Below are 115,343 nucleotides of genomic sequence, written 5' to 3'. Positions count from 1 at the left end.
TTAAAATTTAATCAATAGGAAGTACGTATTTTAACATGAACCAGAAGTGAGAAAAAGATGCAAGTAGGATTAAAATGTGAAACAAATCGTGCATTCTCATATTGGCAATTGGATTAAGTTTTTTACTTATTGCATATACTATTCCTCCTAGTGTATAAATAATGCCTCCAAGTGTTAACCATAAAAATCCTTGTATAGGTAGGATGTTATAAATGAGTTTAATTCCGAATATAATGGTCCATCCCATAAGTATGAATATAGCTCCATTAATCCACCCAGGACTGTTTGCGTATATTGATTTAAAAATAGTCCCTAGAATAGCAAATCCCCAAACCGTGATAAGAATTATTTTTCCATAGACATTGTGCATAAGAATTAGACATGGTGGTGTGTATGTCCCTGCTATCAATATGAATATTGATATATGATCAAATTTTCTAAAGAGTTGTTTTATTTTACTTCCCTTTTTGAAAGTATGATAAAGGGTACTCATTGTATATAGTAATGTCATTGATAAGCCATAGATGAAAAATACTACTGAATGGAGATGTTTTTTTGAATTAGTTGAGAGAGTAATAAGAATTGTTGTTCCTATTATTGATAAGATAATGCCAACTAGGTGAGATATTGAGCTAAACAATTCATTTTCTGGTATTAAAGTATTGTGTAAGTTTTGTTTTTTATTTTTTTTTAGCATAAGCTTATTTTTTCATATGTCCTTTTTATTTTGAAAATATTTGTTTGTGTTTATTTATTTTAGGTATATTAGTGCAAAAAATGACATAAATCAAGTTATTAAAAATAATTTAATATTGAACTTAAGCCCAAATTGACGTTCTTGCATAATTTTTTATTATTAATACCTAACTTTTTGTAAAAAAGCTATATAATGATATTGTCTTAAGTTTTTGAGTGGAGAGGTCTAGTGTGATAAGTTTTTTAAAAGTTTTTAGATTTGCTAATTTGCAAAAGTTTTCTAATGCAGTGAGATTACCACTTTCTGTTGTGACAATTTTTTGTTTGATGCTTGGAATCGGATCTGTATTGCTAAATCCTTCTAGTTTATTTTATGTTGACAATGTTGTTTTTAAAGTTATTTTAGGACTTATTAAGAATGTAAGTAGTATGATCATCTCAAATATTCCATTGATTTTTGTTGTAGGGATTACTGTTGGTGTTGCTAGAGTTCAAAAAGGTCCAGCTGCACTCTCAGCTCTTGTTGGGTATTTGATTTTTAATGTGACTGAAAATTATTTTTTAGATGTATTCTCAAAACTTGTTGAGCCTGGTTTGATGTCTTCTGTTGGTCAAATAAATTTTATGGGAATTCAAACTTTAAATACAGGCATTTTGGGTGCTTTATCAGTTGGACTTTTAGTCGGGTATTTGCATAATAAATTTTATTTTATTGAGTTGCCTGGACCTTTGAACTTTCTTTCTGGTTTTCGGTTTGTTCCCATAGTAATTTTACCTTTTTGTATTTTATTGGGGGTAATATTCGTTTTAATTTGGCCTAATTTTAATGGATTTATTGTTTCTTTTGGAGCCTTTATTTCTAAGTTTAATTATTTCGATAGTTTTCTTTATGGGTTTTTAAATAGAATGCTCATTCCTTTAGGTCTTCATTCTATCCTTACTTTTCCTTTTAATTTTACTTCTTTAGGGGGAACTGAGGTGGTTAATGGTCAAGTTGTTGGTGGTATTCAGAATATATTCTATGCTCAGTTGACAGATCCATATCTTACTAAATTTTCTTCAAGCCTTTCTAGGTTTAATAGTGGATTTTATCTCTCTATTATGTTTGGACTTCCTGGTGCAGCATTAGGGGTTTATAGAGGAATCATTCATAATGATAAGAGTAAGATCGTATCATTATTATTTTCTGGGGCTTTTGCAGCTTTTTTGACTGGAATTACAGAACCTTTGGAATTTCTTTTTGTTTTTACAGCACCTTTGCTTTATTTTATACATGCTATTTATACGGGCTTTGCATTGTTGCTTGCTAATATATTTGATATTACAGTTGGGGTTACTTTTTCTTCTGGATTTTTTGATTTCTTTATGTTTGGAATATTACAAGGGCATGCCAAGACAAATTGGATTTATTTATTACCATTAGGATTGACATTTTTTGTTTTGTATTATTTTACTTTTAAATGGCTTTATAATTATTTTGATTTTCAGATTTTTGGCGTTGATGAGCCATTTTTTGTTGGTAGTGAAGGGGAAGTTGAAGGGATGGGGGTTGCTCATCTGATATCTCAGGGTCTTGGGGGTCTTGATAATATTAAAGAGTTTGATGTTGTTTCAACAAATTTAAGATTTGTAGTTTTCAGTCCTGAGCTTGTCTCTGAAGATATTCTTAAAAAAACAGGAGCTTTAAATATTGTTACAATTGATAATACAATTAAAATTGATTATGGCACAAATGTATTTTATTTAAAACAGGCGATTGAAAATTATTCTCCTGAAAAACTTTTGAAGGCCAGTGTTGTTGTTGTCTCTGATAATGTTAAGCATGGAATTCAGGCATATATTGAAATGAAGGAAGATGATAAACTTGAGAAGCAAGGTTCTGTAGGAAAACTTTATAAAGTTAATAAGGACGATGGTGATAATTAAAATATATTTAATTTGTTGAGATGTGGTAAAAATAGATTTCTTTTAGAAAGATTTTTACTCAATATTGAAAAAAAATAAGTATTTTTATATACTACTCAAGTAATATATAATCATATTAAGATGACCTTTGCCATAAATTTTAAAGGTTTATGGTGCGATTAAGACCATAAGGAGTTAGAATGATCAAAAAGTATGAAGCATGTTTGTTGTTTAAGAGCGAAGAACTTGAATATAAGGTTGCTTTAGAAGAGGTAAAGAAACGGTTAACAGCTTTTGATGTTAGTGATCTTGTTGAGAATTCTCTTGGTGAGAGGGCATTAGAGTATCCTATTAAGAAGCAGTTGCGTGGTAGGTATGAGATCATAGAATTTAAAATGGATAGTAATAATTTAAAAGAGCTTGAAGGGCAATTAAAACTTATTAAAAATCTGTTAAGGTATATGATCTTAGTTAAGCTTAACAAAAAGATTAATGTCAAGAAAGTTAAGAGAAGAAATTTTAGAGAGTTTAGGGATAATAGGGATATTAAAGAAAAGGAACCATCAGTATCTAATACTGATGTTAAGATCGATGTAAAGACTGATGGAAAAATAGATTGAGGAGGTTATAGATGGCCGACATTAATTCCTTAGTGTTATCTGGTAGGCTTACTAGGGATTCTGAGCTTACTTATACCGAGTCAGGTATGGCTATTCTTAAATTTGGTTTAGCTAATAACAGAAGGATGAAAAGAAATGATGAATGGGTAGATCATGCCCAGTTTTTTGATTGTGTTATTTTTTCCAAGAGAGCTGAAGGTCTTAGTTCTTTTCTTAAGAAGGGAAAGCAAGTTGTAATTAGTGGTTCTTTAAGATATGAGAGTTGGCAAGATAAAAGTACTGGAGACAAGAAGAATAAGTACAGTGTTTGGGTAAATGATATTCAAATGTTTGGGTCGTCTTTGAATGATCAAGGCACTAATAATGTTGGTTTTGAAAGTTATAAGAAACCAGATCCGTTTACGGATATTGGTTTTGATGATAGTTTTGATGAAGATATACCTTTTTAGGAGTTTGAATTTATGTATAAAGATATGGATTCTCATCAGCGAGATTCAAGAACTGATGGACATCAAGATGGTTTTAAAAAAAATACTAATTTTAGATTTTTTAAGAAAAAAACATGCAGATTTTGTGATCTGGACAGAGTTCCTGATTATAAAGATTTTGAGTTCCTTAAAAAGTTTATTACAGAACAAGGGAAAATATTACCTAGAAGGATTACAGGTACCTCTGCTAAGCATCAAAGGCATCTTGCATTGGAGATTAAAAAAGCTAGATATATGGCTTTACTTCCTTTTGTGAAGAAGTATTAAGGAGAGATTATGAGAGTTATTTTAAAGGAAGATTTTGTTAATCTTGGTAAAGAAGGTGATATTGTTGATGTAAGGGATGGTTTTGCAAGGAATTATTTACTACCAAAAGGTTTTGCTGTTTTTTTAGATAAACATAATGTTGATATTTTTAGTCAAAAGAAGCGAGCCATACTTAAGAGACAAGAAACAAGAAAGAGAATGGCTCTTGAACTTAAAGAAAAGCTTGATAAGGTTAATTTAGAGTTTGTAATGCAGTCTAATGATACTGGAAAGTTATTTCATAGTATTAGTAGCTTAAATATTGCCGATGAGCTTTTAAAGCTTGGATTTGAGATTGAGAGAAAAAAAATAGATATACATAATGGTACATTAAGGACTTTTGGAATGTATGATGTGACTATTAAGCTTTATGAGGGGATTAATGCCGTTATTAAAGTTGAGATAAAAGGGGAAGCTAAAAAAACTTCTCTTAAAAAGTCTAAGAGTATTGAAAAGGGAGTTTAGAGAAGAGGGATAGCTTGTGGCTTTTACTTCAATAGACACAGCCTCTACACTTCTTTTTAACGAAGGTGCGGAAAAGGCCGTTATTTCGAGTATATTCTATAATTCGGGCAAGTTAGAAGAGGCATTATTATATCTAAAACCGGATGATTTTTATAATCAAAATCATGAAATGATTTTTAAAGCTATGATTTCCCTTTATGAGAAGAGGGAAAATATTGATCCAATAACTGTATTTGAGGAAGTATCTTCCTTAACACCTAAGTCACAGCTTTTAAATAATTTTAAAGCTTTAACAGGATTGCAGGATTATTTGAGTTTTTTATCAGGATATCTTCCAACTGATAAGACTATAAATGTTTATGCAAAAATTGTTAAGGAACACCGCATTAGAAGAGATATTTCCAAGATTTCTAGGGAACTAAATGATTTAGCTAATGATTCTACAAAAAAAGTTGAACAATTTGTGGAAGAATCTCAAAGACAGATTCTTTCAATTGAATTAGATTGTTCTAGTAAAAATCTTAATCATGCAAAAGTTATTGCTGAGAGGGTTCATGCTGAAATATATGAGAGGAGTGTTAAAAAGCGAGAAGTTAATTTTGGTATTCCAAGTGGTTTTAAAAAAGTTGACAATCTGATTGGAGGTTTTAGAGAGAGTGATTTTATTATTATAGGTGCTCGTCCTAGTGTTGGTAAAACCGCGTTTGCACTTAATATTGCATCAAGTATTGCATTGAGGAATGATAAGAAGCGAAAAGTGGGCTTTTTTTCTCTTGAGATGACTTCTGATGCTTTAATTAAAAGGATAATATCTTCTCAAGCTAATATTGATAGTTTTAAGATTCAAAATAGTATTTTATCAGGTCATGAAATTAAGGCAATCAATGATGTTGTAAATGATATTAGTAATTCTGAATTTTATATTGAAGATACTGCTAATATTAGTTTATTAACACTTGCAACTCAAGCCAGGAAGCTTAAGAGATTTTTTGGTATAGATATACTATTTGTTGATTATATTAGTCTTATTTCGCTTGAAACTAAAAATATTCCAAGGCATGAGCAAGTAGCTTCGATTAGCAAATCACTCAAGGAGCTTGCAAGAGAGCTTAAAATTCCAATTATTGCCCTTTCACAACTTACAAGAGATACTGAGGGACGTGAACCCAGTCTTGCTAGTTTAAGAGAATCAGGAGCATTAGAACAAGATGCAGATATTGTTATGTTGCTTCATAGAGATAAAGACTTAAAAAGCGGTTCTGATGATGAGAGATTGGTTAGCGCTATCGATACTAAGATTATTGTGGCTAAACATAGAAATGGGCCTACAGGAAGGGTTGATATATTATTTTTGCCACATGTTGTTAAGTTTGTTAATAAAGAACATGAAAATGATTATTAATATCATTTTTTGATTTTGGATAAGATTTTATTTATTTCATGAGCATAACCTGCAGTATTTAGATATTGATTGCTATGCCAATTCCAAGATAATTAAAATTTAATTTATGTTGTTCTAAATTATAAGTTTTTATATTATAAACAATTGGTGAATAGTTAATTTTTGTAAATATTTTTATATTATATTGTGCTTTATTGTATTTAAATGTGTCTATGGATATTCCAGGTTCAATTTCTAGTCCTGCTTGTAGTGTATCTTTTATTTTTAGTGGTCTGTAAATAGCTTTTACGTCTTTTTTATCTTTATTGTAAGATAAAAATATTCCAGAACATATATATAATATAAATCGATCTTTTGTAAAGAATTCATATGTAACTCCAGATGAGAATCTATTTGTACGACTATTTATTTCAGTTGAATTGACATCATAATTTGTTGCAATGGCAAAGTAATATTTGAGTTTGGGTATTATTTTGTAATACATTGAATTTTTGGTTTGGAATGGGATCATAATGTCAAATCCAAAAGAAAAATTTTGGTTTAGGGTATATAAATTGTCTTCTGAGATGTTTTCATATTCTTCAGTAAAGACTATGCCAAATCCTCCTACACTGAAAAATTTATCCTTGTTTGAGAAATTATTTAAATTAAGGTTATTGATTGTAAAAAAGTTTTTAGAATAAAGTCTGTATTGAATTCCAATTCCAGTTTCTGCTTCTTGTGTTCTTGAATATGTTTCTATATTATTTATTTTATTTTGATTTTGATAGAAGAGTTGAGTTTCAATTCCTATAGACTCATTTCTAAAATTCATTGCAATGCTGGTTTTGAAAAAGTAATCTGCAAAATAAGATAAGTCTATGTAATTTTCAAAACTGAAAAATCTCATGTAAGAATAATTAATTGCTGCACTTAAAAGACCTCTATAATTGTAATTTTCATAATTTTTGGGAATTGGTCTTTCTTGTCTTAGGGTAAAATGCACTGCTTTTTGTATTAAAGAGCCACCCCAGTTTCCGTATATTAGGTTTTTAATACCGATGCCAATATCAATATTTCCAAAATATTGTGTTTTTGTTTTTATTGGGAATGGAAAATAATACATGAAGCCAATTTCTAAAAGATCAACTCTTTTTCTTGATTGTTCTGGAGAATCTTTATTACCTCTAAAAGTTAACATGTGTGCTTCTGCATTGATCATAAAGTTATATTTTGATTCATGGGTAAATATTAGAGAACCACTTCTGAGATCATCAAAAAAATCAGAGAATGCAAATCCAAGGCTATCATTTAGTTGATTGAAATGGTATTTTTCCACTCCATCGTTTTGATATTTTATTGAATAATTATATGCATAAGAATTGATTGTTAATATTATGATTATTATTTTGAGAGGAAATTTTATTAAGTACATTTACAATTAAATATATCAAATATAGCATTTTTATGCGAATATATTATTATATTTTATTAATTGTGGTTAATTACTGATGATAATTTTGATTAAATCATTTATAATATATTTTATACTTTCTTTTTTTTAATTATATTTTTTATTATATACTTGAAGATTAATTTTTCGTTTGGGGTTTTATATGAGAAAAATAGTGATTATTGATGGACTTAGATCTCCTATTACTAAGTTTGGGGGAGCATTAAAAGGAATGAATATTATTGATGTATCTTCAGATATTGTGAGGGCTTTGCTTGCAAGAAATAATATTGATGGGGTAGATGAGGTTATTATTGGAAATGTAATTTCAGCAGGTCTTGGTCAAAATATTGCTAGGCAGATTGCTTTAAAGGCTGGCTTGAGTGAGGTTGTTCCTGCATTTTCTGTAAACAAAGTTTGTGGTTCAGGACTTAAGTCTTTAGAACTTGCATTTAATTCTATAGCTCTTGGTAATAGTGAAATTATTTTAGCTGGTGGTGTAGAAGATTTGAGTAATGCGCCATATCTTTTGCCAAGGGGTGTTAGATTTGATGGTTTAAAATTTGGTGATTTTAAAATAGAAGACTTGATATATAAGGATGCTTTAGTTGATACCCCAAGTGGTACTGTAATGGGACTTACAGCAGAAAATTTAGCAGAAATGCATGAAATTACAAGAGATATGCAGGATCAGTTTGCATATAATTCTCATCAGAAGGCTATAGTAGCAAGAGATAGTGGCTATTTTAACGATGAAATATATCCTTTGTCGATTTTTGATAAAAAGACAAAACTTAAAAGTGTTGTATGTAGCGATGAAGAGATACGTGATAATTTAAGTTTGGAGAAACTTTCATCTTTAAAACCAGTTTTTAAGGAGGGAGGTACTATTACTGCTGGTAATTCGTCTAGTTTAGATGATGGAGCTTGTTTCTTAATATTGGCAAGTGAAGATTTTATATGCAAGATGGGAATAGAACCTTTAGCTTATATTGGTGGTTTTAAAAGTGTAGGCTTAAATCCTCTTCATATGGGGTTTGGGGCTTTTCTTGCTATTGATAAGATTATAGAAAAATTTAGTTTAATCCCAAGTGAAATTGATTTTATTGAAATAAATGAAGCTTTTGCAGCACAATCGTTAAGTGTTTTAAAAGCTTTACGTCAAAAATATAATGTACAAGATAGTATTGTCAATGTTAATGGAGGAGCTATTGCTTTGGGGCATCCGTTTTCAGTTAGTGGTGCTAGAATTTTGTTAACACTTGCACGTCTTATGAAGATTAATAATAAGTCAAAAGGGATTGCCTCTCTTTGTATTGGGGGTGGTCAGGGTATAGCGTCTTTCTTATATAGATGAATGATATTCTTATTTTAAACTAGATTTAAATTTAATGTTTTGTTAAAATTTTAAGTAGAAGTTTAGTTTGATAAGTGATTTAAAGGTGATTTTATGGGTAATTTTTTGTGTTTTCTGTTGTTTTTTTGTATAGGAATGACTTCTTTTGCTCAAAATACTCCTGTTGTTATTATTAATTTGCATAGTAATGAAATTATTACTAAGACAGAATTTGATTCTAAAGTAAATACATTGAAAAAGACACAAGGTAGAGACTTAAGTAATGTTGAGAAAAAACAAGTTTTACAAGTGTTGATAGCCGATGTTCTTTTTGGTCAAGAGGCTTTAAAGCAAGGAATTAAGGTTGAAGATGAAGAAGTTATGCAAACAATTAAAGCTCAGTTTGGCCTCTCAAATCTTACAAATGAGCAAATTAAACAAATGATAGAAAGTCAAGGTACAAATTGGAATGAACTTTTATCTTCAATGAAGAGATCTATTTCTGCACAAAAATTAATTTTAAAGATTGCTCAGCCTAAATTTTCAGAGATCAAAGTTCCAAGTGAAAAGGAAGTCATTGAATATTATGAAGCCAATAAAACTAAATTTGTTAATCCTGATATGGCAAGGATTAGCCATGTTTTCTTTTCTTCAAAAGATAAGAAGAGATCAGAGGTGCTTGCAAAATCAAAAGATATTGCAAATCAGATAAAATCAAAGAAGATTACCTTTGAAGAAGCCGTAAGGAAATATTCGAATGATGAGGCTTCTAAGGTTAAAAATGGGGATCTTGGATTTTTGGCACGAGGTGATCAGAATGCTCAAAGTGTTCTTGGAGTAGATTTTATTAAAGAAGTTTTTATGCTTAATAAAGGAGACATTTCTCAACCAATATTATCAAAAGAGGGTTTTCATATAGTTAAAGTTACTGAAATGTATTCTCAAAGGTTTTTGGATCTTCAAGATAAAATATCTCCTAATGTAGATATGACTGTAAAAGATGCTATAAAAAATAATATGGTTAATATTCATCAGCAGCAAATTGTTGCTAGAGTACAACAAGAGCTTTATGATAAACTTAATAAGTCTGCTAGTATACAAATTTTGGATTCTAGTCTAAAATAAAGAAAAAATATTTATAATATTAGTTATGGACTTGAGACATAAGGCTAGAGTATTAGCTTTTCAAAAAATTTACAGTATTGATGTTAATTGTAAGGCACGAGATAATATTTATGATATTTTTAATCTTGAAGATCATGGATTGGATTTAGAAGAGGATTTAAAATTATTTTATTCTGTTTTGGTTAATGGTACTTATGAGAATTTAGAATTTATTGACAAATTGATTAGTGGTATTTCTCTTAATTGGCGTTTAGAGCGTATGGATAAGGTTGATCTTGCCATATTGAGGATGAGTGTATATTCACTTAAGTTTCAAAATTTGGATGTTCCCAAGAGATTTATAATAGATGAAGCTATTTTGATTGCCAAAAGGTATGGCAGTAAAAATTCTTATAAATTTGTTAATGGGATACTTGATGCTTTGTTGAAAAATATGGAGAGCTCATTTGAAAGCAGCAAATAAGGTATTATTATTTTTTATTTTATTTTTAATCCTTTTTATATCAATTTTTGTTTATTTGGGCTTAAATCCTTATGTCTTATACATATTAAAGGGTAAACGAAATTTTAATGAAATTATTTCAGAAGTTGATAGTTATCTTTTAAATGAGAATTTGGAAGATGCTGAGAAGGCAATAAGATTTTATTCTTATTATGCTGATACTGAATATAAGTGGCTTTCTCTTATTAAAAGGGTAAAGCTTTATTCTGATAAAGTTAAGCATTATTTATTGATGAGCGATATTTTAGACCTGAGTGTTAAGATTTTGCCTGGAAATTTGAAGCTTAGGGCACTTGAGGTATATTCAAAACTCAAGGTAGGTGCTGTTTTAGAGGCTTATGATATTGCAAAGCAGTATCTTTTAGGATATAAGGAATATAAACATTTATATGATGAGGCTTTTATTAAAAGTTTGATTTTAAGTTACAATGTAAAAGATATTAAAAATTTTTTAATTAAAATAGAAAGAGAAAGAGATGCTTTTGCTTTTGAGACTTTAGGTTTAAATCTTCAGAATAATGCATTTTTAATTAATGCAATGCTTTTGTATATGGAAAAAAAGGATTTAGATTCTGCTAAGAGAGTACTTTTAATACTAAAAGAAGATAAAGATTTTGCCAAAGAGCTTGCCTATATTTCTTATGGTCTTGATAATTTAGATTTGACTATTGCAAATCTAAAGCTTAATAATAGTAGTGAACCAAGTTTAATGTTTTTGTTAGCGGATGCCTATTTAAAAAAGGGTGATATTCATAATGCTAAGATTGAATATTTAAAACTTTATACCGATTTTCCTGATTATAGTATGATGGTATATCTTGGTCTGGCATTTATTGCGAAAAAAGAGAATGATTTAAAACGTGCTATTGCTTATTTACATAAGGCTAATGAAAAATTTAAAGAAAGTGAAATGGTGAATTATTATTTAGCTAATATTTATTTTGAGTCCAATGATTATTTCAATGCAAATGAGATTGTAAAAAGATATAAAGATAGTCCTTTATTTTTTAAACTTTATTTTGTATTAAATTATTCAAATTTAAAGTACGAGGCTAAAAAGTCTTTTTTATGGCGCTTATTTTATAGATCAAATTATAGTACTGAAATTGCTCAAATTTTGGCTTGGAACTTGCTTCTTTATTCTGATCTAAGAGATTTGGATTTGTTTTTTAAGATTTATGATCCTGTTGGTGGAGTTCAAGATTGGTATTTTTTTTATAAATTTTATTATTTTTTCCTTAGAAAAAAATTGAATGTTGCAGAAAAGGTGATCTTTGAGAGTCAAGTGGGCAAATACTTATATGGTGTTTATTATAATCTTGGAGTTTTAAAATTATATCAAAAAGATTACAAAAAGTCTGAGGAATATTTTAGTAAGTCAGTTTCTCTTTTGCCTTTTACCCTTGATGATAAGAATAAAATTACTCTAAGAGAACGTGAAGATGTGGCAAAAGTGTATTTAAAGCGCGGGATTAATTATCTTTATTTAGGTGAATTTGAAAAAGGACGGGAGGCTATTTTAACTTCTCATGTTTTTTGTGAAACCAATGAGAGCAAACTTTATGTGAATATGATAGAAAATATGAATATGATAGAGATATTTAAAGAGAGGAATTGATTATTTGAAATTAAGATTAAAATCTAGAGAAGAGATTGAAAAAATTAGAGCATCTGCAAGACTTTTAGCTCAGATTATTTTAGAAATTGAAAAGAATATTACTCCTGGAATTAGTACTAGAACACTTGATTTAATTGCCAGTGATTTTATTGCTAAAAATGGGGCCAAATCTGCTTTTAAGGGATATAATGGATTTAAGGGAACTATTTGTGCATCTATAAATGAAGAGGTTATTCATGGAGTTCCTGGGCTAAGAGAACTTAAAGATGGAGATGTTATTAGTATTGATTGTGGAGTTGTTTTAGATGGGTTTTACAGTGATATGGCTAAGACTTTTAAGGTGGGTAAAGTAAGTGCTAAGGTTAATAAGTTAGTAGAAGTTACAGAAGCTGCTCTTTATAAGGGAATTGCTGAGGTGAAGGTTGGTAATCGAATTTTAGATATCTCAAGGGCTATTGAAAATTATATTAAACCATTTGGTTTTGGAATAGTTAGGGAGTATACAGGACATGGTGTTGGTTTTTCTTTGCATGAGGAGCCTAGTGTTCCAAATTATTATGAGCCTTTTTTTAAAAATATTAGGATTCAGGAAGGTATGGTTTTAGCTATTGAGCCAATGGTGAATTTAGGAGGATATAAAGTTGCTGTTAAGAATGATGGCTGGACAGTGTTTTCATCTGATTTGAGTTGTTCTGCCCATTTTGAACATACTGTTGCTGTTGTTGATGGTTTGCCTTTGATTTTAAGTGAGATTTGAGGAATATTAATTAAGGTATTATTTAAAGATTTGGTTTTATATTATGGAGGTGTATAAAATGAAGAAAAATTTTATTTCCTTATTTGTTGCAAGTTTTTTAGCTTTAGCTATTGGGTTTTTTGTTGGAATACATTATTTGGAATCGGATAAAAATACTATTGTTTTTGCACAGGAAAAGGTTGATACTGTACAATTTTTACAAGATTCTTTTAGAAAGGTATCTAAAAAGATTTTGCCGTCAACTGTGGAAATTTATGCTACTGGGTTAGTTAAAACCCGTGATCTTTTTCATTTATTTTTCTTTTTTGATATCCCAGGGCTTAATTTTGAGAAGAAGGCGCAATGGGGTGGTTCTGGAGTAATTATTGGAAGAGATTCTAAGAAAACAAATTTGTTTTATGCTCTTACAAATAGTCATGTTGTAGATAATGCTATTGAATTTGAAGTTGGAACTTATGATAATAAAGTTTATAAAGCAAAACTAGTAGGTAAGGATGATAAGAAAGATATTGCACTTATTAGTTTTGAAGCTGATGATGCAGCTATTGCAATAGCTGAACTTGGTGATAGTGACGGACTTGAGATAGGGGATTGGGTTATAGCTGTTGGGAGTCCTCATCACTTTAGTTTTTCAGTTACAGCAGGAATTATAAGTGGTCTTCATCGTTCGGCTAATCCTAATTTGAAAGCACGAAATTCGTTTATTCAAACAGATGCGGCTATTAATCGCGGTAATTCTGGGGGACCTCTTGTAAATATTAAGGGGGAAGTTATTGGGATAAATACTTGGATAGCAGCTTCTCCTTCTGGGGGCAATCTTGGACTTGGGTTTGCTGTTCCTATTAATAATGCTAAGAGTATTTTTGATGTTTTGATGAGTGGTAAGAATAGTGAATCTGCTTGGATGGGCATTGATTTCCATCGTTTAAGAAGTAAGGATCCCGAATTTCTTAAAAGCTTAGGTTATGATGATGATTTTGGTTCGTTAGCAATTATTGCTGGTGTTTTTGATGGTACAGCAGCTTTTAGAGCAGGACTTAGAGCGGGCGATGTAATTAGTAAGATCAATGATGTTTCAATGAATTTTTTCTATGATGTTAAGCAATATATTAATGATTTTTATGCTAAAGAGAAGATTAAAGTTGAAATTTTAAGAGGAAAAGAGAAAAAGAATGTTGAAGTAGAGCTTGATGTTAAACCTAAAATTAATAATGACAAGGAATATATCTCAGGGTTAAAATTGATACCAGGATTTACTGTTTATCCTTTAACTAAGGAAGTGCGGGCTCAACTTGGTTTGAGAAATTGGACTAATGGGGTTGTTGTGGACAGTGTTGATCCAACTTTAGGTACGAATCCTAAAATTTCGACAGGGGATGTTATTATGGCTGTTAATTCAAAAAGTATTAAAAGTTTGAGAGATTTCTATGACTCTGTTGAGTATGGCAAAAATACCTATAGTATTTTAAGAGATGGACAAACTTTTAAAGTGTCTTTTTAGTAATTAACTTTATTTTAAAGGCTTAAAGATACTTATCCTTTAAGCCTTTTAGATTTTGGAGTTATTGGTTTTGTCTTATATTTTAGATTTTTTTAAGTTTTAATAGTGCATATTTAAATCATAAGGTTAAAATTTAAGTGAGGTGATTTTGATTCATAATTTATGTTTTAGTTTTTTAGGAAAATTGATATTATTTATTTTTATGTTAATAAGTTTTATTTTTAATGAAGTACAGGCAGTATGAATTGTTTTTTGATTAAAGGCTTGTAAAATCAGAAAATATATTGATTGTGATTAAATTGGTTGTTTTTTAGATTAATCTTAATTTTTATATGTTTTGAGGTGTTATATTAATGAAAAAATTTGTTTCTTATGAAGAGATAAGAATGAATGGTCTTAAGCTTGCTTATAAGATTTATAAAGATGGATTTATTCCTGATATTATGTACGTTTCTTTAAGAGGAGGATCTTATCTTGGTAATATTATTAGTGAGTTCTTTAAATTTATTAAAGTAAAAAAACCTCTTCTTTATGCTGCTGTTGTTGCAAGATCGTATGATGTTTCAAATAAACAAAAAGGAATAATGATAGATGGATGGACTTATGATCCAAAATATTTAAGAGCGGGAGATAATGTTTTATTTGTTGATGATATTTTTGATACTGGACGTACGATTATTCATTTGCGAGATGAAGTTTTAAAGAGAGGGATAGATAGTCAGGATATTAAGATTGCTGTTTATGATTATAAGGAACGTGGGCATGTGAATTATAAGCCTGATTATTATGTTAATAAATATGCGAGTGAAGATGAGCTAAATACCTGGATACATTACAGTAATCATGAGTTAATAGGCTTGGCAGAAAATGAGTATAAATTTAATTTTGTTGATTTAGATGATGAAATGCATGAAATTTTAAAATTTTTGTCGAGTAAAATTTAGTTCTACTCAATTTTTATATATTCTAGTTCGTGATATCCTATTATGTGCAATGTTTTTGTTATTTTTCCTAAATCATCTTCTAAGATTGGGCCAATTAAAGCAAAATCTTTGTTTACATATGTATTTGTTTTATTTAGTGCTTTTATTTTGTTAAATCCATCTTTTGTATGAGTTGGATAGATTTTGATATTATACCATACGTTTTTTTCTAAATTTGATGTTTGTACGTTGATTTTATCTTGAGGATAATATATTTTTTTTGATTTTCTTATTTTTATGCTATTGTTTATAGGTTTTCTTATATCTTGTTTTTTATAAGTTTGATTAATTTGTAGATTTTGATCTTTTTTTTTAATAACTTTATGGTGATAATTTTCTTTTTTATAAGGATAATTTATTGTGTTGGATTTGTGAATCTCAGGCTTTTCTTTTTTGTGTTGATAATTTGATTTTTGGTTCTTGATTTCTTCTTCTATGTTTGAATATATTTTTAGATGATTGTCTAGTTTTGTATTTGAAAATAGCATTAATGTTATAGATATTAATAATATTTTATATAAGGTTTTTATTTGCAATTGTTGCCCCCTAAAACTTTTTATTAGAAATAAAGAGTTTTAGGAGTTCTTGGAAATGGTATTACATCTCTAATGTTGGTCATTCCTGTTATGTATTGTATTAATCTTTCCAGTCCAAGTCCAAATCCAGAATGAGGAGCTGTCCCAAATCTCCTTAAATCTAAGTACCAATTAAGAGTTTCTATTTCTAAATTTAGTTCTTTTATTCTATTATTCAACTTTTCCAGATTGTCTTCTCTTTCGCTGCCTCCAATTATTTCTCCAATGCGTGGAACTAAAATATCCATTCCTTTGACAGTTTTATTGTCCTCATTCATTTTCATGTAAAATGCTTTAAATTCTTTTGGATAATCAATAACTGTAGTAGGTTTTTTGATAATTTCTTCTGTTAAATATCTTTCATGTTCTGTTTGTAAATCCATTCCCCAGTAAGGCTGTATTTCAAATGTTTTGTTTGCATTTTCAAGTTTTTTAATGGCTTGGGTATAGGTAATAACTTCAAAGTTAGAGTTTATTACATCTTCAATCTTTTTAATTAAGCCTTTTTCAATGAAATTGTCAAAAAATTCCATATCTTGATTACAGTTATTTAGAGTTTCTCTTAAAATATACTTAAGGAAATCTTCAGCTAAATTGATATTGTCTTCAAGGTTAAAAAATGCCATTTCAGGTTCGATCATCCAAAATTCTGAGGCATGGCGTGTTGTGTTAGAATTTTCTGCTCTAAATGTAGGACCAAATGTATATATTTTTGATAAAGCCATTGCATAGGCCTCGCCATGCAGTTGTCCAGTTACTGTCAGGAATGCTTGTTTGCCAAAAAAATCATCTTTAAAGTCGACTTCTTTTTCTTTTGCAATGCTTTTGAAATCCAAGGTAGATACACGAAATATTTCACCAGCTCCTTCTCCATCGTTTGATGTAATAATAGGGGTTTGAATGTATAAGAATCCATTTTTTTGGAAATATTCATGAATTTTGTAAGAGATTTGATTTCTAATCCTGGCCACAGCTCCAAATGTGTTAGTACGAATTCTTAGATGGGGGATTTCTCTTAAGAATTCAAAGGTGTGTCTTTTCTTTTGTAACAGATATGTTTCTTGAGGTGATTCTCCAATTACATTGAAATTCGTTGTTTTAATTTCATAAGTTTGTCCTTTTGCCGGGCTTAAGATTAAAGTTCCGGTTAATGATATGCTGACACCTGTTGTAAGCTTTTTAAATTCTTTCTTTTCAAATCCAGGATCTTCTTCATCAATGACAGCTTGAATTCCTTTAAGATTGGACCCGTCATTAATTTCTAAAAATGAGATTTTACCATTACTGCGTTTTGTTCGGATCCATCCTTTTACTGTTATAATACTATCTAGTATGGGGTTATTTAAAATTTCTTTAATGCTCTTATGCATATTTTCCTCTTATATAATTTGGTATTAATAATAAATTATAATTTAAACTATGTTAGTTTTAAAGCTTGTTAACCTGTAAATATTATTGTCGTCATTGAAAGTGAATAAATTAGTTTTTATACTTAGATTTAAGTAATGCTTATGAGCAAGTTAAAGAATGTTGTAGTTATTTTTGATTCGGGTGTTGGTGGACTTTCTTATTTTGATTATATAAGTAAAAGGTTTGTTACTAGGAACTATGTCTATATTGCAGATAATAAAAATTTTCCTTATGGTGAGAAGAATCCAGATTTTATTTTAAAAGAGATTGTAAAATTAATTTTAAAGTTGGAACGAATGTATGATATTTCTTCAATTGTTATTGCTTGTAATACAGCTTCTATTAGTGTATATGACAAATTAAATTTTAGTTTTCCTATAATATATACTTTGCCTTCAGTTAGCTTAGTAAAGGAACTTGCATGTAAAAGAGTTATTTTAATTGCAACAAATTCTACCATTAATAGTGAATTTGTCCTAAGAGAGAAAAATTGTCATTGGGATTTAGTTGTAAAATCCGCAAGTGAACTTGTGAATTTTGTAGAATATGGAGATAGATTTAAATCAGATGCATTTAAGTATTTAAAATTCTTGAAGTTAGAGGTTCGGTCTAGTAGACGAGATATGGTTTTTTTGGGGTGTACGCATTATTTACACATTAAAGACATGATTGAAAGTTTTTTAGAAATTCCTGTTTATGAGAATCGTGAACTTGTGATTAATGAGCTTTCTAAAGTGTTAGAGGCTATTGATAGTAATCATAATTATTGTACACGTTATTTTTATTTAACTCAAAATGGGAATTTATGTTTCTATAAGAATTTTTTTAAGAGATATGGTTTTCATTTTAAGGGAATAATTAATTGAATGACCTTAGATTTGAGGTTCTCTGGGGCGTTAATAATATTTATTCTATTGTTGAAGTTAATACTAGTCTAATTTATGAGGGAGTTATTAAGGGAAAGATTTTAAATATTCAAGATAAAGAATATAGTCCTTTGGCTCCTGGTGATTTTGTTTGTGGGGATATTTATGATGAAGGCAAGGTGTACATTAAAGAGAGATTGAAACGTAGGAATGTTCTTTGGCGTTACAATAAGAAAGCTGATCTTAGACAAGTCATTGTTGCAAATATTGATAATGTTTTAATTGTTAGTTCTGCTAATCTGCCTGAGCTTAAAAATTCATTTATTGATAGAGTATTAATAGTTGCTGAAGAGCAAGGGATTACTCCTATTATTTTGATCAATAAGATTGATGAGGGCATAAGTGTTAGGGTTAATACTTTAATTAAAACTTATGAAGGTTTAGGTTATAAGGTTATTAAAACTTCTGCTATTACTTTTCAGGGAATTGAAGAGATAAAAGAGGTTATTAAAAATTCAAGAGTATCTTTTGTCGGGCAGTCTGGGGTTGGAAAATCTTCCCTTATAAATATGATAGATTTAAATGCCTCTCAGGCTATAAATGAAATATCTTATAAATATGCACGCGGTAGACATACTACAGTTTATGCTGTGGCTTTTCGTTCTGATAATGGGGTGGTAGTTGATACTCCTGGAGTAAAGGAATTTGGAATTGAAAGTTTAGACCCTCTTAAGCTTAGATATTATTTTAGGGAGTTTATAGATTTAAATGATTTATGTAAATTTAATTCTTGTTTGCATGCAAATGAGCCAAGTTGTTTTATAATGAGTCAAATTGGATTTAAGATTTCAGGAGTTAGATATAATAGTTATTTAAAGATTGTAAATGAACTTAAGAGGTATAAACGTTATGCAAGAGAAATATTTAGAAAAAATTGATTTTTATCAAATTTTTTCTTCGGTTACTTCTTATGTGGCTATTTCAGATACTGTTAAGCTTTTGGGTGAGCAACAGATATTGAAAACTGAGGAAGAAATTAATCAATTATGTTTTTTGGTAAAGTTGATTAAAGATCTTATTGAAGTTTATGATGAATATCCAAATTTTCCTCTTGAGAGTATAAATGATTCTATTTTGTTACTTCTTAAAGAAAATTCAAGACTTTCTATTGAAGAGATTAAAAATATTATTTTTTTTCTAAGAGAAGTTTTAAGGATGGTACTTTTTTTAGAAAAAAGTGAATTTGAGATTGAAATTTTAAAACAATTATTGTTTGTAGATCCAAGTTTGAAGTCTTTATTAGAAGATTTATGTAAGTATATTGATGTTGATGAACTTAAAATAAAACGAGGCGTTTTTAAGGATTATGATGAGATTGATTTTGAAATTAGGAATTTAGATAAAAAAATTGAAAGACAGATCAAGCAGATAATAGATTTAAATTCGCAATATTTAACTTCTACGCTTGTTTATTATAAATCAGGCAAATATACTATTGCACTTAAATCTAGTTTTAAAAATAAAGTTAAGGGTAATGTTATATCTATTTCATCATCTGGTGAGACATTTTATGTTGAACCAAATGAAATAGTGAGTGAAAATAACAGGTTGGGTTTTTTAAGTTTTGAAAAAACACGCATAGTTTTGAAGATTTTGCAAAAACTTTCAGATAAAATTCGTAAACATGTTGTTCTTTTAAAAGCTCTTTATAGTAATTTTTTGTATTATGATTCTCTTAAGGCCAGGGCAATTTATGGAATAAGAAGTCAAGGACTATTTCCTAAGTGTGGTAGTAGTCTTAATATTGTTAATGCCCGGCATCCTTTAATACAAAATGCTAAATCTATAAGTTTTTGTCCTTCAAATAATAGGGTTGTAGTTATTACAGGTCCTAATGCTGGTGGTAAGACGGCAACTTTGAAAACAGTTGCTCTTTTGAGTGCTATGTTTCAATTTGGGATTCCTGTTCCAGTTGATGAATCTAGTACTTTTAAAATTTTTGATAATATTTTAGTTGACATTGGGGATGATCAATCAATTGTGAATTCACTTTCAACTTTTTCAAGTCATATGAGTAATATTGCTTGTATTTTGAAATATGCAACAAAAGATAGCCTTTTAATATTTGATGAATTTTGTTCTGGGACTGATATTGAACAAGGGCAAGCGCTAGCTGTGGCTATTCTTGAGCATTTAATTAATATTAATTCTTTTGTTATTATTTCGACTCATTATAATGTTCTTAAGTATTTTGCGTATACTCATGAATTTGTTATTAATGCTTCTATGCAGATGGATTTGGAAAAAATGAAGCCTAGTTATAATTTGATATTTTCTGTTCCAGGTGATAGTTTTGCTTTTAGTGTTGCAAGCAAGTCTTCTATTGCTTCTGATATAGTGCTTAGAGCAAAAGATATTTATGCATCTAATAAGACAGAAGTTAATGAGATATTAGAAAGACTTGCAGAAAAGGAGAGAGAAATATATTTACTTGAAGAGGAATTAAAGGATAAGCATAGTCTTGTTGCACTTAAAGAAATAGAGATTAATAATATTAGGGATAATCTTATCTTAAAAGAAAGAGATTTGGAAGAGGGATTTGTAAATGAACAAAAAGAATTTTTAAAAGCTTCAAGGAAAACTTTAGAAAATTTGGTTAGAGAGATAAAAGAGGGTAGTGTTTGTACTATAAAGAATAAAGAATTCATATCTAATATTGAAAATAATATAGTTTCAAAGATTACTAAAATTGGCTTGCTTAATCAGCAGATTTTAACTCAGGTTGAATTTAAGGTAGGTGATAAAGTTCGAGTATCTGGTTCAAATTCTTCAGGGGAAATAATAGGTGTTACTAAGAAAGGATTTATTGTAAATACTGGTGTTTTTAATATTACAGTTTCATCTTCTAATTTAGAAAGAATACTGGACAATAAGCACTCTAGAAATGATAGTAAAAAAAATTTTAGTTTTTCTTTTGAGAGTCAAGATGATGATGTATTCAGTTTGACTGTTGATATTAGGGGAATGAGAGTAGCTGAGGCTATAGACTTTTTAAACAGGAAAATAGATAATATGTTACTGAGAAATGTTTATAAATTTGAAATTATTCATGGCAAAGGAGAAGGTCTTCTGATGGAAGGTGTGCATGCATTTCTAAGAGGCGCCAAATTTATTAAAAAATATTATTTTGCTCATCCAAGTGATGGTGGAGTTGGAAAAACCATAGTAGAATTTTAAATGGGTATATCAAGGTTTGAAAAATTTGAGAATGTATTATTTAATATTTGCCTTAATGTTGATTTTGTTCTTGAATATGAATTTGGTAATGCTTATGAAGTGCATCCAAGTAGGCTTCCTAGGGGTAAGGCAGCTAATGGTTTGTTGGATGGACTCTTTCGTGTTACTACTTCTTTTACCCTTGGATATGGGTCTAAATTTGGAAGAGGATATTTGATCATTATTGAAATAATAACTCTTGATATAGTTGATGTAGAATTTAGCAACAGGGTTATAGAAAGGGGTATTGAAATTTTTGGTGAAAAGCTAAAGGAAAAATTTCCAGAAAGAAAACTTTCTATAGTTTACGATATTAACGTTTACAAAATTATTGGAGATTTTTTTAGTAATATGTAATTTTCAATGTTTTGACTTTTAGTAATTACAGGTTTATTGGTATACTTTTATTTGAAGGTTTGTTTATCAAGCATTTTGAGTTATTTTTTTTGTATGTTAAGGAGTTTTAGTGCAGTTTGAAGTTAAAGATCTGATAAATAAAATTAAAAAAGATGGAGTTGAAGAAGCTGAAAAATTAGCAAGTGAGATTATTCTTAATGCAAAGAAAGAAGCGGAGACTATTGTTTTAAAAGCCGAGAGTGATGCTAAAGAATTAAAAATGAAAGCTGAAAGGGAAGCTGAGGCATATAAAAGACATTCTCTTGAGGCATCTCGTCAAGCGGTCAGAGATTTGATTATTGGTACTGAAAAAAATATTAAATCTCTTTTTAAGGCTTCTTTAAATGATTCTGTTGCTAAGGTTTATGATGATAATTTTTTAAGAGAACTTATTCTTAAAGTTGTAGATGTTTGGAGTGGAGGTGATAAGATAGACATAATACTCAGTGAGTCTGATCTTTCTAATTTATTATCTGTTTTGAGAAGTGAAATAGGAAATAGGCTGGATCATGCAATTGAGGTTAAACCTTTTAAAGGCATAAGTAAAGGCTTTAAAATTCAGCAAAGAGACGGTAATTTGTATTATGATTTTACATCAGAAACTATTGCTGATATTCTTTTTGAATATTTAAATCCAAGGTTTAAAGAAGTTATAAAGTTGGTTTAGGAGATGTAGTATGTTAAGTTCATATTACTATGTTGTGTCATCATTGCCTTATCTTGATTTAAATAGTGGTTCAGAGAGTATATCAAGTTTTTTTGATAATGTTGAGGTTGCTTTAAACAAAGAAGATTTTCTTTATTTAAAAGCCCTGTCAGAATTTAAATTTGTTAAGGGTCGTTTAAAAATAATTGATCAGTTTCTTGAATTTGAGGAAATCATAAAGTATACTCTGGCAGCGATTAGAGCTGAAAAATTGGGATTTTCAAGGGATATGTATTTAGAATCTTCTTATTTTTCTAGTTATTATGTAGGGATTTTAAAACCCCTTCTTCTTAAGGAGAATCCTTTTGAGGTAGAATTAGGACTTGATATGTTAAAGTGGCAGTTTTTGACAGAGCTTGAAGTGGGAAATGACTTTAACTTTGAAAAGTTAGTAATTTATTTTTTAAAGTTAATGTTGGTTTCAAGAAGAAGTCTTTTTATAGAAGAGATAGGTGAGAATAATTTTGATGATGTTTGTCAAGAATTAAGCATGCAAATAAGTAAAAATTTTTGAAAGGGAATTTGAATGGAAGCTAGAGGAAAAGTAGTGGGAGTTATTGGAAATTTGGTTACTATTGAGATAGTTGGTACAGTTTCCATGAATGAGATTGTTTTTATTAAAACTGGTGGGCGTAGTTTAAAGGCTGAAATAATTCGTATTAGGGATGGAGAAGTTGATGCTCAAGTATTTGAAATGACTAGAGGAATTGCTGTTGGAGATGATATTGAGTTTACAGATAAGCTTTTAACGGTTGAACTTGGCCCGGGTATTTTAAGTCAGGTGTATGATGGTCTTCAAAATCCGTTGTCAGAACTTGCTGCTCAATTTGGGTTTTTTTTAGAGAGAGGCTTATATTTAAGTGCACTTGATAGAAATAAGAAATGGGGTTTTAATGCGACTGCAAAGGTTGGAGATATTGTTATTGCAGGAGATTATCTTGGGTTTGTTGTTGAAGGTACAATTAAGCATCAAATTATGATTCCATTTTATAGAAGAGATTCTTACAAAATTGTGGAGATCGTTAGTAGTGGCAATTATACTGTAGATGATAAAATTGCTGTTATTGAAAATGATGCTGGGGGCAGACATGTTATTACTATGTCGTTTCATTGGCCTGTTAAAATACCAATTACCAGTTATAAAGAGAGGCTTATTCCTAGTGAACCTATGGTAACTCAAACAAGAATAATAGATACTTTCTTTCCAGTTGCAAAGGGTGGTACATTTTGTATTCCTGGACCTTTTGGTGCTGGAAAGACAGTTCTTCAGCAAGTTACAAGTCGTAACGCTGATGTTGATATTGTAATTATTGCTGCTTGTGGTGAGCGAGCAGGTGAAGTAGTAGAAACCCTTAAGGAATTTCCTGAACTTACAGATCCAAGGACGGGTACGTCGTTAATGGAGAGAACATGTATTATTTGTAATACGTCTTCTATGCCAGTTGCTGCTCGTGAAGCATCAGTTTATACAGCAATTACTATTGGTGAATATTATAGGCAAATGGGTCTTGATGTACTTTTATTGGCAGATTCAACTTCAAGGTGGGCTCAGGCTATGAGAGAAATGTCAGGTCGTCTTGAGGAAATACCAGGTGAAGAAGCATTTCCTGCTTATCTTGGATCTGTTATTGCATCGTTTTATGAAAGGGCAGGTGTCGTTGTTTTGAATAATGGTACTGTTGGCTCTGTAACTGTGGGTGGTTCTGTAAGTCCTGCTGGGGGTAATTTTGAAGAACCTGTAACTCAGGCAACTTTAAAGGTTGTGGGAGCATTTCATGGTCTTACAAGAGAGAGATCAGATGCTAGAAAATTTCCAGCTATTAATCCTCTTGAATCTTGGAGTAAATATAGAGGAGTTGTTGGATTTGAAAAGACGGAATATGCAAGGGCTCTTTTAGTAAAAGGGAGTGAGGTCAATCAGATGATGAAAGTTGTTGGTGAGGAAGGTGTAAGTATTGGTGACTTTTTAGCGTATTTGAAGTCCGAGCTTTTAGATGCATGTTATTTGCAACAAAATTCATTTGATAGTGTTGATACTGCTGTAAGTCCTGAGCGTCAAAATTATATGTTTGATTTACTGTATGATATTTTACAATCAGAGTTTAAATTTGAAAATAAATTGGAAGCAAGAAGTTTTGTTAATGAACTCAGGCAAAATATTTTGGATATGAATCTTACTCCTTTTAAAGACGAAAAGTTTAATAAGTTAGAGGTTAGTTTAAAAAATTTAGTACGTTCTAAGAAGTTGGATTTTAGAGGTGTATAAATGAAGAGGGTATATAGCAAGATAGAATCTATTGTGGGGAATGTGATAACTGTGATGGCCGAGAATGTTAAATATGGTGAACTTGCCATTGTGAAGTCAAAAGATACAAGTTCTTTAGCTGAGGTTATTAAATTAGATAGAAGTCAAGTTTCCCTTCAGGTTTATAACGGAACTATAGGTATTTCAACTTCAGATGAAGTTAAGTTTTTAGGTCATCCAATGCAAGTGACATTTTCTGAGAATTTGCTTGGTAGAATTTTTGATGGGGCTGGGAATCCGAGAGATGGAGGACCGCGCCTTGAGGATAATTTAATTGAAATTGGAGGTCCATCAGCTAATCCTGCAAAACGTATTGTTCCAAGAAATATGATTAGAACAGGACTTCCCATGATAGATGTTTTTAATACTCTTGTTGAATCTCAAAAATTACCAATATTTTCTGTATCAGGAGAGCCTTATAACGAACTCCTTGTCAGAATAGCTCTTCAAGCGGAAGTTGATTTAATTATTCTTGGGGGAATGGGGCTTAAAAATGATGACTATTTGACATTTAGAGATTCTCTTGAAAAGGGTGGTGCTTTAAGTAGGACAATCTTTTTTGTAAATACAGCTAATGATCCTGTTGTTGAGTCTTTAACAGTTCCTGATATCTCTCTTGCTGTTGCCGAGAAATTTGCTTTACAAGGTAAAAAGGTTTTGGTACTTTTGACTGATATGACGAATTTTGCAGATGCTATGAAAGAAATTGCTATTACTATGGAGCAGGTTCCATCTAATAGAGGTTATCCTGGTGATTTATATTCTCAGCTTGCATCTAGATATGAAAAGGCTATTGATTTTGAAGGAGCAGGTTCAATTACTATACTTGCAGTTACTACAATGCCTGGTGATGATATTACTCATCCAGTTCCTGATAATACGGGGTATATTACTGAAGGGCAATACTATTTAAAGGGCGGCAGAATTGAGCCTTTTGGTTCTCTTTCAAGGCTTAAGCAAATGGTGAACGGTAACACAAGAGATGATCATAGAACGATTATGGATTCAATGATTAAGCTTTATGCATCTTCAAAGGAATCTATAGAGAAAAAAGCTATGGGATTTAATATGACAGAATGGGATGAAAAGCTTATTAAGTACAGTAGTATGTTTGAAAGTAAGCTTATGGATTTGTCTGTTAATATTCCTTTGGAAGAGGCTTTGGATTTGGGTTGGGAAATTCTCTCTAGTTGTTTTGAACCTAGAGAAACTGGAATTAGAACAGAACTTGTAGAGAAATATTGGTCTTTCAAAAAGGGTTAGAAATGCCTAAAGTTAAGTTAACTAAGAATGAGCTTAAAAAACAGAAAGATAGCCTTAAAATGTTTAATAGGTATTTGCCCACATTGCAGCTTAAGAAGCAACAACTTCATTTAGAAATTAGAAAAGTTGAAGCTCTTAAGAAAACTAAAAAGCTTGAGCAGGATAGGCTTAAGAAGGATATTAAGCCTTGGATTTCTTTATTTGGCGAAAGATTTACTTTTCAAGATTGGGTTCAAATTAAAAAAGTGGTAAAGAGTTTTGCAAATATTGCAGGCATTACTATTCCTGTATTTGATTCTGTTGAATATGAAGATATTAAACATGATCTTTTATTAACCCCTTGTTGGGTGGATAGAGGAATAGAGATTATTAAGAGTGTAGTGCAGATAAATGCAGAGCTTGAGGTTTTAAATGAGCAGACCAGGTTATTAGAGTGCGAGCTTAATACTACTTCTCAAAGAGTGAATTTATTTGAAAAAGTTATGATACCTGCTACTAAAGTTAACATAAGAAAGATTAATGTTTATCTTGGGGATCAGCAGACGGCGGCTGTTGTAAGAGGTAAGATGGCTAAAGCTAGTTTAATTTCAAATAAATAGGGATGTGTTGATGATTGTAAAAATGAGCAAAGTTTTGATTTTGACTTTATTAAAATATCAAAGAGAGTCACTTGAGATTTTAAGGGAATTGGGAGTTGTGCATATTAATTTTTGCAATAGAGTTTCAGAATCTTTAGAAAAAGTTGTTAAGGATAGGGAAATTTTAATTCAGGCTTTGTCTTTGCTTAGAGATGATTCTGAAGTAAAGATTCTAAGCTCTTCAAATGAAAATTTTTTAGATATTGCAAAGAGTATAATTAGTTTAGCTTCTGAGATTAAAGATTTGAAAGATATGCAACAGTCATTGTTTCATAAGAGAGATATTATATCTTGTTGGGGATATTTTTCTCTTGAGTTAATCAATAAATTGCGAGAAAGTAATGTTTATGTTCAGTTTTTTAAGTCTGAGCTGGATGAATATAGGAAATTGCTTACATCTTCTGAAATTAAAGTTGCTCTTATTAATAATTATAAAGGCAAGACCTATTTTGTGGCTATTAATGATTCTAAGCAGACGATAGACACGGCTGAAGAATATGAGTTTGAATTTGATCTTGATTTTATTGAGAGTAAGTTAAGAGTCATTGGTGAAATTTTGGATCAGAAATTGACACAATTATCAATTCTAAATAAATATAGAGACGTTTTAAGAGATGCAATCAAAGAGTACGATCAGATTGTTGAGTTTGAGCAAGTTGTGGCTGATATGGACTTGGAGAGTGACAATTTTGTGTATATTACAGGATTTGTTCCTGAAGATAAGAAAGAATCATTTCAAAATTTGAAGGGTAATTTTGTGGTACAATTTACAGAGCCGGGTGATGAATTTGTGCCTACTTATATAAAGCGAAAGGGGATTTCTAAGCTTGCCAAACCTATTTTCGATGTTTTAGAAACAATACCTGGTTATAAAGAGAGAGATGTTAGTTGTATTTTTATGTTGTTTTTCTTCGTGTTTTTTGGGATGATAATTGGTGATGCGGCTTATGGAATAATATTTTTATTGATAGGTATTTTTCTCAGTTTAAGAGATTCTATAAAAGGTAAACCTTTAACATCTGTTCATGCTTTAATATTTTATTTGAGTATGTCGGCAATATTATATGGTTCAGTCACTGGTACTTGGTTTGGAAGTAATCCTTTTATTCTTGAATTGTTTCCGCTTTTAAAGTCTTTCAAGATTGGGTATTTGACAGGAACTAATGGTATGCAAAATATTATGTTTATATGTTTTACAATAGGTGTTTTGCAAATATCATTGGCTCACATGTGGAATTTTATTCGAAAAGTGAAGGAAAAACCACGTATACATTCAATTGCTCAAATTGGGTGGCTTATTGTGATTGCTGGGCTTTATTATCTTGTTCTCAATTTAATACTTGGTAGAGATAGGTTCCCTATGCACAGTATTGTTCTTAATATGATATATGTTGGGGTTATGCTTGTCTTTATTTTTGAAAAACAAGATGGTTCAAATTTTTTTATGTGCATATTAAAGAGCGTTGCAGGAATAATAGAACAATTTTTAGCTACTGTTTCAGGATTTGCAGACATAATATCTTATATTAGACTTTTTGCTGTTGGACTTGCAGGACTTGCAATTTCTGATAGTTTTAATAGCATGTCAGTAGCTTTATTAAAATCATCTAATATTGGTCTTATAATAAGTGGCATTATTGTGATACTTTTTGGACATATCCTAAATATAGTATTATCTTTATTATCTGTTATTGTTCATGGAGTAAGACTTAATATGCTTGAATTTTCAAACCATTTAGGTCAAGAATGGAATGGATATTCTTATAGACCTTTTAGAAAAATTAAAGATTAAATAAGGAGAGAATTATGGATATAGGTTTAATAGGAGTTAATTCGGCTTTAACAATGGCTGCAATAGGTTCAGCTTTGGGTATGGGAGCTGCTGGTAGTGCTGCTATTGGTGCATGGAAGAGGTGTTATGTGCAGGGCAAACCCGCTCCTTTTTTATTAATTGTGTTTGTTTCAGCACCCCTTACACAAATAATATATGGTTATATTTTGATGAATACTTTAGCAGGGGTAATGACACAGACAGATCCTTGGTTATTATTCGGAGCTGGTTTTGGTGGTGGCCTTGCAATTTCTATTTCTGCTTTTGCACAAGGTAAAACTGCTGCAGGTGCTTGTGACGCTTTTGCTGAGACTGGTAAAGGATTTGCAACAAATCTTTTGGTTTTAGGTCTAATAGAGTCTGTTGCACTTTTTGTGATGGTCTTTTTGATGATATTTAAATTTGTTTAGATCTAAAGGATTTAGATATTAAATTTTCTCGCAATTTGTGAGAAAATTTAATATATTTATAATATGTTAAGATCTTTTGTGTTCCTTTTTATTTTCAGCTTGATCTTCAATTTGAATTCATCAGGTGTTAAAGAATTTCCATATTGGATTTTGCTTGAAAAAGGAAGGCAGTTTATTTATTCTAAAGAAGGATTTATTAAGTCTAATCTTACTAGTGCAATTAATTATTTACAGGAAGCTTTGCTTAGAAAAGGAATATATCCAGAGGTACATTATTATTTATCCGTCGCTTATAGCATGATTGGCAATGTTACACTTGAAAAATTACATCTTCAAAAAGCCTTGGAAGATAAAGATTATTTATTGGAGCGAGCTTTTGAGAAGAAAATACTTTTTTCTTTGGCAAAGATTGCAGAGGTTGAAGATAATTATGTTGATATGATTGATTATTTAAATGAAATTTTAACTAAATTTTCAAATAGTGATGATTATTATAATTATCACTATTTCGTGCAAAAATATGGAGATACTAAGGATAATAAGTTTAATATGTCATTTTATCTACATTCTTATTTAAAACAGGTAAGGGGAACTTCTGGTCTGGATTTTACTTTTAATCTTTATAGGTTTAATAATTATGATATTATTGATACTCATCAATTATTGTCAAAAGTATATTTAAAAATGGGTGCTTATGAGCTTGCGATTACTCATGGGCTTGTGGCTGCTGTTGGTATTTTGACTAAAATGTATGACTATGTGAGCTATTATGAACCTCTTTATGAGTTTAAAAATTTAAGATCTTTCATTCAAAAAATAAATGAATATACTGATGTTAAGACTAGTTTTAAGTCTACAGATTTTTGGGAAGTAGTGTATAATATTGCTTATGCTACTTATAGTTATGAGCAGCATAAACATAAGTTAAGAGCTATAGATACTTGGAAGTTGATAGTCGATCTTGCTCCTAGGTTTTCTCCTTATGTTTTAAAATCAAAGATTCAGATTAAAAATTTTTTGCTTAATAAAAATGTATATTAGTTGTAATATTTCTAAATACTATATTTAGCTTGGGGGAGGTTTTAAAATTAGTTCTTATAAAAGAAATTTTTGTATTATTGCACATATTGATCATGGTAAATCAACTTTAGCAGATAGATTTATACAAAAGGCTAAGATAATCTCAGATCGTGAATTCAAAAGTCAAATTCTTGATAGTATGGATATTGAAAGAGAGAGGGGCATTACAATTAAAAGTCAAGCAGTTACTATTGATTATAAGTGTAGTGATGGCAATATTTATGAACTTAATTTTGTAGATACCCCGGGGCATGTTGATTTTTCTTATGAAGTTTCAAGAGCGATTTCATCTTGTGAAGGAGCACTCTTACTGGTTGATGCAAGCCAGGGAATAGAGGCCCAAACTGTTTCAAATTTTTATATGGCATTTGAGCATGGTCTTGAAATTATTCCTGTTATTAACAAAATAGATTTACCAAGTGCTAATATTGATTTTGTAAAAGAGCAAATAGAGCATGATTTGGGATTAGATTCAAATATTATTGTTCCCATATCTGCTAAAAATGGCATAGGAATTGATGAGTTGCTTGAAGCTATTTGTAAATATGTTCCGTCTCCCAAGGGGAGTGCTAGAAATCCTTTAAAGGCTTTGATTTTTGATTCGCATTACGATTCTTATCGTGGTGTTGTCGTACATTTTAGAATTTTTGAAGGACAAATTAGAACTGGCGACAAGATTAAATTGATGCATTCAGATAGGGAATATTTAGTAGAAGAGATTGGAATTTTCAGGATACTTCTTGAAAGAAAAGATATTTTGGAATCAGGTGATGTTGGTTATTTTATTGGTGGAATAAAGAATATATCGGATGTCAAGATTGGAGACACTGTAACTCTTGTTGATAATCCAGCAAATGCACCTCTTGAAGGGTTTAAGGAAGTTAAACCTGTGGTGTTTTCTTCTGTTTATCCAGTTGATGCTAATCAGTATGACGATCTTTTAAAGGCAATGGATAGACTTAAACTGAATGATGCATCTCTTACTTTTGAAAAAGATGCATCAGCTGCTCTTGGACATGGGTTTAAATGTGGATTTTTGGGACTTTTACATTTAGAAGTAATTCAGGAAAGAATTGAGCGTGAATTTGATCTTAATGTGATATTAACATCACCATCAGTGCGTTATAAAATTATTCCTAAAAAGGGTAATCCTTATTTTATTGAAAGTCCTGAACAATTTCCTGGAAATGAAAATATTGAAGTTGCTCTTGAGCCTTATATTAGAGCTAATATTATTGTTCCCACTGAATTTTTAGGGAATATTATGAATGTTTGTTTGCTTAAAAGAGGCGTACAAGAAAATTTGATTTATCTTGATGCAAAACGTGTTGAAATTATTTATAAAATGCCACTTGCTGAGATACTTTTTGACTTTTACGATAAGATTAAGTCTGTAAGTCGTGGGTATGCTTCTTTTGACTATGCACTATTAGGATATGAGGAAACTGATTTAATTAAGTTGGATATTTTAGTTAATGGGGATAGAGTTGATGCACTCTCTCAGTTAGTTTTTAGGGATGGCGCAAGATCAAAGGCTTTAAGTATTTGTAAAAAATTAAAGGATGAGATTGCAAGACAACAATTTAAAATAGCAATTCAAGGGGCCATTGGTTCGAATATTATTGCACGTGAGACAATTTCCCCTGTTAGAAAAGATGTTACTGCTAAATGTTATGGTGGTGATATTACTCGAAAGAAAAAGCTTTTAGAAAAGCAAAAGGAAGGGAAAAAGAGACTTAAGATGATAGGAAATATTGAAATACCACAGAGTGCGTTTCTTGCTATTCTTAAGTCAGATGATAATTAATTTTATGCTTAAAAAAATAGGCTTTTAGTACAATAGTATCAATTGTCAAAGTTTGATAGATAAGTTAGCAAATATTTAGTTTTATAAAATGTTATTAAATTGTCATAAACTGTTATAAAATTATTCAATACCAATAAAATAATTTTGTATGGAGATGGTTTATGCTTAAACGTAATAAGGTTGTTCTTGTTGGAGCTGGTGGTGTTGGCTCAAGCTTTGCTTATGCTTTGACAATAGATAACTCACTTGTTCATGAGCTTGTAATTATTGATGTGGCTCAGGATAAGGCTAAGGGTGAGGTCATGGATTTAAATCATGGTCAGATGTTCTTAGAAAAAAATATTAAAATAGAATTTGGCAATTATGATGATTGTTCTGATGCTGATATTGTTGTAATTACTGCTGGTCTTAATCAAAAGCCAGGTGAGACAAGGCTTGATTTGGTTGACAAAAATACTAAGATTTTTAAACAGATTGTAACAAGTATTGTTGCAAGTGGATTTAGTGGTATTTTTGTAATTGCAAGTAATCCTGTTGATATTATGACTTATGTAACAATGAAATATTCTAATTTCCCAACTCATAAGGTTATTGGTACAGGGACCACACTTGATACTTCAAGACTTAGATATTTCTTAGCTGAGCATTTTAGTGTTAATACTCAGAATATACATTCATATATTATGGGTGAACATGGTGATAGTTCTTTTGCTACTTGGGATGAAACTAAAATAGCTATGAAGTCTTTATCAGAATATGTTGCTGAGGGAAAAATAGGAGAGGCAGAGCTTGATGCAATGCATAGGAATGTTGTCAATGCTGCTTATGAGGTGATTAAACTTAAAGGTTCAACTTATTATGCTATTGGACTTGGAATTAAGAGAATTGTCAATGCAATAATTAGCGACCAAAATCTTATTTTGCCAATATCTTCATATATTGATGGACAATATGGTAATGTTATTAATAATATTTATATAGGAGCTCCTTCTGTAGTTTGTAAAGATGGTGTAAAAGAAGTTCTTGATTTTGAAATAAGTGACAGGGAGCTTGAGAAATTTAAAATTTCTGCTAATCAGCTGAAAGGTTATATTGATAAAATAGAGTTTTAATTTTGCCCCAGTTGGGGCTTTTTTTATTCTTCTAGTAATTTTTCTCCGTGCTTTCTATGTTCGATTGCTTCTAATAATGATTCTCTGGAAACATGGTTTTCTCCTTTTAAATCTGTAATTGTTCTTGCTATTTTTAAGATTGAATGAGTTGCTCTTGATGATATATTAAGTTGGTTTAGTATATAAATCATTTCTTCTCTTAGTATTTTATCTAATTCGCAAAATATAGCAATATGTTCTGGTTTAAGGTCAGAATTTTTGTAAATGTTATCAATATTTTCATATCTTTTACTTTGTATATTCCTTGCCTTTATGATTCTCTCTCTTATTTCACTTGAGCTTTCATTATCTTCTTGGAATAATTTTGCATTGTCTACTGGTTTAACTGGCACTCTAATATCAATTCTATCAAGCATTGCTGCTCCAAGTTTTTTCCAGTAGTTTGATACCTCTTGTTGTGAGCAAAAACATTCTATATCTTTTTTTCCAAGATTGCCACAAGGACAAGGGTTTGTAGCAATCATTAACTGAAAATTTGCAGGATATTTGAATGATTTTGCACTTGTTCTTACTATTGAGATTACCTTATCTTCTATTGGTTCTCGAAGTGATTGTAATATTGATTTTTGAAATTCTAATGCTTCGTCTAAGAATAAAATTCCATTATGGGCAAGTGATACTTCGCCAGGGAATGCATTAGAGCCTCCTCCAATAATGCCTTCTTTGCTTGCAGTGTGATGAGGTTGTCTAAATGGTCTTTGTCTTATTATTTTTGTGTCTATTAATTTACCCGCTACTGACCAAATTCTGTTCGTTTCAATGATTTCTTTGTTTGTAAGTGGAGGTAAGATTGACTGTACACATTTAATGCTTAGGGTTTTTCCACTTCCAGGAGGTCCAAATATCATAATGTTATGCCCCCCTGCAACTGATATTTCAAGAGCTCTTTTTATTCTGTGTTGACCTTTGATATTTTTGAAGTCATATTCAAATTTTTCTTCATTGTCTTTTGTTTTAAATGTAATCATGGGTTTTGATGGAAATATATTATTATTCAGGTGGTTTACTATTTCTAAAGCTTCTTTTAACGTTTTTACGCCCCAAATGTTTAAATCTTCTATTAAAAGGGATTCTTCTAAATTGTCAAAAGGTATTATTATGCATTTAATGCCTCTTTCTTTTGCAAGTGAAATTGCGGGCAATACTCCTTTAATTGCTCTTATTTTTCCGTCTAGTTGTAATTCTCCTAATATTAAAACTTCTAAATTATTATTTTGATTTTCTTTTTTATTTATAATGCTTGTTGCGATTGAGAGATCAATCGCTGTTCCGATTTTTTTGATTCCAGCTGGAGCTAGATTTATTAATATCCTGTCGTTTGGAAAAGTAAATTCTGAATTTTTAATAGCTGATTTTACTCTTTCACGTGATTCTTTGATTTCACTTCCAGCTAATCCAACAATATCAATGCCTGGTATTCCTTTTCTAATATCTATTTCAATCTCAATTAGTTCCCCTTCATATCCTATTGATGAGTGAGAGTATATTTTCATATAATTCTCCTTAAATTAAGAGTTATTTAATGGTATCTAAGATCTCTTTTAGAGCTTTGTATGGTAAAATGAAGCAATCTTTTCTATTTGTATATAAGAAGTTTTCAAAATTCTTAAGACTTTGGTTAATTTCTTCTAAGTTTTTAAACTTGTTATTGGTTATTTTTGTTATGATGTCTAGTATTGTTTTCTTAGGTTTATTATCACATATTTTGGTTAAGACATAAGCACTTGATAGAAAAACTATGCATCCATATGCGTTATATTTTAATCTAATTCTTTCGATGTTTTCATTGATTTGGAATGTTATTTTGTCACCGCACTTAGACTGGTGATATACTGTATTTTGATTGTTATCTGCTTTAAAATAATACTTTTTTATTTTGCTAAGTTTTATTAGTTCCTTTTTTGTCTCCTCTGAAAACATGTTTCAATTTTAAGAGGTTTGTTTGATTAAATCAATAATAATTTATATTGTTTTAATTTAAGTTTTGTATTTATGTAATTTTTTTAATAAAATGCTTTTATCGTTTGCTTTAGGCAAGATATGAAAGTGTCAATTTCTTCTTTTGTATTATATAAGTAAAAACTTATTCTTAGTAGATGGTCTTTCTTAATATCCTCTGAGAGGAATGCAAGGTAAGCACAAGTTTTTCCAGCTCTAATTGCGATTCCCATTGTATCAAGATATGTCTCGATGTCGTGTGAGTGAATATCTTTTATTGTAAATGATATTATTGATTTTCGTTTGATATTTTTGCTTAGAATGAATTCAACCTCATCAATTTCTTTTAACTTTGCAACACAATATTCAGTCAGTTCTCTGTCATGTTCTTGAATAAATTCCATTGAAATATTATTAATATATTCTATTGCTTTGCCAAGACCAATGATTCCTGCAATATTTGGTGTTCCCGGTTCAAATTTATTTGGAGATTCAAGAGTTTTAAAGTTAATATCTCCATTTTTTATGTAAATATCTTCTATAGTGTTGCCTCCTAGTTTGGAACTGTTGAGATTATCTATAATTTTATCTGATATATATAGAACACCAATTCCTGTTGGAGCAAACATTTTGTGTCCTGAAAATACTAAAAAATCACAGTCTATTTTTTTTACATCTATATTCATATGTGGTGCCATTTGAGCTGCATCTATGAACAGGATAATATTATTATCTCTGGCAAGTTTGCCAATTGTTTCTAAATCCTGAATAGTTCCTAATATATTGTTTATGCCAGATATGGTAATAATTTTTGTTTTATTTGTAATTAAATTTTTTATTTTTTCCGGTTGGATAATTCCCATTTCGTTAAATTTTGCAAGTTTAATTTTTAAGTTTAAATATTTGGCAATATTTATCCAAGGAAGCAAGTTACTGTTGTGTTCGAGTGTTGTTGTAATGATCTCATCATTTTCTTTTAAAAGTTTTGAAAAGAGCAGTGAATTTGCTACTGTATTTGTTCCATCTGTAGTTCCAGAATTAAATATTATGTTTTTATAAGACTCTGCATTGATAAATTTTTTTACAAGTTCTCTTGTTTTTTCTATTTTTAAGCTTGCTTGTATTGCAAGCCTATGTCCGCTTCTGTGAACATTTGCATTGTATTGTGTATAGTATTCGGCTATAGATGAAATTACACTTTGTGGTTTTTGAGAGGTTGAGGCATTATCAAAATAAATGATTTTTTTATTATTAATAGTTTGATTGAGAATAGGGAAGTCTTTCCTGAGCATTTTGATTTTTTCGTTTTTGTCTTTTATAAGGTTAAGATCCATTTGTTTAGTATCCTGTATTTTAGAGATTATACCATTATTTTTTATTGTATTTTTACATGTAAATCCTTTGTATTTTTATTTTTCCTAGGTCGATTTGTGTTCGGATATCTGTTTATCTAATAAGGTTATGTTTATGTTATAATTGGTTTTATGAAAGAAATAACTTACAGATTTGAAAAATCAGAAGATTATAAGTTAGTGCCTGTTAATAATATTTATGGTAGTGTAACTAATACTGGAGAGATTTTCTGTGATCTTGTTTTTGAATCAACAGAGATTCCTGAGGAAATTGTTTATACTAAGACTAAAGAAGGTGTTTTAGAAGAGATTTCTGGAGAGGTGAGGGGTTCTAAAGAGAAAATAATTTTAATAAATTCTTTTGTTGGAATTTCTATTACAAAAGATACTGCTAAAAATATTGCTTATTGGCTTTTAAAGAAAGTTGATGAATTAGAAGATAATGAGTAAAACTTCTGAGGAAAGGATTAAAGTTTATTTATCTAAGATATCTAAGTATAAAAGTAAGGTTTTAAAAGCAAGTGATATCAAGGGAATTATTGAACGGTCGGATATTTCTGATGCTGATATTGCAAATATTGAAATGCGTTTCTCTAATGTATATGATAGGGCATTGCAATTAGAGCAAATGGGAAAATTGAGTGATTCTTTAAGACAACTTGAGACTATATATTTGTATTCTCTTCATGATAAGTCTATTTTTAATTCATTTTTTTATCTTTATAAAAGACTTGTAAAAAGAATAGATAGTAAAGAATTAAATAAAAAATTTATTCATGTGAGTTTACAGGCTCGAGAATTTGGGATAGTAAGCGGGATTGATTTAAAAGATTATGATGAAGCTTTAAGGTTAAAACATCGATTATTAATATTATTGTTAAGTTTTATATTAATAGCTATTATTGCATTTATTACATATACAGTAGTAATGCATTCTTTTGTTAGTGGCTATGATGATCTTGGTGGAGTCGAAGGTATTGAAAAGATCATACCTCAGGGCTTACCTTCAGTTACAAGGGCATCTGATTTAATAGTTGAATCTGTTAGTATTGTTGCAGCTCCTTATGTTTTATATCATCTTGAAGTTGAAGATGCTAAGGTGTTAGTTTTTGAAGATTCCCATGCTTATCAGTTAAAAGCAGGAGTTGTTTCAACTAAAGATCCTATTAAAAAGATTTCTTATGGAGTTACTGTTTATGATGATTTAGGAAAGCCTGTTTTAAATAAAGTTTTTGAGAAAACAAGTGATTTTCCTAACAAGTGGAGTAGGGGTGTATATGCTCCAATTGATTTTGTATACACTATTTCTAAAGAGATTAATGGGCATCCTAAAAAAATGGTACTTGATATACGTTTAATTGAATTTTTTGGTGAAATTGATAATTTTTCTAGTGTTAATTTAGATACAAATTCTTCAATTTTGAATTTTAAATATCTTGGTAGTTATTTTAATGAGCCTTTTGGACTTTATGAGGCCAATTCTTTAATAGAAGTTTATAATAATTCAAAGGATAATATTAAGGATTTGGAAATTGAAGTGGCTTATATTGCTAAGGATAGTCATATTATTAGGTCTTTGAAACGTAAGTTAATTTCTGAAGTCAATTCTTTTCTTAAACCTTATTCTAGGCAAAGTTTTTCGTTAAAGACTCTCTTTCCAAAAGAGATTTATCCAAATATTAAAGAAGAGTTAGCTTCTATTAGGATCATAAATGTGGTTGCAAAATAGTGTTTTTTTATATAAGAATATTGTGAGCTATCTATAAGAGTTCTTTTTCTTTAAACTTTGAGATAATATTTAGAGGGAGCAGTGTTGTTGCAATACTAATTAGTGTGTAGGATAAAAGAATAATTAGGTTGAATGTGTTGTTTATTTGAATGTTAAATTCAAATATATAATATTCAGAGTTTAAAATTTCTGTATTATCAGCTCCAAATATTTTTAAGATTGTATTAATAATAATATCTATTATATTAATTAACTGTTCTATGTGAATGGTTATGTAATTTCCAATGATTATGCCTATTATGCATGATATTGAGCTTAGAACAAATGCTATTAGTATAAATATTAGTTTGAGACTTGCATTATTCATGCCAATTGATTTAAATATTGCTATCTTCTTTTTATTTTCAAGTATTAACATACAAAGAGATGAGGATATATTGATACTTGCAAAGATTACAATAAATGCCATAATAAATATTAAGAGTTTTTTGCTGATATCTAAATTTGTATATTTGTTTAAATAAAGTTCGTAAAATGTTTTTATCTTATATTTTTGAAATTCTTTTTCAATATTTTTTTTTAGATTATCAGTTTTTTCTTTGGTATTGTGTCTAATAGAAATGCCAATTATACTTTTAGAAAAGTTTTCTGACATTATGTTTGAATCTTGTAGTGAAATGAGAACCAAATTTTTATCAAGTTCTCTTATTCCCGTTTCAATTATTCCAGATATATTAAATTTTTTTACTCTTGGAAATATCTTTTGATTTTTATTATTGGGTACTACTATGTAGATGGATTCGTCAATGTTTAAGTTAAGTTTGTCTTTGATGTGTTTTGATATCAGTATTTCATTTTTGTTAAGGCTTTTCTTGCCATCTATTAATTTTATATGCCTATTCTCATCAATAAATTTCTTCTCTACTGCTCTTATTAATATACCTTGTTTCTTGTTATTGCCGATTATTCCGTAGGTTCTCCTTTCAAAAAAATATCTTAGTGCATCATTTTGGTATTCTTTTTTTAATCTCTCTAGTTTAGATCTAAGATATGTATCGTTTTGAACTTCATTATGTTCAATTTGTACTGAAAATCCTTCATTTTCAATGTATTGCTCTATTGTGGAGTTCATTATGTTGTTTGACATATAGTAAACAATAATTAAAGGGATCATTACTAAACTTAAGGATATGCCAGAACCAATTAGGGCTTTTTTATTTTTTGAGTTTATAAATATTATGTATGCTATTTTTGTTAGTTCTTTAATGTTTGGGCGCATCATATTCTCTTTAGTGTTTTGTCTTTTAGTTCATATTTTGTATCTGCTTTATTTGAAAATTCTGGATTGTGACTGACTAAAATTAGAGTTTTGCGTAATGTTTTAGCTGTGTCTATTAATAGAGATTCTACCGTTTTTGCAGTGATAATATCTAGGTTACCAGTAGGTTCGTCGCATAAGATTATATTAGGTTCATTTATTAAAGCTCTTGCAATAGCTGCTCTTTGTGCTTCTCCTCCTGAGAGTTCGGAAGGGTAATGTTCTGCTCTTGTGTTTATTTCTAATATTTTCATTAATCGAAAAGCTTTTCTATTAATTAGCTCTAAGCTATCTTCTCCTTCTATGATTTTAGGTAGAATAATATTTTCAAATACATTAAACTCATCAATCAAATTATGATTTTGAAATACAAGACCTATTTTTTTATTTTTATATAGGCTTAGAGTTTTCTCGTTTGCATCTTTTAAAGATATTCCACATGAGATTATATCTCCTGAATCCATTTTATCAATTCCTGATATTATGTTAAAAAGTGTTGATTTTCCACATCCACTTTTGCCTTGAATTGAAATAAAGTCCCCATCTTTTATGTTTAAACTCAAATTTTCTAGTACTTTTATTTTTGTTTTGTTTTTAGTGTATGTTTTATGTATTGCTTTGATACATAGTATATTTTTCATTTATGATGCTCCGTTTATTTTATCAGTATATTTGATCCTTTGTGTGACCTTTAGACTTGAGCATATTGTAAATAGGCAAGCAAAGAATAGCGTGAACATTAAATCACCGAAGAATATTTTAGGTGTAATTGTATTTTTTACTATCTTTATTTCTATATTTTCTAGTTTTAATTTGAATATATAATTTATAGTATTAATAGAGCTGTTTATTATAATGTCAATTACATTTAAAATTTCATTGATGTTTAAAGATATTATAATACCTGCAATTAATCCAATAATGCCTCCAAGTATGCAGATTATTGTTGAGTGAAGTAAGAAAATTTGCTTAATTTTTTGTGATTTAAGGCCTAAGAATAATATTATTGCAATTGATTTGCTCTTATTGATTATTATTCTCGTTTGTAAGTAATATGTGTTAACGGCAATTACAAGGAATATGCTTGTTAAGATGATTAACATTGTATTTCTTTCTATTTTTAAAGCTTTATAGAATTCTTTGTTATATTCATACCAGGGCTTAAATTGAATATTTGGATTAATATTTTTTATTTTATTGGTTAATCTTTTGCTAGGATATAAGTTTTTTGTTTTTATTTGATAGTTAATATCTGAGTCTTTTATGATTTGTTTTTTGTAAAAGTAGTTAATGTTCATGAATACTGTAGATTCGTTTATTTTAGGATAATTACTTTTAAAAATGGCTTTTATTTTAAAGTATTTGATTTCATTTTGTAATGTTTGTAAATTTTGTATTTCATCACTTAATATTAATCCTATTGTGTCTCCTTCCAATAGACCTAAGTTATGTGAGAGTACATCTCCTATTATGATTTCATTGTCGTTAAGTTGGAGTTCAGATTGTGTAAGGCCTGTTAAAAGTATAAAATCTTTATCTTTTATAATATCTTTTGTGTCAAGTGCGATGATATTTAGGATACTTGGATAATAATAGTTTTCAATTCCAATTCCTTGTGTTTCGTAGATTTTATTTATTTGAATTATTTCTTTAATCTCTTTAAGAGCATTAATCTCTTGATCGTTTAATTTGTTTTCAATTTTTAAATTTCCACTTTCTAATGTAGATATGCTTGTAAAAAAATCATTTTGAAATCCATTCATTATTGATATTGTTATAATTATAATAATTTGTCCAAGAGCTATGCTTAAGATTATTACAATTGTAAGTGATAAGCTATTTTGTTCATCTAAGATTAATCTTTTCAGTAAAAACTTATTTAATCCCATTTTAATCTCTATTAGTATCTTTTTTTATTTCTTCAATAATCTCATCATCTTTATATTTGACTTTAAAGATAGGAGTTCCATTATAATATATTTCTTGTTCGTATTCATGATCATTGAAATAGTCTGTTTTTAATAATATTAAGTCATTCTCATAAATTGTTTTTGACTTTAATTTCTTATCAGGATAATAGTCGTATTTTGTTTTAGTGTTATGATCTTTTTTATTTTTTTTGACAGTTATATTTTCAACTATAATGTTCCCAGATTCATCATATTCAAAGTTGCTTATTTCTGTTATTTCATTATTTTTATATATTTCTTTTTTGATTAAGTTGGGGCCTTTATATTTTGATATAGTTTTTGTGGTATCTTCTTCTGTTATGTTGATTACTTCATTGTCGTCTAGATAGCTATTTTTTTCTCTAGATTTGATTTTGTTATTGTCTAATATTATGCTTTCTAAGTGCCTTTTTTGATCGTCATATTGGATTACTTTTGTTGTGGATTTTTTGATGTCAAAGTATGTTGATTTTATCTCTCCGTTGATTCCGTAATTCCATACTTGAAAGTCTGAACCTGTTATTTTTAAAAGCTTGCCATTATTGTCTTTCATATAATGTAGTTTTTTCGGTTTTTGATTTAAAATTTTGATTTCTTTGTAAATTAAATCATTATTTTTATAAAAATAGTTTACAGATTCAAGGACTGTTCCTTTGGAGCTATATTTAGTTTCTTGTATTTTATTATTCAAGTTATCATAAATTTCTTCTTTTGTTTTAATGTTTTTTGCATTATAGAATGTTAATTTTTTTTTGTTGTCTTCTATTATTTCTTGTGTTTTATATTTGATCAGTTGTAGATCTTTAAATAGACTAAATTTTTCAATTTCATTAACTTTTATGTATTCAATGTAGAATCCTGTTTGTGGTATTTCATAGATTTCCTGGTATTTATTGAAAAATACATCTGATATGAAGTAGCTTTGTCCATATGCATTCGGTATTATAAAAAATAAAAATATTAAGAATAATGTTATTATCTTTTTTGTCATAGTAACTTATTTAAGTAGTTATCAGTGTTAAATTCTTTAATATGTTCCACTTGTTCTCCGAATGTAAAAAAGTATATTGGTTTTTTAAATATCTTAGATATGTTTATTATTCCGCCTGCTCTAGATGATGAGTCAAATTTTGTAGCTATTATTCCGTCAATTTCTATTGCTTTGTTAAATATTTCTGTTTGATTGTTTATATTTTTCCCAGAAATAGAGTCTATTACTAGTATCTTTTTGTAGTTAACATTTATTTCGACCATTTGCTTTTTGATTACATTATCCATTTTTTTGAGTTCTTTGATTAGATTTTCTTTGTTTTGAAGTCTTCCTGCTGTGTCAATTATTAATATATCGTAATTTTTACTTTTTGCGCTTGAAATACTGTCAAATATTACTGCTGCTGCATCGCTTCCTTGATTTTGAGATATGACTTTAATTCCAATTTTTTCGCTTTGTATTTTAATTTGTTCAATTGCTGCTGCTCTGAATGTGTCTGCTGCAGCTATTAATACATTTTTACCTTCATTTTTAAATTTATTTGCAAGCTTGATGATGCTTGAAGTTTTGCCAACTCCGTTTACTCCAATTATCAATAAGATATTTAATTTTTTATTTTCTAAGTTAAGGGATTGTTGGTTTATGTAACTTCTCAGGAAGTCTTTTAGTTTTGAGAGTGTGTATTCTTCATCTTTAACTTTGATTTTTTTTATATGTTCGATTATTTCGATTACTATATCATTTTTAATATCTGCTTCTAAGAGAATATCTTCTAAATTTTCAAATATTTGTGTTTTTTCTTTGTTTTTAAATAAATTTTTTATCTTTGTAAAAATACCCAAAAGTCTAATTCTCCTATTTTTATTGTTTACTAAGTTATTTTACAATAATTTAGTGACCTCTGCTTGCTTCTTTAATATATTGTACCAGATGAATTATTAATGGTATAAAGCTGCCTATAGAAAGTGTCATTCCTGTGCCAAGTAAGAATGATGTAATCATTTGTTCTGCTTTTGCATTGTATAGGTCTTGAGGTGTTATTCTATTTATACGAATGTTCCTTAAGGCTATATTATAGAGTTCTGATGATTCATTATATTTTGTTATGGCAAAGGCAGTACCTATTAAGTTTAATGTGAAGATTCCTAGGTTAATATAAAAATTATCTCTTTTTGTAATAAGTTCACTTTTATTATCTTTTAACATTTCTACATTAATTTCTTTATCATTTTTATTTATTATTTTAAATATGTTTTTATATCCTTGAGCTTGTAATAAAATAGATTCTGTATCTTCAGGTGCTTCAATTGCAATTGGTGTTTCTCCTATAAATATTCCTTTTTTAAATACTTTAGATGTTATATTACTTGTAATTAATATTTTTTTAGAATTTGCTTTTTGTAAGTTAATATTTAATTTAATTGTATCTCCGTTTTTTACCTTTTGCTTTACTGTGTATGGTTTGTAGTTTGTGCTTGTTATGTTAATGATAATTTCTTTATTTGGGAGTTCGGAAATATCCCATATCTCATTGTTGTATATTCCTTTTGATACAAATTTTTCATTTATATATATTTTTGCATCTAAATTATTGATGACATTAATTTTAATATTAATAAATTCTCTTCCTAATATTTCTTCAAGGCTGAGTTTTGCTATTTTATGTGCGATATCCTCAACGGAGGATGATAGCTTAAAAATTTCTTTTTTAACCCTAACTCCTTGAGGAGTAATATTGCTAATTTCAATTAAATAATGTTTTTCTACTTTTCTAAATTGTATATAATTAATAAAAAATAGTTCTTGGTTTAACAAAAATTCTGTGTTCAAATTTGATAAGTGTGTCTTTTCTTTATGTTTTATGTATTTTGCTTTCATCTTTTTTAAATTTATAAGGTATTCTTCCAATTCGTTTCGTTTAATCTCAATGTTTTCAATGTCTTTTTTAAGATCATTAATTTGTATTTCTATTTTATTTTCTTCTCTTGAGCTTATTTCATTTTTGAGTCTTTTTTTGTCCATATCTTCTTTGAGTTTACTGATTTCTTTTTCTTTGTTTATTATGTTTTGGTGTATGTAAATGTGTCTGATAAAATCTTTGTCTTTGTCATTGACAGTATGTTCATTTATGGTTTTGTAAATTCTATCTAATGTTTTTTCAAGACTTTCTTTAAGATTTTGATTTTCGTCTTGTGTGTTTATGATATAAGAAAAACCATATTCAATGTTACTTTGAGTGTATGCTAGTTTTATTGTTATTATTAAAAATAATATTATTATAGTTAACTTAAATTTTTCCATTTGAGATATTCTTCTATGAAGTTATCGATGTTCCCATCCATAACAGAGATAATATTTGGATTTTCAAATTTTGTTCTGTGATCTTTTACTAAAGTATAAGGTTGGAAGATATAAGATCTTATTTGATTGCCCCAAGATATATCTTTTTTCTCCTCTTGTTTAGATTTATTTTTTTGTTGCTCTAGTGCTTTGTAGTATTTATAAAGTTTTGATTTTAATACTTTCATTGCTAATTCTTTATTTCTATGTTGGCTTCTGTCGGTTTGAGATTGAGTTACTATGCCCGTCTGAAGGTGAGTAATTCTGACAGCTGATGATGTTTTATTAACATGTTGTCCACCTGCTCCTGATGCTCTATATGTGTCAATTCTAATATCTTCTGGTTTAATTATGATTTCAATTTTATCATCAATTACAGGATCAATAAAAACAGATGCAAAAGATGTATGTCTTTTTTTTGCAGCGTCAAAAGGAGAGATTCTTACAAGACGATGTATTCCTATTTCACTTTTTAAAAGTCCATAAGCATATTCTCCTTTTATTTCAATTGTCACAGATTTAATGCCACCTTCAGCTTCAAGTAAGTCTATAAGTTCTGTTTTGTATCCACGTCTCTCAGAGTATCTTAGATATATTCTGTATAACATGTTAACCCAATCACAAGCTTCTGTTCCACCTGCTCCTGAGTGTATTGTCAAAAATGCACTGTATATATCAATATCTTCTTTAAAATAAGATAATGTTAAGAGATGTTTATACTGTTCTTTTAGTTTATTAATATCGTTGTCGATTAATGCTATGTCTTTTTCGCTTTCTGCAATTTCGTATAGTTCTCTTAAGTCTTGTAGTTTGGATATCAAGTTTTCCCAAGGTTCAATTTTGTCTTTTAAAATATTGTGATTTTGAAGAATCTCTTGTGCTTTTTTATTATCATTCCAGAAATTGTTGTCATTTATTTGTTTTTCGTATTCTTTAAGTTGAGCTTTGATTTTATCACTGTCAAAGCTTCCTCCAGACATTTTCAATTTGTTCTAAAAGTTCGTTTATTTTTTCTCTCATTATGAACCCTCGATATTATTTATTAGTATAATTATATTTGGAATTAAAGATAAAATGAACATTATAAAAAAATCCATTGTTTCATTGACTAAGATTTTTGATGTTAGTTTTGTTTCAAAGTTTTTCTTGATTAATTTTATTAATATGAGGGATATTAAGATACTAAGTGAAGATAGAATAAGCGTTGTAATGCCTTCTAGAAAGTTATGATTTTTATCTAGAGAAAAAAATATTATTGCAGTAAAGCTACTATTGGATAGTACAAAATCGTTTGAATATTTTGATTTGTTGTTGTAAGCAATTAAGATATTATTTAATGTTTTTAGTATGATCGTTAGTGTATATATTAATATTATATATATCATTGGTATTATAAGTAATAAGTTATATTCTGATAATAATTTATAAATATGGAAAAGACTTGAATAAGTAAATAGAGCAGTTATTATGATAATTAAATACTTTTTTGACAATGTCTTATTATTTTTTACTTTTATATCTTCAATTCCTATAAAGTGTATTAGTAATAGGTTATTTATTATTAAATAGGTTACTAGATTATTGTTCATAATTTTATAATTTCTTCTCCATTTTCATTTTTGTATTCTATTGCTTTATTAGTTTTTAAATGATGCATTATTTTTTTAATCTGAAATGTTAAACTATATCTTTTTATTAATATTGAACTTACCTGTAGTATGAAAATGGATATTACAGCTGATAAAGTTTCAAGTGGAATGTAGCTTAATGTTGTAAAATATGCTACAGATAATGTAAAGCCATATAGCATTTGTTCAAACTTAAAGGGGGGAACTATTTGCAGTTCTGTGCCCATTGTAAATATTAAGATCATTGGAATTGGTGATATTATTAAACTTAATATATCAAAACTTATATAGCTGTAAAGACCAAGGATTTTTAGTATATAAGCAATTAGTAGTAGACTTATATAAAAAGATATCGGTATTAATGTATTTATAATAAATTTGCCAAGTATAAATGAAAAACCAATGTAAATTAGAATGGGGGATAAGTATTTTTCGTTTTGTAACCCAAGCAGGTTTTCAATGTGAAATCTTGGTATCATTATATTGAGATGGGACAATATTTTGTCATTGATAAATTTTTCAATCATGTCAATATATTTGTTTTCATGTCTTTTAAAGTCTTTTAAGCTTTCTAAATTTTGAATATCTGAATTTTGATTCATTATTTTATTCCAAGTAGGAATTATATCTTTTTGTCTTGCAAGTTCTTTGGAATATGCTTGTTTAAAGTTTAATGGAAAATTTAATATTAAAAATACAAATGAAATTAATATGGGATTTACAAAAAATTTGGAAAGCTTTGAGAAATAAAAAAATATTAAAAATGTAAAAAGTAGCGCCGTTATTTTGAGCATGATAGATAAGTTTAAGGGTAATATTATACTGATAATTAAAGGAGTATATACGAAAAAAGAGAGATATTTATATTGAGATTTTGGCATTATTGGAAGGTATGAGCACAAGCTTATAATTGTTAATATTGCAGTATCAATTAAAAATTTTGTGTTGTTTGTAAAAGAAAATATTAAACTAGGTGTTAAGGCTAAGATCATAGTTAAATAAATATCTTTTAAATTATTTTCAGTGTATATTGGTTCATTATGAAGGCTTAGATTTAAAATTTTTTCTTTTATTTCTTTTTTAACTTTATTTATTTCATCTTCTATTTCAGTTTCAGTATATTGTAGATATTTTAATGGGTTATTAGCAAGTTTATTTTTGTTCTTGAGCTTTGAGAGAATAATCTCTTCCATATATAGTGGTGAAAAACTAGATTTTTTGAAGAGTTTTATTTTACTAAATATTGATTCTTTTTTTAATATTGTAATACTGTATATATCTCTTGTTATAGGTATATTTAGGTTGTTTATTTTTGTCTTATTTACTGGATTGTTTAGGAATATATCATATTTTTTTGTGTCAATATCTTGATTTATTATTTGTTGGACAGATGTTCCAATTTTGACTTTGATTATTTGACTTTGTATTTTTTTATTGCCATTGATGGTTATAAATTTTTCTTTATAAGGTGAGTTTGTTTTAAGCGTGTTATATACATTATAAAGGTCCTCAATATTAGCTAGGAGTATATTTTTATTTGGGTTTATATTATTTTTTGTGCCTTCTTCATTGTATAAAAAATGCATTATTATTGCGTGATTTGAATATGGATATGGAGTATTGGGAATTAATTTGATTGTTAATCTTTTGTTTTGAAAAGTATTTAAACTTTCAAGTTCTTTTTTTAAATGATGATTACTAAGTAGTATTAGTATTTCTTTAAATTTGAATATTTTATCGATTGTTTCAAAGCCATATATGATTTCATTTAATTTTTCTTTTATCAATATTTCTGAGATATTTGTAAATGGATCTTTTCCATTTATTAATAAAAGCATTTTGTCTATTTTGTTGCATTTACTTACGTATTGAAATAATGAATGTTCATTAAACCATGGGATTCCTAATCGAATCAACTTTTCTAGTGTTTTTTCTCTTGATTCTTCCTCAACAGCTGGTTTTTGGTCGTTTTTGATTCTTCCATGGAATCTTATTAATGCTGATTTTAATTGCTGTTCATTTGGAAGATTAGCGGTATATATTTTTTCTATTGTTCCAGATATTGGGGCATATGTGTATAGCTCTACATTTTTATCTTTTGACAATATTTGCTCTTCTGAGATTTTTTGATTTTCAATGATGTATATTGTGGGCTTTGAATTTTCTGTTTCTAGTGGGATTAAAACACATTCAGGTATTTGAATTTCATCTATATTTACTTTATACTGATTTTTTGTCTTTATCGTTTTTGAATTAGACATTAGATATTTCCTCTAATATATTTTCTATAGTTTTTTTCACTCATATTTAAAAGAATTGTAAACCTTATTGCTTTAAATAGAAATAGCAATAAAAAAAATGGTAATGAAAGGGCAAATAAAATTGTAAAATTATCTTTATTGATTTTAATATTAGCGGGTGTTTCTTTATATATTAATATTGGATTTCCATTTGATAAGAATAATCTTGAGAGTTCTTTATTAAGGTTTTTAGATATAAATTCTTTGTTTACTTTGTATACGGTTTTTGGATTGATAGTTATTTTGTTGTTTTCTATTTCAAAATAGTCCTCTTGGACATTTGTGTTTACTTTGCCATATTCGGATGTGATTTTATATTTAAGTTCATTTTGGTAAAATATGTGATACATGTAACCTACAATGTTTGGAATTTCTTCATTGTGTCCCACCATTAAGTAGATGTTATTGGGATTTAAATAGTCAAAATAGTTCAATTTTTTGCTGTAAAGATAATTAAAATTTTTATAGGAATTGAGTATATTTTGTGCATAAAAAAATGGCATTAATGAGGTTATAAACAGCATGATATGTATGAAGATCTTAAATTTTAGAGTTTTTGTTTCTCGTTTTTGTTCTTTTATTTCAATTAAGGATAGAAATGTATGTTGGAAGTTGCTTTCAGTTTTTATCCAAGTGAATATTAAAAAAATACAAAGTGTTGATATTGATACAAAAATAATAAGAGGTGATTCGAGATTGGTGGTTAAAAAGTTAATGATTATAATAAAGTATAATACTATGAATAAAAATAGAAATATTGGAATCTTAATCTTATTAATTAATACTGCAAAACTAATATCTTTTAGATACATTTTATTATAATTTTTATTGAAATGATCAATTAATGTAAATAGTAGGTAAGATAATATAGTCAAAGGATAGAAATAGAGTGTCTCATCATTGAATATGAATATGGTACATGAACTTATTAAAAAAAGGATTATGAAGGGTGCATATTTGATGTTTAAGAGTAATAAAAGTATTATGATTGCTATGAATGTCATGCTTGAAAAATATTTAATTTTAGTTTTATAGTGTAATGAGTGCATTTCTGCTTCAAGGTTTTGATTTTGCTTTAATTTTTTAAAATCGCTATTGGTGAATGCTGATTCAACGTAGAGTATTTTTTTATTTTCTATATTAAAGAGGTTGGACAATTTTTTTAAAAATAGATCTTTTCTAAGATCATAGTCGTTAAGATGGGTTATTTTATTTATTGTTATTTCTTTGAAATTGGGAAAGTCCAATATATTTACTTTTGTTGTGTATTCAGATATTGTTTTATATCCTAATGAGTTTATGTAGTCATTTGCGCTTTTTAAATCTTTCTCTTTTTTAAAGTATATTGGTTTATAATCTCCAAATTTTGCCATGTTGCAAGATATTAGCAATAATATTGTCTGTATATGTAAAAACTTTAGTAGCTTCATTTTTTCCTTTATAATTTGTTATTTATGTTATTTGGTTACATATTGCCCATGCAGAGATTATTCCAATAAGTATTCCTGTAAATACTTCTTTTTTTTTGTGTCCTTTAACTACTTTGATTTTTAAAGGTTCAATTTCGATTTTCATTTTTAGTTGTTCTGACAAAGCGTTTAGATATTCTGCTTGGACTCCTGCCATGTATCTAACACCGAATGAATCTCTTATTGTTATTAAGGCGAAGGCCAAAGCAATTATAAAGTTAGTATTTATTCCTTCTGTTAGTAGTATTGATGTTGCAAGAGCTGTTACTGTTGAAGAGTGGCTACTAGGCATTCCTCCTGTTTCTAAGAAGATGCTTTTTAAGAGGTATTTTGGATTTAGTTTAAGTTTTCTTGTTTTCATTGCTTGGATAACGTATTTAATCATTTGTGCAATAATTCCTGAAGTGAAACAAGATAAGAAAAGCTTATTTGTGAATAACTCTTTTATCATGATTTGATTACCTCGTTTTATGTTACGAATTGTCCATTTTGTATTATTGTATGTTCTTTGCCTGATTTGTCAATGCCGATAACGTTTATGTCATCGCTTCCGATCATAAAATCTGTATGAATTAAAGAAACATTACAGCCATAATTTAATTTTTCAGCTTCAGTCTTTAATTCTTGTCCATTGCTTAAACAAGAGGTATAGGCATTGCCTAGTGCAATGTGGCAGCTTGCATTTTCATCGTATAGTATGCTGTAGAATGTAAGCTTACTTTGATATATTGGGGAGTTACTATCTACTAGTGCAACTTCTCCCACATATTGTGCTTGCACATCAGTTTCTATGTGTCTTTTTAATATTTTTTTTGATTGTTCATCATCGCATCCAAAGTTAATTACTTTTCCATTTTTGAATTCTAGCCATATTCCAGTTATTAGGTTCCCAAGTATCGTGACTGGGCGGGTAGTATACATAATACCATTTGTTTTTTTGTAGTTTGGAGTTGTAAAAACTTCTTCAGTAGGCATATTAGCGTTAAATTCAATATTGGTTTCTCGTACCTTTTCACTTCCTCCTGTCCAAATAGAATTTTCTAAAAGGTATATTTCTAGGTTTGTTTTTTGATTTTTAAAGATTATTTTTTCTAATTTGAGTTTATTTAGAATTTCACATCTTTTATGAAGTTTTTTTCCATGTATTTCCCAAGCTTTTATTGGATTCTCTGAGTTGAGTAACATAATTTTTTTTTGAATTTTAGAAAATTCTTCTAATGTTTCTTTACTTTCAGGTTTATTTAGCACTTTTGCAGCCCATTTTGGTCCTGGCGCACAAATTATGCACCATGGTAATTCGTTATTCATTATTGCGCTTGAAACTTTTTTTGATGCTATACTTAGTGCTTTGAAATAGTTTGATATTTTTTTACTGTCGTTATCTTTTAGTGCGTCTAAATTTTCTGTGTTATCAATTCTTATTTTTGCCCATTTTTCATTTACCATTTCTTCAAAAAATTTACGCTTAAAATCTGGAATAAACTTTAAGAGCTCTTCTGGTGATGAGTTTAATCTAGCTTTTAAGATATCAGTGTCTTCGATGTTTAATTCTACATATTTTGCTCCATTCTCGTAAGCTTTTTGTGCTAGAATCTTTATGAATTCATAATTTTCAATTGCGCCTGTAATTAGTACACATTGATTTTTTTGTAGATTGATTCCTTTTAAGATAACAAGTTCTGCATATTTTATTAAGTCTATTGCCATATTGTGTCCTGTGCTATGCAGGGTCTTCTAATATGTTGTCATTAATGTAGTGCGCAACAGCTTCCTCATCATTAGTCCCTATTATTTCTAAATATGATAACATCTTTTTTAGCCTGTAGTTTGCATTGCCCATTAATAATCCTTTATTTACATTTTCTAACATGTCAACATCATTAAATCCGTCTCCGAATGCAATTGCTTCATTTAAATTAATATTAATTCTTCTAAGAACATCTTGTAATGCACTCCCTTTTGAAACTTTGCTGTTAACAATTTCAAGTGAGTGTGGTGTTGATAAATAAGCATTTATTTTTTTTCTGTATTTTTCTAAAATGATTGCTTCATATTTTATTAGTTGTGATTCTTCATCATGCAATAGTAAAATTTTTGCTATATTGTTAAAATTTTTAATTTCTTTAAAGTTATTGATTTCATGGTATTGTATGTTTATATCTTGTAGTTCATGTTTTATGTATTTGTGTTTTTTTAACAATTCGTGTTTTTTAAATATATTGTCGATAGCGTTTTTAGTGATGTTATCAGCATAAAGCCTTTCATCTATATCTTCGGATTTTTGTAAAAAATGAGGTATATCTTTGTATTTGGTATCTCTGAGCACTAAAATCTCATTCACAATTTCAGCGGACAAATCATAACTGTTTATTAATTGCCATTGGTTATTGTAGACTCTTGCTCCGTTTAATGTTATGAAAAATGAGATATGTGAGTTTAGGTTTTTTATAAGAGGGATTATTTCATTTTTACTTCTGCCTGTTGCAATAATAAACTTTTTGTTTTCTTTTGATATTTTTTTTATTACAAGTTCACTAAAAGCTCCTATTTGGCTATTTGAGAGCAAAAGTGTGCCATCAAGATCAGAAATAACAGCCTTAATATTTTTCATACTTTTGTCCTTTGATTTTACTGTTGAACTTCATTATAACAAATAAAGAAATTTTTTAAAATTGAATTATTTGTTATAATGAAGTTCAACAGTAAAATCAAAGGAGCTTGCTTATATGGATACTAGTACGAAAATGTTGTCTTTGAGAAATTTGATGCTGAAGAGCGAGATCGATGCATATTTAATAGCAAGTTATGATCCGCATATGAGCGAATATTCTCATGTTAGATTTAATATTCGTGAATTTATTACAGGATTTACAGGAAGTGCTGGGATAGTAATTGTTACAGAAACAGAGTCAGTGCTTTTCACGGATGGTAGATATTTTTTACAGGCATCAGATGAACTTAAAGGAACTGAGTTTAGCTTAATGAAGCTTGGAGTTAAGGAGTATCCAGATATTTTTAGTTATATAAATACAAATCTTAAGGGCTTAAGGCTTGGAATTTATGCTGAGGATGTTAGTATAAGGTTTTATAATGATTTAGTTAAAAATTGCAGACATACAGATATTGAGATTTTATATGAAGATTTAGTTTCTAAAATTTGGCAAGGTAGGCCTGATTTGGAGAATAATAGAATATTTGAATTGAGTGATGCCCAAAAAAACGATAAAAGAACAGGTAAAGTTGCTAGAGTTAATGCAAAGTTAGAGGAAAAATCAATTGATTTTTGTGTTGTGAGTTCTTTGGATGAAATAGCTTGGCTTTTAAATTTAAGAGGTTTGGATGTTAAATCATCGGCTTTATTTTATGCTTTTTTGTTTATTGCTAGAAGTGAAAGATATAAGAATGTTCTTTTTATTAATGTTGATAAACTTGATCTTGATTTAAGGGAAAGGCTTGAGACAGAAGGTTTTGAAATTGAAGATTATGGTAATTTTTATTCGTTTTTAGCAGAAGTTAGTCATGAAGGACAATTTTTTATACCAGTTGAAAGTAATGTTAAAATATTGGAATCTATTGGTAAGCCAAATGCGGTACTTGGACAAAGCATTGTTAGTGAGCTTAAGGCAATAAAATCTGATTATGAAATTAGTAAGATGAAAGAGGCTCATATTATTGATGCTGTAAGTTTGATTAAATTTTTATATAAATTTAAGAGTTTAAGTAAGGATGAGCTTGCTAAGTTAGACGAGGTTGATGTTGCAAATATGCTTTTAAATTTTAGGATGTCAAGAGATGAATTTTTTAGTTCTAGTTTTGCTTCGATAGTTGGATTTAAAGAGAATGCAGCATTGCCTCATTATAGGCCTAAGAAAGGGGCTAAAACCCTTGATGATAATGGATTGCTTTTAATAGATTCTGGGGGTTCGTACCTTGAACTTGGTACAACAGACGTTACAAGGACTATTTTGATTGGAGATGCATCTTATCAAGAGAGAGAAGATTATACTTTAGTTCTTAAATCTTTTATTGCTCTTGCATCTTTAAAATTTCCATTTGGGACTTCAGGTGCTTTTCTTGATGGTATTGCACGTTTTCCTTTGTTAAAGCACGGGTTGAATTTTGCTCATGGAACAGGTCATGGAGTAGGATTTTTTCTTAATGTTCATGAGCTTCCTGTTTCTATTAGTCCTTTGTCTACTTATGCTTTTAAAGGTTCTGAGATTGCTTCAATTGAGCCTGGGCTTTATCGAGATTCTCAATATGGCATTAGAACTGAAAATTTAGTTTTTGTGAAGCAAAGTTATTCAAATGAATTTGGAACTTTTTTGGAGTTTGAGAATTTAACTCTTGTGCCTTTTGAGAAAGAGTTAATAGTTACTGAAATGTTATCACAGGATGAATTAGACTATGTTAATAGTTATCATAAATTTGTGTATTTTAGTTTGAAAGAATATTTTAGTGGTGATGAGCTTAAATTTTTAGAGATATTAACTAGTAAAATATGAGATTTGTAAGCTTATTTGTAATATTGATTACTTTTAGTTTTGTGGGTTTATTTGCACTTTCATCTGATATGATTTTTCATAATTCTTATAAGGATGCTATGGATGATGCCAAAAAGTTACATAAAAATGTTTTAATACTTGTTGGAAGAGATATCGAAGATAATTTGATAAAAGATTTTTTAAGGTCGTTTGAAGATGATAAAGTTCTTAAGGCTCTTGCTGAAAACAATGTTTTTTTAATTATTGATGTAAATAATGAAATTTTTAATGAAATCAATTTGAAAAAAAGTCCAACCTTGTTTTTTGTTGATGCAAGGAGCGAGCAAATTAAGGCCGCTTATGTTGGTTTTATTAAGGATATTGTTAAGGGCAATCAAGAGTTTTTAAGTTATGCTTTAGGAATTTATAAATTAGATGATATTGTGCATAAAAAGAATAACTATGAAATTAGCACTCTTGATGACAAGGTTTTTTTTTATAAAACATTGGATGGCCATTGGAGATTAAGGGTGAATGGTCAAGAAAAAAAACTTGTTCCTTCAAGAATAGAGCTTAAGGAGTTTTTAGTATTTAAAGATGAAAGTGAGGATAAGCTTTATGCTTTTCCTAAGTCTAGGAAAGGTAGTATTTATTTTTCCGAAGCAGAAAACGAGGAATGGAAACTTTTTGGGCAAATAAAACCATAGTTTGAGTTTGGATTTGTTGAGAGTTTTATGGAATTAGTTTTTTATCCTGATGATCTATTGCGAGTAAAAACAAAATCAGTTTTGGATATTGATGATGGGGTTAGGAATGCTGTTTCTAAAATGATAAATTTGATGGATGTTAATAATGGTGTTGGGTTAGCAGCGCCTCAAGTGGGTCTAGATTCGTCTATTTTTGTGGTTCGAGAGAATACAATGTCAAAACCTTTAATTTTTATTAATCCTTTGATAACGGAAACCTCTTTTGAACTTTCTGTTTATAAAGAAGGTTGTTTGAGTATTCCTGGGGTTTATTATGATCTCTTGAGGCCAAAATCTATTATAATTGAAGCTTATGATGAAAATGGTGAATTTTTTAAGATTGAAAATTCAAGTTTTTTAGCCAGAATTATTCAGCATGAGATGGATCACTTAAAAGGCGTGCTTTTTATTGATTATTATGAGGATAAACTTAGGAATAAATTGTTGAAACTTTATATGAAAAAGAGGAGGCTTGTTAAGAGTTGAGGATTTTTTTTGCAAGTTCTGAGAGTATTGCTTTAGAAGTTTTCAAAAAAGTGTCAGACCAGTATAATGTAGTTGGTGTGCTAACTGCGCCTGATAAGCCTAGTGGCCGTGGACTTTCTGTAAAAGCTAATGACATTAAAATTGAGGCTATTAGTAGAAATATTGCTGTTTTAGATCCTTTGGTACTTAATTCTGATGTAATAGAAATGGTTAAGGGATTAAAGCCTGATCTTATGTTGGTTTTTTCTTATGGCAAGATATTTAGACAAGAATTTTTAGATATTTTTCCAATGGGCTGTATTAATGTTCACCCGTCTCTTTTACCAAAGTATAGAGGGCCTTCCCCTATTCAAACTGCTATTTTGAATGGTGATACTATTAGCGGAATTACTGTTCAAAAAATGGCTTTAGAAATGGATAGTGGCAACATTCTATCACAGAGTCAGTTTGAAATAAAGAGCTTTAATACAAGTTCTGATATTTGCCGATATGTTTCTTTAAGTAGCTCTGATATTGTTTTGGAAGCTTTAAGTAAGTTAAATGCAGGATATGTTGGCATTAGTCAAGATGCAAGCCAAGCAACATTTTGTTATTTTTTCAATAAGCAATATAGGGTTCTTGATTTTAATTTGAGTGCCTTTGAGATTAAAAATAGGATTAATGCTTGTAATCCTTGGCCATTGGCAAGGGCCAAGCTTGATGATTATGAAATTATTTTTCATAGAGCTGATTTTATAAAGACTAATGATTATAGTGATCATGCGATAGGACAAATTGTTTCTTTTGATCCTAATCGAGGTATTTTTGTGAATACTAAAGATGGGATTTTATTGTTGTTAGAGCTTCAAAGAGCCGGGAAAAAGGTTATGGATTATAAGTCTTTTTATAATGGGAATAGAGATTTAGTAGGTAAAGTTTTTCTTAAATTTTAAACATAAGGAGATAACATAATATTGAATGATGAGAAACCATCAAATAGTAATTTATTTTTAGAGCGTAAAGATCGAAATGTTATTGATAATTTATGCAAACATGATGAAAGTTTTAATAGCAAAGTACTCACTTTGCCTAAGTATATAGTTAAGGGATTAGTACTTACTATTTTTGGTTCTTTAATTATTTCGTGTGCGATATTTTTTATATTTCTAAAGGGAGACGATATTGTTATCGTGCCAAATCTTAGTGAACTTTATCTTGAAGATGCAATTACTGAACTTCAAAACAAAGAACTTATTCCTTATGTCGAGCTTAAATTTTCATCAACTTATCTTGATAAGGGAAAGGTAATAGATCAAAATCCTAAGGCAGGTACTGTTTTAAGACTTGATAGTAAGGTTAAAATTTTTGTTAGTAAAGGGGCTGTAATCAATAAAGTTGATAATTTCATTGGAAAAAATATTGATGATGTGGTTATTAATTTGAACGCCAATGCTATTAATAATAATAGGATGCTTTATCATTTGTTAAAACCCATTGAAATTGAGAGTACTCTTCCAAGAGGTATAATAATTCGACAAGAGCCATCTCCAGGCACTAAGATTGCAAGCTTAATTGACCTTCAATTTTTAGTAAGCAAAGGTCAAGAGGAAATTCCTGTTAAATATGTAAAAAATTATGTTGGGCTTTATTATAAAGATGCTATTATTTCTCTTTTAAATGATGAGATTGATTTTGACGTGAATTTATCGACTGGCAGTGATTTGGGCAATGTGATTGCTCAGTCTTTGTCTGCCGGTAGTAAGGTTGAAAATTCAGATAAATTAATAATTACTATGAACAAACCAAGAAGTAGTAATACAGATGTTTTTGGTATTTTGACTTATAAATTAGACATGTATCCATCTAGTGTAGATATAATGGTTAAAGTAAAGGATTCTAGTGGAAGTAGTGCTTTGCTTTATTCTTTTAAATCCAAGGGTGGACTTATTAAATTGCCTTATGAGGTATTAAAGGGTTCAACGATTGAACTTTATATTTATGATAAGCTTGTAAATCGAACAATGGTAGATTGAATATTGAAGTTTATTGACATTTTTTCATTTTTATTGGTGTTTTTAATTTATTTGATAGGCTTTGATGTTTAAAGGAATATTATTATAAAAATATGTATTGTTTAAGATAATGCATATTATCTTTTAATAAATGTATTTTATATAAAAAATTTTATCTGAGTTTAATATATTTCATTGATGTTTATTTATTGCATTTTTGAGGTGATAATAGTGGATCCTACGATTGTAGATGTTTCTGTTTTTAAAATATTTGATGAAATGTTATAGGCATTAAAATTATATTTTTTGATTAAGTTTATTTCTTTCGTTATAAATCCTCTTTCTGGACCGATAATAACAACAGTATTTTTTGTTTTTATGTTTAAGTCAATTAGTTTGTGCTTGCTTTCTCTTTCAAGTAGTATTTTTGTGGTATCCGATTTTTCATATTCTATATTTTTTAAAACTTTTATTAGATTATTGCAAATGTTAAATTTTGGTATGTAGGTAATACCACCTTGCATGGCGCCTTTTATTAGATATTTTTCATATTCCTTTTCTTTAAAAAGCTTGGAGCATGAGTAGGATTTTTCGCTAAGTAAAGCATTAAAAAAGATGATTTCAGATATTCCTATACTTCCAAGGTGCATTATTATTCTTTTTGCTGCAATTGGTCGCACTAAACCAATTATTACTTTTAGCTTTTTTAGCTTATTTGACTTTGCTATTTTATGATTTTCTTTAAAAAAAAGTTTTATGTCTTTTTGATATACGCATTCATAAATGTTTTCCTCCCCAATAATACCAAATTTAAATGTTTCATTATTTTTAAGTTTTAATATCTCATTAATGTGTTTTACTCTTGAATCATTGAGCATGAGCCCTTCTTTAAGCTCATTTTTGTTTATTAGTATCAAGTTCATTTCTATATTTAATTCCTTATTAATTATATTGTATTTGTGTTATAATGAAAAATCGATTGATTTAGGAGAAAATATGGCAATTAGTTTAACTAAAGAGGAATTTATTGATAAGGTTTTTGATTATAAAAATAATAAAGAGTGGAATTTTAAAGGCAAAAAACCTGCAATAATTGATTTTTATGCTGATTGGTGTGGCCCATGTAAAATGCTTGCTCCGATTTATGATGAACTTTCAAGAGAATATGGTGATAAGATTGATTTTTATAAGGTCGATACTGATAAGGAACAAGACGTTTCTATAGCTCTTGGTGTACAAAGTCTTCCTACTATTATTTTTGTTCCTGTTGGAGAAAAGCCAAAGGTTTCTGTTGGTTTTATTCAAAAAGATTCTTTTGAAGATACAATTAAAGAGTTGTTTAAAGTTTGACATGTGTAGAGGATATTGATAAAAAATTGAAATCTTGTCTTTTTATATAATATTTTTTTAAGTTATAATTGTTCTAGGATATAGTGAATTGGTAAAAGAAGAGTTAAACTTATGGGCAGAAGGTATTGAGTTTAAGCATTGGGATGTTTATTATAGTTTTATTTTATCTGTTCTAGGTTTTCTTTGTGTTGAAGAATATGAACTTTCCGTTATCCTGTGTAACAATGAGTACATTCAAAAGTTAAATAGTGAATTTAGACAAAAATCCGAGCCCACTGATGTTTTATCTTTTAATTATCTTGAAGAAAGTGGACAAATAAATCGTAAAATACAAGGGGATCTTATAATATCTCTTGAATACTTAAAGTTTAGTTCAGTAGAATTTAATGTTGAAATGTATGATGAGCTTCAAAGGAATACTATACATGGTATTTTGCATTTAATAGGATATACTCATGAAACTAATGACTTTCAAAATGAAGAGATGTTAATTATTCAGGAAAAAGTTTTAAGAGAAACCAGAAGGGTATTTTGATGTTCAAATTTTTGAATTTTAAAAATAGAAAAATTAAAGATGTTGAATGTAAGAATATTGAGGAACAGTCGAAATTGGAAACATCTTTAATTAGGAATTTTAATTCTCTTAAAGAAACAATTGTTAAAGAGATTATGATCCCAAGAATAAGTGTGATTTTTGTTGATTATGCTGGGAGCAAAGATGAACTTTTAAAAGTTGTAACATCTAGTAATCATTCAAGATTTCCTGTTTATAAGGAAACAATAGATGATATTATTGGGATAATTCATACGAAAGATATACTTTTGCATATGTGGAAGAGAGATTTTTATGAAATAGATCTAAAAGATATTATGCGAAAGGTTATGTTTGTCCCTGAGAGTAAGAAGATTGATTCGCTTTTAAAAGAATTTCAGGAAAATCATGTTCATATTGCTATTGTAGTTGATGAATACGGGGGAGTTGCAGGTCTTGTTACACTTGAAGATATTCTTGAGGAGATTGTGGGTGATATTCAAGATGAGTTTGATAATGAACTTGATGAAATCGTGCCTCTTGATGATGGAAGCTATCTTTGTACTGCTAGAGTTTTAATTGAAGATTTAAATGAAAAACTTGGATTGAGTCTTCCAGATGGGGATTTTGATACTCTTGGGGGATTTGTGTATGATTTATTTGGAAGAATTCCTTTAAAAAATGAGAAAATAGAATATAACAATCTAACATTTACCATTAAAAATATGCATCAAAGGAACATTAAAGTAATAAAAATTTCCCATAAGGAAGGTTTATGAATTTGAATAGATTCTTTATAATGCTTTTATTTTTAAATTTGAATTTTGGAAATTTCATAGGTGCTACTACAACTGCAATCGAGTATTATCAAAAAGCACAATCGTATTATCTTATGCAAAAGTATTATGATGCTATTGACGAGCTTCTTGAGGCTGTAAAGATTAATCCTAATTATTATGAAGCATATAAGTTTATTGCAGAAATTTATTATCTATTAAAGATATATAATCAGGCTCAGTTTTTTATAGAAAAAGCCTATAAAATGTCAAATGGTGATACTGAATATAAAATTCTTTATGCAAATATATTACTTAAGAATAATGGGACAGAGCGGGCTAAGAAATTTTATTCAGAAGTTTTAGCTAAGCATAAAAACAATATTGATGCTTTAGTTGGGCTTGCTTCAATCTTTGAAGAAGAAGGTTTGTTTATTGCAGCTGCTAATTATTATCTGTCTATTCTTGAATATAATCAAACAAATTATCATGCATTTGAGCATCTTATGAATATTTATGAGAAATTGAGTTTGAATGATAAGGCGCAGCACTTAATAAACAAGGTAAGAGGCAATTTTACTTCTGTTCCAGATTTTCATAAAAGGGTAGCAGAATTTTCTATTAAGACTAATAGTTTAGGAGTTGCTGAGAAATATGCTCAAAATTATTTAATGTTGGTAAAAACTACTTATAGAGATTTTGGACTTGTTGATGCTTACCGTTTACTTTCCCTTGTTTATTTATATCAATCTAAGTATCAGGATGCTGTTGATGTTCTTAAGAAAGCAATACATATTGATCAAAACTCTGATGAACTTTATTATTTGCTTGGTTATTCTTATTTAAAACTTGAGAAAGTTGATAAAGCCGTTTTAAATTTGGAGAGGGCTAAAAGTATGAAAAAGGACTTGGAATTTTATAATATAGCTCTTGAAGAAAGTTTTTTTGTATCTGATTTTAGGAGTTCATTTAAGGAAAATAATAGTACCAATATAGCAATTTCTAAGAGATATGAAAGTGAAGCATTTAAGGCTTTTAAAAATTTAAACTTAGATAAAGCAGTATTTAATGCAAAGAGTGCTGTTGATATTTATCCTGATAATGATAGTGCTAGGTTTTTACTTGCTAAAATTTATAAGTTTATGAAGTTAGATGTAATTGCTTATGAAGAACTGTATTATTTAATAGAGCATAGGAAAGTTACTGATACTAAAATTTTAGATTTTTATGATGTTGTTGCATTTGATATTAGGAGTTCATTATTTTTTAAATATGGTTATAAAACCATTGGTGATTTAAATAGGCTTTATGATAATCAAACGGTATATAGAGTAGGTATTTTTACTCAAAATGAGAACAGGGTTTTTGGTGCAAATGATTTAATTTTAAAATATGCTGAGAGGATACTTGATCGTAATTTAAATATAGAAGTAGTTAATTATGGATTTGATTATAATAAGAATAAGGATTATTTGGTAAGTAGTTTTTCTGAAGAGTTTTCTTATGCAAGAAGTAATAATCTTGATCTATTTTTAATGTTCGATCTTGATGTAGATGTCTTTAAAAATACGGCTAGTTTAAAAGTAGATATTTTTTCAGGTAAGGCTGGTGTTAAAGTTAAGACTTTTAATTATAATTCGGGAGGAGTTCTTTACTTAAGTGATATTTTAAGTTCCTTCGCTAAAGATTTTAATGATTATTTGCCTAAAAAGGGGGAGATACTTCAGATTAAGAGAGATGATGTTCTTATTAATCTTGGGAATGTTAATGATGTAAAAAAAGGTGATGTATTTTTGGTGCTTAAAGAGGGGGCTTTAAAATATGCTAGTGATAATTCTAGTTTTGTAAATTATAGTAAGTCAGATATTCTTGGTGAAGTCTTGATTGAAGAAATCGGAGATTACATTTCTAGAGGAATTTTAAAATCACCTACTCTTTTAAGAGATTATATCCAAGAGGGATATACGGTTTTTATAAAAAAATAGTTTGACACTTGTGATTAATTACTTTATTATTTAATAAATTTTAGTAGATAATAAAAATGATGGAGGAGTTGTATGAAGCTAGCTATTAATGGCTTTGGGCGTATAGGTAGGAATGTTTTTAAAATTGCTTTTGAGAGAGGAATTGAAGTTGTTGCGATAAATGACTTAACAGATCCTAAGACACTTGCCCATCTTTTAAAATATGATTCAACTTTTGGAATATATAATAAAAAGGTCGAGGCGAGAGATGGTGCAATTATAGTAGATGGGAAAGAAATAAAGATTATTGCTGAACGAGATCCAAAAAATCTTCCTTGGGGAAAATTTGGAGTTGATGTTGTAATTGAATCAACAGGCGTGTTTTCATCAGCAACAAGTGATAGAGGTGGTTATCTTGATCATGTTGAGCATGCTGGTGCTAAAAAGGTAATTTTGACAGTGCCTGCTAAAGATGAGATTAAAACAATCGTACTTGGTGTAAATGATCATGAAATTACTTCTGATTTGAAAGCTGTTTCTAATGCTTCATGCACAACAAACTGTCTTGCTCCTCTTGCAAAGGTTTTGCACGAAACTTTTGGGATTGAACAAGGACTTATGACTACTGTTCATGCTTATACAAATGATCAAAAAATTCTTGATTTGCCACATGCTGATCTTAGACGAGCACGAGCAGGAGCTCTTTCAATTATCCCTACGTCAACAGGTGCTGCTAAAGCTGTTGGACTTGTTTTACCTGAACTTAAAGGCAAACTTAATGGCACTTCTATGAGAGTTCCTGTACCAACAGGTTCTATTGTTGATCTTACAGTACAACTTAAGAAAATGGATGTTACAAAAGAGGAGATCAATTCTGCACTTAAGAAGGCATCAGAGTCTAGGGAACTTGCTGGTATTTTAGGTTATACAGAAGATCCAATAGTATCTTCAGATATTAAGGGAAATTCTCATTCTTCAATAGTTGATGGTCTTGAGACAATGGTATTATTAAATGGTTTTGTAAAAGTACTCTCATGGTATGACAATGAGTTTGGATATTCTACAAGAGTAGTTGATCTTGCACAAAAGTTAGTGAAATAATAGAAAAATGATTTTGAGGTAGTTGTAAATGTCAATAAAAACAATAAAAGATTTTGACTTTTCAGGCAAATGTGCTTTAGTAAGATGTGATTTTAATGTTCCCTTAAAAGAAGGGAACATTACCGATGATACTAGAATTAGGGCTGCATTACCTACAATAGAGTATATTAAGTCTCAAGGAGCCAAGGTTGTCCTTATGAGTCATTTAGGTAGGCCAAAGGGAGAAAAAAATCTTAAATATTCTCTTATGCCCGTTGCTAAGCGATTATCAGAATTATTAGGACAGAATGTTAAGATGTTACCTGATTGCATAGGTGATGAAGTTGCAAGTGCTATTTCTTGTATGAAGAGTCAAGATATTGTTTTACTTGAAAATGTAAGATTTTATAAGGAAGAAGAAGACAATTGTGATGCTTTTGCAAAACAGTTATCTCAGAATGGTGATGTTTTTGTAAATGACGCTTTTGGGACTGCGCATAGGGCCCATGCTTCTACAGCAGGGATTGCAGCTTATTTACCAGCTGTTGGTGGATTTTTGATGGAGAAGGAAAATGAATTTTTAGGCAAAATTTTAAAAAATCCCGAGAGTCCATTTGTTGCAATAATAGGCGGTTCAAAAGTTTCTTCAAAAATTGCAGTATTGGAATCTCTTCTGCCAAAATCAAATGTAATGGTAATTGGCGGTGGAATGGCATATACCTTTTTAAAGGTATCAGGTTATTCTATTGGCAAATCTCTTTTAGAGGATGAATATATTGATGTGGCTGCATCTTTTTTAAAGCAAGCAAAGGAATTGGATGTAAAAGTGATTTTACCTCTTGATCATGTTGTTGCAAGTGAATTTAGAGAAGATGCTATTCCTGAATATATTGATTCGGTTGATATTCCTGATGGTAAGATTGGCATGGATATTGGTGAGAAAACTTTGGCAAAAATTGAAGAAGCTCTTATTAGTGCAAAGACTGTGATTTGGAATGGGCCTCTTGGAGTTTTTGAATTTAGTGCTTTTTCTAAGGGAACAGCACGGGTTGCAGAATGTGTTGCAAATTGTTCTGGAATTACGGTTGTTGGTGGAGGAGACTCAGTGGCTGCTGTGAATAAGTTTAATTTATCTGAAAAGATCACTCATGTTTCAACAGGTGGTGGTGCTTCTCTTGAGTATCTTGAGGGGAAGATTTTACCAGGTATAAAAGTTTTGGAGAAGTAAAATGAGGAAAATATTTTTAGCTGGAAACTGGAAAATGCACTATACAGGTGTAGAGGCTGCAGGTATTGCTAAGCAAATTGTAGACGGAGTTAAGTATATTAAGGATGATGTTGTGGTTATGCTCACTCCTGCATTTACATCGCTTTATAAAGTTTGTGAAGTTACAAGGGGAAGTAATGTTCTTCTTGGTGCTCAGAATATGTCTTATGAGGAGAGTGGGGCGAGAACAAGTGAGATTGCACCTTCTATGCTTTTAGAATTTGGAGTTGATTATGTAATACTTGGTCATTCTGAGTGTAGGACTTATCTTGGGGATACTGATGAGGTTGTAAATAAAAAAATTCTTTCAGGACTTAAACATCCATTTAAATATTTGATTCTTTGTATTGGAGAGACTCTTGATGAGAGAGAAAATAATAGAACTTTGGATGTTGTTTTAAACCAGATTAGGAGAGGATTAAGTTCCGTTTCTGAATCTGATCTTAAGAGAATAATTTTAGCTTATGAGCCTGTGTGGGCAATTGGAACTGGTAGGACGGCAACAAAAGAAGAGGCGCAGGAAGTTCACAAGGCAATTAGGCTTGAGATTGAATCATTGTATTCAAAATCAGCAGCAGATAATATTGTTATTCAGTATGGTGGTTCTGTTAATATTGATAATGTGGAAGATCTTTTAGGGGAAAATGACATTGATGGAGCATTGATTGGTGGTGCATCTTTAAAGGCAGATTCATTTTTAAAAATAGTTAGTAAGGTTGCCAAGTAAAGGGGTGCATTTTGGAGTTACTTAGATTTTTAATATTTATGTTTTTTATTATTACTTCATTTATGATTATTTTGTTAGTCTTGTTACAAGATGAACAAGGTGATGGTGTGGGGGTATTTGGAGGTGGCAGTTCTTCTATTTTTGGAGCAAAATCTTCAAGTATTGTTATAAGAATTACAGCATTTTTTATTACGATTTTCTTTATTTTTGTGATTGCATTGTCTTTTATTAATACCAAAAGAGTTGATAATAGTTTGTTAAAGGATGTTAAGACAAATGAAACAAATTCAACATTTTGGAATGATGATACAAATCAAACTAAAGATACTGTTAATGAAAAGACTTCAGATAAAGAAAAATAGTTCGAAAAATGGCTTGTCTAATATGTTATTAAATATTAGACAAGTTGGTTTATTGAAAGTTGATTAAAGTCTTATTGTGTTCCTTTAGATATTCTAAAGTTTGGCTAAAATGGTTTGAGCCTAAAAAGCCGTTATGTGCAGAATAAGGTGATGGGTGGCTTGTTTCAAGAATTAGGTGTTTTGAGTCATCTATTAATTCTTTTTTTCCTCGTGCAAAATTACCCCACAACATAAATACAACATTATTTAGGTTTTTTGAAATAATTTTTATTATTTCGTCCGTAAAAATTTCCCAACCAATGTTTTTGTGCGATGATGGTAGGCCTTCTTCTACTGTTAATATTGAATTTAATAAAAATACGCCTTGTACTGCCCATCGTGTTAGATCACCATTTGGAATAGTTTTGATTTTTAAACTTCTCTCTATTTCTTTGAAAATATTTTGTAGTGATGGGGGTATTTTGATATCTGAATTAACAGAAAAGGCTAAGCCATTAGCTTGTCTTTTGCCATGATATGGATCTTGTCCAATTATTACTATTTTTATGTCTTTAAATGGCAGAGAATCAAATGCATTGAATATTAACTTTGGAGGTGGAAAAATTTTACCTTTTTTAGTTTTATATTCATTTTTTATAAAATTTACAAGTCTTTTGAAATATCCTTTGGAAAATTCGCCTTTTAACATTCCTTTCCAAGATTCTTCTATCTTTACTTCCACTTTTATATTATATAAAAATAAATTGTTTTTTTATATTTTAATTGGATTTTATCGTTTTTTTATCATAAAATAATGTCTTATGAGCAATGATCTATCTAAGAGAATAGAGATTTTGTCTGAATTTATTACACAAAGAAGGCAAGAGAGAATAGATGAAGTGTTGAATAATCGCACGAATTATTTAACACTTGTACTTGAAGATATTTTTCAACCTCAGAATGCAAGTGCTACAATGCGTACAATTGAAATTTTGGGTCTTAGTGATATTCATATTATTGAGACCAATAATAAATATACTTTAAATCCAGGTGTTGTTCTTGGAGCTTCAAAATGGATAAATATAATGAAATATCAATGTGTTAAGGTTGCATTTGACAATCTTAAAGGTAATGGATATAAAATAGTAGCTACGTCCTTAGATAATAATTCTATATCTCTTGAGGATTTTCCGATTGATGCTAAAATGGCAATATTTTTTGGAACAGAATTAACAGGTCTTAGTCATGCAGTATTAGATAATGCCGATTTACATTTAAAAATACCAATGTATGGCTTTACTCAAAGCTATAATCTTTCTGTGGCTGTCTCAATAGTCTTTTATTCATTGATTAGTCGTTTAAGAAAAAGTTCTGTTAAGTATTTGTTGGATGATGATGAAAAATTGATTTTAAAACTTGATTATTATAGGAAAATTGTAAAGAGATATCAAGATATTGAAAAACTTAAGCTTCTCTAACTTTTAAAATATTTAGGAAATAATAGATAAAAGTATCAATTATCATAATTGCTATGGTAAAGATCCATGAGCTTTCTACCATGTTTATGTTATTACCAGGATATAACTGTGCTATCGTATGCATTGAGATATTAGCTAACATATAAGCTATACATGAGGAACACAGCCTTGATAAATTATGATTTATCAGTTTATTGCTTATATTTTTTTTGCCTAGTGTGGAATATACTTTTATGTTAATACAATTACATAGATATATAATATATGTTCCAGTGAAAATTATTGAAGTATAAAAAGCATTGTCAAATAATACTTTTAAATGTATGTTAGAAATGTCAAATTCATTTTGTTGAAAATATAACGTGAAATGAATCATTATTACAAAAGTTATATGTATGATCATGTTTAATGTTGTGGATTTTATTGCTGATTTATCATTATATTTTTCTGTAATTAGATTTAATGAGCAGAGAATTGATAAAAATGTTATTCCTGATAGACTCATTTGATGTTCAAATATAAATACTTTTTTTAATATAATAAGATTTGAAAAAATTGTCATCATGATATTAAAACAAAAGAGACCTGATTTTCCGAATATATAGTATAGCAATGTTAATTGTAGGTATACAAATATTATTAAAGTTATCCATAAAATTATGTCCATCATGTTGCTAATTATAACATAAATTGATAGGCAATAGTTAAATGGACGTTGCTATTATATTGAATTTTTTTTGTTTTGATATACACGTTTTGCAATGTAAATAAATGGGGTTCCTAGAATACCAGCAAATCCTTTAATAAAATATGTAGAAATTACTATATCCAAATAAGCTTCTTTGGGAAATATGTCGAAATATGTTGCAATGCTTACAAAGATTATTGTATCTATTAGTTCGCTTACTAATGTTGAGCCGTTGCTTCTTATAAATAAAAATTTTGGGAATTTATCTTTAATAAATTGATATAAGTATATGTCATTTAGTTGAGATATTATGTATGCGATAATTGATGCAACTAATAAAATTGGAATTGAAGAAAAAATGCTTTCTAAGCTTTTTAAATATATATCAGAACTATTTGTTGAAAAGTAAAGTTGAATATTTGTAATGAATGCAAAAGATATGAAGCTTATAAATCCAATATAGACTGCTTTCTTTGAAGTTTGTCGACCATAAAATTCTGATAAAATATCTGTTGCAACATAGGATGATGCATAAATAATATTGCCAAGTGTGGCGTTAAAACCAAATATTGTGATTTGTTTTAAAACTTGAATATTTGCAATAATTACAGATGATGTTACCCATGCAAATAATCCTTTTTGTCCAAAAAGCTTGTATATGATAATTAAAATGGAATAATTACAGATTAACATAATGAACCATAGAATTTCGTTATTCAAAGATATCCCTCACATTATTTATTATTTTATTTTTTGTTAATATATTAAATATATTAGAACTATTATAAGATTTTAGATTTTGTTTTGCAAATTAGATGATTTTGTCTTTGTGATTGCTTTATGCTATACTTTTGCTTGAAAGTATAATTAAAAGGGGATGTTTTGGATTTGACTAAAAACTTTAATAGCATAAATTGCAAGCAGAGTGAATCTCTTAAAACTTCTTTAATAAACGCAAGAAATAATAACTTTACAAGATCAAATTTTGTAAAGCCTGTTGCTGCTTAAATTAGCAGGGAGTTTTGTTGGATTTTGCTTTGAGGTTCAGCTTATACTCTTTTAAGACGTCAAAGCTTGCTTAAAAATGTTTCAAGTTAATTTTTAGGGACTTTTAAACTTGAGAGTAATTTGGTGGTTTGCTAGTTTTTCCAAGCCTTATTACTTAAATAAAATACTAGCTAAGCTTGTAGATATTTATGATATTATTTTTAGGACGCGGGTTCAATTCCCGCCATCTCCAATTTTGTTTTATCTTAACATATATCGTTTGAAGCATTATTTGAAAAGCGTCCTACCGGAATCGAACCGACATCATTAGCTTGGAAGGCTAAGGTAATGAACCATTATACGAAGGACGCATAAAGAACAGAGTTGATTCTATAAAAAAATGTATTTTATGTCAATTGATTTTATTGTTAATTTTGACTAGCATTTTTTTTATTTAGTAAGTAAAATTATGTTAACTTTTGTTTAAGCTGACACTAGTATAAAGACTTTTTGTGTGGAGGACTTGATGGGCGAGAGAGGGGAAGTATATTCTGATAAGTTATTTACAAATTCTGATAGAACTTATTTTTTTAATGTTAAAGAGAATAGAAAAGGCGATTATTTTTTGAATATTGTAGAGAGTAAAAAAAATCTTAATGGAGACTTTGAGAGACATTCAGTTTTTGTTTATGAGGAGAATATTGAGGAATTTGAGTCAAATTTATTAAGAGCGATTTCTGTAATTAAGAAAAAGGTTTCTGAGAATCCGGTTGCCAGAGGAGAATATCATAATAATGATTTTGACCGCCATAGAGAAAGGAGTAGGAACGATAATCTTGGTTTGGAGAAAAATTATCGTTTGTCAGATAAGTTTAGAGATGAGCATAATTAAATTTTTATTTAAATAAGTTTAAAACTTTTTCTGTGAAAACTTGAAATACCATATTTTTTAATTGCATTCTTATGTTCCTTTGTGGGATATCCTTTGTTTTTTTTAAGTTCATATAAAGGATAAACTTTATCGTATTCATCCATTAGTTTGTCTCTTTGTACTTTGGCAATGATTGATGCGGCTTTTATCTCATTGATTGTAGAATCTCCTTTAATTATTGCTTGGACTTTCTTAGCTTTGATCTTTGGAATAAATTTCCCGTCTATAAGTACCAAATCACAGTAGATATTGAGTTTTTCATATGCAGTTTGCATTGCAAGAAGTGAAGCATAATGGATATTAATCTCATCAATGATTTTATGTGATACTTCTGCAAATGCGTAATATGAGTTTTCCAGTATTAATGATGATAGGTATTCTCTTTTTGTTTTGTTAAGTTTTTTTGAATCATCTAGAGCATTTAAGAAATTGGGGCTTCCTTTAAAAATAACAGCAGCACTTAAAACAGGTCCAAAGATACAACCCCGTCCGACTTCATCAATTCCACAAATCATTACTATTTATTATAATATAAAATTATCCTTAGTAAGTTAATCTTATTGATAATTTAATTGGGAGTAGCTTTGTTTTTAGAAAAAATAGGACTTTTAGGTTTTAAATCGTTTGTTAAAATGCAGGAACTGAAATTAAATGGTAGTTTAAATTTTATTGTTGGTCCTAATGGTTGCGGAAAAAGTAATTTGTTAGATGCAATTCGTTTTTGTATAGGGGAAGATAATTTAAGTATTTTAAGAGTTAAACATATAACAGATTTGATTTCTGCAGCAAAGACAGGAGAATCCAATTTTGCTGAAGTGACACTTTTTTTTAATAATGAGGATTTATCTGTTAATGATTTTAGAGATAAATTTCGTATTAGAAGAAGGCTTTATAAAGATGGTACGAGTGAGTATTTTTTGAATAATGATACTTTAAATCTTAGAAGTTATACTAGTCTTATCAATAAGTTAAGGTTGAAGAATTCACCTTATATGTTTATTAATCAAGGTAAAATTGAAAAAATTTCTTCAAGTGGAAATATTAATTTGAAGTCTTTAATAGAAGAGGCAAGCGGAATAGATATGCTTAGGGTTGAAGAAGAACAATCATATAAGAGATTGGAAAAATCCAAAGACAATTTGAATTCTCTTTGGATTTTGAGAAACGAGTTAAATGAGAAATATGAAAAAATTAAAAATGATTTTTTACTTAAGGGTAAGTATCAGAAATTAAAGACAGATTTAGAGATATTGAAGAAAAATTTAATATTAAAAAGGCTCTTTAATATTAAATTTGAGTTGAATGAACTTAAGAATAAATTGGATATTAAAGATATAGATAAGATTTTATCTTTAAATAGCTTTTCTATTGAAAGTGTTAAGGAAAAGTTAGAATTTTATTCTTTTAGAGAAAAAAATGTTATTAAGAATATTGATGTGATTAAAAAAGAAATTGAAACTTTAAAATCTAAATTGCTTGAAATAGAGATCAGGATTCAAAAATTAGAGCATGAGAGAAAAGGGAAATTAAACTTGGCAAACATTCTTATAGGCAATAAAGCACAAATTGAATTAGTAAAGGTAGGTATAAATGAAGAGTTAATGAATTTAAATAATTCTCTTAAAGCTAAGAAACAAGATTTTTTTAGTGTTACTGATGAGATAAATAGGTATACTAGGAGTTTATTTGAAGTGATTGATTTAGTCTTATCAATTTCTAAGGAGAGTAACTTAGACGAATTTGAATTGCTAAAGAAAAATATTTTGAATTCTTTGAAGTTTTTTGAGGATACCTTAAGCATAAAGTATATTAAAGAGATTAGAGAAAATTTACTTAAATATATAGTCAAGGAAGATAAGCTTTTAAATGTATTAAAGGAAAAAATCGAACCTATATTTGAGCAAAATATTGATTTAAAGAAATTTTTGCGTGCAAAGAATAATTCTAAGGCTAGTCTTGCAAAGGAAATCACTACTATTGAAAGTTTGGTATCAGATAAAACTGTTAAATTAAATGAAATCTTGGGGGAGATTGAATATACAGAACTTTCTAGACTTAAGAATGAAGATGAAATTAAGTTAATAAATAGTAATTTAAGATTTTTATTTGACACTAGGGATGATCTTAAAGAAAGACTTGATAATTTGAACTTAAAGTTAGATGAACTAAGTTTGGAGAGAAGTGATATTAATATTAACTTGGATAAATTCTTAAGTGAAGCTAAGAATAGTGAATTAGTTGCTAGTAATGAGATTAATTCTTTAAATTTGCTAGATGCTTTTAGGAATTCATCTTATTATGAATATATGAAAAAACAAGCAGAATATGATGTTTTGTTTAATGCTAATTTAGATATTGAGTACGAGATAAAAAATTTTAATCTTGTTAATAAGAATTTAGGAAAATTTGAATTGACAGAAGATATGACAAAAATAGATGCTTTACAAAAAGAAATTAATATGATTGAATATAATAATTATATTTTTTTTAATGTTGAGAGAGAGTATAATGAGATAAAAGAAAAAGTTGAGAGAATAGATCTTCAAATAGATGATTTAAATTTGACTAAGGAGTCCTTAAATAAGCTAAGGAAAAAAATAAAAAGGGAGATTGATAAAAGATTTAATGATGCTTTTAGTGAGATTAATAATCATTTTATTTATTTTTTTAAGCGCATGTTTAAAGGCAATGGGAGTCTTTTTTATGATAAGACCTTAGGTGAAGTAGAAATCAAAATAGATTTTAAGGATAAGTTAGCTAAGGGGAATAAAATGCTTTCAGGAGGAGAACATTCTTTGATTAGCATAGCATTTTTGTTTGCTTTGTACTATTATTCTCCTGCTTCATTTTGTGTGCTTGATGAAATAGATGCTTCTCTTGACTTTGAAAATAGTAATAAATTGTCAATCCTTTTAAAGGAACTTGGTCAGAGAGTTCAATTATTGATCATAACTCATAATATGTATGTCGCTCAAGGGAGTAAAAATTTAATAGGTGTCACTAGTGATAATGGAGAAAGTGTAATATTTAATATATAATTTGTTAAGTATATGAAGGAATTTATTATGAGAGAGAGAAAATTTCGTTTTCAAAAATATTTTTTAATTTTGATCTTTTTATCGATTATTGTTTCCTTTCTTACTTATTTTTATTCATATAGAATGATTGATAAGAGCTATCATTCTACAACAGAACATTTAAATCAAAGGTTAAAATCACTTAATGTAGAGGATTTTTATTTTGATTTAAATTCTAACCTTAATATGGATGATTTTTTCTTTCCCAAGCCTGATCTTCCTGATAGTAAATTGGGGGATAGTGTAGTGCGTCATCAGTCAATTAGTGAAGAGCTTCTTAAGAGTCTTTGGGTGAAATCAGATAATTTGTTTAATATTGATTTAGAAAAGGAAAATGAATCATTAGTTGATAAAATTTTGGAAAATTATAAGTGAGTAAAAGATGTTTTATTTATTGTAATTTTTTATTTTTTATTATTAATGTAATATCTTTTTTTGCTTTAGAAAATCAATACAGTACTTATGAACTTAGTTTCAGTAGTGAAAAGCAGGAATTTTTGGTAAATACTAATTCAAAGTTTAATTTTTTTTTTAAGGATGAAGCTTGGATTTATATTAAGAATGTTAAAAATGATTCTTTTATCAGGCTTTTAGCAGAATCTTATCAGGATGGAGCTATGTTTACTTTTCAAACTTCAAAGAATGTTGGGATTATTATGTTAACTTTTAAATATCAAAATGTAAAGGATTCTAGGGAATTTACTAAAAATGTGATTTTGAAAATTGCTGAGGAGGATAAGTCTTCCAATTTAGGTGAAATGAAACTAAAGGATAATTTAGATTTAGATAAAGACTTTGAGCTAAGTAATAAGAGTTATAGTAATTTAAGCTTGAGAGATGTTATGAGGAGAGCTTTGAATTTGTCCTATATTAATGACTATAAGGGGGCAATTGCATTACTTAATAGATATGATTTTGGTGATAATGAATATACTCTATTAAAAGCCGAGCTTTATTATAAGAGTGGAGATTATTTAAATTCTTATTTAAATTATTTGAGTTTGAGGGATGTATACTTTAATAAGATTTTTTTAAATTTGATTGATCTTGGAATTAAGTTAAATAAAGTAGAAAATGTATTAAGAGATGTTAGGTTTTTAATAGGAAATAATATTGATTTTGGTGAGGATGTTTATCTTGATATTCTGGAATTTTTATTGGTTAATGGCGAGTATGAGTTTTTTTTGAATTTAAGTTTGTTATACTATCCAAAGTATGTAAATTCAAAATTTCCAGATAGGTATAACTATTTGTTAGGCAAATTATATGAGACTGAGAGTAAATATAAGGATTTTATAAAGTCTCTTAGTTACTATAAGATCGTTATTGATAATTATCCTTTTAGTAGTTATTATGAACTTTCTAAATTGAGGTATTTATTTTTAAAACGGTTTTTTTAGGAGAATTTGGTATGATTAGGCGTAGACTTACTAAACAACTTGAAGTGATTAAAGATTACCTTTGGGATATGAAGGAGTGTGTTCTTAAAATAATAGAAAATTCGTTAATAGCTTTGGAGTCTAGAGACAAAAATTTGGCTAAAAAGATTATTAATGAAGATGAAAAAATGATAGACGATTATCAGTATGATATTGAGGATTTGTGTGGGCGAATAATTGCTACTGAACATCCTGTTGCTACTGAACTTAGGGAGATTTTGGCAATTATTAAAATAATTAGTTCTCTTGAGCGTATTGCTGATCATTCTACTAAAATTGTGAAGGTCGTACTTCTTTTAGAATCTAATGTGGGTGATTTTTCTTCAGTTGACATTTATCAGAAGCCTTTAAGAGAAATGGCAGACACAGCAAAAGATATGCTTGCAAATATTTTTGATGCTTATTTTGATGGAGATTTTGTAAAAATACTTAAGATAGTAAAGTACGATAACATTATAGATAAATTGTTTTCAAGACAAAAAACTGTTGTGATTGATGCTATGAAAAGTAATCCAGAGAATTTGGATTATCTTTTAAATATATTATTTTTAAATAGTTTTTTAGAAAGAGTAGGAGATCATGTTGCAACGATAGGTGAGTTACTTTATTTTGTTAAAGTAGGGGAAAAAGTGAATCTGACCTAGAGAAGTATGTATGCATTTAAGTTATGCATAGACAATTATGAGTGTATTCATTCAGTTAATCTTTTGGTATACTGCTGGCATTATGTACTCTAGATTCTGATTATCTCTAATTGTTTCTGAATGACCAATGAGCAAATAAGAGTAATCTTTTAAGTGTTGATGAAATTTTTCAGTGAGTCTATTTCTAGTTTGTTCATCAAAATAAATCATTACGTTTCTACAGAAAATTAGATCGAATTTTTTCTTGAATGGAAAAAATTCATTCATTAGATTCAATTTTTTAAATTGAATCATTGCTTTAAGTATGTCTTTCACTTCAAATTTGTCATTTGTAAGTTTATTTAAATATTTGGTTTTGAGATGATTTGGAAGTGTCTTGACCCGATCTTCAGAATAAATTCCTTTTTTGGCTTCATGAAGAACAGTAATTGAAATATCTGTTGCTAGGATCTTTATTGTGCAGTTAATTTTGTTGTTATTTATGTATTCGTTTAATATCATTGCAATTGTATATGGTTCTTCTCCACTTGAGCATCCTGCTGACCATATTCTCATTTCTTCTTCTGACTCTGCCATTTGTTTAAATCTTTTGGGTAAAAATTTATTTTCAAGGAATTCAAAATGGTTGGGTTCTCTAAAAAAATAAGTGTGATTTGTTGATATTTTATCCACTAATTCTATTAAACATATTTGATTTTTTTGGGTTTCTAAGTAATTAATATATTCTGTAAAATTGGTCATATTTTTTGCTTTGATTATTGATGATAATCGACTTTCAATTAACAATTTTTTTTTCTCGTTAAGGTTAATACCAAAATTATTATAAATAATTTTGGTAAGCCTATTAAGCTCTTCTTGATTTATTTTAATGTTGAAATCGTTATTCATGTACATTATCTTTGTCTTTATATTATATTCTTTATTTTTAATCTATAAGGATCTATTAGTTCCAAAACATTTTACATATGTACTATGATACCAAAAATACTTTTTGATATAAATGTTTTAATTGAAATAATGTGTTAATTATGATATTTTAATATTTAAAATGTTATTTTATTTAAATTGTAAGGGTTGTTTTTATGCGTAAGAGAATAGATCAAGCAAAAGAAGTTGTGTCCAGAGTTGATTTTGATGATAAAAAGGTTGGAGTATGGGGGCTTTTAGCACTTGTTTTAATTGTATTTGGATTTATTATTGCACCCTTAATTCCAGGTTTATTTGATACTACTGATTCATCTAATTTAAAGTTTGGGTCTTATAAGGGACAACCAATTTATTATGAAAAAAATAATAAATTGGCTCAATATGTTAATTTTTACTCAAATTTTTATTCTAAATTAAAACAAAATAATAATCTTGATATGGAATATTTTATTTGGAATTTAGCTTTTATGAAATACGTTGAAGATATTGCCTTTCTTGATTTAGCAAAGACTAATAATTTTTATGTTTCAAAGAATATCTTAAATAAAAATTTAATGAGTTCTCCTGTATATTTGGACTCTAGTGGTAATTTTAGTCCCAAGAGATATAATAAAGTTTCCGATTATCAGAAGTTTAAAATTCATACTGAATCAGTAGAAAATTTGTTATCTTCAAATATTCAGGTTTTATTAAGCAGCAGTTTCATATTACCAGAGTCTCTTGTAAGTGCGATTAAGAGTATGAGTGAAATTAGACATAATATTGCGTATGTTGAACTTTCATATCAGGATTTTCCAAAAGATGAGGTGATCTCTTATGCTGAGCAAAATCAAAAGTTATTTCAGAGTTTAGATGTTGTTTCCATTCGTTTTAAGAATTTAAGGGATGCTAGTGATGCTTATGAGAAACTATCTAAGGGTATGCCTTTTGAAGAAGTTGCTAAATTTTATTCCGAGGACATTGCTAATTTTAAAGGTATTGCATCTTCTAAGAAATATTATTTTGATTTGGATCTTATGCTAGAAAAGAAAGAAGATCTTGGTGCAATTTTCTCTTTACAGGTAAATGAATTTACTAAGCCTATTAAATTTAAGAATGGCAATGAGTATGAAATATACAAGTCATTGAGTAATATTAATGATTTTGATAAAGATTCAGAGCATGATATTAGTTCTGTTAGAAGCTACATAGAAACTTATGAACCAAGTGTTATTGAAACTTTCCTTGAGAATAAGCTTAATAGTATTTTGGATGAAATTAATTCTGTTGAGCCGCAAAAAGTTTTAAAAACACATAATTTGGTATTGAAAGAAGATGTTGTTAATCTTGCATATGATATTAATATTTATCCTAGTACTTTAAAGGAATTGTCAGGTTTTAGCAATAGTAAAGATTTTTATGATGTTATTTTGGGTTTAAAAGAAGGGCAGTGGTCTAAGCCTTTTTTAGCAGATCACAGGGCGTATTTATTTTCTTTACGTTCACGTGTTAATAATGCTGATAATTTAATTAAGGAAGATCGTATTCTTAATAGTCTTTATCAAGCATATAATAGATTAGTGTTAGATTATGTTTTAAGGAAAAATAATTTTAAGGAAAATTTTAATGAGGCATTCTTTTCTTTACAGGATTTTAGTTTGAAAACTAGCAATTAGTATGTTTAGACATTGAAGTATTTTAGTATAGATAAAAATTATGTGATATGTGTTTTAAAAAATGGGTTATATTTTTTTTTGTGGTTTTATTTTCTTGTGTTAAAGGCAATAAGGATTTTATTATTTTTAATAAGGATAATGCAAAAGTTAGCGAAACAAATTATTTTACTGTAGATGTAAGTGGGGATATGGGGGAGAATGCTTTTGGTTCTCTTATTGACCTTAAGGGTTATAAAATTTTGTCAGTTCATCAAGAAAATTTAAATTTAGATGTTTATTTTGAACAAGTGGTTTTAGCACAAAATTTTGCAGATCTTAAAACTTATTTATTTATTGTTGGTTTTGATCCAAAAAGTCAAGGAGCAGTTGTTCTTTTCAAAACACAAGTATATATTGATTCTAAAAATTCTTACAATATGTATCTTGAAGATATTACTGGTGATTATGATTTTGATATAGTGGTTCAAGGCTTTTTAGATGAAGATTCGGTTTTGTATGTCTTTCAAAGAGCGATTTCTAATGATGTTGCATCGTATAGACCTATATTTTTTGATAAGGTGAATGGAAGTATTCTTATAAATAAGTATGATAGATCTTCAGCTTATGATGATAAGAAATCAAGGGAGAGTTATTCTATTTCTTTGGAAAGGTATGAGAAACAGGGGGAGGATATGATGGTGAGTAGAATAGAAAAATATGAGTATTCTCAATTGCAAGGTAAGTATTACCCTTCATCTGCTAGTGAGAAGGTTAGGCGGATAGATAACGATGTATATAAAACTTTAAAGAATTTGCCTAAAGAGGAAGTTTATAAATTTTTATATGGTGTTTGGTATGATAGTAATATTCATCAACATTTAGGTGGGTCAAGTCTTGGGAATGATTTATTTTTATCATTTAGTAGGAATCTTAATGAAATTAGTATTTTTAATAATAATTCTCAAGAAATTGCGCACATTGAGTATATCTCACGACCTGCTTATAATACTCTTAATATTAGTACCAAGTCTATTTTTTCAGACTTAATAGTATATAATTTTTGGATTAAAATCATTGATATTGATAATATTGAAATAAAAATTGATACTGGAACAGATGCTTATGATAAGTATGGATTTTCAGGTGTTTTTAAACGATTTAATGATTCTGTTTTGGATAAGAATAATAAAGATTCTTTTTTTATTCCAATTGGTAATTATGTATATAAGGATATTATTTATGACTTTTCTTATCCTAATCTTACTTATATTGTTGGAAATAACATTTACTATGGAATTTTTAATGTTTTTAATTTAAATAATAATTTGATACTTGAGTATGAAATTAGCATGGATGACAATAAGATAAGTAAAGCTTTTATTATTGAATATAGCGAGAGAATAGTGCAGCAGCAAAAATTTTCTACAATTCTCCTTAATCCTATTAAAATTTTGAAAGATGAAGTAAGCTTGGTGAAAGGACAAAAATTAAAACTTGAGAGAATAGAAAAATTGGGGTAAATTTCATGAAAATATTCAGGAGTATTGTCACTTATATTAATTTTTTTTTCTTTGTTTTGATTTTTACTGTTTTGTTTCCAGTATTTTTAATTTTTAAAATCTTTAGGTTTGAAGATTATTTTATAAAATTTAGTTTTACGTTAGTTCGATTTGTTATTAGAAGTAGTTTGTGGTTTGCTGGAATTAAGGTTGTTGTTACAAAGGATAATGATTGTTCTGTTAGTGAAGGTAGTGTAGTTATCATGGCAAATCATATTGCTTCAATGGATCCACTTTTTTTAATTTATGTTTTTACAAAACCCTTTGTGGTTATTGCTAAAAGATCACTTTTAAGCGTTCCGTTAATTAATTTGTTATTAATTTCTATGGGAGCTATTTTTGTAAATAGGAGTAGTATAAAATCTTCTGCTATTGCCCAGAGAAAAGCTGCTAAAGTTATTCGAGAGGGAGGAGTGATTGGGATTTTCCCTGAAGGGACTAGGAATTTAGGTGGGAAAACAAGAGATTTTAAAAGAGGTGCTGTTAATCTTGCTTTAAAGACACATTCTTCAATTGTTCCTGTGACTTTGCTTAACACAAATAAAATTTTTATTAAAAATTTAATATTGAATACAGGATTATCCATCTATGTACATGTTCATTCTTTAATAGATGTTTCTAATTTGATAGATGATGAGAAAGAAAGGCTTCATTTTATTGTTAGAGATAAGATAGTTAAAAAACTAGAAAAAATGAAAATTCAATATAATATTGATAGGAATTTAAATGAAAACAAATAGTTATGATGAGAGTAAAATTGTTACTTTATCTTCCCTTGAACATATTCGATTGCGGTCTGGGATGTATATTGGGCGATTGGGAGATGGTTCTAATATTGATGATGGTATTTACATTTTAGTTAAAGAGATCATCGACAATTCAATTGATGAGTTTATTATGGGTTATGGCAAGGAACTTTTGATCAAAAAGGAAAATAATGTCATTAGTGTAAGAGATTATGGTCGCGGGATTCCTCTTGGGAAGGTTGTTGAGAGTGTTTCTGTTATTAATACTGGTGCTAAATATAATGATGATGTTTTCCAATTTTCTGTAGGACTTAATGGAGTTGGAACTAAAGCTGTTAATGCTTTAAGCTCAAGATTTTTGGTACGGTCAATAAGAGACGGCAACTTCTTTGAAGCGATTTTTTCGAAAGGAAATTTAATTAATACTACAGAGGGCAAGTCTAATGAGTCGGATGGTACTTATATTGAATTTTTAGCTGATTCAGAGATTTTTGGTAAATATAAATATAGTGAAGATTTTTTACGGAGAAGGTTTTTTCATTATGCTTGCTTAAATAAAGGTTTAAAAATTAATTATAATGATCAGATTTTTCAATCTGATCATGGTCTTCTCGATTTTATAAATGCTGAGATTAAGGGTGAAGATTTGCTTTATGATTTTGTGTATTATTCTAGTAAGACTTTGGAATTTGCCTTTTCTCATACAAATAATTATGGAGAGACATATTTTTCATTTGTGAATGGGCAGTATACTAGTGATGGAGGTACCCATCAGACAGGGTTTAGAGAAGGTTTTGCTAGAGCTATTAATGATTTTCTAAAAAAAACATATTCGTCCACTGATATTAGAGAAGGACTTGTAGCTACCCTTTCAGTAAAGATAAAAGATCCTATATTTGAAAGTCAGATTAAAAATAAGCTTGGTAATATTGAGACCAGGAGTAATGTGGCTAAGGAAGTACAAAGGATAATCTTAGAGCTTCTTTATAAGGACAAGGCTCTTGCAAAGATTATTGAAAGCAAAGTTGTTGATAATGAGCGTCTTAGAAAAGAATTAAGTAGTGTACGCAAAGAGGCAAAAGAGAGAGCAAAGAAAATATCTTTTAAAATTCCTAAGCTTAAAGATTGTAAATTTCATTTTAATGAAAAGAGTATGCATTCTGATTCAACTATGATCTTCTTAACAGAAGGAGATTCTGCTACAGGTTCAATGGTGTCTTGTAGAGATGTATATACACAGGCTATATTTTCTCTTCGTGGTAAGCCACAAAACATGTTTGAAAAAAATAAATCTGAAATATATAAAAATGAAGAACTTTACAATATGATGGTAGCGCTTGGGATTGAAGAGTCAATTGAGAATTTGAGGTATAATAAGATAGTCATTGCTACAGATGCAGATTTTGATGGTTTTCATATTAGGAATTTACTTTTAACATTTTTCTTGACTTATTTTGAAGATTTGGTTTTGAATGGACATATGTATATTTTAGAGACGCCGCTCTTTAGAGTAAGGAATAAGACTTCTACTATATACTGTTATTTTGAAGAAGAGAAGCAAAAGGCTATTCGTGAGCTTAAAAATCCTGAAGTCACAAGATTTAAAGGGCTTGGAGAGATTTCTCCAAGCGAGTTTAGGAGTTTTATTGATGTTGCTACTATTAGACTTACAAAAGTGGATCTTATAAACATTAAGGAAATAAAAGAACAGCTAGGGTTTTATATGGGGCCGAATACTCCTGAGCGACGAAACTTTATTATGGAGAATTTGATTTAATGGATATTAAAACATTACTTAAAGATAATTTTTTACAGTATTCATCTTATGTCATTAAGGATCGTGCAATTGCCAGTGTTATCGATGGATTTAAGCCTGTGCAGAGACGAATCATACATTCTCTTTTTGAGATGAATGATGGTAATTTTCATAAGGTTGCAAATGTTGTTGGAAATACAATGAAATATCATCCGCATGGAGATACTTCAATTTATGAAGCACTTGTTAATATGGCAAATAAAGATTTATTTATTGAAAAGCAAGGGAATTTTGGTAATCTTTTAACAGGAGATCCTGCTTCTGCATCGCGTTATATTGAATGTCGATTAACCCCGCTAGCATTTGAAGTGCTTTATAGCAAGGAAATAACCTCTTATGAAGCTTCTTATGATGGTCGTAATTATGAACCTTTGATTTTTCCTGCCAAGATTCCTGTAATACTTATTCAAGGGAGTGAGGGCATTGCAGTTGGTATGGCGGCTAAAATTCTTCCTCATAACTTTAATGAGATTTTGAGAGCTGTTAAAAGTGAGTTGCTTGGAGAAGCTTATGAGCTTTATCCTGATTTTCCAACAGGTGGCATAGTCGATGTTAATGAGTATGCTGATGGAAATGGCAAAGTTTTGGTACGTGCAAAAATTGAGCCTACAGATGATAATAAGGCTATTTTAATAAAAGAATTGCCATTTGGAGAGACTACTGAGAGTTTGATAGCTTCAATTGAGAGGGCTATTCGGAAAAATTATATTAAAGTCTCAAGTATTAATGATTTTACTACCGAAAATGTAGAGATTGAATTGACTCTTCCAAGGGGAGTTTATGCGAGTGAAGTTATTGAAAAACTCTATCATTATACAAATTGTCAAGTTTCTATTTCTGTTAATTTGCTTTTACTAAGTGAGAGATATCCTGTTATTTATACTGTAACAGATATTATTAAGTTTCATGCGGAGCATTTGCAAAAAGTTTTAAGGATGGAACTTGAATTGGAAAAAAATAAAATACTTGAAAAGATCTTTTCTAAGACCTTGGAACAAATATTTATTGAAAATAAGATTTATAAAATTCTTGAGACTATTGCTAGGGAATCTGATGTTGTTAATATTGTACTAAGTGAAATTTTAAATTATAGAGATAGTTTGTATAGAGAGATTGTTGTAGATGATATTGAAAGTTTGCTTAAGATTCCTATTAGAAAGATAAGTATGTTCGATATTAATAAGAATAATAAAGATATTCGAGCTCTAAGTAAAGAATTAAAGAGTGTAGAGAGTAATATTCATTCAATTAGAGGTTATTCAATCAATTTTATTGATAAGCTTCTTGCAAAATATTCCAAAATTTATCATAGGAAAACAGAAATATCCCTTATTAAGTCAAAGAACGTTAGGGAAATAGCTACTAAGAATATGAAAGTTTATTTGAACTTAGAGACAGGTTTTGTTGGAACCAGTCTTATTGATGGCGAGTTTATTGGTAATGCGAGCTATTATGATAAAATATTGATATTTAAGAGGAATTCTTATGTTTTAAAAAATATTGAAGATAAAACTTTTATTGATAAGAATAATGTGAATGCTTTAGTTTATGATATTAATAATTCTAAGGATCAGGTGTTTTCTATAATTTATTTAAATAAATCTGATAATTTTTATTATGTTAAGAGATTTAAGATAGATAAGTTTATCACTGATAAGATTTATGAATTTTTAAATGATGGGGATGAATTTATAGATTTCGCTTTAGAACCAAAATTTATAGAATTTTTTACCAGTAGAGATGTCGTTAAGATAATTGATATTAATGATTTTATGATAAAATCACGGATGTCTGTGGGTAGGAGAATTGCAAGCAGTGCTATTAAGAAAGTTAAGTTTAAGTAAATTTACAGGGAAGTTAAAGATTGAATAATTTATTTAAGGGATATATAATGTGGTATATGTTGCAAACATTGATCGGTTTGTTTGGAGGGTATTTATGCAAAAAGTATTGATTGTAATGTTGTTTTTTGTTTCTATTGTTGTTGGTTTAGCCCAAAGTTATGATGAGATGGCGGCTGATAGTGTAGTGACTACTGGTGGCAATTTGGAGAAGTTGTTGCTGTATGAAACTTATAAGAAAAATCCTTTAGTGCCTTTTTTATTTAATTTTTTTGTGGGTTTTGGTGTAGGATCTTTATTGCAAGGTGATATTACTGGTGGATTATTGGTTTTAGGCTTTGATATTTTGGGTTTAGGTTTAGTGAGTTATGGTGCATATTCTATGAGTCAATTTCATTCTGTTGGTGATATTAGTACACCAAAGGTTGCATTATCTTTGGTGACTTTAGGGGGAATTACTTTGGCTTTAACACGAATTGTTGAAATTATACTTCCCTTTACACATGCGTCTAGTTATAATAGGAAACTTCAAGAGAATTTGGGAATATCATTGGGAGGATTTCAGCCTGAATTTGATATAAATTTTAATGGAAATGCTGGGTTAGTTTTCGAACTTGCTTTTACTAAGAAGTATTAATTATTAAATTCTGTCTAAAGTATTTTATTATTGTTTAGACAGATGATATTTAATGTTTCGTTCAAGTGGGGGAGAAAGTTATGTTAATTTATCTATATTGCTTAATTTCACGAGCCAAATCTTTTTTTATGCTTTTATGTTTTAGCACTTCTCTTTTATCAAATAATTTTTTGCCCTTACATACTCCAAGTTCTACTTTTATTAGTGCATTTTTCATATAAATTGAGAGAGGAATTAATGTATATCCTTCTTTTTCTTTAAATTTTTTTAATTTTTGTATTTCTTTTTTTGTTATAAGAAGTTTTCTGTGTCTTATTTCTTCATGATTAAATATGTTACCTTCTTTGTATCTTGCTATATGTAAATTTTCAAGCCAAACTTCATTTTTTTTAATATTAGCAAAACTATCATTAAATGAAAATTTTTTTAGCTTGATAGATTTAACCTCAGTTCCTTTTAAAACGATTCCACAGCTTATCTTATCCTCAATAAAGTAATTGAATTTTGCTTTTTTGTTTTCAAGCAGTAATGAGCTCATATCTATTCCTTTTCAATAACTATCCTAAATCCAATGTTTGGTGAACACCAATGTTTTAAGAATGAAGCTTTAGTTGAAGGTTTAAGCGTTGGATTGTTATTATAGTTATATGTTCTAATTTCAGTGATTAGTGAATTAAAGTTTGAGTTTTCAGGATATATATCGTTTGTGTCTTGAAATAAAAAGGATTCATTGAAACTTGAGTTTTGCATTAAATTCCAAAAACCGACTTTTTTAGATATTTCATTTATGTTGAGACTTTCTATAGCCTTTGGTACTTCTTTTTGATATAGTTCCCATTCTTGAGATATAGGAAGTCTTGCTTTAAATCCTTTAGGTAGATTTGAAGAGTACCATCTAGCGTATTCTATTGCTGCGTGATAAGATATGTGGGTAATATCTTCATTTGAAGACATTTGTTTGAAGGTTTTAAGGTAACTTTCATCTACGAGTTCTTTTTTTATCAAATTATCTTTATTATTTAGGGTCCATTTTGGATTTTCGTTTAAAAATTTTTGATATTCGGCTTTAGTCACATTTTTGTTTTGAATTAAGAATTCTTTCAACTTATATGTAGTTTTAAGTGTGAAATTTTGTGAATATAATTTGTAATTTTGGATACTTGCAATATTTTGTGACTTTATTTTTTTAAAATTTGTTAGAGGCAAATTTATATTTTTAGTTTCAAATTTTAATATTTTATTTTCGTTTTTTAATTTTTTTATTAACGTTTTAAACCATGTTTCATTGGATATTTGCTTTTGTTGTTCTTTATCTAGGTTTTCGAAAAACCAAATTATTGCTCTATCTTCTAGGTTAAAGTTTTGTTGTAAAGATTTCCATATTTTTTGATTGTTATTATCGTTTATTGAATATATGTTTTTATATGCTACTAGAAAGTCTTTAAATATTGTGTCTGAATGTATGTATGCAATGGAGGTTTTAAAAAATTTTTTTATGTGTTTTGGGCTGCTTTGTAAATCATTTACAATGAATGAAAATATGGGAATTAATTTTGTATTGTCATTAGTGTTTTTGATTTTTGTCATAATCGATAATTCTTTTTGTCTTTGTGCAATAATCTTATCAGGATCTTTTAGTTTTAAATCAATGTTAAGTTGATAACTTGTGAAAAATCTATGTTGTATCTCAATTTTTTTTTCATAAGATTCGAAACCTAGTCGTTGAATTTTTATAGTTCCTTTAGTAGCATTGATATATTTTTTTAAAGGAGTTCTTCCAATATACTTTTCGTCTAGATAAACATGTGCATTGTTGATATTAGTTTTTATCTTTAAATATGCTCCAGGATTGTTTAATTTGGTATTTATGATCAAACTAAGTATTATTATTAAGGGTAGAATGATTATTGTAAATGTAACATAAACTTTTGGGATTATGCCTAATATTGGTTTTAACTTTACTGTAAGTAATTCCTCATTAATATTAAAACCATCATTCTTTTTGAACATACATAGTGATTATAGAAAAGTATTAAAAGAAATTCAATATTGCGCATGTTTTTATTTGTACTGATTTAAACAATACAAATGGCATTATCTGTGCTTAGGTTAAGATCTTAACTTTTTTTCATTAAGTTGATGGTTATGAAGATATTGATAATTGTTGATTTTATGTATAATTTATTTTTAAGGATCAGTAGTGTGTATTTAGAAAAATTAGATAAGTTTGCTAACTTTTTAGTAGAGATTATTGAGAGATATTTAACTTATAGGAAGAAAAGGAAGTATTTTTGTAAATTGAGAGCTAAAAGACGAGGTTTTGTGCTTAATTTTTTACTTGAACTTTTGGGAGCCTCGATTTTTGTTTTAGCAATCAATCAATATTTTTTACAAGCATATAGAATTCCATCAGGCTCGATGGAAAATGCTCTTCAGATTGGAGATTTATTATTCGTCGATAAGTTTTCTTATGGCCCTGAACTTTTACCGGGAATATGTAAAGTAAGTGGAATCAAAGAGCCAGATGAAACAGATATTGTGATTTTTGAAAATGTAGAATATCAATCAAGAGGTCTTTTTTTTGATATTTTGCATAGATTGCTTTATATGTTGACTTTCAGCTTTGTTGATCTTGATAGGGATGAGAATGGAAATCCTAGTGTTAGATTTCTTGTAAAAAGAGCATTGTTTGCAGATGGTAAGCTTGTAAGATTTCGAAATGGGGTAGTGTTTGTTAAGAAAGAAGGTGAGGAAAATTTTGTAGAAGAAGATTCTTATAAAGTTTCATTAGGATATAATTATCGTATTAAGAAGCTTATAGAAGCTTCCGATTATAAAGTTTATGATAATCTTGCTATGTTTATTGCATTAAATCAATTGAATGTTAATTTAGATGATATATCTGATTTTTCGTTTTTTAATATTAGAGAAGTTGATAGGTTTGAAATTGAAAGATTGGAATATCGTTATTTAGTAGCTTTTATGCCGTATGTTGATTATTATATGGAAAAGGCAATAGTTAGAGATTATGGAATATATGTACCTTATGGGTATGTATTGCCTATTGGAGATAATAGAGATAATTCTTATGATGGTAGATTTTTTGGCGTTATAGATAAAAATAAGATTCTTGGTAGAGCTTTTTTCATGTATTTTCCTTTTTATAGGATAGGGTTGATTTAAGTATGGCAGCGTATTTGACTTTTGAGCAAAGACTTTTAAGGAAAAAGAGAAGACAAAATCTTTGTAAAATGATTCTGTTGTTTTTGGTATTAAATTATATTTTTATGAAATTTGTTTTACAGATTTGCACTTTTCAAGGCAATGAAATATTACCTTCAATAACAAAAAATGATAGTTTGATTTTTATTTCAAAATATATGAGATCTCTTTTTGGTTCTTTAAAAGTAAATGATATTGTGCTTTATGAAGATTTAAATTTAAGGAAAAATTTTGTTTTAAATTTTATCAGTGATTTATTGTTTTTGTACAAAATTTTTAATTCAAAAAGGTATAAAATTGCTAAAATAGCTGCTATTCAGGGAGATTTAGTTTATGTTAAAGGTTTTGATGTATTGGTTTATAGGAGCGCTAGTAATTCTTATTATTTGAATAGTAATTTTATGCGTGGTTATAGATTAAATGATTTTTTTAGCACTAATGAAATAATTAAGTGTTTTTCTTTAAAGAAAAATGAGTTTTTTCTTTTAAATGAGGATTTAAAGATTTTAAATGATTCTAGAGTATTTGGACCTGTTAAACAATTCCATATTTTGTCCTGCTTAATATTGAGGCTAATGGATTATAAAATTGTTAAATAAGATTTTTGTTGATGCTGATTCTTGTAATTTGCGTGTAGTCAAATTCTTACAAAATTTTGTATCCAATAGGAATGTGGAGCTTATTTTAGTTGCAAATAGGCATTTAAATTTAAAGATATTAAATAATACTTCTGTTAAAATTGCAAGAGATGTTGATTCTTTAATTCTAAGATTAATTGATAGGAATAGTATGGTTATTACTAGAGACATATCATTTGTTAAAAACTTATTGAATTTGAAAGTTAAAGTTATGAATGATGAGGGACAAGTTTTTGATACAAATAATATTAATTATTTGTATTTTAGATCTAAATTAAATATTAATTTAGGCATTAAAGTTAAGAAATATTTTCGTGAGGACGCTAATCAAAAGAAGTATTCAAATTTTGCAATGAATTTTCATAGTTTATTCTTTAATTAACTTTTTATTTTCAATTTTCCATAATCCTTTTCCTTGGGTTAATATGTAAATTGTTTTGTTTGATATGGGTATAATATCATTAAGTCTTGTTTTGCTTAATTGTGAACCATTATAAGAACCTGGTAAGACAGATTCTGAAGGTGCTTGAAGAGTAAAGGTATCCTTATCTTTGATAAGTTCTATAAATCCATTATTGCTTCCGATAAGTATTATTCCATCAACTTCTCTTGCAAAGTATGCATTAAAATCTCCTATTCCATCGTGATTGAATATTGGAGCTTGGTAGTTATTTTTGCTTGAGTATATTTTGAATTTATTATCTGATGTATCATCTTCTTTGCCAGTGAGTACTAGAGTTTCTTCAGACCCACGGATGCTTGTTTCAATTATTGCCATTATTTCATTTGTTGAGTTAATCTTTTTAACTTCAGCACCATTTAATTGCCAAATTTTTGCAAATTTACCTGTAATTAATTTATTTTTATTTGAAATTTGGTAAAATATATCATTATTTGTTGTACCGTTGGGGGTTTGATTAGTTCCATCTATATCTATGATAATTTGGTTTCCCTTTTCTTCTAATGCTAGAATGTAAGCCGAAGTAATGCCGTTTGTACTTATAGATTTTAAGAATTTAATTGGGATTAGGTCTTTGTGAAATTTAAGTTTCCAGTTATTGTTTTCAAGAGAATAGAGTTCTAGCTTGCCATTTTTATTTTGGACTAATAAATATGTTGTGCCTGATATGTTTACAAGGTCAATTACAAATTCATAAGAGTTGCTAAAGTTGACTCTTGTTACATTGCCATTTTCTTTTTTAAATAAATGCATGGCTGCAATGTAAAGGGTGTTATTGACTAATGAAATTCCACTAGGACTTGAGCTGTCTAAGATGTTATTTTTACTGTTTATTTTTTGCAACTTGCTGAGCTGAGAAAAGATAGATTCACTTGAACATGATAAGATTAATATTATTAATATTGTTATCGTGAATTTTTTAAGATCTTTTTTATCCATATTTACCTACAATTTGTTGATATTCACTATTATTGAGAGTGATATTAGTAAAAAATGTCCGGTTTTAGCCAAATTGCCAAATTCAAACATTGTCCACCATGCAGTTGTAATGCCTAAAGCCCATTGGTAGTTGAAATTCCATAATATTCCAGAACCGATGGATATTATAGGCATTGCATCGAAAGTTCTTAAGTTTGAGATACTATCGCTTTTATCGCCGTAAGAGCTTAGAGAAAATCCTATATTTGAAAATATTGGTATTTGAAAGAGTTCTCCTATATCAAAGACATATGTTGTTATAAAGGTAATAGGTACTGTACTGAATGTTTTCCCTATGCCAGAATCAGGATTTAATAAGTTAAATGAGTGATTGATATCAAAATTAAACAGGTATCTAAGTTCTAAACCTATAGCTAAGTTATTTAGGATATGATATTTGTATTTGAGTGCTCCAATTCCTCCCGGGTACAAATTTGAAGAAAAGACCCTTGATAAATCGTGGTAAAAGAGGGGAACTCCTAAGCTTAAATCTACTTCCATAACAGAGTTCTCGTTTCTATCAATTGAGTATGCCTCCGTTTCATGTACGTTTATATGTAACAAGAATATTAGAATAAGTTCTACTAAAAAATTTTTTCTCATTATGCTCCATTTCAAAAACTCTTTGCTTACGAGTTATTATATTGAAAAATATGTTTTATTACAATTAATTTTTGTGTGAGGCTGTTTTTATTTATTCATACAATATAAGTATAGTATAATATATTGTTATAATATTGATTTAAGTTGGTGGAGAGGGGGTTTGAGTTGAGTAATGTTTTTAATGGTAAACTTTTTGCAAGTCAGTATTATTTATTTCTTAAAGAGTTCTTGAGTAATCATGATTTGGTGAATAAAGTTTCTTTAAGAGTGATTTTAGCCAATGATAATCCTGCAAGTAAACTTTATGTTTCTATTAAGGAAAGAGTGTCTAGAGAAATTGGTATTAATTTTAATGTTATTAAGTTGGCTGGGGATTTTGGACAGGATAATATTTTGCAATTGATTGAGGCTGAAAATGTAAATGAAGATACTGATGGAATTATTGTGCAGTTGCCCCTTCCTGATACAATAGATGTAAATATGATTTTAAACAGTATAGTGAGTACAAAGGATGTGGATGGGCTTTCTGATATTAACTTGGGTAAGTTAATTTTATGTGATAAAAGCGGATTTATTCCTTGTACAGCCCTTGCTGTTTTGAAAGTTTTGTTTGATGAGAGAATAGAAACTTCTGGTAAGACTGTTGTTGTTCTTGGAAGAAGTTCTCTCGTTGGAAGACCTATTTCTATTTTGCTTTCTTGTAAACCTTATGATGCTACTGTGATTACTTGTCATAGTAAAAGTACTAATTTAGATGTTTATGTAAGGCAAGCAGATATTATTATTTCTGCTGTTGGTAAACCTAAATTAATAGATGCTAGTATGATTGATAGGAATCCTTATGTTATTGATATTGGTATTTCTAGGGTAGGAATTGATGGTCATGATGTTCTCTTAGGGGATGTTGACTTTGAATCGGTTAAGGAAAATGTTAAGTTTATTACTCCTGTAGTGGGTGGAATTGGTCCTGTGACAGTTCTTATGTTGATGTTTAATACGATTAAGGCTCATTTAATGAGGCATAATAAGTTTGATATCTTAGAAAAGTTAGTAAAGCTAGTGGAGGTTTGAATGTCTGGTCATAGTAAATGGTCAACTATAAAGAGAAAAAAAGGTGCTCTTGATGCTAAGAGAAATAAGATTTTTACTAAATTAATTCGTGAGATAAGTATTGCTGCCAAAATGGGTGGAGGTGATATTATTTCTAATTCTAGGTTGCGACTTGCTGTTGATAAAGCTAGAGTTTCTAATATGCCTAAAGATAATATTGAAAAGGCAATAAAGAAGGGTATTGGGGATAATACGGGCACTGAATATTTTGAGCTTACTTATGAAGCTTATGCACCTTATGGTGTGGCTTTAATAATTCAGTGCTTAACGGATAATAAAAATAGAACAGCAAGCGAGATACGGAGTGTTTTCTCAAAGAGTGGTGGTTCTCTTGGGGCTCCAGGTTCTGTATCTTATATGTTTCATAAAAAGGGGTTAATTTCTTATAATTTAGATAAGTATCCTGAAGAGGAAATAATGGAGTTTGCGTTAGAAGCAGGTGCGGAAGATATTTATAGTGAAGGTTCTCAGATAGAGGTTATAACAAATTCTGAGAGCTTGGAAACTATTTTATCTATTTTGAGCACTAAGTTTGAGGAAGATATTGCAGAGATTGTTCTTATTCCTGAAAATAAGCTTTCTTTAAATAAAGAGCAGATGGAAAAAGTGCTTGCTCTTATTGAAAAATTAGAAGATTTTGATTATGTTCAAGAAGTTGTTCATAATTTAGAAATTATTGATGGGATTTATTAGTTGATATTGAATCTTTTCTGAAAATTTATCATGAGAGTATTCGATATCGATCTTGAGCTTGTAAATGTTGGGTTGGGGAATTTTAGATAAGAAGGTTGTAGATATGTATATGCTGAGGGTGGGACTATTATAACTAAACCTTTTATGTCTTTGAAGGATAGATTAAAATCAATTTTTGATGAGATTTTTGTTGTTATTGAGAAGTTTATGCTTGGTGTTGCAAGCATTGAGGATATTTAGTTTATAAAAAATAAGAATGCAGATATAAAGGTGGTTGAAGCGTGCGGGCTATTATTTTAACCCTGGTTTTTAAAAATTGAGATTTTTATGAGTATACTCTAATGCAAGTTAAGAATTCAATTTCTGGTTCTGTTAGGATTAAAAGTTACAAATAAAATATGTTATTCATGTTTTGCTTGAGATGAAATTAAATTGCATCATTAATAATGGGCATGTTAGTGATGCGTTGTTTCTTGCAATTTATAATGGTAATCATCATATGTATGGTACTTGATGAAAAGTAATACTATATGCATCCATGAGGTAATTAGTCGCGAATTTATTTGTCATTATTTATTCATTTTTGTCTTATGTCTACCGATAAAAATGAGATGATCTTGGATTTTATATGCATTCTGGTGGTTTTTTATGTGTTATAATTCAATTTTATGATCAATAAGATTTATGGTAAAATTGTAGAGACAAGAGAGTCTAGTATTGTTATTGTAGCACCTCCCTTTGAATTTGAAGTGTTAGTTAGTTTTTTTTGTAAAGTAGAATTAGGGTTATTAGAAGATGTTGAAATATTAACTTATCTTCATCTTCGAGAAAATGAAATTAAACTTTTTGGGTTTTTAAATATAGCAGAAAGGGAAGTTTTTGAAGAATTGATTAGTGTTGATGGAATAGGACCAAGAGCAGCTTTAAGGATATTATCTGGAATAAAATATAATGAATTTAGAGATGCGATTGAGAGGGAAGATGTTAAGCTTATTTCTAAGGTCAAGGGCATTGGAAATAGAATAGCGGGTAAGATATTTTTAAAACTTAGAGGGAAACTTGTTAAAACTGATGGGTTAAGCTCAAGCATATTAAAGTTTAAAGATCTTGAAGAGTCAATTGTTAATATGGGCTTTGACAGAAAGTTGGTTGTCGCTGCTATTAAGGAGATTGTGCTTATTGATGAATTTTTAATGTTGAGAGAAGTTGAGCAGGAACAATTTTTATTCAGAGAGACTTTAAGAAGACTTTCAGGTTAAATTATAGCGTGTTAGAAATTTATAATGAGGTTTTAATAGCGAGATGGGGGATTGATGATTTTGGGGGATAGATCTAAACTTTTAAGTTTTAATAAAAATCTTTTATATGATAAAAATGAAAGTGAACTTAGACCAAAATCCTTGAGAGATTTTGCAGGACAATCTCACATTAAAGAAAACTTAAATATTTTTATAAAAGCATCTAAAGATAGAAAAGATGCACTAGATCATGTTTTTTTAAGTGGTCCTCCAGGGCTTGGTAAAACTACTTTGGCCAATATTATTGCTTTTGAGATGAATACTACAATTAAAGTTACATCAGCTCCAGCTCTTGATAAGCCAAAAGACATTGTTGGTATTTTAACTACGCTTGATACTAAAGGTATCCTATTTATTGATGAGATACATAGGCTTAAGCCTGGGATAGAAGAGATGCTTTATATTGCGATGGAAGATTATAAGATAGATTGGATAATTGGCCAAGGGCCTGCTGCAAGGACTATAAGAATGTCCATTCCTAAATTCACTTTAATTGGTGCTACTACAAGGCCTGGGAGAGTAGCAGCTCCACTTTACGCGAGATTTGGAATTGTCTTTAGATTTGATCTTTATAATGAAGAAGAGCTTGTTAAGATAATACAAAGAAATTCTGTTATATTAAATATTAAGTTGGAGGCTAAAGCTGCTTCACTTCTTGCAAAAAGTTCAAGAGGTACTCCTCGTGTGGCAAATAGGCTTTTAAAACGGATGAGAGATTTTGCTCAGGTTGGTGGTTATAGTTTGATTACAGAGAATATTGTAAATACTGGGCTTGAAATGTTAAAAATTGATCATGAAGGGCTTGATGAACAAGATAGAAATATTTTGAGAAATTTAGTACTGAAATTTAAAGGTGGACCTGTAGGAGTTGAAACTTTAGCAATTTCTGTTGGTGAGACAGCCGATTCCCTAGAGGATTTTTATGAACCTTATCTTATTTTAAAAGGTTTAATTGAGAGGACTAACAGAGGCCGCAAGGCTACTGATTTTGCATATTTTCATTTGAATTTAAATAAAAATAATCATAATGACTTAAATAGTAGGCAGGATGGATACTAAAGAATTTTATTTTGATTTACCGTATAATTTGATAGCACAGTATCCAAGTGAAAAAAGGGGTTTGTCAAGGTTGATGGTTCTTGATTCTGGAAATCAAAAAATCTATCATAATGATTCAATAAATGACATTTTTAAATACATTAATAGCAATACTTTTTTGGTATTTAATGATTCAAGGGTTCGAAAATCTCGCATATATGCCAAGACAGATCATGGGGGGAGTGTTGAATTTTTAATTTTAGATAGACTTTCAGGGGATACATTTACTTCTATGATTGCTAAGGCTAAGAGACAAAGAGTTGGCAAAGTTTATATGTTTCCTCGAAATTTATTGGCTCAAATAATTTCAAGATCTGGTAATGAATTTATACTTAAATTTGATAAGTGTGTGGATGAGGCTTATTTTGAACAGTATGGGCTTATTCCTTTGCCACCTTACATTAAGAGAAGTTATGATATAGAAGATGAAGAACGTTATCGAACAATTTATTCAAAGTATATTGGTTCATCAGCATCAGCTACAGCGGGTTTGCATTTTAGTGAAGAATTATTTTCTGAATTGGATAAGAATAATATTGAGTACGATTTTATTACACTTCATGTTGGACTTGGTACTTTTCTTCCTGTTAGGACCAAGACTATAGAAGAACATAAAATGCATTTTGAGAATTTTTCAATCAAAGATTCTGTGGCTCTTAGACTTGAGGAAGCAAAAGCTTTGGGTAAGAATATTTTGGCTATTGGAACGACTACTCTTAGGGCATTAGAGTCTGCTTATGATAAGCAAAAAGGTTTTGTAAGAGGTGATCAAAAAACCAATCTTTTTATTTATCCAGGAAAGGGATATAAGTTTAAGTTTGTTGATATGCTTTTTACAAATTTTCATACACCAGAATCAACTCTTTTAATGTTGGTGTCTTCGTTTGGTGGTAAAGATTTTGTGTTTAATGCTTATAGAGAGGCTGTAAAAATGAAGTATAAATTTTTCTCTTATGGTGATGCTACTTTATTTTTAAATCATATGTAGATATTCATGCTTAATTATTTTACTATTTATTTAATAATAATTATATACATTTTGAAAGGAGAAGGTATATGATGTCAGTTTTTCAAAAAGAGAGATACAAGTATACTCCAAAATTACCGAAAGTTTTGGAAAATGATTTTCAAAATATTAGTGTAGTTTTTGGTGAAGAGACAGAAGCCCTTGGCGATAGAGATGCTTTAAAAGAAATTTTTAAAAATACTTATGGGCTTCCAGTTGTAAATTTTGCTCAAGGTTTTTCAAATGTAGACTTTACAAGAATTTTAAATGTAGGAGTAATTCTTTCAGGAGGACCTGCTCCTGGAGGACATAATGTTATTGCTGGAATTTTTGATGCGGTCAAAAAAGCTAATTCAAATTCAAAAATTTTCGGATTTAAAGGTGGACCTTCAGGTTTATTAGAAGATAAAAAAATTGAAATTACACAAGATTTAATAGATTCTTACAGAAATACTGGGGGTTTTGATATTGTATCTTCTGGTAGAACTAAAATAGAGACCGATGCTCAATATGAGCAGGTTTTGTCAGTTGTTATTAAAAATAATCTTAATGCTCTTATTGTTATTGGCGGAGATGATTCAAATACCAATGCAGCTTTATTAGCAGAGTTTTTTAAGAATAAACATCATGATATTCAAGTTATTGGTGTTCCAAAAACAATTGATGCTGATTTGAAGAATGAACATATTCAGATTTCATTTGGATTTGATTCTGCTACTAAAACTTATTCTGAGATGATAGGCAATTTATGTCGTGATGCTATGTCAACTAGGAAATATTGGCATTTTGTGAAACTTATGGGAAGAAGTGCATCTCATGTTGCTCTTGAGTGTGCATTAAAGACACATCCTAATGTCTGTATTATATCTGAAGAGATTTTGGCAAAAAATAAGACTTTATCAGAAGTTGTAAGAGAAATAACTTCTGTTGTAGTGAAGCGTTCCTTGAAAGGATATGATTTTGGTGTTGTTATAGTTCCTGAAGGTGTTATTGAATTCATTCCTGAAGTTAAATCTTTAATGATTGAGCTATGTATGATATTTGATAATAATGAAAGTGAGTTTAAAGGCTTAGATGTTGAGGCCATAAGACAGATTTTTATCTCTAAACTTAGTGGGTATATGAGAGAAGTTTATATATCTTTGCCTTTGTTTATTCAGATTGAACTTGTGCATTCTGTGTTGGAAAGAGATCCCCATGGTAACTTTAATGTTTCAAGAGTTCCTACTGAGAAGTTATTTATGGAAATGGTTAATGTTAGATTAGAAGAGTTAAGGAATATTGGTGAATATAGTGGTAAGTTTATTCCTGTTGATCATTTTTTTGGTTATGAGGGCAGAAGTGTAGCGCCTTCAAATTTTGATAGCAATTATTGTTATAGCTTGGGGTATAATGCTGCAATACTTGTTTTAAATGGTTTAACAGGTTATATGTCTAGTATTAAGAACTTAAATAAAAATGCTACTGAGTGGCTTGCAGGTGGAATACCTTTAACAATGATGATGAATCTTGAGAAGAGATATGGTGTTGCTAAACCTGTTATTAAGAAGGCCCTTGTTGATTTAAAAGGAGCACCTTTTAATGAATTTGTGAAAAATCGTGAAGAATGGGCAGTAAATAATCTGTATGTTTCACCAGGGCCCATTCAGTATTTTGGTGTTTCTGAGCTTGTTGATGAGATAACTTTAACATTGAAATTAGAATTGGAAAATTAAATTTTTGATGATTAAATTTTTGCTCTTGCTTTTTAATGTTTTTATTCTTTATTCAAATACTTTAGCGTATTCTAAATTGAATTTTGAGTATTTGAATGATAAATTTTCGCTGGAGAAATCTTTATCTTACAGCGAAAATAATATTAATTTTGATAATGAAGTTTTTATGAAGCTTGGATCTGATGATGACTTTATTTATAAAGATATTCAAGAAGATAAGGATTTAAACATAGAAAAGACTATTAATTCTAATTGGGGTAAAAATCTATTTAGGTTTTCAGCTATCAGTTTTGGAACTTTTCCTATAGCATTGTTTATAAGTTTGTTTTGTGTTGATCTATCTTATTATTTTAATGATATGGATGGTAAAAGTTTTCCATATCCTTTTTCAGATAATTTGAAGCTTTCAAAAGATGAAACTTTTAAGAAATTTATGATCTCAACTTCAGCTGGGTTGGCAATATCTTTAACAATTGCTTTGATTGATTTATTTATTAAATGAAAAGGATTCAAAAAGAGTTTATTGTAAGGACAGATTCTCAGAGATTAGATATTTATTTGTCTGAAAATTTGTGTATCTTTAGTAGGAGTCAAATTAAGAAAAGAGAAGTAAAAGCTTTTAAATATAACGATGGTGTTTTTATTGCAATAAAGTTGTCAAAACCCGTTTTTGTGGATGACAAAATATTGATAGAGTTTAATGAAGAAATTAATTTAAAAGAATATATAAAACCTTTGAGTTTGCCTATTAATATTCTTTATGAAGATGCGAATGTTATTGTTGTGGATAAGCCCCAAGGTATCTTAAGTCATCCTGGTATATCTAATTTGGACAATACTGTTGTAAATTTTCTTTTACATCATATCTCAGGCTTAGGAGATAATTTTTATGAGGATAAAGTAAGACCCGGAATTGTGCATCGGTTAGATAAGGAAACGTCTGGTGTGATGATTTGTGCTAAAAATTTGACAACTTTAAATTTTTTATCTAAACAGTTTAAGGAAAGATTTGTTAAAAAAATTTATGTTGCAGTTGTTAAAGGCAATTTTAACACTGATACTGGGATTATTGATACTTTGATAGATAGAGATAGATGTGATAGAAAAAAATTTAGTGTTCATGACAATAAGGGCAGGAGGGCATTAACTGAATATAAGGTATTGGCTAATATGGGAAATTATTCCTTAGTGGCTCTAAAACCTAAAACAGGGCGTACTCATCAATTAAGAGTGCATATGAAACATTTGAAGCATCCAATATTAGGGGATAATATTTATACTAGATTGGATAAAGAATTTAGAGAAATGCCTTTGATGCTTCATGCTTTCAAGCTTGAAATTAATATTAAAGAGGGTGATTTGAAAGAATTTGTTTCAGCATTTCCACAAAGGTTTATTGATTTTTTATCTAGATTTTATGATAAAGAGGCTTTAAGCATGTTTGTTGATGATTTTATTATGTTTTTAAATAAGTTTTAAGTTTCAGTGTCGTGTTAATTTGTAATTGGTGGTTCGATAATTTTTTTTCCACCAGTTATTTCATTTGTGTTAAGTACTGTAATAAAGCAGTTAGGATCAACTTTTTGAGAAATATATTTAATTCTGGACATACGCATTGTTGGAACTACTATGAAAACTATAGTCTTGTCGTTTCCGGCCCAAGCACCTTTTCCATCAATTAGTGTAGCTGCTACTTTTAGTTTATTTGTGAGCAAGTATGATATTTCTTTTCCTTTATCTGAGATAATAAAGATTGCTTTTTGATTACCAAATCCTGTGCTTGTCTTATCTGTCATTATGGCTGTTACAAATGAAGCAATTAAAGTGTAAAGAGCAATTTCAATATTGAAAAAGGCTGCTGCAATTAGTAATACAGCAAGGTTAAAGAGGAAATTTGTAGTTCCAATGCTAATTGAGTATTTTTCTTTGATTATCATAGAAATGATGTCTGTACCCCCTGAAGATCCTTTCGCTCTAAAGATTAATCCAAGTCCAAGACCTGATATGAGGCCTGATAAAATTGATACAAGTATCATATCGTTTATTTGCATTTTATATTGTAAAAATTGTGAATAATGAACTATTAGGGAATATAAAGCCATTGCAATCCAGCTTTGAATTACGAAGGTTATATTTAGGAATTTGATGCCAATAATGAATAGAGGGATATTTAATATGAATATTGTAAGTCCTAGGTTAAAGCTTAAAAGGTAATGCAGCATAAGTGCGATTCCTGCAATTCCACCACTTAAAAGTCCGTGTGGTATATATAAAATATTTGTAGATATTGCCATTAAGAGTGATCCAGTTATTATTTGCAATGTGCTAATCAGTATTAGTTTTGGGTCTTTGAGGATATTCTTGAGTTGTTTTCTTAATATTTTTAATATTATAAATTTAATCTTTTGTTTTATTCTGATCCATTTATTCCTTTTTTTTTTCATGTTTTTTGTTACTTACTCTTCAGCATAAAATTATTAAGTTACTTGAATTTTATATTAATTTTACTAAAAAACAATTCGATTTTATTGCAATTGTTTCTTTTTTTTTGATATTATTGTGTTATAAAAGATATGATTGTTAGTTATATAAAGCTTATATGTTTAGTAGTTTTTCTCTTTTTTTATATTTGGTTTTTTATTATCTTAAAGATGAGAAGAACTAATTTAGCTTTACTGGAAAAAATTAAAAATGGTGCAATAATATTAGATATTAGATCTCCTAAAGAATATAATAAATCTCATTATGCAAAGGCAATTAATATTCCTTTCAAGAATTTGTTTGCTAAAAAAGATAAGTTAGGTAATGTTGAAACACAAATAATAATTTATGGTAAAAGTTTTAACAAATCTTTTGAAGCTGAAAAAATTTTAAAAGGATTAGGATTTAAAAATGTATTTGTTGCAGGAACTTTAAAGAATATGCCTAAATTGCCTAACTTTAAAGAAGAGATTAATGGTTAAGATTATTGGCATAACAGGCGGATCTGGAAGTGGGAAGACTACAGTTGTTAATAAGATTAGTGAAGTTATTCCTGAATTTGTTCTTATATCGCAAGATAATTATTATAAAAGTGTTGGTAATTATGAATATGAGTTTTTAGATGTTAATTTTGATCATCCAGATGCTTTTGATAACAATTTGTTTTATAGACATTTAAAAAAACTTAAAGAAAATAAGCTAATTCATATGCCTCTTTATGATTTTATTAATCATAAAAGAAAAGATGAAAGCGTTGAGATAGTTCCAACTCCTGTCGTTATTGTTGAAGGTATTATGATTTTTGTTGAAGAGCGAGTACGCAATTTGATAGATTTAAAGATATATATTGATACTCCTAATGATATTAGATTTATTAGAAGACTTGAACGAGATATATCTAAGAGAGGACGTACTTTGGAATCCGTTATTGAACAATATTTAAGTACTACTAGAGCAGGATATTATAGATTCATTGAACCTACTAAGGAATATGCTGATCTTATTATTCCTGAGGGAGGTCATAATGATAAAGCTCTTTATGTTCTCTCATCTTTCTTAAGAACTCTTGGAAAGGATAATTCAGATTTTTTTTAAAGTAATGAGATTGGATAATAATCTATTTCAAGATATACATCTTTTGTTAATTTTACCTTTTCTTTTGTATTGCGTATTAATTTTTCAAGTGCATTGAATGATTTTGATAGATATATTATATTATACCTATAATATTTAGATATTTTTGACATTGGGGCTTTTGATGGGCCTAAATATTCAATATCACCATTTAGTGTTTCTTTAGATATTTCAAAAAATTCTAAACATTTATTATGAGCAGATTCCTGTTTGTGACTTCTAATTACTATCCTAATAATTTTTTTAAAAGGGGGGTAATTTAATTCTTGTCGAATTTTTATCTCTTCTTTATAAAATTCTTCATATTTCCCCTCATAGGCGTATTTTATGGCGTAATAATTTGGATTTTTTGTTTGGATAATAATTGTGTTGTCATTTTTGAATCTTGCAGCTCTTCCTATTACTTGTGAGATTATTGCAAAAATTTTTTCGCTGCTTCTAAAATCAGGTAAACCCATGCCAATATCTGCATTAATGATTCCTAGGGTTTTGATTTGTTTGAAATTAAAACCTTTTGCAATAATTTGAGTTCCAATTAAAATGTCTAATTGCCCATTTTCAAATGCATTTATTGATTGAATAATTTCTTTTTTATTGAGATCAGAGTCTGTTCTTGCTATTCTTGCATTTGGAAGGAATTTTTTTAATTCCTTTTCAATAAATTGAATTCCATATGTTTGGTATATGATATCTTCTGAGTTGCAATCAGGACAATTGCTTATTATGTTTATTTTGTAATTACAGTAATGACAAATAAGTTTGTTTGTACTTTTATGGTAAGTTAAATTGAATGAACAATTTGGACAGTAAATTATATGTCCACAGCTCTTGCATTCAAGTGTTTTTGAATATCCCCTTTTATTAATAAAGATTAGTGCTTGTCTTTTATCAATTAAACTTTTTTGTATACTGTAAAGCAATTCTGAAGATATTATTTGGCGTTCTTTTTTCATATCGATTATTTTGAGTTCTTTAAATGTTCTGTCAAAAAATTTATTTTTTAAAATCATTTTCTTTATCTGATTATTTTCCATGGCAAGGTATGCTTCAATTGATGGAGTTGCGCTTCCCATTACAAACTTGGCATTAAAAGTTCTTTGTAGGAAAAATCCTATATGTCTTGAGTGAAATCTTGGTGTATTCTCAGATTTATATGTGTATTCATGTTCTTCGTCCATTATTATTAATCCTAAATTTTTAAATGGCAACATTAATGCACTCTTAACACCAATTATAATTAAATTTTCTCCATTCTTGATTTTATTCCATATTAATGATTTCGTTGAATTCGATACTTTTGAGTTATATTCATAAACTTTGTTTGTGTTTAAATTTGATTTGATTCTTTTAATTATTTGGTGCCCCAAAGAAATTTCAGGAATTAAGAAAATGATTTGTTTTTTTTGTTCCAAGTAATTTTTGCATAGTTTGATAAATATTTCTGTTTTTCCAGATCCAGGAACTCCGAATAAGTAAAATATGTTTTGTGTCTTTGATGTAATAATTTCTTTATAAATAGCATTTTGTTCTTCATTTAATTGAATGGATAGTTTGGAAATTAAGTGTTCATTGTCATTATTTTTTGTTTCTTTATTTGAAGTTGAAATTTTAGGTAGTCCACAAAATAAGGCTTCTCCAAATCCCGAAAATGTTTTTTGACTGATCCATCGTGCAAGATTAATGTTATGTTCTATGATTATTGCATTTTCGTCGATAATTTTTATTATATTTTTTATATTAAATGTAAAATCTTTATTAAGTTCTTTCTTAGCATATCTTTTTATTATAATTCCAATTGTATCTTTTCCATTGAAATTCGTTATTACTCTTATTCCTATTTCTAATTTTAAGTTGTACTTATAAAAAAAAAGTTTATTAATGGGAATATTAAATGCAATTTCGTAGTAAAAATTGCTGTCCAATCTGTCATCCATATTTTATTATACCTTTTATAATTTTTAAATCTTGCCAAATTTCTTTTTTAAGTTCTGGATTTGTGATTTGATTTGTAGGGTTATATGTAAATACTATTGGAATGCCTTTAAAATTTAATTCAAATCCTCTCACAATTTGAATCCTTAAGTCTTGGTTTAAGAATAATGCTACTTCTTCACAAGCAAGAATTGCTTTAGGTTGTTGATTGTGAATCTCTGAGATTAAAGTATTCAGGTTATCTATTATTTTATAGTTTAGTATTTTGATACTTTCACACCATTTTTTTACTATTATTTTTGTATTTTGATTTAGAGATTTTTTATCTATATATATTATTAATAAATCTGTTTTGTCATTTTTGTTTATTTTATATTCTATTTGTTGTATTAGCTTATTATTTTCTTTTGTATCGTTTTGTTCTGTGTGTTGTAGAAGTTTTATGTTTCTAGTTTTGATTATTTGATTTTTAATTTTTTCAAATTCTTCTTTTTGGTTGCTATAGACATTGCCCGATATATTATTTGCAAGTATTCTGAGAAGTATAAGCTTTTTAAGTAATTTGCTTTTATTCATAAAAGACCTTGTCTAAAAATAGAGCTTTTGCAGGTGCAGTTGTTCTTGTAAATTTTCTGTTTTTTGAGTTTAGAATTTGTTTAAAGATATCAACAGGTTCATTTTTTATTTCTATATCAATCATTGTGCCTACTATTGATCTTACCATTTTCCATAAAAAGGAGGAGCCTATTATTTCAAAGATTATAAACTTGTTTTTTTTCTTAAATTTAGCGAAGTAGATTTCTTTTAATTTTGAATTTGTTTGATCTTTAATGCATGAAAAAGTAGTAAAATCATGTATGCCAATTAGCATTTTAGCCATTTCGTTTAGTCTGTTGATATTTAATTTTTTCTTTACATAGTAAGCTTTATACCTTTCCCAAGGATAGTGGTTTTCATTGTTGAGTATGTAATAGCTGTATTTTCTTTTCTTGGCGTTGAATCTGGGTTGAAATGCATCTTCTACATACTTTAATTTGATTATTCTAATATCCTCTTTTAAGAGGGAGTTTAGTGCTATCTTTAGATTTTTAAGATTAATATTTATTGTTATATAAAAAGATATTATTTGTCCTTTTGCATGTACTCCTTTGTCTGTTCTTCCTGCTGAATGAATTTTAGTCTTTGTTTTACTTATTTTCTCTAGTGCTTTTTCAATTTCTCTTTGAATTGTTGGTTTTTTAGGTTGGATTTGGAATCCATAGTATAGTGAACCATCATATGCTATTTCTGCGAGTATTTTTTGCATTTATTTGAAAGTTTTTATTTCATTTGAGATTTTAAAATATACTTCTTTTATTTTGTCTAGAAGTATTGAGGGTTTTTCTTTTGATGATTTTCCCATTCCAGCTATTTTAGATAGTAGAGTTTTTATTTCGACTAGTTGATTGTATCTGTATTTTGCATTTTCTTTATTTCCATAAAAATATTCTAGTAAACTTGATAAGTATAACACGCTGTCATATCCATAATTTTTGTCTGTATCAGGACCAAATGCTGTTTCAGCATTAATTGGTTCTGAATTATTTTGCTCTTTTTCGATTGTTAGTTTATAAAGATATGCTGCTTTATAATAAAATATTTTTTGCAAATAGTTGTAGTTTTGGTTTGGATATTCCCTGTCTAGATCTTCGAATATCCATGCTGATCTTATTGCACATTTTGCTTGATTGAGAGTTGGATTGTGATTTTTTTCCATATGTTCATAGCACATTATGGCAAGGATATAACTAGCAGCTCCTTCTTGAAGTCTTCTTGGTTTGTTAAAATTTAAATTATCTTCAAAAATTGATTTTATTTCTTTACGTTTGTCAGTACTGTTTATTAGGATTTGTTTTGTTTTATTATTAATAAGTGCTATTGAATTAAAATCATTTGGGAAAGCGGCCAGATAACAATTGGGACATACTGTTATTGAATATATCCGGGGATAGATATTGCCGTATTTTTCATTTTTTATGTATTCTCTTTTTAAATCAACTTTTAATTCTCCAGCTATTAATCTACTACTTCCTGTTAATAGTTCTTCTTTCCTAAATTTGTATTGACATAAAGGACATTCAATTTCATATTTTGTAAGATATGATATCTTTTTCATAAATTAATTTTCAGCTATTACAAATGCAATAGCGTACTCCCTTTCATGTGAAATTGTCAAATATAATTTTATATTCATTTGTTCAATTAAGGCTTTAATATCGTTGTGCAATTGAAATATTGTATTACCTTTTGGCAAGCTTATAATTTCAATATCTTTTAGTGAATATTTTACTTTGACATTTATTAGTGGGGTTAATGCTTTAATTAATGATTCCTTTGCTGAAAACTTGCCAGCTAAACTCTCTAAAACTCCTTTTCCTTTCATTTCTAAGTTGTTAATTTCTCTTAGTGTAAAAAATCTTTCTAATTTTTTTCTGTCTTTTAAAAAATTAGAAAGCCTTTTAACTTTTATTATATCACATCCTATTGATTTAGTCATTTTGTTATTCTGTTGATACTATTTCGAGCTTTATCGTTTTGGGTTCATATTCATAGACTTCTATACCCTGAGTATTATTTTTAAGTATTATATCTGTGTTAATATTATAAATGCCAGGAGTTGTAATTTGACTTAAATCGAGATTGAGACTAATATTTTTATTAGCTATATGCATTTTGATTATCTTTTCTGATAGTCCGCTTTTTATCTTAATAAACATTTCGTTTCCTGGGTCTAGAATTTTTTCTTTGTTTTTTATTTCTAATCCATTTTTTAGATTATTGAAAATTAAATTAGGCTTTTTTATTGTTGTTTGTATATATTTTTTGCCTAAGGTAATATTAACTATTACATGGTTTTTGTCAAGTTTTATAAGTGGGTCTGGAGAGATTACTTCAAGATGTTCTGAAATGAATACAGTATTTATATCAAATTCCTTTATTTTTGTTTTGATTGAGTTTATTGTTTTAAGCATTTTTTCAGGACCATGTATTGTTAATTTTTCGGGCACTATATTATATTTGGCGATGAAATATTCTCCCTTACCCTCTTTTTCAAGTAGTTTGAATTTGGGTTCAACTTTAACTAATTTTGAAACTTTTTTATCAAGGGTTAATATGATTTTGCTTTTTGAGAGTTTATATTCAACTATGGGTATAGGATTAAAGTTTTTGATCTTTATTGGTATCTCATATTCTCCAGCTTCTTTTATATTATTAGCTTCAACTAATAAAGCTATTCGATCAAGGTCTAAATATTTTAAATCTTTTTTATTGATTTTGATTGTAAGTAATATTTTGTTGAAGTCCGGAATTTTACCTAGTATAACTTCATCTTCTAATGCAATATTAAATTTTTTTTCTATTATAATTGATTCTATACTATTAAAGTAAGATGTTGTAAACATAATAATGGCAATTAGTATAGAAATAGCTTTATTTTGCCAATCTTCAAATAATAATTTTATAATACTTATAAATTTTTTAGCTATAATCATTGTTCATTCTATTAATGCAAGATTTAATTTTTTCTTTATTTCATTTAAGCTTAAATTATATTCTAATTTGCCATTTTGTGTGAGTGAAATAGAACCAGTTTCTTCGGATGTTATTATCGTTATTGCATCTGAATTTTCAGAAATTCCAAGGCCTGCTCTATGTCTTGTTCCAAAGGTTTTACTGATAGATTCAATATTAGATAGTGGTAAAAAAGAGCCAGCATAAACTATTTTGTTATTGCTAATAATGACTGCCCCATCATGTAAAGGTGTTTCATAATCAAAAATTGATATTAGAATTTCATTAGATACGATGGAATCCAATTTTATGCCTTTATTTATTATTTGATCTAATTGTATTTTTTTTTCTATGCATATTAAGCTACCTGATTTATTTTCTGATAAATGTTTGATTGCTCTTATTATCTCAGCAATAGTTTTAATAGTTTCTTCTTTGTTATTTGCAAGTTTAAAAGATAAATTAAAATTTCCAATTTGCATAATTATTTTTTTTATTTCTTGATTAAATAAGATAAGCATTGCGATCGGTAATATATTTGCTATGTAAGTTAAGAGCCAATTTATTGTGTATAAGTTGAAATAGTAAGAAATGATTCCTATCGATGTAATTATGATCATTCCTTTAAGTAAGTTTACTGAGTAGGAATTAATCACGTTTTTATAGATATAATAGACTAAAATGCTAATTAAACTTATGTCTAATATTCTAGAGAAAATATCTTTTATTTGATTTATATTACCTATGTCTATCATTACCATTTCTATTTAATTTGTTTTAATATAATATTGTCTATACATATTATATTGAATATATAATATGTATATATTTTAATACAAATTGATGTTAATTTAAATTTATTTTTTGTTTATGGGTAAAAAAGAAAAGATTATAGCTTTGATATTTGATTTTGATGATACTTTAATTTATGGTAATATGCAACAGGTACTTTTTGATGAATATAATGTTGATGCTGGTTTGTTTTGGGATGAAGTTGAAAATTTATCTATTACTTATAACAAAAATCATTGTAATATCATTGCTAATGAAATGATATATTTGTCACATTTTTTGACATATTTTAGAGAAGGTATTTTTAGAGGATTAAATAATAAAGTATTGTTTGAATTGGGATCAAAATTGAGATTCTTTGAGGGCGTGCTTTCTTTGTTTAGAGAAATAAAAGAGATAAATAGAAGTTTAAAGAAATCAGATACTGTAATAAATATTTATATTGTTTCAAGTGGTTTTAGACAGATGATTTTGGGTAGCAAAATTGCTCCTTATGTTACTAAAGTTTGGGCTTGTGAATTTATAGATACATATCTTTTGCCTTTTTATCAGACCTTAGATAATAAATTTTCAGAAAATATTGTTTTAAGTAGTGTATGTTATTTCGTGGATCATACAATAAAAACCCGGGTAATTTTCGAGTTAAATAAGGGATCTTATGATAAAATTAATAAGAGGATTCCTAAAGGTAGAAGAGAGATCCCTTTTGAAAATATGTTTTATATTGCAGATGGTTTTAGTGATATTCCAGCCTTTGAGATTTTAAATAATAATTTAAATCATTATAAAAATACATTGACGGTTTATTATGGGAATAATGAAAATGCTAAAAGACTAGTTGAAGAACGGAGGGCAGGGGATTTAGCTGAGGCCAATTATAGTAAGGGAACCAAGTTATATAATTGGATAATGGAAAAAATTTATTTAAATATATGAATTGATTTTAAATTGTGATGAATATTCTTAGGCGAGTATTAACTTTGCTTTTAAGTATTGTTCATAATGCTTAGATGTATTTAAGGGGGAAATTTAGATGGCTTTAGATTTAAAACCAACTGATAGGTTAAAGTTTGTTAAACTTCAGTCTGTTTTTTATGTTATAGCTTTGATTGTAATGTTAATTGCTATTTTAAAAATAGCACAAACGATATTTAAGCCTTTAGCTATTGCTGTAGTTCTTGGATTTTTGGTATACCCCATTTATACTTTTCTTAAAAAACTAAAGATTCCAAGGGTTTTAATAGTTTTTGTCATCTTTTTTGTCCTTTTTTCATTTTCTTATTTAGTTTTTAGTTTTGTTTATTATAGTGTTACTGTTTTAATGGATCAGGTACCTTATTATCAAAAGCAATTGAGTTTTATTATGGTAGATATTCTTGCGAAGTATAAGTTAGATAGTGTTATTATTAGCAATATAGATTTTTCTAAATATATTTATCCTTTTTTGACGCGTATGTCTAATGAAATTATTGGTTTTGCAAGCAGTTTAGTGGTTTTATTTTTATTGTTGTATTTTTTGCTATCAGAAATACATATTTTTGACATAAAGGTTAAGAATGCTTTTGAGCAGTCTGTTTCGAGTATATTTATTGAAGTGTTAAGTACAATAAACAATCAAATTAGTAAATATTTGGGAATAAAGGTTTTTGTTAGTTGTCTTACAGGGTTTTTAGTTTTCATAGGTTTGAAGTTGTTTGGACAGGATTTCCCTAGTGTATGGGCGGTGCTTACATTTGTTTTTAATTTTATTCCAAGTATAGGATCGATTTTAGCAGTTTTTTTTATTATGATAGCGGCTTTAGTGCAGTTTTATCCTAATCTAAATTTGGTGCTTTATATATTTATATATAATACATTTGTTCAAATGTTAATTGGGAATATTCTTGAGCCAAAGATGCAAGGACATAGGCTTGATCTTTCTCCTTTTTTACTGCTTTGTTTTCTTTTCTTTTGGGGATGGCTTTGGGGTATTGTGGGACTTTTAATAGCCTATCCTTTTACAGTTATTATAAAAGTAATAGTAGATAATATACCGTATTTAAAACCTTTTTCTGTGTTTTTAAGTGGTTCAAGGATCTTAAGTGTTGATAATCTAGATAAAAAGGAGAGTTAAATTTGCAGAAAAAAGTTATGCTTACAGGAGATAGACCCACTGGTTCTTTACATTTAGGGCATTATGTCGGTTCTATTGTTAATAGATTAAAGTATCAAGAAGAATATGAAACTTATATTATCATAGCGGATTTACATACTCTTACTACAAAGCCATCTTTAAGAAGTATTAATGAAATATCTTTTAATGTTCGCGAAATGGTATTGGATTATCTAGCATGTGGAATTAATCCTGAGAGGGTTAATATTTATTTGCAGTCAGCTATACCTGAGCTTTTAGAGTTAAATCTAATGCTGTCAATGATTGTTATGGTTAATCGTTTAAACAGGATTCCTAGTATAAAAGATATGAGTGTAGCTGCTGGATTGAATGATATTTCTTATGGGCTTTTGGGTTATCCTGTTTTAATGAGTGCAGATATTTTGATGGCAAAGGCTAATTTAGTTCCAGTTGGACGTGATAATGAGGCTCATATTGAGCTTACAAGGGAACTTGCTAAAAAATTTAATTCTCTTTATGGAGATGATTTTTTTCCAATTCCTGAAGCTATCTTTACAGATTCTCAGACTCTTGTGGGAATTTATGGCAAAATTAAGATGAGCAAAAGTCTTGGTAATGCAATATTTTTAAGTGATGATGAGCAATCATTACGCAAAAAGGTTATGTCTATGTTTACAGATCCAAAAAGGGTAAGGGCAGATATACCAGGAGAAGTTGATGGTAATCCTGTTTTTATTTATCATGACCTTTTTAATAATGATACTGATGAGCTTTGTGAGCTTAAAAATAGGTATAGGAAGGGTACAATTGGAGATGTTGAAGTTAAGGAGAGACTTTTTAAGGTTTTAAATCAATTTTTAACACCAATTAGAGAGAAAAGAGAATTTTTTAAAGCCAAAAAAGGTTATATTGATGAGGTAATATTTGAAGGTACAAATAGGACTAGAAAAGTTGCAGTAGAAGTTATAAAAGATGCTAAAAATTTAATGGGAATATCAAAGATGTGGAATGGGGTTCAGAGGAATGTAGAAAAGGTTTTAAAAATGATATAAGTACATAGTTTGTAGAGCGTAACTGATGATGAGCAAACAAGTTAGTTGAGTTTTAAATTTGTGTTTTTAGATGATGAGTGAACAGAGTATATTAAGTAGGTATTGAATTCTAAGAGATCATATAATGAGGTAATTATATTCAGATTTGACCAGTATCAAAAAATAAAATAAATAAGTAAAGATCTCTATATAATAGAAATCCTTACAATTAAATGCTTATGTACTTAATTAGTAGCATTTTTATAAGCAGAAATTAATGTATCAATAGCGTTAGCAAAAGTTGTTCCTCCAGTGTAGTTGTCTTTATTCAAATTTATAGCACATTGTTTTGTTTATTCTATAATATTTTCTAATTGAAAAGCCATGACTCTTAATGCACCAATAATAGGGCTGAGAGCTACCGATGTTAACTTCTTGATGGAAAGTCTTAGCAGAATTAGCGAAAGAGTGAGCAGCCTTGATGAAATTATTAGAGTTAAAGTTAGAAGTGATGTTAACAAAAGCATCGATATAAGCTGTGACTGCAATATTTATAGTAGTAATGAAAGCCTCACCAGCATCTTTAATGGTTTGAAATGCTTGAGTAGTATTTTGATCTTTTACAAGGTTAGCTTGTTCTATAGCTTGTTTTAAGCTTTCAATTGAGTTAATCAATGCTTGAGGCTTAGTATCTTTTATAGATTCTGCTAGTGTTTGTAGGTCTTTAATGAGATCAGGCTTATTAAGTTTTTCAATAGCATTTTTGCGTATTTGAGCATTTGTTTCGCTAGTGCAAAATACCATGTGATCTTTGCTACATTGAGTATTACGATTATAAATATTTTTTAGGGTATCATAATAGTCTTTAGAATCGATAAGAAACTTTTGTAATCTTTCTATATTCTCTTATGTTAACTTTGAAGGTTGTACTTGAATTATATGTTCTTTTTTTTCTTCTTTAGGATATATAGAAGAATTTATTGTTTTTTGTAAATGATGATCTTGCATATAACTTAAAGTGTGTTTGTGTTTTTCCTTTTCTTGAGTTCTGCTAGCATTTGTCATAGTATCATGAAATTCGAATGAATTATTATTTTCTTTTATTTTTTTAACTAATTGAATGGCCTTATTGAATATTATATTTACTCCCTTATCCTATTCATGTTTATTAAATAAATATCCTCAGATTTACCTTAGTCATTACTTTACGTTATTTAACACATGAACCTTTCAAAGGATTGAAATCAAGAGGAAGAATTATTCTATTATTTGAATTATCCTCTTTACTTTCCAATTGATCTTCAATATAATGTAACATTAATCTTTTAAAAGCTGCTTTTTGCGCATTATCATCATGACCATCATGAAGACCTTCTTGACCATTAATAGTATGACCATGATGAGCAGCTTGACTGTCATGACAATTTTCGAGTGAAATTTGTATATGATCCAATACTACTTTTAATTTATTCAATTTATCTTCATCTACACTCAAAATACGGTTAAGCTGATAATTATTTCCCTTTAAAACTTCTTTTAAGAAGTCCAATCCTTTGTTTTGTGTTTCACTTAAATGTTCTCTTAATGCTTCTTCGGGTGTCTTTTGTGTAGCTGCTTGGGTTTCCAAATTTTCTTTATTGCCTTTACTCTTACTAATAAGACCACAGCTACAAATGATCAGTAAAGTAAACAAAATAAAATGGATCTTCTTCATTTAAAACTCTCCTCATGTTTATGATTTAAGTAAATTATATATCAAATCCTTTTGTTTAACATACAATAATTGTATTTTTAGATATGGATATGTTGGTGTAAGGTTTTTGATTTTATAAATAAAAATTTAAAATTTGTTAAAATGTTTTTTTGAAAAAACAATATATAATCTATATTTTAGATATAAGTTGTGAGAGGAGGCTTAAATGAAAATTAGAAAACCATTAGGTTTATTAATAATTACCAGTTCTTTATTTAGTGGATGTGATTTAGTAGAGCAATTCATAGCTGAAGGTAAAGATAGACTTGGTAACAAAGAAGCATTAATTTTTGATGCTATGACTGATGGTACTTTAAGCAATCAAAAAGGGATTCAATTACCAAAAGGAAAGAAAAATACTTTACCACAGGAAAAGAATACTGAGATTGCTTCAAATATTGGCAGTCAAGTTGATAGTCATGATGATAATCTTGCCCCAGGATGGTATAAGATAAGTGGATTTGCTGGGGGTGGACGTCTTAAAGGAGCAGAAGGAGAAACAACCTATGTTGGTTTAAGTGGTGATATAAATACCTTTAATGCAGGTAAGCCACTTGTAGGAGCAAGAGGACAAAGAAATAACTCCACACTTGGTAGTGTAAGTGGAGAAAAGAGTATTCCTGCTATTACTGAAGAGTCCTATGGTTCAAATGATGTTGTTGAGTTCTCTTATGGCACTGTTGAACCTATCATTAGTGGACAAAATAGTAGTAATTTGGTTACTGAAGAGCAATATGATTCAAAAAATATGTATGTATTTGAGGATTCCTATGCCTCTGCACCTGTCTTAACTGGACAAAGTGGTGGCCTAGCTGGTGAAGAGTATGACTCAAATAGCTTTGATGTATCTTATGATTCTGCATATGGTGTAAGAGGACAAAGTAGTGTTGTGAATGAAGATTACGATAGAGTAGTAATTGATTCTAATGATAATAGAAGTAAAGTAAAAGAATACTTTAATGGATTAAAAGATAGGTTGATAGCTATTAAAAAAGGTAAGTCTAATGAAGTTATTGACAAGTTAATAGCTTCTGTAAATAAATTAGCTGCTGCTACTGGTGGTGATAACATTAGTATTGGAGAAATTAGTGCTAGCAACAGTAAGGCTTCTGCTATTTCTGAGAATGCAAGTGTTTCAACTATTATTAATGAAGTTAAAGAAATAATTGAGGTTGCAGAAAAATCTGGTGTAGAGATTAAAAACAAGGGTGTTGTTGGTACCCCTGTTAATGCAACAGATAACACTACTGCACTTGCTGCCCTTAATGGTGGTAGTGGTATTAATTATGATGATGGTGGTGTTGTTAGTGTAGAAGCTGGTATTAAACTTGCTAAAGAAGTGGCTAAAGCAGATCCATGGGCAATGATTGATAAAATAAGAAATGCTACAACTAAAACCACTTATATTGATAATAGGGATAATGATGCAGGAGAATTAGTTACTGGTAAGACTACTTCTAATAAGGGTGCTGGTGCCAAAAGTAATGCAGACTTAGCAGCAGCTGTTGCATTAAAGGCAATGAGTAGGGATGGTAAGTTTGCAGCTTATAAAAATGGTAATGATACTGTATATGTAGAAAATATTAAAAAAGCTGCAGCTAATGCTGTTAATAAGGTATTAGGTGCGATTCATGCAATTGTTATGCAAACATTACAAAAGATTAAGTAAGTAGATCTTTAAGATATTTGGGATTAAATTTTTATATGAGATAATAAATTATGTGAGAAGTGCTTGATTAAGCACTTCTCTTTTTCAGCGGATATCTTAATTAATTTAATTAATATAATATTTATTAACTTTTTTAAGTTATCAATGTATACCTTGAATCATTTTATAGCTTTAACTTGTCTATTATTTTTTCCAGTAAATATTCTGAGTTAATATAATGCAATTATTGCGTAAATAGAGTTCAGTATATAATTGCTTTTGGTATATTTTAATGCGTGTTTTTTCACTAAAGTTATGTCTTTTTTGGAAATTTGAATTTGATTAAGTGTTGTTATTGATATTCTTATTGAATTAAGATTTAGGTTATCTTTCTTATAAGGTTTTGGATTTAATATAATATTTATGAAAAATGATCAGTTGTATTTGTTCCATTTATCTATGAATTTTATTTTGTATATATCTTTTGTATGAAGTAAAATCTCTAATTTTAGAGGCATCATTTAGTCTTTTTAGGAAAATTGCTTTATATGTTATTTTTGAAGTATTTTGGTGTAAAGCTTGAATCTTACTCAAATTGCTGTAATTTTTATACTTTAGAGGAGGGGGAAATGAAATCTAAAAATAAATATATAGCGTTGGGATTACTTTTAAATTTTATCAGTTGTGATTTAATATTAAACGATGAAATGAAAGAGAAATCTCTAGGTTTATTAGGTAAGATTCAACAATCTGTTTTGGATGGCAGTGAAAAATCTGTTGAAAAGTCTACTAAGAAAAAGAAAAAGGTTGTTAAGAAGAAGAGAAAACCATCTGCTGTTGTTAACCAATCTATTGTTAATAGTGATGTAGCACAAAATTTAGTATCAGGTGGTATGATTGATGTTCTTAAGGAACAGTATAGTGTACAAAAGGATATTACATTTGCGAATGGCCTTAATAAAAATGATGAAGTAGTTCTTAAAGAAGAAAGTCCACAGGTTGTATTATCAAGTATAAAAACTGAGCTTAGTAAAGAAAAAATACAAGAGCCGCAAAATATAGAGATAACCAATGAAAATTCAATTACTGGAGTTGAAACTTATGATAGCGTAAAATCAACATCTCATAATAGCAGTGCAAGTGTTGAGCCAAAAAAGGAAGTTATTGTTCAAAACAATGCATTTGATATTGACTTTACTATAGATTCAGATTTAAGCCAAACTATTTCAGGTTCAAATTCTTTTTCATATGTTGAGGAAATAGAAGAAGATGAGGATGATTACTACTTTCAAGAGGGAGAAGTAATAGAAGATGAAGAAGATGAGTATGAGTTGGAAGATAAGAAATTATTTGAAGAAGAAACAAGGCTAAGTAATCGATATAATGCTTATCTGTCAGGCGTTAGACATAATGTGAATACAGCAATTAGAACAATTGATAAAATATATAATAATTTTGAATTATTTGCGACACAAAAATTCAAGATGCATTCTACACGTTTTGATTCTGTTGTCAAAGCTCAAGCTAAAGAAAGGGCCAAGGAATTTACAAAAGAAAAACTTGATCAAGATCTTAGTACACTATTAAATTGCATTCAAGCTGGAGCAAAGACTGCAGCAAATCTTGTACGAGTGTACGAAAAGAAAGCAAAAACACTATTAGACGGACTTGAGACAGAAGCAAGAACTTTAGTTGCAAATATTAAAAAGGAAACTGATTCATATGAAGGATATAAAGCAATATTAAAAAGTACAATTCTAGAAATGAAAAAATCTCTTAATATAGTGAAATTTTATATTGGAAAATAATTGTCATTGATATTAAGAAGTAAAAAAAGATAATTAATGGTTTAGTATCTTAAACAGACTATAATGTAATTGTAGTCTGTTTTCAATTTATTAATGTTAAAGTTTTATAGGCTTGAATTAAGCATATAAACTATAATAGTGATAATAGTGAGGTTTTTAAAATTAATTTTTGCATTATAAATGTAGAGATAAGTAGATATTGGGATAGAGGTCTCGCTAGCTTTGTACTAATAACAACTAAACTA

Annotated in this window: 113 protein-coding genes, 1 tRNA gene and 1 other RNA gene; 73 read left to right on the top strand and 42 right to left on the bottom strand. The window is 28.7% G+C overall.

Annotated elements, in window-relative coordinates:
* Positions 1-7: 7 nt before the first annotated feature.
* Positions 8-697, bottom strand: coding sequence for a PAQR family membrane homeostasis protein TrhA (gene trhA, locus bcCo53_RS00575; RefSeq protein ID WP_028328153.1), 690 nt, complete (start codon positions 695-697; stop codon positions 8-10).
* A 230-nt stretch (positions 698-927) separates the two neighbouring features.
* Between trhA and bcCo53_RS00570 the strand changes: the two genes are divergently transcribed.
* The 6 genes from bcCo53_RS00570 (at position 928) to dnaB (ending at position 5,882) form a co-directional block, all read left to right on the top strand.
* Entirely contained in the window at positions 928-2,622 is a 1,695-nt protein-coding gene (locus bcCo53_RS00570) for a PTS transporter subunit EIIC (protein WP_025407799.1), read from the top strand.
* Between the two features lie 179 nt (positions 2,623-2,801).
* The gene (gene rpsF / locus bcCo53_RS00565) at positions 2,802-3,221 is read left to right on the top strand and encodes a 30S ribosomal protein S6 (RefSeq protein ID WP_025407798.1); all 420 of its coding nucleotides are present in this window, start codon (positions 2,802-2,804) and stop codon (positions 3,219-3,221) included.
* An 11-nt stretch (positions 3,222-3,232) separates the two neighbouring features.
* Entirely contained in the window at positions 3,233-3,670 is a 438-nt protein-coding gene (locus bcCo53_RS00560) for a single-stranded DNA-binding protein (protein ID WP_025407797.1), read from the top strand.
* Between the two features lie 12 nt (positions 3,671-3,682).
* A complete protein-coding gene (rpsR, locus tag bcCo53_RS00555; protein ID WP_025407796.1) occupies positions 3,683-3,976 on the top strand; it encodes a 30S ribosomal protein S18 in 294 nt (97 codons plus the stop codon).
* 9 nt (positions 3,977-3,985) lie between these two features.
* Positions 3,986-4,480, top strand: a complete 495-nt coding sequence (gene rplI, locus bcCo53_RS00550) for a 50S ribosomal protein L9 (RefSeq protein ID WP_025407795.1) — start codon at positions 3,986-3,988, stop codon at positions 4,478-4,480.
* Between the two features lie 16 nt (positions 4,481-4,496).
* Positions 4,497-5,882 (top strand): replicative DNA helicase, encoded by a 1,386-nt coding sequence (dnaB, locus tag bcCo53_RS00545; protein ID WP_025407794.1) that lies wholly within the window; start codon positions 4,497-4,499, stop codon positions 5,880-5,882.
* A gap of 58 nt (positions 5,883-5,940) precedes the next feature.
* Here dnaB and bcCo53_RS00540 read toward each other — a convergent pair whose 3' ends face one another.
* Complete coding sequence (locus bcCo53_RS00540; protein WP_246938337.1) at positions 5,941-7,296, bottom strand: hypothetical protein; 1,356 nt, start codon at positions 7,294-7,296, stop codon at positions 5,941-5,943.
* A gap of 181 nt (positions 7,297-7,477) precedes the next feature.
* Between bcCo53_RS00540 and bcCo53_RS00535 the strand changes: the two genes are divergently transcribed.
* The 7 genes from bcCo53_RS00535 to bcCo53_RS00505 all read left to right on the top strand — a co-directional run bounded on the left by bcCo53_RS00535 (position 7,478) and on the right by bcCo53_RS00505 (position 15,097).
* On the top strand, positions 7,478-8,671 hold the full coding sequence (locus bcCo53_RS00535; protein WP_025407792.1) for a thiolase family protein: 1,194 nt from the start codon (positions 7,478-7,480) through the stop codon (positions 8,669-8,671).
* A gap of 93 nt (positions 8,672-8,764) precedes the next feature.
* Positions 8,765-9,775: a peptidylprolyl isomerase gene (locus tag bcCo53_RS00530; RefSeq protein ID WP_025407791.1), complete on the top strand. Its 1,011-nt coding sequence runs from the start codon at positions 8,765-8,767 to the stop codon at positions 9,773-9,775.
* A 25-nt stretch (positions 9,776-9,800) separates the two neighbouring features.
* Positions 9,801-10,238: a transcription antitermination factor NusB gene (nusB, locus tag bcCo53_RS00525; RefSeq protein ID WP_025407790.1), complete on the top strand. Its 438-nt coding sequence runs from the start codon at positions 9,801-9,803 to the stop codon at positions 10,236-10,238.
* Positions 10,222-11,895 (top strand): tetratricopeptide repeat protein, encoded by a 1,674-nt coding sequence (locus bcCo53_RS00520; RefSeq protein WP_025407789.1) that lies wholly within the window; start codon positions 10,222-10,224, stop codon positions 11,893-11,895. The genes nusB and bcCo53_RS00520 overlap by 17 nt, the downstream gene beginning before the upstream one ends.
* A 4-nt stretch (positions 11,896-11,899) precedes the next feature.
* Positions 11,900-12,652: a type I methionyl aminopeptidase gene (map, locus tag bcCo53_RS00515; RefSeq protein WP_025407788.1), complete on the top strand. Its 753-nt coding sequence runs from the start codon at positions 11,900-11,902 to the stop codon at positions 12,650-12,652.
* Positions 12,653-12,710: 58 nt separating this feature from the next.
* Positions 12,711-14,153 (top strand): trypsin-like peptidase domain-containing protein, encoded by a 1,443-nt coding sequence (locus bcCo53_RS00510; protein ID WP_025407787.1) that lies wholly within the window; start codon positions 12,711-12,713, stop codon positions 14,151-14,153.
* A 353-nt stretch (positions 14,154-14,506) separates the two neighbouring features.
* Entirely contained in the window at positions 14,507-15,097 is a 591-nt protein-coding gene (locus bcCo53_RS00505) for a phosphoribosyltransferase (RefSeq protein WP_025407786.1), read from the top strand.
* A 2-nt stretch (positions 15,098-15,099) separates the two neighbouring features.
* Here the strand turns inward: bcCo53_RS00505 and bcCo53_RS00500 are convergent, their stop codons facing one another.
* The gene (locus tag bcCo53_RS00500) at positions 15,100-15,672 is read right to left on the bottom strand and encodes a hypothetical protein (protein WP_025407785.1); all 573 of its coding nucleotides are present in this window, start codon (positions 15,670-15,672) and stop codon (positions 15,100-15,102) included.
* Between the two features lie 23 nt (positions 15,673-15,695).
* Entirely contained in the window at positions 15,696-17,081 is a 1,386-nt protein-coding gene (gene asnS, locus bcCo53_RS00495) for an asparagine--tRNA ligase (RefSeq protein ID WP_025407784.1), read from the bottom strand.
* A gap of 141 nt (positions 17,082-17,222) precedes the next feature.
* On the opposite strand from asnS, the gene murI reads away from it, so the two are divergent.
* From murI to bcCo53_RS00425, 14 genes are all read left to right on the top strand, one after another.
* A complete protein-coding gene (gene murI, locus bcCo53_RS00490) occupies positions 17,223-17,987 on the top strand; it encodes a glutamate racemase (protein ID WP_025407783.1) in 765 nt (254 codons plus the stop codon).
* On the top strand, positions 17,984-18,925 hold the full coding sequence (gene rsgA, locus bcCo53_RS00485; RefSeq protein WP_025407782.1) for a ribosome small subunit-dependent GTPase A: 942 nt from the start codon (positions 17,984-17,986) through the stop codon (positions 18,923-18,925). Before murI ends, rsgA begins: the two co-directional genes overlap by 4 nt.
* The gene (locus bcCo53_RS00480) at positions 18,897-21,224 is read left to right on the top strand and encodes an endonuclease MutS2 (protein ID WP_025407781.1); all 2,328 of its coding nucleotides are present in this window, start codon (positions 18,897-18,899) and stop codon (positions 21,222-21,224) included. Before rsgA ends, bcCo53_RS00480 begins: the two co-directional genes overlap by 29 nt.
* On the top strand, positions 21,225-21,620 hold the full coding sequence (locus bcCo53_RS00475; protein ID WP_025407780.1) for a hypothetical protein: 396 nt from the start codon (positions 21,225-21,227) through the stop codon (positions 21,618-21,620). It begins immediately after the preceding gene.
* A gap of 109 nt (positions 21,621-21,729) precedes the next feature.
* On the top strand, positions 21,730-22,326 hold the full coding sequence (locus bcCo53_RS00470) for a V-type ATP synthase subunit E (RefSeq protein ID WP_025407779.1): 597 nt from the start codon (positions 21,730-21,732) through the stop codon (positions 22,324-22,326).
* 10 nt (positions 22,327-22,336) lie between these two features.
* Positions 22,337-22,879 (top strand): DUF2764 family protein, encoded by a 543-nt coding sequence (locus tag bcCo53_RS00465; protein WP_025407778.1) that lies wholly within the window; start codon positions 22,337-22,339, stop codon positions 22,877-22,879.
* A 12-nt stretch (positions 22,880-22,891) separates the two neighbouring features.
* Positions 22,892-24,631 carry a V-type ATP synthase subunit A gene (locus bcCo53_RS00460; RefSeq protein WP_025407777.1) on the top strand — a complete coding sequence of 580 codons (1,740 nt, stop codon included), beginning with the start codon at positions 22,892-22,894 and terminating at the stop codon, positions 24,629-24,631.
* Positions 24,632-25,933 carry a V-type ATP synthase subunit B gene (locus bcCo53_RS00455; RefSeq protein ID WP_025407776.1) on the top strand — a complete coding sequence of 434 codons (1,302 nt, stop codon included), beginning with the start codon at positions 24,632-24,634 and terminating at the stop codon, positions 25,931-25,933.
* A 2-nt stretch (positions 25,934-25,935) separates the two neighbouring features.
* Positions 25,936-26,532, top strand: coding sequence for a V-type ATP synthase subunit D (locus tag bcCo53_RS00450; protein ID WP_025407775.1), 597 nt, complete (start codon positions 25,936-25,938; stop codon positions 26,530-26,532).
* A 10-nt stretch (positions 26,533-26,542) separates the two neighbouring features.
* Positions 26,543-28,363, top strand: coding sequence for a V-type ATP synthase subunit I (locus bcCo53_RS00445; protein WP_025407774.1), 1,821 nt, complete (start codon positions 26,543-26,545; stop codon positions 28,361-28,363).
* 14 nt (positions 28,364-28,377) lie between these two features.
* The gene (locus tag bcCo53_RS00440) at positions 28,378-28,812 is read left to right on the top strand and encodes an ATP synthase subunit K (RefSeq protein ID WP_025407773.1); all 435 of its coding nucleotides are present in this window, start codon (positions 28,378-28,380) and stop codon (positions 28,810-28,812) included.
* Between the two features lie 63 nt (positions 28,813-28,875).
* Complete coding sequence (locus bcCo53_RS00435; protein ID WP_038364762.1) at positions 28,876-29,853, top strand: tetratricopeptide repeat protein; 978 nt, start codon at positions 28,876-28,878, stop codon at positions 29,851-29,853.
* Between the two features lie 46 nt (positions 29,854-29,899).
* Complete coding sequence (gene lepA, locus bcCo53_RS00430; RefSeq protein WP_081725073.1) at positions 29,900-31,699, top strand: translation elongation factor 4; 1,800 nt, start codon at positions 29,900-29,902, stop codon at positions 31,697-31,699.
* A gap of 161 nt (positions 31,700-31,860) precedes the next feature.
* Positions 31,861-32,811, top strand: a complete 951-nt coding sequence (locus bcCo53_RS00425; RefSeq protein WP_025407770.1) for an L-lactate dehydrogenase — start codon at positions 31,861-31,863, stop codon at positions 32,809-32,811.
* A gap of 23 nt (positions 32,812-32,834) precedes the next feature.
* Here the strand turns inward: bcCo53_RS00425 and bcCo53_RS00420 are convergent, their stop codons facing one another.
* From bcCo53_RS00420 to bcCo53_RS00410, 3 genes are all read right to left on the bottom strand, one after another.
* The gene (locus bcCo53_RS00420) at positions 32,835-34,364 is read right to left on the bottom strand and encodes a YifB family Mg chelatase-like AAA ATPase (RefSeq protein WP_025407769.1); all 1,530 of its coding nucleotides are present in this window, start codon (positions 34,362-34,364) and stop codon (positions 32,835-32,837) included.
* Positions 34,365-34,386: 22 nt separating this feature from the next.
* Positions 34,387-34,791 (bottom strand): iron-sulfur cluster assembly scaffold protein, encoded by a 405-nt coding sequence (locus tag bcCo53_RS00415; protein ID WP_025407768.1) that lies wholly within the window; start codon positions 34,789-34,791, stop codon positions 34,387-34,389.
* An 83-nt stretch (positions 34,792-34,874) separates the two neighbouring features.
* Entirely contained in the window at positions 34,875-36,143 is a 1,269-nt protein-coding gene (locus tag bcCo53_RS00410) for a cysteine desulfurase (protein ID WP_038364756.1), read from the bottom strand.
* A gap of 150 nt (positions 36,144-36,293) precedes the next feature.
* Between bcCo53_RS00410 and bcCo53_RS00405 the strand changes: the two genes are divergently transcribed.
* Together bcCo53_RS00405 and bcCo53_RS00400 are read left to right on the top strand one after the other, a co-directional pair.
* Positions 36,294-36,611 (top strand): hypothetical protein, encoded by a 318-nt coding sequence (locus bcCo53_RS00405; protein ID WP_025407767.1) that lies wholly within the window; start codon positions 36,294-36,296, stop codon positions 36,609-36,611.
* Positions 36,604-37,890, top strand: a complete 1,287-nt coding sequence (locus bcCo53_RS00400) for a hypothetical protein (RefSeq protein ID WP_038364753.1) — start codon at positions 36,604-36,606, stop codon at positions 37,888-37,890. Before bcCo53_RS00405 ends, bcCo53_RS00400 begins: the two co-directional genes overlap by 8 nt.
* A 31-nt stretch (positions 37,891-37,921) precedes the next feature.
* Here the strand turns inward: bcCo53_RS00400 and bcCo53_RS00395 are convergent, their stop codons facing one another.
* From bcCo53_RS00395 to bcCo53_RS00335, 13 genes are all read right to left on the bottom strand, one after another.
* Complete coding sequence (locus tag bcCo53_RS00395; protein ID WP_038364750.1) at positions 37,922-39,172, bottom strand: ABC transporter permease; 1,251 nt, start codon at positions 39,170-39,172, stop codon at positions 37,922-37,924.
* Complete coding sequence (locus tag bcCo53_RS00390; protein WP_025407764.1) at positions 39,169-39,849, bottom strand: ABC transporter ATP-binding protein; 681 nt, start codon at positions 39,847-39,849, stop codon at positions 39,169-39,171. The genes bcCo53_RS00395 and bcCo53_RS00390 overlap by 4 nt, the downstream gene beginning before the upstream one ends.
* The gene (locus tag bcCo53_RS00385; protein WP_025407763.1) at positions 39,850-41,097 is read right to left on the bottom strand and encodes an ABC transporter permease; all 1,248 of its coding nucleotides are present in this window, start codon (positions 41,095-41,097) and stop codon (positions 39,850-39,852) included.
* A 1-nt stretch (position 41,098) separates the two neighbouring features.
* Positions 41,099-42,148, bottom strand: a complete 1,050-nt coding sequence (locus bcCo53_RS00380) for a hypothetical protein (RefSeq protein ID WP_028328151.1) — start codon at positions 42,146-42,148, stop codon at positions 41,099-41,101.
* On the bottom strand, positions 42,145-42,990 hold the full coding sequence (gene ftsY, locus bcCo53_RS00375; RefSeq protein ID WP_025407762.1) for a signal recognition particle-docking protein FtsY: 846 nt from the start codon (positions 42,988-42,990) through the stop codon (positions 42,145-42,147). The genes bcCo53_RS00380 and ftsY overlap by 4 nt, the downstream gene beginning before the upstream one ends.
* A 49-nt stretch (positions 42,991-43,039) precedes the next feature.
* Positions 43,040-44,449 carry a hypothetical protein gene (locus bcCo53_RS00370; RefSeq protein WP_025407761.1) on the bottom strand — a complete coding sequence of 470 codons (1,410 nt, stop codon included), beginning with the start codon at positions 44,447-44,449 and terminating at the stop codon, positions 43,040-43,042.
* A protein-coding gene (prfB, locus tag bcCo53_RS00365) for a peptide chain release factor 2 (protein ID WP_172641925.1) occupies positions 44,431-45,508 on the bottom strand; the annotation gives its coding sequence in 2 pieces (ribosomal slippage) (positions 44,431-45,454 and positions 45,453-45,508; 1,080 coding nt in all). Before prfB ends, bcCo53_RS00370 begins: the two co-directional genes overlap by 19 nt.
* Positions 45,508-46,077, bottom strand: coding sequence for a hypothetical protein (locus bcCo53_RS00360; protein WP_025407759.1), 570 nt, complete (start codon positions 46,075-46,077; stop codon positions 45,508-45,510). The genes prfB and bcCo53_RS00360 overlap by 1 nt, the downstream gene beginning before the upstream one ends.
* Positions 46,074-48,377, bottom strand: coding sequence for an RnfABCDGE type electron transport complex subunit D (locus bcCo53_RS00355; RefSeq protein WP_025407758.1), 2,304 nt, complete (start codon positions 48,375-48,377; stop codon positions 46,074-46,076). The genes bcCo53_RS00360 and bcCo53_RS00355 overlap by 4 nt, the downstream gene beginning before the upstream one ends.
* Complete coding sequence (locus bcCo53_RS00350; RefSeq protein ID WP_028328150.1) at positions 48,377-49,846, bottom strand: hypothetical protein; 1,470 nt, start codon at positions 49,844-49,846, stop codon at positions 48,377-48,379. The genes bcCo53_RS00355 and bcCo53_RS00350 overlap by 1 nt, the downstream gene beginning before the upstream one ends.
* 22 nt (positions 49,847-49,868) lie before the next feature.
* Positions 49,869-50,336 carry a divergent PAP2 family protein gene (locus bcCo53_RS00345; RefSeq protein WP_025407754.1) on the bottom strand — a complete coding sequence of 156 codons (468 nt, stop codon included), beginning with the start codon at positions 50,334-50,336 and terminating at the stop codon, positions 49,869-49,871.
* Between the two features lie 17 nt (positions 50,337-50,353).
* On the bottom strand, positions 50,354-51,592 hold the full coding sequence (locus tag bcCo53_RS00340; RefSeq protein WP_025407753.1) for an aminopeptidase: 1,239 nt from the start codon (positions 51,590-51,592) through the stop codon (positions 50,354-50,356).
* Between the two features lie 13 nt (positions 51,593-51,605).
* Entirely contained in the window at positions 51,606-52,496 is an 891-nt protein-coding gene (locus bcCo53_RS00335; protein WP_025407752.1) for a Cof-type HAD-IIB family hydrolase, read from the bottom strand.
* A 115-nt stretch (positions 52,497-52,611) separates the two neighbouring features.
* On the opposite strand from bcCo53_RS00335, the gene bcCo53_RS00330 reads away from it, so the two are divergent.
* From bcCo53_RS00330 to bcCo53_RS00310, 5 genes are all read left to right on the top strand, one after another.
* On the top strand, positions 52,612-54,390 hold the full coding sequence (locus bcCo53_RS00330) for an aminopeptidase P family protein (protein ID WP_025407751.1): 1,779 nt from the start codon (positions 52,612-52,614) through the stop codon (positions 54,388-54,390).
* On the top strand, positions 54,387-55,076 hold the full coding sequence (locus bcCo53_RS00325; RefSeq protein WP_025407750.1) for a hypothetical protein: 690 nt from the start codon (positions 54,387-54,389) through the stop codon (positions 55,074-55,076). Before bcCo53_RS00330 ends, bcCo53_RS00325 begins: the two co-directional genes overlap by 4 nt.
* A 27-nt stretch (positions 55,077-55,103) precedes the next feature.
* Positions 55,104-55,601 (top strand): peptide deformylase, encoded by a 498-nt coding sequence (gene def / locus bcCo53_RS00320; protein WP_025407749.1) that lies wholly within the window; start codon positions 55,104-55,106, stop codon positions 55,599-55,601.
* Positions 55,598-56,533, top strand: a complete 936-nt coding sequence (fmt, locus tag bcCo53_RS00315; RefSeq protein ID WP_025407748.1) for a methionyl-tRNA formyltransferase — start codon at positions 55,598-55,600, stop codon at positions 56,531-56,533. The genes def and fmt overlap by 4 nt, the downstream gene beginning before the upstream one ends.
* Positions 56,534-56,614: 81 nt before the next feature.
* Positions 56,615-57,613 carry a PASTA domain-containing protein gene (locus bcCo53_RS00310; protein WP_028328149.1) on the top strand — a complete coding sequence of 333 codons (999 nt, stop codon included), beginning with the start codon at positions 56,615-56,617 and terminating at the stop codon, positions 57,611-57,613.
* Between the two features lie 185 nt (positions 57,614-57,798).
* On the opposite strand, the gene bcCo53_RS00305 is transcribed toward bcCo53_RS00310, so the two are convergent.
* The gene (locus bcCo53_RS00305; RefSeq protein ID WP_025407746.1) at positions 57,799-58,515 is read right to left on the bottom strand and encodes a 16S rRNA (uracil(1498)-N(3))-methyltransferase; all 717 of its coding nucleotides are present in this window, start codon (positions 58,513-58,515) and stop codon (positions 57,799-57,801) included.
* 73 nt (positions 58,516-58,588) lie between these two features.
* Here bcCo53_RS00305 and trxA point away from each other — a divergent pair, with 73 nt between their 5' ends.
* The 8 genes from trxA (at position 58,589) to secG (ending at position 65,650) form a co-directional block, all read left to right on the top strand.
* Positions 58,589-58,942 carry a thioredoxin gene (gene trxA / locus bcCo53_RS00300; protein ID WP_025407745.1) on the top strand — a complete coding sequence of 118 codons (354 nt, stop codon included), beginning with the start codon at positions 58,589-58,591 and terminating at the stop codon, positions 58,940-58,942.
* Positions 58,943-59,030: 88 nt separating this feature from the next.
* The gene (gene ybeY, locus bcCo53_RS00295) at positions 59,031-59,477 is read left to right on the top strand and encodes an rRNA maturation RNase YbeY (RefSeq protein ID WP_025407744.1); all 447 of its coding nucleotides are present in this window, start codon (positions 59,031-59,033) and stop codon (positions 59,475-59,477) included.
* The gene (locus bcCo53_RS00290; RefSeq protein WP_025407743.1) at positions 59,477-60,253 is read left to right on the top strand and encodes a hemolysin family protein; all 777 of its coding nucleotides are present in this window, start codon (positions 59,477-59,479) and stop codon (positions 60,251-60,253) included. Before ybeY ends, bcCo53_RS00290 begins: the two co-directional genes overlap by 1 nt.
* A complete protein-coding gene (locus bcCo53_RS00285) occupies positions 60,250-62,235 on the top strand; it encodes a tetratricopeptide repeat protein (protein WP_025407742.1) in 1,986 nt (661 codons plus the stop codon). The genes bcCo53_RS00290 and bcCo53_RS00285 overlap by 4 nt, the downstream gene beginning before the upstream one ends.
* A 72-nt stretch (positions 62,236-62,307) precedes the next feature.
* Positions 62,308-63,315: a type I glyceraldehyde-3-phosphate dehydrogenase gene (gene gap, locus bcCo53_RS00280; RefSeq protein ID WP_025407741.1), complete on the top strand. Its 1,008-nt coding sequence runs from the start codon at positions 62,308-62,310 to the stop codon at positions 63,313-63,315.
* A gap of 28 nt (positions 63,316-63,343) precedes the next feature.
* Positions 63,344-64,522 carry a phosphoglycerate kinase gene (locus bcCo53_RS00275; protein ID WP_025407740.1) on the top strand — a complete coding sequence of 393 codons (1,179 nt, stop codon included), beginning with the start codon at positions 63,344-63,346 and terminating at the stop codon, positions 64,520-64,522.
* 1 nt (position 64,523) lies between these two features.
* The gene (tpiA, locus tag bcCo53_RS00270) at positions 64,524-65,288 is read left to right on the top strand and encodes a triose-phosphate isomerase (protein ID WP_025407739.1); all 765 of its coding nucleotides are present in this window, start codon (positions 64,524-64,526) and stop codon (positions 65,286-65,288) included.
* Positions 65,289-65,299: 11 nt separating this feature from the next.
* Positions 65,300-65,650 (top strand): preprotein translocase subunit SecG, encoded by a 351-nt coding sequence (gene secG / locus bcCo53_RS00265; protein WP_025407738.1) that lies wholly within the window; start codon positions 65,300-65,302, stop codon positions 65,648-65,650.
* 49 nt (positions 65,651-65,699) lie between these two features.
* On the opposite strand, the gene ung is transcribed toward secG, so the two are convergent.
* On the bottom strand, positions 65,700-66,371 hold the full coding sequence (gene ung / locus bcCo53_RS00260; protein ID WP_025407737.1) for a uracil-DNA glycosylase: 672 nt from the start codon (positions 66,369-66,371) through the stop codon (positions 65,700-65,702).
* Positions 66,372-66,450: 79 nt separating this feature from the next.
* On the opposite strand from ung, the gene bcCo53_RS00255 reads away from it, so the two are divergent.
* A complete protein-coding gene (locus tag bcCo53_RS00255) occupies positions 66,451-67,107 on the top strand; it encodes a TrmH family RNA methyltransferase (RefSeq protein WP_025407736.1) in 657 nt (218 codons plus the stop codon).
* Here the strand turns inward: bcCo53_RS00255 and bcCo53_RS00250 are convergent.
* Both bcCo53_RS00250 and bcCo53_RS00245 read right to left on the bottom strand, forming a co-directional pair.
* On the bottom strand, positions 67,094-67,612 hold the full coding sequence (locus bcCo53_RS00250; RefSeq protein WP_241766518.1) for a VUT family protein: 519 nt from the start codon (positions 67,610-67,612) through the stop codon (positions 67,094-67,096). The two genes, bcCo53_RS00255 and bcCo53_RS00250, sit on opposite strands and share 14 nt — an antisense overlap.
* A 216-nt stretch (positions 67,613-67,828) precedes the next feature.
* A complete protein-coding gene (locus bcCo53_RS00245; RefSeq protein WP_025407734.1) occupies positions 67,829-68,515 on the bottom strand; it encodes a queuosine precursor transporter in 687 nt (228 codons plus the stop codon).
* A gap of 153 nt (positions 68,516-68,668) precedes the next feature.
* On the opposite strand from bcCo53_RS00245, the gene ssrA reads away from it, so the two are divergent.
* Positions 68,669-69,036, top strand: a transfer-messenger RNA (tmRNA) gene (gene ssrA, locus bcCo53_RS00240).
* 44 nt (positions 69,037-69,080) lie between these two features.
* Here ssrA and bcCo53_RS00235 read toward each other — a convergent pair.
* Positions 69,081-69,153: transfer RNA gene (locus bcCo53_RS00235), tRNA-Gly, on the bottom strand.
* A 155-nt stretch (positions 69,154-69,308) separates the two neighbouring features.
* Between bcCo53_RS00235 and bcCo53_RS00230 the strand changes: the two genes are divergently transcribed.
* Positions 69,309-69,674, top strand: coding sequence for a DUF3276 family protein (locus tag bcCo53_RS00230; RefSeq protein ID WP_025407733.1), 366 nt, complete (start codon positions 69,309-69,311; stop codon positions 69,672-69,674).
* Between the two features lie 8 nt (positions 69,675-69,682).
* Here bcCo53_RS00230 and bcCo53_RS00225 read toward each other — a convergent pair whose 3' ends face one another.
* On the bottom strand, positions 69,683-70,228 hold the full coding sequence (locus bcCo53_RS00225) for a ribonuclease HII (protein ID WP_025407732.1): 546 nt from the start codon (positions 70,226-70,228) through the stop codon (positions 69,683-69,685).
* A 69-nt stretch (positions 70,229-70,297) separates the two neighbouring features.
* Here bcCo53_RS00225 and bcCo53_RS00220 point away from each other — a divergent pair, with 69 nt between their 5' ends.
* The 4 genes from bcCo53_RS00220 to phoU are packed head-to-tail and all read left to right on the top strand — an operon-like array spanning position 70,298 to position 74,873.
* A complete protein-coding gene (locus bcCo53_RS00220) occupies positions 70,298-72,751 on the top strand; it encodes an AAA family ATPase (RefSeq protein WP_025407731.1) in 2,454 nt (817 codons plus the stop codon).
* A gap of 27 nt (positions 72,752-72,778) precedes the next feature.
* The gene (locus bcCo53_RS00215; protein WP_025407730.1) at positions 72,779-73,165 is read left to right on the top strand and encodes a hypothetical protein; all 387 of its coding nucleotides are present in this window, start codon (positions 72,779-72,781) and stop codon (positions 73,163-73,165) included.
* Positions 73,162-74,190: a hypothetical protein gene (locus bcCo53_RS00210; RefSeq protein ID WP_025407729.1), complete on the top strand. Its 1,029-nt coding sequence runs from the start codon at positions 73,162-73,164 to the stop codon at positions 74,188-74,190. The genes bcCo53_RS00215 and bcCo53_RS00210 overlap by 4 nt, the downstream gene beginning before the upstream one ends.
* An 11-nt stretch (positions 74,191-74,201) precedes the next feature.
* Entirely contained in the window at positions 74,202-74,873 is a 672-nt protein-coding gene (phoU, locus tag bcCo53_RS00205) for a phosphate signaling complex protein PhoU (RefSeq protein ID WP_025407728.1), read from the top strand.
* Between the two features lie 51 nt (positions 74,874-74,924).
* Here phoU and bcCo53_RS00200 read toward each other — a convergent pair whose 3' ends face one another.
* Entirely contained in the window at positions 74,925-75,767 is an 843-nt protein-coding gene (locus bcCo53_RS00200; protein ID WP_025407727.1) for a CheR family methyltransferase, read from the bottom strand.
* Between the two features lie 188 nt (positions 75,768-75,955).
* Here bcCo53_RS00200 and bcCo53_RS00195 point away from each other — a divergent pair, with 188 nt between their 5' ends.
* The 6 genes from bcCo53_RS00195 (at position 75,956) to bcCo53_RS00170 (ending at position 84,033) form a co-directional block, all read left to right on the top strand.
* Entirely contained in the window at positions 75,956-77,455 is a 1,500-nt protein-coding gene (locus bcCo53_RS00195; protein WP_028328148.1) for a peptidylprolyl isomerase, read from the top strand.
* Positions 77,456-77,502: 47 nt separating this feature from the next.
* The gene (locus bcCo53_RS00190; RefSeq protein WP_025407726.1) at positions 77,503-78,954 is read left to right on the top strand and encodes a pallilysin-related adhesin; all 1,452 of its coding nucleotides are present in this window, start codon (positions 77,503-77,505) and stop codon (positions 78,952-78,954) included.
* A gap of 5 nt (positions 78,955-78,959) precedes the next feature.
* Positions 78,960-79,733 (top strand): lysophospholipid acyltransferase family protein, encoded by a 774-nt coding sequence (locus bcCo53_RS00185; RefSeq protein ID WP_025407725.1) that lies wholly within the window; start codon positions 78,960-78,962, stop codon positions 79,731-79,733.
* Complete coding sequence (locus tag bcCo53_RS00180) at positions 79,720-81,516, top strand: DNA topoisomerase IV subunit B (protein WP_025407724.1); 1,797 nt, start codon at positions 79,720-79,722, stop codon at positions 81,514-81,516. Before bcCo53_RS00185 ends, bcCo53_RS00180 begins: the two co-directional genes overlap by 14 nt.
* A complete protein-coding gene (locus bcCo53_RS00175) occupies positions 81,516-83,399 on the top strand; it encodes a DNA topoisomerase IV subunit A (protein WP_025407723.1) in 1,884 nt (627 codons plus the stop codon). Before bcCo53_RS00180 ends, bcCo53_RS00175 begins: the two co-directional genes overlap by 1 nt.
* A gap of 94 nt (positions 83,400-83,493) precedes the next feature.
* On the top strand, positions 83,494-84,033 hold the full coding sequence (locus tag bcCo53_RS00170; protein ID WP_025407722.1) for a P13 family porin: 540 nt from the start codon (positions 83,494-83,496) through the stop codon (positions 84,031-84,033).
* A gap of 88 nt (positions 84,034-84,121) precedes the next feature.
* On the opposite strand, the gene smpB is transcribed toward bcCo53_RS00170, so the two are convergent.
* Together smpB and bcCo53_RS00160 are read right to left on the bottom strand one after the other, a co-directional pair.
* Positions 84,122-84,571 carry an SsrA-binding protein SmpB gene (gene smpB / locus bcCo53_RS00165; protein ID WP_425387114.1) on the bottom strand — a complete coding sequence of 150 codons (450 nt, stop codon included), beginning with the start codon at positions 84,569-84,571 and terminating at the stop codon, positions 84,122-84,124.
* 2 nt (positions 84,572-84,573) lie between these two features.
* The gene (locus bcCo53_RS00160; RefSeq protein ID WP_028328146.1) at positions 84,574-86,043 is read right to left on the bottom strand and encodes an SUMF1/EgtB/PvdO family nonheme iron enzyme; all 1,470 of its coding nucleotides are present in this window, start codon (positions 86,041-86,043) and stop codon (positions 84,574-84,576) included.
* Positions 86,044-86,235: 192 nt separating this feature from the next.
* On the opposite strand from bcCo53_RS00160, the gene lepB (bcCo53_RS00155) reads away from it, so the two are divergent.
* The 3 genes from lepB (bcCo53_RS00155) to bcCo53_RS00145 are packed head-to-tail and all read left to right on the top strand — an operon-like array spanning position 86,236 to position 88,275.
* Positions 86,236-87,216, top strand: a complete 981-nt coding sequence (gene lepB / locus bcCo53_RS00155) for a signal peptidase I (RefSeq protein ID WP_025407721.1) — start codon at positions 86,236-86,238, stop codon at positions 87,214-87,216.
* 2 nt (positions 87,217-87,218) lie between these two features.
* Positions 87,219-87,854: a signal peptidase I gene (gene lepB, locus bcCo53_RS00150; protein WP_025407720.1), complete on the top strand. Its 636-nt coding sequence runs from the start codon at positions 87,219-87,221 to the stop codon at positions 87,852-87,854.
* Positions 87,844-88,275: a DUF188 domain-containing protein gene (locus bcCo53_RS00145; RefSeq protein ID WP_025407719.1), complete on the top strand. Its 432-nt coding sequence runs from the start codon at positions 87,844-87,846 to the stop codon at positions 88,273-88,275. The genes lepB (bcCo53_RS00150) and bcCo53_RS00145 overlap by 11 nt, the downstream gene beginning before the upstream one ends.
* Here the strand turns inward: bcCo53_RS00145 and bamB are convergent.
* Positions 88,261-89,292 (bottom strand): outer membrane protein assembly factor BamB, encoded by a 1,032-nt coding sequence (gene bamB, locus bcCo53_RS00140; protein ID WP_025407718.1) that lies wholly within the window; start codon positions 89,290-89,292, stop codon positions 88,261-88,263. The two genes, bcCo53_RS00145 and bamB, sit on opposite strands and share 15 nt — an antisense overlap.
* 6 nt (positions 89,293-89,298) lie before the next feature.
* Positions 89,299-89,934 (bottom strand): BB0027 family outer member beta-barrel protein, encoded by a 636-nt coding sequence (locus bcCo53_RS00135; protein WP_025407717.1) that lies wholly within the window; start codon positions 89,932-89,934, stop codon positions 89,299-89,301.
* A gap of 165 nt (positions 89,935-90,099) precedes the next feature.
* On the opposite strand from bcCo53_RS00135, the gene bcCo53_RS00130 reads away from it, so the two are divergent.
* From bcCo53_RS00130 to bcCo53_RS00095, 8 genes are all read left to right on the top strand, one after another.
* Positions 90,100-91,005, top strand: a complete 906-nt coding sequence (locus bcCo53_RS00130) for a bifunctional 5,10-methylenetetrahydrofolate dehydrogenase/5,10-methenyltetrahydrofolate cyclohydrolase (RefSeq protein WP_025407716.1) — start codon at positions 90,100-90,102, stop codon at positions 91,003-91,005.
* Complete coding sequence (locus bcCo53_RS00125; RefSeq protein ID WP_025407715.1) at positions 91,006-91,737, top strand: YebC/PmpR family DNA-binding transcriptional regulator; 732 nt, start codon at positions 91,006-91,008, stop codon at positions 91,735-91,737. It begins immediately after the preceding gene.
* Positions 91,738-92,405: 668 nt separating this feature from the next.
* Entirely contained in the window at positions 92,406-92,996 is a 591-nt protein-coding gene (gene ruvA / locus bcCo53_RS00120) for a Holliday junction branch migration protein RuvA (protein ID WP_025407714.1), read from the top strand.
* 54 nt (positions 92,997-93,050) lie between these two features.
* Complete coding sequence (gene ruvB / locus bcCo53_RS00115; protein ID WP_081725071.1) at positions 93,051-94,094, top strand: Holliday junction branch migration DNA helicase RuvB; 1,044 nt, start codon at positions 93,051-93,053, stop codon at positions 94,092-94,094.
* Entirely contained in the window at positions 94,084-95,121 is a 1,038-nt protein-coding gene (gene queA / locus bcCo53_RS00110) for a tRNA preQ1(34) S-adenosylmethionine ribosyltransferase-isomerase QueA (RefSeq protein ID WP_025407712.1), read from the top strand. Before ruvB ends, queA begins: the two co-directional genes overlap by 11 nt.
* A 68-nt stretch (positions 95,122-95,189) precedes the next feature.
* Positions 95,190-96,854, top strand: a complete 1,665-nt coding sequence (locus tag bcCo53_RS00105; protein WP_025407711.1) for a diphosphate--fructose-6-phosphate 1-phosphotransferase — start codon at positions 95,190-95,192, stop codon at positions 96,852-96,854.
* 4 nt (positions 96,855-96,858) lie between these two features.
* Positions 96,859-97,356 (top strand): hypothetical protein, encoded by a 498-nt coding sequence (locus bcCo53_RS00100; RefSeq protein WP_025407710.1) that lies wholly within the window; start codon positions 96,859-96,861, stop codon positions 97,354-97,356.
* Complete coding sequence (locus tag bcCo53_RS00095; protein ID WP_025407709.1) at positions 97,353-98,333, top strand: RluA family pseudouridine synthase; 981 nt, start codon at positions 97,353-97,355, stop codon at positions 98,331-98,333. The genes bcCo53_RS00100 and bcCo53_RS00095 overlap by 4 nt, the downstream gene beginning before the upstream one ends.
* A gap of 14 nt (positions 98,334-98,347) precedes the next feature.
* Here bcCo53_RS00095 and bcCo53_RS00090 read toward each other — a convergent pair whose 3' ends face one another.
* Entirely contained in the window at positions 98,348-99,298 is a 951-nt protein-coding gene (locus bcCo53_RS00090; RefSeq protein WP_028328145.1) for a YitT family protein, read from the bottom strand.
* 129 nt (positions 99,299-99,427) lie between these two features.
* Between bcCo53_RS00090 and bcCo53_RS00085 the strand changes: the two genes are divergently transcribed.
* Together bcCo53_RS00085 and udk are read left to right on the top strand one after the other, a co-directional pair.
* Positions 99,428-99,817 (top strand): rhodanese-like domain-containing protein, encoded by a 390-nt coding sequence (locus bcCo53_RS00085; protein ID WP_028328144.1) that lies wholly within the window; start codon positions 99,428-99,430, stop codon positions 99,815-99,817.
* Positions 99,810-100,430, top strand: coding sequence for a uridine kinase (udk, locus tag bcCo53_RS00080; protein ID WP_025407707.1), 621 nt, complete (start codon positions 99,810-99,812; stop codon positions 100,428-100,430). Before bcCo53_RS00085 ends, udk begins: the two co-directional genes overlap by 8 nt.
* On the opposite strand, the gene priA is transcribed toward udk, so the two are convergent.
* From priA to cdaA, 7 genes are read right to left on the bottom strand one after another with little or no spacing between them, the layout of a single operon-like run.
* Positions 100,427-102,403, bottom strand: a complete 1,977-nt coding sequence (gene priA, locus bcCo53_RS00075) for a replication restart helicase PriA (RefSeq protein ID WP_025407706.1) — start codon at positions 102,401-102,403, stop codon at positions 100,427-100,429. The two genes, udk and priA, sit on opposite strands and share 4 nt — an antisense overlap.
* Positions 102,396-102,977: a uracil-DNA glycosylase family protein gene (locus tag bcCo53_RS00070; protein ID WP_025407705.1), complete on the bottom strand. Its 582-nt coding sequence runs from the start codon at positions 102,975-102,977 to the stop codon at positions 102,396-102,398. The genes priA and bcCo53_RS00070 overlap by 8 nt, the downstream gene beginning before the upstream one ends.
* Positions 102,970-103,707 carry a tRNA pseudouridine(38-40) synthase TruA gene (gene truA / locus bcCo53_RS00065; RefSeq protein ID WP_025407704.1) on the bottom strand — a complete coding sequence of 246 codons (738 nt, stop codon included), beginning with the start codon at positions 103,705-103,707 and terminating at the stop codon, positions 102,970-102,972. Before truA ends, bcCo53_RS00070 begins: the two co-directional genes overlap by 8 nt.
* Positions 103,708-104,556, bottom strand: coding sequence for a DUF2225 domain-containing protein (locus bcCo53_RS00060; protein WP_025407703.1), 849 nt, complete (start codon positions 104,554-104,556; stop codon positions 103,708-103,710).
* A gap of 3 nt (positions 104,557-104,559) precedes the next feature.
* Positions 104,560-104,937 carry a holo-ACP synthase gene (locus bcCo53_RS00055; protein WP_025407702.1) on the bottom strand — a complete coding sequence of 126 codons (378 nt, stop codon included), beginning with the start codon at positions 104,935-104,937 and terminating at the stop codon, positions 104,560-104,562.
* A gap of 4 nt (positions 104,938-104,941) precedes the next feature.
* A complete protein-coding gene (locus bcCo53_RS00050) occupies positions 104,942-105,934 on the bottom strand; it encodes a YbbR-like domain-containing protein (RefSeq protein ID WP_025407701.1) in 993 nt (330 codons plus the stop codon).
* 3 nt (positions 105,935-105,937) lie between these two features.
* Positions 105,938-106,708 (bottom strand): diadenylate cyclase CdaA, encoded by a 771-nt coding sequence (gene cdaA, locus bcCo53_RS00045; protein WP_025407700.1) that lies wholly within the window; start codon positions 106,706-106,708, stop codon positions 105,938-105,940.
* 115 nt (positions 106,709-106,823) lie between these two features.
* Here cdaA and bcCo53_RS00040 point away from each other — a divergent pair, with 115 nt between their 5' ends.
* From bcCo53_RS00040 to trpS, 3 genes are all read left to right on the top strand, one after another.
* The gene (locus tag bcCo53_RS00040; protein WP_246938335.1) at positions 106,824-107,681 is read left to right on the top strand and encodes an HAD family hydrolase; all 858 of its coding nucleotides are present in this window, start codon (positions 106,824-106,826) and stop codon (positions 107,679-107,681) included.
* Between the two features lie 97 nt (positions 107,682-107,778).
* Positions 107,779-108,858, top strand: a complete 1,080-nt coding sequence (locus bcCo53_RS00035; protein ID WP_025407698.1) for an AI-2E family transporter — start codon at positions 107,779-107,781, stop codon at positions 108,856-108,858.
* A 2-nt stretch (positions 108,859-108,860) separates the two neighbouring features.
* Positions 108,861-109,910, top strand: coding sequence for a tryptophan--tRNA ligase (gene trpS, locus bcCo53_RS00030; RefSeq protein ID WP_025407697.1), 1,050 nt, complete (start codon positions 108,861-108,863; stop codon positions 109,908-109,910).
* A 303-nt stretch (positions 109,911-110,213) separates the two neighbouring features.
* Here trpS and bcCo53_RS00025 read toward each other — a convergent pair whose 3' ends face one another.
* The 3 genes from bcCo53_RS00025 to bcCo53_RS00015 form a co-directional block, all read right to left on the bottom strand.
* Positions 110,214-110,789 (bottom strand): hypothetical protein, encoded by a 576-nt coding sequence (locus bcCo53_RS00025; protein WP_425387119.1) that lies wholly within the window; start codon positions 110,787-110,789, stop codon positions 110,214-110,216.
* A gap of 6 nt (positions 110,790-110,795) precedes the next feature.
* On the bottom strand, positions 110,796-110,954 hold the full coding sequence (locus bcCo53_RS00020; RefSeq protein WP_155806388.1) for a hypothetical protein: 159 nt from the start codon (positions 110,952-110,954) through the stop codon (positions 110,796-110,798).
* Positions 110,955-111,099: 145 nt separating this feature from the next.
* Positions 111,100-111,603 (bottom strand): Mlp family lipoprotein, encoded by a 504-nt coding sequence (locus bcCo53_RS00015; protein WP_246938334.1) that lies wholly within the window; start codon positions 111,601-111,603, stop codon positions 111,100-111,102.
* 205 nt (positions 111,604-111,808) lie between these two features.
* On the opposite strand from bcCo53_RS00015, the gene bcCo53_RS00010 reads away from it, so the two are divergent.
* Both bcCo53_RS00010 and bcCo53_RS00005 read left to right on the top strand, forming a co-directional pair.
* Positions 111,809-113,311 carry a variable large family protein gene (locus bcCo53_RS00010; RefSeq protein ID WP_025408808.1) on the top strand — a complete coding sequence of 501 codons (1,503 nt, stop codon included), beginning with the start codon at positions 111,809-111,811 and terminating at the stop codon, positions 113,309-113,311.
* A 608-nt stretch (positions 113,312-113,919) separates the two neighbouring features.
* Positions 113,920-115,098, top strand: coding sequence for a hypothetical protein (locus bcCo53_RS00005; RefSeq protein ID WP_025408807.1), 1,179 nt, complete (start codon positions 113,920-113,922; stop codon positions 115,096-115,098).
* Positions 115,099-115,343: the final 245 nt, after the last annotated feature.

Origin of the sequence: Borrelia coriaceae (genome assembly GCF_023035295.1) — a bacterium.
GTDB lineage: Bacteria > Spirochaetota > Spirochaetia > Borreliales > Borreliaceae > Borrelia > Borrelia coriaceae.
Note: the sequence above shows the minus strand (reverse complement) of the source record. Positions and strands in the feature narration are given on the sequence as shown.

Bases quoted from the DNA above. Each gene is read 5' to 3' on its own strand.
- gap (WP_025407741.1), top strand. From the start codon at position 62,308: ATGAAGCTAGCTATTAATGGCTTTGGGCGTATAGGTAGGAATGTTTTT.
- bcCo53_RS00380 (WP_028328151.1), bottom strand. From the start codon at position 42,148: ATGACAAAAAAGATAATAACATTATTCTTAATATTTTTATTTTTTATA.
- bcCo53_RS00015 (WP_246938334.1), bottom strand. From the start codon at position 111,603: ATGAAGAAGATCCATTTTATTTTGTTTACTTTACTGATCATTTGTAGC.
- bcCo53_RS00215 (WP_025407730.1), top strand. From the start codon at position 72,779: ATGAGAGAGAGAAAATTTCGTTTTCAAAAATATTTTTTAATTTTGATC.
- trhA (WP_028328153.1), bottom strand. From the start codon at position 697: ATGCTAAAAAAAAATAAAAAACAAAACTTACACAATACTTTAATACCA.
- rplI (WP_025407795.1), top strand. From the start codon at position 3,986: ATGAGAGTTATTTTAAAGGAAGATTTTGTTAATCTTGGTAAAGAAGGT.
- ruvB (WP_081725071.1), top strand. From the start codon at position 93,051: ATGATTTTGGGGGATAGATCTAAACTTTTAAGTTTTAATAAAAATCTT.
- bcCo53_RS00175 (WP_025407723.1), top strand. From the start codon at position 81,516: ATGGATATTAAAACATTACTTAAAGATAATTTTTTACAGTATTCATCT.
- bcCo53_RS00200 (WP_025407727.1), bottom strand. From the start codon at position 75,767: ATGTACATGAATAACGATTTCAACATTAAAATAAATCAAGAAGAGCTT.
- bcCo53_RS00060 (WP_025407703.1), bottom strand. From the start codon at position 104,556: ATGAAAAAGATATCATATCTTACAAAATATGAAATTGAATGTCCTTTA.
- bcCo53_RS00170 (WP_025407722.1), top strand. From the start codon at position 83,494: ATGCAAAAAGTATTGATTGTAATGTTGTTTTTTGTTTCTATTGTTGTT.
- bcCo53_RS00190 (WP_025407726.1), top strand. From the start codon at position 77,503: ATGTGTTTTAAAAAATGGGTTATATTTTTTTTTGTGGTTTTATTTTCT.
- bcCo53_RS00105 (WP_025407711.1), top strand. From the start codon at position 95,190: ATGATGTCAGTTTTTCAAAAAGAGAGATACAAGTATACTCCAAAATTA.
- bcCo53_RS00125 (WP_025407715.1), top strand. From the start codon at position 91,006: ATGTCTGGTCATAGTAAATGGTCAACTATAAAGAGAAAAAAAGGTGCT.
- rpsF (WP_025407798.1), top strand. From the start codon at position 2,802: ATGATCAAAAAGTATGAAGCATGTTTGTTGTTTAAGAGCGAAGAACTT.
- bcCo53_RS00445 (WP_025407774.1), top strand. From the start codon at position 26,543: ATGATTGTAAAAATGAGCAAAGTTTTGATTTTGACTTTATTAAAATAT.
- bcCo53_RS00385 (WP_025407763.1), bottom strand. From the start codon at position 41,097: ATGGGATTAAATAAGTTTTTACTGAAAAGATTAATCTTAGATGAACAA.
- bcCo53_RS00275 (WP_025407740.1), top strand. From the start codon at position 63,344: ATGTCAATAAAAACAATAAAAGATTTTGACTTTTCAGGCAAATGTGCT.
- bcCo53_RS00425 (WP_025407770.1), top strand. From the start codon at position 31,861: ATGCTTAAACGTAATAAGGTTGTTCTTGTTGGAGCTGGTGGTGTTGGC.
- bcCo53_RS00475 (WP_025407780.1), top strand. From the start codon at position 21,225: ATGGGTATATCAAGGTTTGAAAAATTTGAGAATGTATTATTTAATATT.
- bcCo53_RS00090 (WP_028328145.1), bottom strand. From the start codon at position 99,298: ATGAAAAAAAAAAGGAATAAATGGATCAGAATAAAACAAAAGATTAAA.
- bcCo53_RS00535 (WP_025407792.1), top strand. From the start codon at position 7,478: ATGAGAAAAATAGTGATTATTGATGGACTTAGATCTCCTATTACTAAG.
- smpB (WP_425387114.1), bottom strand. From the start codon at position 84,571: ATGAGCTCATTACTGCTTGAAAACAAAAAAGCAAAATTCAATTACTTT.
- bcCo53_RS00395 (WP_038364750.1), bottom strand. From the start codon at position 39,172: ATGATGCGCCCAAACATTAAAGAACTAACAAAAATAGCATACATAATA.
- lepB (WP_025407720.1), top strand. From the start codon at position 87,219: ATGGCAGCGTATTTGACTTTTGAGCAAAGACTTTTAAGGAAAAAGAGA.
- bcCo53_RS00510 (WP_025407787.1), top strand. From the start codon at position 12,711: ATGAAGAAAAATTTTATTTCCTTATTTGTTGCAAGTTTTTTAGCTTTA.
- bcCo53_RS00135 (WP_025407717.1), bottom strand. From the start codon at position 89,934: ATGAGAAAAAATTTTTTAGTAGAACTTATTCTAATATTCTTGTTACAT.
- bcCo53_RS00330 (WP_025407751.1), top strand. From the start codon at position 52,612: ATGGATACTAGTACGAAAATGTTGTCTTTGAGAAATTTGATGCTGAAG.
- bcCo53_RS00185 (WP_025407725.1), top strand. From the start codon at position 78,960: ATGAAAATATTCAGGAGTATTGTCACTTATATTAATTTTTTTTTCTTT.
- bcCo53_RS00010 (WP_025408808.1), top strand. From the start codon at position 111,809: ATGAAAATTAGAAAACCATTAGGTTTATTAATAATTACCAGTTCTTTA.
- asnS (WP_025407784.1), bottom strand. From the start codon at position 17,081: ATGCATAAGAGCATTAAAGAAATTTTAAATAACCCCATACTAGATAGT.
- bcCo53_RS00255 (WP_025407736.1), top strand. From the start codon at position 66,451: ATGAGCAATGATCTATCTAAGAGAATAGAGATTTTGTCTGAATTTATT.
- queA (WP_025407712.1), top strand. From the start codon at position 94,084: ATGGATACTAAAGAATTTTATTTTGATTTACCGTATAATTTGATAGCA.
- bcCo53_RS00405 (WP_025407767.1), top strand. From the start codon at position 36,294: ATGAAAGAAATAACTTACAGATTTGAAAAATCAGAAGATTATAAGTTA.
- bcCo53_RS00335 (WP_025407752.1), bottom strand. From the start codon at position 52,496: ATGAAAAATATTAAGGCTGTTATTTCTGATCTTGATGGCACACTTTTG.
- bcCo53_RS00005 (WP_025408807.1), top strand. From the start codon at position 113,920: ATGAAATCTAAAAATAAATATATAGCGTTGGGATTACTTTTAAATTTT.
- bcCo53_RS00070 (WP_025407705.1), bottom strand. From the start codon at position 102,977: ATGAATAAAAGCAAATTACTTAAAAAGCTTATACTTCTCAGAATACTT.
- bcCo53_RS00355 (WP_025407758.1), bottom strand. From the start codon at position 48,377: ATGTCTAATTCAAAAACGATAAAGACAAAAAATCAGTATAAAGTAAAT.
- bcCo53_RS00055 (WP_025407702.1), bottom strand. From the start codon at position 104,937: ATGACTAAATCAATAGGATGTGATATAATAAAAGTTAAAAGGCTTTCT.
- bcCo53_RS00345 (WP_025407754.1), bottom strand. From the start codon at position 50,336: ATGATAAAAGAGTTATTCACAAATAAGCTTTTCTTATCTTGTTTCACT.
- bcCo53_RS00465 (WP_025407778.1), top strand. From the start codon at position 22,337: ATGTTAAGTTCATATTACTATGTTGTGTCATCATTGCCTTATCTTGAT.
- truA (WP_025407704.1), bottom strand. From the start codon at position 103,707: ATGCAAAAAATACTCGCAGAAATAGCATATGATGGTTCACTATACTAT.
- bcCo53_RS00560 (WP_025407797.1), top strand. From the start codon at position 3,233: ATGGCCGACATTAATTCCTTAGTGTTATCTGGTAGGCTTACTAGGGAT.
- bcCo53_RS00440 (WP_025407773.1), top strand. From the start codon at position 28,378: ATGGATATAGGTTTAATAGGAGTTAATTCGGCTTTAACAATGGCTGCA.
- priA (WP_025407706.1), bottom strand. From the start codon at position 102,403: ATGGATGACAGATTGGACAGCAATTTTTACTACGAAATTGCATTTAAT.
- udk (WP_025407707.1), top strand. From the start codon at position 99,810: ATGGTTAAGATTATTGGCATAACAGGCGGATCTGGAAGTGGGAAGACT.
- bcCo53_RS00250 (WP_241766518.1), bottom strand. From the start codon at position 67,612: ATGAGTCTATCAGGAATAACATTTTTATCAATTCTCTGCTCATTAAAT.
- cdaA (WP_025407700.1), bottom strand. From the start codon at position 106,708: ATGATAGACATAGGTAATATAAATCAAATAAAAGATATTTTCTCTAGA.
- bcCo53_RS00020 (WP_155806388.1), bottom strand. From the start codon at position 110,954: ATGACAAATGCTAGCAGAACTCAAGAAAAGGAAAAACACAAACACACT.
- bcCo53_RS00400 (WP_038364753.1), top strand. From the start codon at position 36,604: ATGAGTAAAACTTCTGAGGAAAGGATTAAAGTTTATTTATCTAAGATA.
- bcCo53_RS00360 (WP_025407759.1), bottom strand. From the start codon at position 46,077: ATGAACAATAATCTAGTAACCTATTTAATAATAAATAACCTATTACTA.
- bcCo53_RS00285 (WP_025407742.1), top strand. From the start codon at position 60,250: ATGAATTTGAATAGATTCTTTATAATGCTTTTATTTTTAAATTTGAAT.
- bcCo53_RS00050 (WP_025407701.1), bottom strand. From the start codon at position 105,934: ATGATTATAGCTAAAAAATTTATAAGTATTATAAAATTATTATTTGAA.
- bcCo53_RS00435 (WP_038364762.1), top strand. From the start codon at position 28,876: ATGTTAAGATCTTTTGTGTTCCTTTTTATTTTCAGCTTGATCTTCAAT.
- bcCo53_RS00540 (WP_246938337.1), bottom strand. From the start codon at position 7,296: ATGTACTTAATAAAATTTCCTCTCAAAATAATAATCATAATATTAACA.
- bcCo53_RS00085 (WP_028328144.1), top strand. From the start codon at position 99,428: ATGATTGTTAGTTATATAAAGCTTATATGTTTAGTAGTTTTTCTCTTT.
- tpiA (WP_025407739.1), top strand. From the start codon at position 64,524: ATGAGGAAAATATTTTTAGCTGGAAACTGGAAAATGCACTATACAGGT.
- bcCo53_RS00460 (WP_025407777.1), top strand. From the start codon at position 22,892: ATGGAAGCTAGAGGAAAAGTAGTGGGAGTTATTGGAAATTTGGTTACT.
- bcCo53_RS00035 (WP_025407698.1), top strand. From the start codon at position 107,779: ATGGCTTTAGATTTAAAACCAACTGATAGGTTAAAGTTTGTTAAACTT.
- bcCo53_RS00530 (WP_025407791.1), top strand. From the start codon at position 8,765: ATGGGTAATTTTTTGTGTTTTCTGTTGTTTTTTTGTATAGGAATGACT.
- ruvA (WP_025407714.1), top strand. From the start codon at position 92,406: ATGATCAATAAGATTTATGGTAAAATTGTAGAGACAAGAGAGTCTAGT.
- bcCo53_RS00350 (WP_028328150.1), bottom strand. From the start codon at position 49,846: ATGAAGCTACTAAAGTTTTTACATATACAGACAATATTATTGCTAATA.
- bcCo53_RS00230 (WP_025407733.1), top strand. From the start codon at position 69,309: ATGGGCGAGAGAGGGGAAGTATATTCTGATAAGTTATTTACAAATTCT.
- def (WP_025407749.1), top strand. From the start codon at position 55,104: ATGGAATTAGTTTTTTATCCTGATGATCTATTGCGAGTAAAAACAAAA.
- bcCo53_RS00410 (WP_038364756.1), bottom strand. From the start codon at position 36,143: ATGGATCTTAACCTTATAAAAGACAAAAACGAAAAAATCAAAATGCTC.
- bcCo53_RS00325 (WP_025407750.1), top strand. From the start codon at position 54,387: ATGAGATTTGTAAGCTTATTTGTAATATTGATTACTTTTAGTTTTGTG.
- trxA (WP_025407745.1), top strand. From the start codon at position 58,589: ATGGCAATTAGTTTAACTAAAGAGGAATTTATTGATAAGGTTTTTGAT.
- bcCo53_RS00180 (WP_025407724.1), top strand. From the start codon at position 79,720: ATGAAAACAAATAGTTATGATGAGAGTAAAATTGTTACTTTATCTTCC.
- bcCo53_RS00505 (WP_025407786.1), top strand. From the start codon at position 14,507: ATGAAAAAATTTGTTTCTTATGAAGAGATAAGAATGAATGGTCTTAAG.
- rpsR (WP_025407796.1), top strand. From the start codon at position 3,683: ATGTATAAAGATATGGATTCTCATCAGCGAGATTCAAGAACTGATGGA.
- bcCo53_RS00225 (WP_025407732.1), bottom strand. From the start codon at position 70,228: ATGATTTGTGGAATTGATGAAGTCGGACGGGGTTGTATCTTTGGACCT.
- bcCo53_RS00040 (WP_246938335.1), top strand. From the start codon at position 106,824: ATGGGTAAAAAAGAAAAGATTATAGCTTTGATATTTGATTTTGATGAT.
- nusB (WP_025407790.1), top strand. From the start codon at position 9,801: ATGGACTTGAGACATAAGGCTAGAGTATTAGCTTTTCAAAAAATTTAC.
- bcCo53_RS00370 (WP_025407761.1), bottom strand. From the start codon at position 44,449: ATGGAAAAATTTAAGTTAACTATAATAATATTATTTTTAATAATAACA.
- bamB (WP_025407718.1), bottom strand. From the start codon at position 89,292: ATGGATAAAAAAGATCTTAAAAAATTCACGATAACAATATTAATAATA.
- bcCo53_RS00195 (WP_028328148.1), top strand. From the start codon at position 75,956: ATGCGTAAGAGAATAGATCAAGCAAAAGAAGTTGTGTCCAGAGTTGAT.
- bcCo53_RS00455 (WP_025407776.1), top strand. From the start codon at position 24,632: ATGAAGAGGGTATATAGCAAGATAGAATCTATTGTGGGGAATGTGATA.
- phoU (WP_025407728.1), top strand. From the start codon at position 74,202: ATGATTAGGCGTAGACTTACTAAACAACTTGAAGTGATTAAAGATTAC.
- bcCo53_RS00340 (WP_025407753.1), bottom strand. From the start codon at position 51,592: ATGGCAATAGACTTAATAAAATATGCAGAACTTGTTATCTTAAAAGGA.
- bcCo53_RS00420 (WP_025407769.1), bottom strand. From the start codon at position 34,364: ATGAAAATATACTCTCACTCATCAATAGGATATGAAGGGGAACTAATT.
- bcCo53_RS00160 (WP_028328146.1), bottom strand. From the start codon at position 86,043: ATGTTCAAAAAGAATGATGGTTTTAATATTAATGAGGAATTACTTACA.
- bcCo53_RS00305 (WP_025407746.1), bottom strand. From the start codon at position 58,515: ATGAACTTGATACTAATAAACAAAAATGAGCTTAAAGAAGGGCTCATG.
- bcCo53_RS00450 (WP_025407775.1), top strand. From the start codon at position 25,936: ATGCCTAAAGTTAAGTTAACTAAGAATGAGCTTAAAAAACAGAAAGAT.
- bcCo53_RS00095 (WP_025407709.1), top strand. From the start codon at position 97,353: ATGAAAAGGATTCAAAAAGAGTTTATTGTAAGGACAGATTCTCAGAGA.
- murI (WP_025407783.1), top strand. From the start codon at position 17,223: ATGAGCAAGTTAAAGAATGTTGTAGTTATTTTTGATTCGGGTGTTGGT.
- bcCo53_RS00415 (WP_025407768.1), bottom strand. From the start codon at position 34,791: ATGTTTTCAGAGGAGACAAAAAAGGAACTAATAAAACTTAGCAAAATA.
- bcCo53_RS00290 (WP_025407743.1), top strand. From the start codon at position 59,477: ATGTTCAAATTTTTGAATTTTAAAAATAGAAAAATTAAAGATGTTGAA.
- bcCo53_RS00390 (WP_025407764.1), bottom strand. From the start codon at position 39,849: ATGAAAAATATACTATGTATCAAAGCAATACATAAAACATACACTAAA.
- bcCo53_RS00480 (WP_025407781.1), top strand. From the start codon at position 18,897: ATGCAAGAGAAATATTTAGAAAAAATTGATTTTTATCAAATTTTTTCT.